Source organism: Humiphilus diazotrophicus, assembly GCF_059726315.1.
Map to the genome: position 1 here is coordinate 2,637,546 of NZ_AP040870.1, position 115,343 is coordinate 2,752,888.

A 115,343-nucleotide genomic window follows, 5' to 3' on the forward strand; every position below is an offset into this window, starting at 1 on the left:
GTTTGATCCGCCAATCCCCAACGCCATACTCTTTACAGTGGAATCTCGACATCCAGCGTCAGTTACCTTTCAGCATTACAGCGGACTTAGCCTATGTGGGCAATCGCAGCCGCCAATTAATCTCCAGCTATGAGTCGGGCGAAAACTGGGATCAGTTACCGACCGCCGAACTTAGCAAGGGAACGGCGCTCCAGGCTAAAGTAGCCAATCCCTTCTACGGAAACTCAGCGATGCAAGGTCCCCTGGCAGCGGCAACCACCACCGCAGGACAGCTATTGCTGCCATTTCCGCAGTTCACCAGTGTAATGATCTACCATCTGATGGGTACCAACGCGCAGTATGACTCAATGCAGTTGTCACTCAAGAAGCGCATGGCTGGAGGAGCCATGATTTCCGCCTCCTATGTCTGGGCCAAGAGTTTTGACAACAGCAATAACCACCAGGACAGTTACAAACCCAAGGCCGATTATGCAATCAGTTCGAACGATATCCACCAGCGCTTCGTCGCCAGCTATGTATACGCACTGCCCTTTGGTCGCAACCACAAATGGGGCGCAACCTCCTCTCTGTGGCAGAACGCGTTGATTGGTGGATGGGTAGTGAATGGTCTCACCACCTTCCAAGGTGGCACTCCATTGAAGATCAGTGCCAGCAATACGCTCTCCAGTTGGAACTTTCAGCAACTCTATGCCAATACTAATTATCAAAATGCAGCGTACTCTGGATCAATCAAGAAACGTTTAAACAAGTACTTCAATACGGCCAATTTCAGCCAACCGGCGCCCTTCACCTTGGGCAATGGCCCAGCGTTCTACAATAGCCTGCGCGCGCCGGGAGTGGATAACACAGACTTATCCCTCTTCAAGGAGTTCTCAGCTTTTGATCGCTACAAACTGCAATTGCGCATGGAGGCATTCAATGTCTTCAATCGCACGCAGTTCAGCGCACCTAACACCACGGTCACAGATGCGGCCTTCGGCACAATTTCCGGCCAGGCCAACAGTCCTCGGCAGGTACAGTTCGGAGCCAAGCTGAGCTTCTAAGACCACAACGCTGTTGTTATCAACGATAGAGCTAAACACCAAGTCGACGGGCCCTCGATGGTCTGTCGACTTGGCTACTGAAGCTTCGAATACAGAAACACCATATCGTCACAGTAAAAGTCATGCCTGAATTTTTAACAGCTCAGTGGATGAACGGCGTAACCGATCTGCGTACAGCTCCCACTGTGCTGATCGGAGGATTCAGCAACCAATAGTCGCTGGAACTGATGCACGACTCCCGGTACACCCTGGGCCAGGGCGATAGTTGCCTTCCTCACCTCAGTAAATAGCTGGACGCATAAAAGGGGTTGGCGAGTCGGGGATTGACTCTAGACTTTCACTGCCGTCCATGACGCTTCCCCATACTCTCCCATATTTACCTTGCCAATCATAGAATTGCCGCTCACCGTTCCTCGGAATGTCCACGAAATAGAACTGCCGCTCACCGGCATAACGCTCCCCAATTCGACCTGGTCTCCGACGACCGATCCCTGGATCGTTGTCTGATAGATTTCGCCCTGATGCATTCCGGACACCCTGCCCTCGTTCTGCTCAAGACGGAATCGCTGTTCTCCCTTCCCTCGGAGATACTGAATGCTCACATTCCACTCCCCGGAAATTGACGCTGGTTCTCCAGAAGGAATAACCGGATCAGCATAGAATCCCGGCTTTGTTAATCCCTCATAGATAGCGTTGGCAATCATTGGAATGTCATCGGCCTCAAGCATGTAGGACATGATATTGATCGAACTCTGCATCTGCTGCGGACGAACCCCTTTCCCTCCATCAACAAGGATGCGTGGAGTTCCTGCATCAAGCCTCTTAACCAATTCCGTCCCTGTTATCTTCAGGACATTCGCGTCCCAAGATAACTCAAGATGAGGCGCTCTATTGGATAAGTCTTCGCCATAAGGAATGACTTTGTAGGTTAACGAGGGAAGATGTTTGACCTTCTCTGCAATCTGCTGCATCCATGCAGTCCAGGCCTTCTGCTCTGCATCGTGGTCCCGTTTGTACCACTGCCGCACCGCAGCAAGCAACCCCATAGCCTCTTCTTTACTACACTTGAACGCACGCCCATAACAATGATGGGGCGCCGCATTGTAATAGGCTGCCTGACATAGATCTTTTTTTCCAATAAGCATGCCCGAGGACTGCGGCCCACGAAGGCACTTACCTCCTGAATAACCAACCAACGAGGCTCCCGCCTGCACGTGGATGTTTGGGGAGATCGGTTCTTCAGCTGCAGCATCAACGAAAACAGGCACATTCTTCGTTTGTGCAATCTCGCAGATTGCCCTGATTCCCATGGGACCGTGATAGCTTTCCGGAGAGGCTAGAACATAAATCATTGCAACCTTATCGGTCAGCTTCTCTTTAAGCTCTTCCGGAGTCGCGAACTCGACAAGTTCTGCTCCCGTCATCCGTATGCCTACGTCATAGGGATTGCGCGAATGTTTAGGAATCAGGACCTGGTTCTTACCCATGACATAAGGCAAGGCCTGACACTTCTCAACATTGGTTCCGGCAATACATGCAATCGTCGCCAAGCAGATCGCAGCTTCACAACCGGTTGTTGTAATCCCCCACTCTGCTCCGGTTAACCGTCCAAGTTCTGCACCGATCCCCCCCATCATCTCATCCAAATGCACAAAGTAGAACGAAGCTTCGTACATAGCCTGCTTGACTTCCGGAAGTGATCGTGACCCGCTGATAAGAGTAAAGGTTCCGCGTCCATTAATAAGAGGACGAACCCCAATCTGAGTAAACAGATTCTCTTTATCCGTTCCATGTTTTGCCAGGCCGAGTCTGGAGGTTTGAGCTGATAGCGGCACTCCGAGACCCAACGGAAGAGCACTGGCAACAGCTCCGGCAGTCGATAAGGCTCCAGTCTTCTTCATTAGGTCGCGGCGAGATAACTTTATCTTGGAAAAGCTAGGCATAGATTCCTGTCTCAGTTCGTTGGAGGGAAGGTATGTTGAAACAAAAGTATTTGATCTGAGAAAAGTGCGATAGCAATGTATTTTCGCTACCGCACTTTCTTTCTAGATATAGGCAATACAATCAATTTCGACCAAAGAATTGCCAGGGATGCCCGCCGCGGGAGCAACCGTCGTCCTTACAGGAGGAATGGCTCCCCACTTTGTTTCGGCATAAACGCTATTCATGGCAGCGTAGTCCTTGAGGTCATTTAAATAGACATTCACCTTAAGAACTTTCTCCAGGGAAGAGCCCGCGGCGACTAGATTTTTTTCTAGCTCCTGCAATACATGCCGTGTATGTTCCTGAATGGTTCCCTGAAAATGGGCCCCCACTCCAGCAAGGAATAGAAGGTTGCCGTAAGATACTGCGCTAGAAAAGAGTGGTGGCTTATCGGAGGTCTTTGCTGCATTTGCAGGATAGGATTTCTTTTCCGCCTTTGCAGGCGCAGCGGCAGCGCCCTTACCCATCATAGCTACACCACCGACAACAGCTACAGACTTGGCCGCACCCTTCAACAACTCTCGTCTTGACTGACTCTTCATTGCTCTCTCCTTCAAGCTTCACTTACTGGTTCTTAAAAGCGTCCAGCTAACTTCGATTGAGAAGCGCGGAACGCAATTTTCGTGCAACGATCTCTGCTTCCCCAGGAAGCATCATCCACGTCGAAAGCACAATTGAATTGGAAACGGCACTGAGGCCGCGAGAAACCGTCCCAGTTGCAGGATTCAGCTCGATTGACGGCTTGCCTTTCCGTAACACGTTTTGGACCTCGGATGGCTTTATTCCGACCTTAACCGGATCGTATGCGAGCACAAGATGAGGAACGTGGTTAGCAATCTCGGGAGTTACAATCGTCGGCTCTATGGTCGGAATATCTCGCACAGCATCGAGGATGACCTTGATTCTCCGATGATATTCAGCCTGATCTTTTTCGTCCGACTGTTCCAAAAGCCAATCCACGGCAGCCACCATACCGACAATCTGCTCCTTCGCAACCTTCATCCCTCGGCCGACAGCTTCCGAATTCGGATTATTATTCGCAACAGCCAGATCCATCAGTGTTCTTTTCCCAAGCAACAGCCCCGCATTTTGCGGACCACGGATACCCTTCCCTCCGGAGAAAGATACCAGATCGAAGCCCATTCCGGTGTACTTCCAAAGATTCGAGACAGGAGGAATATCCGCGGCTGCGTCGTTATGACATGGAATGCCGTTGTCGTGAGCAATCCTTAACCATGTCTCGCGATCGATCCCAGTCTCGGCGGCAGAATTGAAATAATTCGTCATCACCGTTTTCGGACCAAAGGCCCGCTTATAGTCGTCTACGGTGACGACCTCACGGATCTGTACACCACAAAGCATCATGGCGTGATCGTATTCATACCGGTGCGAACGCTGTACAATCACTTCGTTCTTCCCCTCAGCAACTCTCTGAGGAATATCTTCCGGTGCAAACCCATTTGCTTTTGCCACACAAGCCGCTGTTGCTAAAGTAAGAGCAGCGGAGGCACCGGAGCTGACCAGCGCAGCTTCGCAACGAAGTTTCCTTGCCAGATACTCTCCGGCTGACCGTTGCAGATCTTTCAATCGAACAGGATGCATTGCAGCTTGCGCAACAGCGCGCTGTACTTGCGGAGGCATAACGGCTGCCGTTAGGAAAGTGTAGCTTCCTGCAGCATTGATGATTTTATCGACACCTAGTTTCTCGTAATAGTCTTCTTCTTTTTCTTTTGGCGTAGTCGACGATGCAAAGCTGGCTTTTCCACCTAATCCAGCGAACAACGCTGCAAAGGAAGACCACTCAAGGAATCCGCGTCTCGTAAGACGCTCACCACGAAGCTCTATTTCCTTCCTTATGCCCAAAATGCTGCCTCCGGAACTACGCAAGTTAAATACGACCGAACTGCTTTACGGCCTCGACAATAGAATGAAACTTTTCGATGAAGGGATACATCGAGTGTTCGCTGTTGTCGAGCTTTTGTGCAAGCACTAGAACTGCTGGAGCATGTTCTTTCGGGACTACTACAACACCATCTTCATCGGCAACGATAATGTCGTTCGGATTCACCTTGACACCATCGCATATTACAGGAACATTCATTCCCTGGAAACGATAATGGCTGACGGAGGTCGACGGAACACCTCCCGTCGAGAAAACAGGAAATCCCAACTTTCGTAATTGGGGTAGGTCGCGAACCCCGCCATCAATGACAGCTCCTGCATATCCGCGAACTGACATAGCCGTACCCATAAGGCCGCCCATTCCTGCAATGTCGGCGCCGTCGTCGACAACCATCACATACACAGAATCCTTCCCGCCGGAATCGATTGCTTGCAACATTCCACCCAAGGCATTCGAATCGCTATTCTCCTCTTTTGCCAGCCTGACAGTCAGGGCTGTCCCGGCGAACTTCGCAGGGATATTGGAGTGCATACGGTGCGACATATAGCGTTTCTCGTGAAGAAGTTGCTCTATCGCATCCGATACCGAAGCAGCTTCAACGTGGCGATACGCTTCGATCATTGAGGCAGGATTTGCAGCATAATCGGCGGCAGTCTTGGGAGCATCCGCGCGGACATAAAGGACACCCACAAGAGCACATGCAAAAAGGGCAACTCCCAGGCAAGCGATTCGAACGCGCGACATCTTGAAGATTTTCTTCACAACTAAACTCCCGATACTAACTACACAGCCGAGCCGGAGAACAGATCGCGTTCTCCGGCTCGACAGTTTTGGATCATTCTTCCTATACGTTTAGAAGTTGATCTTTCCCGCAAGTTGAAGCAGCCTCTGACCGCCGCCATTCTGCCCAGAGTTCTGGACAGTGGTGATTGTTCCAAAGTTGCTGCCAGTCAAGCCATAATCCGAAGCAGTCGGATCGAAGGCCGTAGGCAAAGAGGAATTCGGGTTTCCCGGATTCGCGTGATTAAAGACATTGAACGCTTCGGCCCGGAATTGCAGGCTTATCCCCTCCTTGATCGGGAAACTCTTAAAGAGCGAAAAATTCGTGTTGATGAGTCCCGGTCCGTGCAAGTCATTGCGATGCAGGTTTCCATAGGTATACATCGCGGGAACGGTGTAAGCACTGGGGTTAATACAAGACTTACCAGTTCCTTTTATGACCGTGCTGCGTGAACAAGAGCTCGATCCCGCCGAAGCCCAGTTCGGTCTCTGCGTTCCAATATTCCCGGCAAACGCAACATCCTTACTCATACCAACATTGAACGGCATACCACTTTGCAGGGTCACAATCGAATTTGATTGCCATCCCCCCAATGCGGCTCTGACTATCGGATTGAAATTATTCAATTCCGGAAGAGCATAGATCACCGTACCAACAAAGCGGTGACGGATATCCCAATTGGAATTACCGTAATCCGCCTTGAGGTTGTACTGAATCATAGAAGTACCGCCACCATTAGCATCGCTCGAAGTATCCATCGAGTGAGCCCAGGTATAACCAAGATTCAAGTCCAGTCCATGAGTCATTCTCTGACGGAGGAGAGCACTCAAGCCATGATAAGTCGAAAATCCTGAATTTTGAATCTGACGAATCTGTCCGAAACGCTGATTCGGACGACGAGGATTCACAGCACCAGGTCCCGGCGTTGGTTGGTTTGGATAGTAAGAATAGTCAAGGTGTACGGCGCGGGAACCCAGGTACTGCAGCTCAAATGCAGCATTCTTCCAAAGTTCCATACCTGTATCCGCATTCCACTGATAAAGCCGCGGCGTGGGTAATGTATGGTTCACATTGAAGACACTTGAATAGCATCCAATCGTCCCGGGGATACAAGAAGATGAGGCCGTTGCAGTGCCGGTAGGATTGCTGAAGCTCAGATTGGCTGGAGAACTTGCATTCCCGTTATAGGTGAATGAATTGGCAAATGGGTAGTTGCTTGTAGCCAAGGTGAAAGAATTCATGTGGTTAGGGTTGTAATAGACACCCCCACCCGCACGAACGACAATCTTGCTATTCGCACGATAGGCAAGGCCGAATCTCGGTGCCCATAGGTTATGATTCGGAGCAATAAACTCGAAACCTTTGTGAGGAGTATAAGCAGCTCCGGTCGTCGCTGTAGTATCGGGAATCAATGCCGTATAGCTCGTATTAATGATCCGGGCATATCCATTCAAGCTGTAAGGCACTGTAGGTAATTCATAACGTAACCCGTAGAGGAATGTCAGGTTCTGCCGTACCTGCCAATTATCCTGAACAAAAAAGCCGTCTCTCCAAGAACCAACGGAACCTCTGATTTGAGTAACGGGTGTAACTACAGTGGTGGCATATCCGGTAAGAAAGTCTGCAGCAGGGTTACCGGAATACTGGCCACTAAAGGTAAACGAACCACGCGCCGTGTTGGAAGCCGCACGGCCGATGGTCATACGGCGCAGTTCTGCACCTGCCATTATCGAGTGCCGACCATGAACCCAGGTAATTTGGTCATACCCGTGCAGCGTTCTATCATCCTGATACCAATTCGTTCCGTCGGCACCCATAGAAACCATGTTGGAGATGCTGATTGTTGGCAGTCCAGGATTATTGTTATCTACATCCGCCGTAAACCCCGGAATTCCAAGTGCAGAGCCCGCGTCCTTAATTCCGTTTAGTGCAAAATAGTTCAGCACATTGGTCGAGAGTTTGTTATAGCCAAAACGGAAATCGTTGATGAAATTAGGGGTGATGATGTGGGTATATCCGAAGATCCCGTTGGAATCGGTCGTGGGTGTATAGCTGGAAGACGTAGTAACCAAGTTGCCAGACATGGAGGTTATCTTTTGCCAGATGAAACGGCCAAAGAGCCTTACTGAATCAGTCGGGTTGTAATCGACACGATCGAGAGTCTGGTTCTGTTGGTAGGTATTCGGAACGGTACTGTTGAGATTGTTGGTAATACCTGAGAGATTGGCGGCTGGCAAATATGCTAGGAGCTTCTGCGCAATCGGCGAAATATTGGTGATCTGGTTATTTGTATAAGCCGTTCCGGTAGCCGGATTGACCAGAACTTTGCTGATCTCTGAAAAATCGCCGGCTTTCATCTTGGAGGTTAGCACAGTGGTGGAATTCTGAGTGGCATTCGTCTGCCGAATTCCCTCGTAAGATCCCGTAAAGAAGACTTTGTTATGGCCGTCATAAAAGTGAGGGAAAACAACAGGCCCACTAACAACCGCGCCGAACTGGTTGAACCGCAAAATCGGCATTGGTTTATTTTTGCCCAACAGCCAAGGACGTGCATTGAACAAGTCATTTTGCACGTAATCATAAACAGTCCCGTGCAGATTATTCGTTCCTCTTTTGGTATCCATGTTGATGTGAACACCCATATACCCACCATATTGGGCGGTATAGTTTCCTGTCTGCGTCTGAACTGCAGAGAGAGCATCGGGGTTCGGAGACACAGGAGAAGAGGAGATCAACGAGTTCATGATCGTAATACCGTCGAGGGTAAGTGAATTCGTAACCTCTCGAGTACCAGCACCGATATAGTTCGCTCCCGGAGGATTTCCGGTGTAAGAGGTTTTGGGGCCGACGATGATGTTGGGTGACGTTGCCGCCAACTCCATTGCGCGACGCCCGACCATGGGCAAATTCGCGATTTTATGCTCATCGACGGTCTCTCCGAGCATAGCATCGTCAGTGGAAAGAACAGGGGTCGAAGCTGTGACCGTTATCTCTGCCGTTGTTGTACCTACAGGGAGAGAGAAGTCGGTACGTACAGCCACATTCAACTGAACAACAACGCCCTTGCTCGTAACCTTTTGAAAACCCTGACGTTCTACAGAAATATCGTAGACTCCAGGAGCGATGTAAGGAATTGAGTAATAGCCTTCCGCATTCGTCGTCCCAGGATAAACAACCTTAGTATCGACGTTTACAGCGGAGACAGATCCTCCAGCTATAACGCTCCCGCTTGAGTCGGTAACGGTTCCAACGAGAGCTGTATTGTCTGCGACCTGAGCCTGAATAGAGAGAAAGCAGAAAAGTATACAGACACAGAATATTATTTTTTTCATATGGCCTCCTAGCCATTCCCGAAAGAGAGGTACGCTACGAGTAAACTGCATCCCTGAAAAACAGCATCTGTGACCGAGAAAGATCTCGATTACGTGCTGCGAATTTCTACTAATACCGAATTTTTAAAGATTTGATTACAATCTCAGATTTGTGTCATCAGTCTGACGCCATGTTTATGGATAGGCCATTTGGCCTAAGATATTCGCGCTTCAGACTGAGGACGAAATACAACAGTGCGGCATCTATGCAAACGGCTTTGGAGGTGTACTCCATATCCACATTTGCAACGAGACCCAAAATGATTTGGCGGGTCCCAGCCCTGAGATCTCATGACAAATTGAGCACTACCTAATGCCTGCAGGGCCCAAAAGGAAACGATTAAATATAGCGAAAGGTAAGCAGCAATCAAAGAGTGTTGCTTCCTGGCTGTCAGCCAGGAAGCATTTGACCGTCAAACTCATGCTGCATTTTCATAAACTACGGCTCAAGATGAACCAGTCCACGTTGCAAGGCGAAGATAGTCGCCTGTGTGCGATCACGAGCTCCCATCTTCTCAAGAACAGAGGACACATGTATCCGCACCGTTTTTTCTGCGATATTCAATTCGTCCGCGATTTCCTTATTAGACATACCTCGCGTGATGCAAGAGAGTATTTCGGTCTCCCTCGGCGTTAACTCCCCGGTGGACATGCGCTCTGCCAGCCGGTCAAGCGCAACTCGTGGCAGATAGCGGAGATTTCTGTGAACCGATTGGATAGCTTTAACCAATTCGTCGCCACTCGCATCCTTGGTCAAATAGCCCATTGCACCAGACTTAACAGCGCGATAGATATCCTCGCTACCATGGTAGTTAGAGAGAACCACAATTCTGGCGTGTACAAATTCCTTGCGGAGTTGATTGATCACTTCGAAACCACTGAGGCGAGGCAGTCGCAAATCAAGGACCATGACGTCGGGACGCAGCTTGCGATACAGAGCTAATCCCTCTTCTCCATCCGCGGCCTCCCCGACAATCTGAATCCCAGGAGATGTCGCAAGAACAGAGTGTAGAGCCATTCTTGCAAGAAAATGATCTTCAACAAGCAATACCGTTATCGGTTTCATAAGCCAATCCAGGAAACAAACTTTGGTTGTCGCGTCTGCGGAACCAACTTGATCATGTTATAAGGAACTGTAAGCTTCACTTCTGTTCCGTCGTTACGACTACTCTGAATACGAAGAGAACCGCCCAATGTACGTGCTCGTTCCTGCATCACGGGAATCCCAAAATGTCCTGTCTTTGAAGAAGCAGAATTAAAACCACAGCCGTCATCTCGGATGATTAGCTGCAACGAATCCTCCTCGTACTGCAAATGCACCATTATTTTCGTCGGATTCGCGTGTCTTGCGGCATTTGCGACTGCTTCCTGTGTAATCGAAACAAGGTTATGTACGGAGGCCGGTGCAAATGGAACTTCTACTCCTTCGATATCGAAACTGACGGCAATATCGTCATTGGGATGACGCGCTGCAAGCGTTCTGGAAATTGCTTGAGAGAGCATGGTGGTAATTTCATCCGAATCTCTCAGATCCCAAATAATTCGGCGAGCTTCAGCCTGACAATGCGCCACCATATTACGTGCCAGATGAATGGATTGCGTTACCGGCGAATTATCGGGAAAGCTTTCGCCCAGCATTTTTGTTGAGGCCTCCAATTGCCAAGACACGGCTGCAAAGCCAGCCATCAAGCTGTCGTGCCATTCGCGCGCTATCCGGTTCCGCTCCTCCAGTACTACGCCAATCTTTCCTTTCACAGCCCGCACACGTCGGTGAAAGATCTGAACCGCCAGCAAGATTGCAGCAACGATGACACCAACATAGAAATACCAGGACTGGTAGAAGTGACCTCGTTGGCGCAGAACAACTTTAAAGACGTGGTCTGGCCAAGACTCTCCGCTATTTCTCAGTTGAACCTCAAGCGTATATTTTCCCGGAGGAAGCTTTCGATACCGAATAATCCGTCCATGTGTCGTTGTCCAGTCCAAATCGTAACCAGCCAATCGATAACGGAATTCGATCTTTCCCGGATTGGAAAGATTTGTAGCAGAGAGATAGAAAAGTACAGTATTTCGACCTGGGGCTAACGAAAGAGAAGCCCCTGAGCTCACATCTTCCGGAGTTCCATCTTCTTCGCGCGACCACTGGACCGTTGTTGGAACGGAAGAAATTGCAGCCATGTTTTCTGCTGTGTCAGTGGTATGAACAAATCCCTTCATTGTCGCGAACCATAGGATTCCATTTCTGGTCCGCGTCGAGGATGGCAGCGAAGGACCACTACATTCACTCGATCGCATACCATCAACCCGATCGAACTGTCTGATGGTCAATTCGAGATTCTGGCCGGCGATAACTTTATGTAGCTCGTCTTTGGAAATACGAAGGATCCCTCTTGAAGTGCCGAACCAAAGATGTCCATCATGATCTTCCACACCGGTATTTACGTGATATTTGGGAAACCCACTGAATGAGGGAAGAGGCACGACCTGGTCGCCCTGCAATACAGCTAGTCCTCCGCTTTTGGTTCCGACATAAACGTGTCCATCACTATCGCCGACTATTGAGATTACATAAGGATGTGGCAAGTTGAGAATTGGAGCAACCACGTCCCCGCGAATATGAAAGAGCCCTGTGCTGGTGCCGACGAGCATGGAACCATCTGACAACTCCTGAAGGCTGGTCACCAGCTTGGAATCAAGAAATCTCTTGCTTCCCTTTTGTTCAGGATTACCGCTTGGAAAAAAGAGAACTCCGGTATAAGTCCCTATCCAAAGCCCACCATGTATCGATGGCTTGATCGCACTTACCGCATTTCCCGGCGATTCCAGCCCAAGCAGATGATGTCGAAACTTCTTCCCCTCCAGGGAATAGACGCCATCGAACCAGGTGCCAACCCATATCTTTCCTGTGCGATCCTCTGCAATTGCACGAATGGGAGTGGCGATTGGCATCGCTTTAGGAGTGAGGTTTTCCAAACGTCCCTGGTGCAGCCGAAAGAGCCCCTTTCCCCAAGTCCCAAGCCACAAATCATCGCGAGAATCGGAAAAGACGGAAGCCGCATAGGTATCGAAAAAACCTTCAGCTTCGCCATAGGGAACAAACGCAGCTTTACGCCATCGACTCAAACCACCCGAGAGCATACCGATCCAGAGGTTGCCCTCCTTGTCGAGAAAGACGGAGCGGATTGTATTATCGGGAAGCCCGTTTTTTTGACTCCAGGAATCGAGTCGCCCCGAGGTAGCTCTCCAAAGGCCTGAGTGGCGGGTTCCAATCCAGAGGGAGCCGTGTCCATCAGACAAGAGCGTTGTGACCGGACTGGAAATCTTACCGTAGAACTTCTCTTTGTAGCCTGACGGAGACGGAATAAGTTGGAGCAGCCCAGTCGTAGTGCCGACCCAGAGGATCCGGCTATTGTCACGATAAACCGCAACAGCACGCCCGGCACCTGGAGTTTTTAGAGGATAGGCAACAGGGTGATGGCTATCCTTCGCAAGGAACCAAAGCCCACGCTCCGTAACAAAAAACGTTCCCTTTTGATCTTGTGCAAACGGAGTGGTAATGTCACCTGCTAGCATCCCGGCCTCAGGGAAACACTCGAGTACTCCCTGAAAATAACGTTCAATTCCGTTTTGAGTGGCGATCCACAGGATGCCTTGTGAATCTTCATACATCATGCGAATGCGTTCATTCCAATGTTTCGCAGCTTCGCTGATGTTCTCTATCTTCCCGCTATGGGAATGTAATACTCCACGACCATCAGTACCAATCCATAGATCCCCACTCTTATCGATCAGAACGGCGTTGACAGCTTCCGCCTCAGGCATCCCAGGAACACTGAATTCCTCGAATTTGAGTCCATCGAAAGTGGATAGCCCAGAGCCAGTGGCCAGTAGTAATTGTCCGTCTGGTCCTTGCGTAATCATCCGGATATTGTTCTCCGGAAGACCGTTTTCCACCTGCCAGTCCTGCTTCTGATATTCGGAGAGGCGCAGGAAACTCGATTCAGATGCACGAGCCAGGGCAGTCACCGAACACGAACAGAGGAGTACGGTACAGATATGGCGAACACTTCTCTGCCATAAGCTAAAAGCCCTCGCGGTACGATCTGATTCCAGGACCATTGTTGTTTTGTAATTTATACGGCATTCACACTGGCAAAGAGAACTGGAATTTTCTCAAGCGGGAGATTCTAGTTGCTTTTCGGGATTAACGAGCAACCAGCAAAGAGCCGATACAACGGCCAGAGCCGCCGAAACGCCGAAGGAACTTGTCCACCCAAATCTCTGCGCAATCCATGGAGTCAAAGAAGCGGTCACAGCTCCACCTAATTGACCGCCCATATTAACGATGCTCGAAAAAACGCCGGAGCTGTTTCCGGCAATATCGACGGAAACGGACCAGAACGAACTCTGTGAAAGATACAGAGCACCAGCTCCGGCGGCAAGAATGACAGCGGCATGTTGTGGACTATGCGCGTGTGCTCCAAGCATCAGGAAAATCGCGGTTAAGAACAAAGCGGCCGCCGCCAGACCACAGCGTCCGACTTTCAAACCGAAAAATTTTGTAAGACGATCACTTAACACTCCGCCGACGAGGCAACAGATCGTCATAGATAAGAAGGGGAGCATGGAATAGCGGGCACTGGCCTTGAGATCAAATCCGCGCACCTGTGCCATATATAAAAAGAACCAGCTAAAGAAAATCCAGGCAATATACCCGAAGCTGAAGTAGCCGAGCATCAGAGCGGGCAAATCTCTCCGATGAAAGATAGCCCGCCAGGAAATGACGTTGGAGGCTTTCTTGGAATTCTCTTTCTGCCTCGATAGCAAAGCGTGCTCTGGCGCAAGACCATCGGAAATCTCCTGCTTCTCTCGTTCGGATACTGCTGGATGTTCTTCAGGAGTATCACGTGAGATCCACCACCAGATCGAACCAGCCAGGATGCCAACAATTGCGCTGAACCAAAATGCCATTCGCCAGCCATGTTGACCGATAAGCCAGTTCAGGAAAGGAGGAGTCAAACCGCTTCCCGCTCCAACTCCTGCAAAAATGAGCCCATTCACAAAGCCCCTCTCCTGTCGAGGGATCCAGCGCGCCACAAATTGATTAGCGGCAGGATAGATGACGGCTTCACCGGCTCCTAAAGCAAAGCGTACTCCGATGAGGGAAACCAGTATTATAGAACCGGTTGGAGGCAGAATTGTAATCAACGCCGTGGTTAGGCCCCACCACAAGACGCCAAGAGAGAGGAGAAGGCGAGGTCCCCATTTAGCGGCAAGCCATCCGGCTGGGACCTGAAAGCCCGCGTATCCAATCAGAAACGCAGAAAATATCCATCCAAGTTGCTGATTCGTCAGAGCAAATTCTTTGCTGATCTGAAGACCGGCAATAGACAAATTGGTCCGATCCAGAAAAGCAATCCCGCTTAACAGAAAGAGCCAAATTGCCAACAAAAACCGAACTCTCGCCCACCGATCCAGGATCATTTCGAATTCTTTCTTCTATAGGCGCAAATCATTTTCCTGGCCGCCGAAACAACAACCAGAGATTCGACCTTGTTATTGTTCCTTTACAGCCTGATGCTTCGTGGAGGCAGTCTCATCCCAGGGCTCTGCGGAGAGACCATTCAGGTCATAAACGACTTTCCCATCCTTAATTGTCATCTCACAGATCAGCTTCTCGGTCCCCATCAGTTTTGTATTTTGCATGTCCACAAAACCGAACTTTCCATGTTCCACGCTTAAGACAGCGATGTCGGCGGGGGTTCCTTCCGATAGATTCCCTAACTGCTCCTGTTTGATCTCGCGTGCCGGATTCCACGTCATCTCACTCAGGACTTGGGGAATCGTTTGCCCCATGGCGAGGAACTTGTCCGCAACATTCAATATGTCCTTCATTCCGGCATTCATGCTTGTGATATGAAGATCCGTCGAAATAGAGTCTGGGTAAAAGCCACTTTTCATCATAGGAACAGCGACTGACCAGGCAAACGACCCACCGCCATGACCCACATCAAAATAGATCCCGCGCTCTCGACCAAGAAGCATTCCGCGACTCGCTTTTTTTGTGGTGGGATCCTGCTCTCCTCTCCACCCGGAGTATGCATGCGTATAAATGTCACCCGGACGCAATTTGGCCGTCAGAAGATCGTAGAGTGGTCTTTCTGCGCGACCTGTACCGTAATCGATCATCACGGGAATATTGGCTAATGTTCCAGCCTTGACCGCTTGCTCGAAGGGGGTCCATTCCGCGCCTTCGTAGTGAGCGACCTTGATTCCCACAATGATTCCCGGATATTGACGAGCTACTTTGGCTGTACTCTCCCCATCCATATCCGCCAGGTTTTGCTCATATTTGGGCCCCCGCATGCCAGAACCCACTATATTCAAGTCAGCCAAAACGCGCGTTCTGGAGCGGTCGATGATTCGCTGCTTAAAATCGGCAAAATTCCGCCAGCCGGAGCCTCCCGCATCGACAACCGTTGTCACACCCGTCCGAAAAGTAAAACCATCGGGATAGACGCTATTATCACCTGCATAAGAGTTTGCTTCTCCCGTACCGGCATAGACATGTGCGTGAATATCGATTAGACCTGGAGAAACCCAAAATCCTCTTACATTGATCGTCTTGCTGGCTTCACGTGCCTCAAGATTAGGAGCGACTTTTGCAATCATCCCATTCTTGATAGCAATATCCATCACACCATCGATATGGTTCCTAGCGTCGTAGACGTGGCCACCCTTGAGTAACAAATCGTAATGCTGTGCTTGAAGGATTCCTGTCTGTAACAGTATTCCGCCCATTACCACCGCTATCCTCCAAACAAGGGCAACCTTCCCCATCCCAACTCCTCCTAAAGAGAAAACCTACCGTTCTGGTATAAACCACCATTGAATTTTTCATAGGAGTTGAAAGCTGTCATGAGACACATGTCCGGGAGGAATCTAGGCTCTATAGCCTAAGTGCAAACATGTCAGGCTAAACCATGTCTTGCATTCTAGTATGCCGCATATTTCCCATGGATAGGCTTCATAACCTTGGGGCAGGTCATCAATTTCGTATTGAACCATCCCCCAAGGGGACATCGTTGATCATCAGAATAACCAATCAATAAGACCAGATGCTGTTCAACGTTCTCGGGCAGCAGGTTCGGATAAACAATACATTCTATATCGCGGGGCAAGATGCACGACAGTCGGAGTCCTTTTCAGAATCGTTGGATCGCTCCCGATCACGCTTACGTTTTGCCCAAACGTCTCTTTAAAAACCAATAATATCGTCGCCAGCAATTGATGCAACGAATCGGATACAGCCCGAATAGCCTCAGAAGTTGATCAAATGGCTGGAACCCGTCCTCCTCAAAGAGAACGGAGCGACAGAGAGGGCAATCTCGACGCAGCCACATCAGTCGTGGGAAACTGCGATGCAAATACATATCTACATAAGCCATTCAACTAGTTCCTTTCCATCTGGAGGCAATTGCATTAAGGGTGATTTATCTCTTTTGCAGTCAAATCCGGGTCAAGCCAAGAGAGAAGAGCATGCTGTTCCGCTCGTTGGCCACATAGAAATACGACATCGTGGATGTCTCTTCCTCGCTCATAAGAAGCTCCATGCCGACATCCAGGAATGACGACTGTTTCTATGGATCAAGGCTCTTGACCAGAGCCGGAATATAAGTTCGGCAGATTCCCACTTGTATCGCGAAACTTATCTTCCGAGTATCCTCCGGTAGATAGTTGACTCGCTGGCTTGGATGGAGCCACGTTGGTGAACCGTGAAGCTGTCTATCTCCGCGAAAGAACGGTTTCTCCATGGACAGTGTGCGTCTCGAAGCTGGCTCCGGCAATGATGTCTTTTGCTTTATCCACCATATCCGGTGCACCATGCACAATTACCAAAAATTTGTCTGTCTTCAAAGCGGTTTCGTATTTGATGACGCTATCCTTTGGAATTCCGATGCTAACCAATCCTGCTCCAAGCGCGCTGAGTCCTCCAACCACGACGGCTCCTTCGAGAACGGCTACGATCCAAGACACTAGAGGACCCGCTAGAACAACTGCCCCGATGCCCGGTATCGCAAATAGCGCAGAGTCGAATAGCAGTCCCCATAGTCCTCCCCAGAAAGCTCCCATCTTTCCCCAATACTTCATTCGGTCACCTGCGGTGTAATAACCGATAACTTGTTCGTCCGCATGCGTATCTTTTGCGGCAATCGAAAGACTCTTCATATCGATACCGGCATCTTGAAATTTCTTGATTGCCGCCTCTGCTTGCTCATGTGTGTCGTATACAGCTACAACTGAATCAACTTTGGACATAGTTATCTCCAATATCTCTGCAACAGAGGTTAATGCTGCAAAAGTGGCTGTTCATTGATAGGAGGGAGCTTCGCTGCTTATATTGGAACAGGTGGCGCTGTAGCCGGGAATCGCCGCGCAATCAGGCACATCTTCCTGCTCATCATCGACATCCGGTACCTGCCAATATTTGCAGATGACACATAGTTCAAATCCGGCCGAGGATTAGAAGAACAATAACGATTATGAGCACCAGTCCTAAGCCACCAGTTGGATAGTAACCCCAGTTTCTGCTATGCGACCATCTAGGTAGTGCGCCGAAGAATGCTAAGAGTAAAAAAATAATCAATACAGTTCCAAGCATGTCTCACTCCTTACTTCCCCGTATTTTGATAGGGATATTCACCAGATGTGACTCTACATTACATTGAGATGCGAATCGCAATTCCAACACCGGGATATCTACGGTTAAACATGTAATAGCCGTTGTCTCTATAGTCGATATAGACGTCGTCGTTGTCGTACCAGCCATCCTCCCAGTACTCAGGCCATGGATCAACAGGAATCAACCAATAACCACCGTATCGGAAACGCGGGTATCCACCAACATTCCGAAAAGGGAGACCATAGATTCGGAAGCCATGTTCAGGTCCGAAGTATCCACGGAACTGTTCGTCGGGAACGCGGAAGCCGTGATAGCCACCACGTTGATTCCAATCGCGGTGGTCAGATTGCCAATTTTGTGCACGATGTTGCTGCCAGGCATTCTGCTGAATTCTCTGTTGCTCTTGCATGCGTGGGCGCTGTTCGTTGCGTTGCTGCTGTTCGGCACGCTGTTGTTGTCTATTCTGGTCTTGGCGCTGCATCTGCCGTTGCTGCTGGTTTCGATCTGACTGTTGTTGAACGCGATCTCGTTGTTGGTCCTGATCTTGCCGCTGTTGTTGCTGCACGCGCTGCTGTTGCTTGTTCTGATCCTGATGCTGTTGCGGCTGAGCCTGTTGTGGCTGTTGTTGCGCACGATCTCCGTGCTGGTTCTGATCTTGCCGCTGCTGTTGCTGCACGCGCTGCTGTTGCCTATTCTGATCCTGATGCTGTTGCGGCTGAGCCTGTTGTGGCTGTTGTTGCGCACGATCTCCGTGCTGATTCTGATCTTGCCGCTGCTGCTGCTGCTGCACTTTCTGTGGTTGCTGGGCAGGCTGCTGCTGGGGTCTGGCCTGCTCCTGCTTGTTCTCTTGTTGCCTGGGATGATCTTGTTTTTCGTGCTGCGGTTCCTGCCCGGCATAAGAGGAAGCAGAAATCCCGAAAAGCAGAGATAGAAAACCCGTACCAATAATTCCGATCTTCTTCATAAGTGCTACCTCTATTACTGCTCATTGCCAATACTTATCACTCAACTCTTTCGAAAAGTGGTACAACTCCGAATTCAGGAGACGCGGCTTATCTTGACAAATAAACCGCGCCATCCTCATTACTTCCCGACATTACCTATAAGAAGTCCCTTCTACTGCAAACTTCCTATCGTCGCATTGCCCGGGTTCCCTATAGATTCACCCGATACGAGAAGTTCTACTCTCCGGTTCTGCTGCCGACCTGAGGAGCTATCGTTGGAAGCTGTCGGCAAAGTATTGCCAAAACCTTTTGAGCTTACGGAGTTCGTCGATACCCCGGCTTGTACCAAGTAATTACGCACCGCTCCTGCGCGGTTTTCGGATAGTTTTTGGTTCATTTCATCGCCGCCGACATTATCCGTGTAACCACCGACTTCAATGTTGAGCCCAGGATAGGCGATCAGGATGCCAGCTACTTTCGCCAGTTTCTCCCGTGCCTCTGATTTCAGCGAGTACTTTCCGGTATCAAACAATACATCGGACATGCTGACGATGAGCCCGCGAGCACTGTCACGAGTCTGAAGGATCTTGTTTAGTTGTTCGGACAACTTTGCACGCATAGCAACCTTGTCATTTTCTGCCTGCTGTGCGGCCATACGAGAACGGTCTGCATCGGTTTGTGCCGAGGCGATTGCGGCTGTCGAAGCTGCTTGATTTGCGGCCATCTCGGATTGAGCTTGCTCTTTCTGCCGCGTTGCGTCAGCAGCTTGTTCCTGCGACTTTGCCTGCGCGTCTGCCGAAGCCTGAAGCTTGTCTGCTACATTCGCCTCGTCCATTTTCTTTACGGCAATGGCGCGTGCATCTTCAGCGGTCTGTACGACTTCTCGCGAAGCAGCGATCAGCTCTTTTTTCTGGAGATGCTTTGCCGTAGCATACCCATCTGCATTATTCATTAACTGAACGGCGTGTTGATAGCTGTCCTGTGCATACTCTTCTGCTCCTTCGGATTTTGCGATGCGAAGTGCATTTCGAGCCTCGAAGAACTCCAATGGCAAATTGGCATTCAGGATGACTGGATCGAACTTATAGCCGGTGGGAATATAGCCTCCACGTTCCATAAGCTCGTATTTCGCATTCACTGCTTCGGTAGTCCCCTTAGTGTCGGAACGAACGACGTTTTCGAGCACGATTACATTACTAGGCTGCCGAACGGCATAGTAAGGTTCCGCTGTAACCATCAAAGCAAATGCCTGAAGGTCCGTAGACACATCCAGTTTGCTGCGCCGGTTGCCCCCTACCAGCACTTCTCCCAGATTCACGGCCCGGCCCTCGGGAGAGATTGCCCACAGGATGTAAGTGAGATACTCATTGCCAAAAGTTGTAGGTTTTTGCAGGTTGCCAAATTCCACCTCAATCTCTATGGATCCGCGCTTACTTTCCACTTTGGCCTGACCGTTCGCTGAAGGCATCAAGCTTGTACCCGCAAAATCCAGTTTCGTAGCTCCACTGCGATGCTGATAATTAACTGCCTGGATCGTACGGCTGATTACATTGGCACGAAATACTGGAGCTGAATTTATAGGTTCAAAAGCTAGAACTGCTTGGGAGTTGGTCTGAGCAAACGCGCTCAAACTGATGGTCATTCCGAGTGCAAATAAAAACTTGTTTTTCAAAATATCTCCTTGAGGTCAGTCGCGCCATTGCGACTTGTAGACAGATCTTGCGGAGGACAACGAAGCACTCGAGACCAGGCATTCTTCTCGAGTGCCATTGCACATTGGCATTTCAGCCAGACAGGCAACTTACTTCTTTGCAGTCTCTGCTGTAGCCTGTGCCTTTGCTCCTCTCACTGCAGCCAGGAACGTTTTAGCTACGGCGGGTGCCGCCACTTTACCCTGCAGCACGGAACTGGTTGTGACATAACGCCCGTAGATGGTCTTCATGGAGTCATCGTCTCGACGAACAGAAGCCCCATTCAGCGTAAGGCCGGCGAAAGCCCCCTTGGTACGCGAGTAGGTAAGGATCTCTGTTTCCAGCTTCCAGTTGGTTTCCGCTGACGCATGACGTCCTACCGGTCCAGCCGCTGCGGAGGCATCCGCGCCGAGTTGGAATTTGCTCGCCAGTAACTTCTGCATGCCCTTTTCATTCTGAATAATCATGACCAGATCTACGCCCTCGACCCCGATCTGAAATCCAAAACTTCCTCCGGCAATCACAAAGAATGCTGGGGCACTCCAGCCCTTCGCCGTTCGGCAGCTAGCTACTCCTCGGCCACTTTGTGCTCCAACGATGAAGCCACCCTTGACCATGTTTGGCACTACTGCTATGCACCTTGCGTGTTCCAGCACCTCTTCGGGGATGCCATTGTCCGGAGCGGCCATGATCTCTCGTAGCACTTGGCCTGCGTTATTTAGCCGTTCTGTCGATGATTGAAGATTCGACTCTGCCCAAGCTAGGCTAGCCAGACTGAGTAATGCTACTGACACAATAAGCTTCTTCATGTCCCCACACCTTTTTCTCTCTAGCCCTACACCGCGCCTCTTCGTTCGCGCATATTTGTAATGTGCAAGGTATCTCTAAGATAGGAGGAAAGGATGGAACCGTCTGAGCAATAGTGCTCAGGGCCTTCGCCATGACTCTACAGGCCTTAGCTGCAAGATGTGTTTATTCACGCATCTGCAGTTTTGAGCGATCAGGCCAAGCTAGGGCTCAAAATCACGAGGTACTCAGGAAAGCGTTATAATTCGCATACTCGGCAAGGGCTCGCGCATACATTTCCGAGTGGGAGATTCCCATGGATGTTAAACCCACCGTTGTCGCAGTAAAGAAAGAACAAAAGAGCCCGGAAGACCAGCGCCCTCTTTTGTTTCCAGAAGCACCCGGCGAAAAGATACTGGGTCCGAGGGAGATTGGCGCAACACCGGAACGGACCGCCGCGTTCGATTCTCACCTCTTCCTGGCTAAACTCACAACTGGAAAAACCAGTTGCGAATACCAAGCAAAACAAGTCGTCTTTTCACAAGGAGATGCCGCGGATGCTGTCTTCTATATTCAAAGCGGCAAAGTAAAACTGACAGTTGTATCGAAAAACGGCAAAGAAGCTGTCGTTGCCATCCTGCCGGAAGCTAGCTTTTTCGGAGAAGGATGTCTGGCAGGTCAGCCGATTCGCATGGCTACCGCCGGCACCATTCAACCGAGCACTATCATTCGGGTGAATAAGACTACGATGTTAGAGCTGCTCCATCGCGATCCAGAGTTTGCTGAACGCTTTCTCGCCTACCTACTTTCCCGAAACATTCGCATGGAAGCAGACTTAGTGGATCACCTCTTCAACTCCAGCGAAAAACGCCTGGCTCGGCTTCTCCTGCTGATGGCCAACTTTGGACAGGAGTCAAAGCCGCTACCGGTTATCGCAAAGATTAGCCAGGAAACTCTCGCCGAAATGATTGGTACTACCCGCTCTCGAGTTAGTTATTTTCTCAATAGATTTAGGGAGTTAGGGTTTATCGAATACAATGGCGGAGACATGCACATCCACAGCTCGCTCGTCAGCGTCGTGTTGCATGACTAGAGCGGCTTTTCTATAGAGGTATTCCGAATCAGGGGAACCCGACGAGGTTTTCCGTTAAGCTTGGCGCTGGTAAGCACTCACCTCTGAAGAGTGAAATGGGCTTTGTTTCTTGTTAGCCGGGGGCTCCGGTGCATCTGTCGGGTGTGTCGGGGTAGAAGAAATCCCGCACGACACTTCGCTCAGTCAGGCTACAGCAATAGGAAATCTGATCCCTTTTGTCGTTACTTCTCTGCATGAAGGGCTTTACTGCCCAAAGCCGCTGGAGACGGCGGTAAGCTGCTGACGCCATTCGCCTCCGTAATCTCGTAATCTTTGTAATCGATGGTCAGTTCTGCGCGGCCCCCAAAGCGAATAGAGGTAACGCTGCGATTGAATGCGGGAAGCCAAAAATCGCTCACCTTTCGATATTGCTGAACGATCTCTGCTTTTCCAGTCCAGAAGGAAGGGTTCTTCGCAGGCTCCGCCTCCAACCGCACTACCGCAAAATCTTCTGCATTGACCCAGATCTTGCCGCGATAAAGGAACCTATCCTTCGTTCGAGGCTCCACTTTAAGTATGTAAGCCGCACCCCAGATCTCGTTTTCACACCCGAGGAGTGTGAAGCGGTAATTCTCTTCAGTAAGAGAGGAACGATGCTGGTTTTCCGGGATAAGTGCTTCCTTTTCTGCTTCCAACAGCTTCTTGAATACTTTTTCGATGATCAGTTTCGAACCTGTCATCGATTGAATGACAAATTCCTTTGTCTCCGGTGACAGGTACTTCATATTGACAACCATTTCCGCACTGCGGGCGCCGGGGAAACCATGATATTCCACTCGATAGACTCTGGTCCCCTGATATGCGAATAGTGCTTGTGAACGATGCAGATTCATCTGGACAAGACTGTGAACCACGTCCTCTGCGGAGAGTGGCGGATGATTAGCAACAGAGGAATCTATTCGCTGGGCACTGACGGGCTGCCATAAAATCATCAGCAACAGAATGACAAATTTAGAAAGGAAGCGGAGGAGTGCGTTTCTGATCGGCAGTGCTGTTTGAGGTTTCTTTTCGCGTAATTTCATGGAGAGCCTTCAGACGGTGCGATTTCCGATATCAACAGGTTGACGTCTAGAGCACTTCCCGCAATGCTATGAATTGTCTAGCAACGATGAGTAGCAATTTTCTTTTCACCTCAGCACACCGACCTCAGGCACGCTGAGAAACTCGGCTCCTCACGGCAAGCTAATGCCGGATTTGTGGGTCCCCAGAAAGCTTGTGTAACACTCCGTGGCTTCGATCTAAACGGTTGCGAGAACTGCTCTAACTCGAAGTTTCTATAGAGCAAGTATTGTACTTGTGGATTTTAAGCGCTGATCATAATTGACCATTGGGGGACGTAAATATCTCGCCGCCAAGAGTTATGGAGGGCATAAATCCTCCGAAACATATTTACAGCAAACTGAGCAATTTTGCTCAGTCACGGATTTTCGAAACTGGCATTCTTTACTCTCTGAGTTTTATCGCGAATATGCCCGAACAAGGAACGTCCCATGGACACGACCGCTAGACACCGAATCCTCGTGGTAGATGATGAACCAGGTGTGCGTGAAAGCATAGCGATGTTACTGGTTGCAGACGGATATGAGGTCAGGACTGCACAACACGGCTTTGATGCGCTCTTGCAACTCAGAGATCCGCCCTTCCCCGACGTTATTGTCTCCGATCTCTCGATGCCCCAGATGTCCGGATTCGAGTTCCTCTCTGTCGTACGACGCCGCTTTCCTGAGATCCCAGTCTTGGCAACGAGCGGTGCTTATGATTCCGGCAACGGTGTTCCCGAGGGCGTCATCGCCGATGCTTTTTATGCCAAAGGAGCAAATCATCCGGGAGAACTCTCCCGCATTGTCGGTGAATTGATTCAAACCGCTGCGGAACGAGCGGCAAATCATAGGAGGGAGTCAGCACCGGTCTGGATACCCAGAAATGGAAAAGACTCCAATGGAGTACCCTTCATCGTGTTGACGTGTACGGAATGCCTGCGGTCTTTTCCCTTGAGCGTGCAGCATAGCGACACAGCGGAAATAAAGGAGACGCCATGCCTATTCTGCACAACTTCGGTGAGGTACATCATTGATTTCTCCCTTACTGTTTCCTCTCCAAAACACGAGATAACAGTAGAAGCAAGCCGTAAACAAGCGAACGATCAAGCTCTGACAAATAGAGACGAATGCATTTCACCGGTACGACCCAAAACATTTGAAAAACGCCCTCCCTCCGTATTTAGGTAAGCACTAATAAGAAACATCAAAATCGGTCGTCTGCTCCGGTGCAGGACTAACACCCTACAAGAGCTAATTCGTCTTTGAGATTCTGGCTATCTTCAGGACTTCTTACAATTACCAGCTAGAACCATGCAGAGCCTCCAGACTTTCTCCCAGTAGGGAGAAATCGGAAATAGCCCAGGACGGAGCGCAGCGTAAGCGAGCGGAATCCTGGGTAACGTCGCATAAGAAAGATACCCGTCCCGGAGGGCCGGGCCGAAGACCAGCTTTGCAGCTATGAAACGAGTACCGAGTGACGCACACCTATTTGTCTTCGCTATTTCATTGTGTCTTTTCGACGCAAACAGTTTTAAGGCCATCTGACGGAATTTCAAAACAGACTATGGGCTTATAGGGGAGACTTTGTGCGAGAACCATAGCATAGACTACGATCCCGACTCAGGCGGGAACGGATCTTCGTCCCGGCCCTACGGGACGGGCCTTCTTTTCCTATCGACCGACCCAGGATTCCGCTTCGCTTCATCCTGGGCTATTCTCGTATGCTCCCTAACGGGAGAGAAAACAAAACTAAGAAAACGCGAGACTCCGCCCTCTATCCGTAACTCCTCGAGGTGCAAACGTGATTGGCGCAACCTTCACCTTTGCCATCCTTCGAACAAAGCGCCATGGTCAATCATCGAAATCCGGGCTCCCGTTTCATCTATTGCGGCTCGGCTGCTCCGGTGCAGCCCTGACACAAAGCCTGAGCAATGGCTGCAACGATCAAAAATGCTTCTATATATTTGCTGTCCTTAATTTGGCACCTCTGCGAAGAATGTACGAACTTCAGGTAGTGTGGCTTTCCCCTAAAGGAAAGCCACACTGCGTTACCTTTGCGATCACACAGTATTTCGGAACGGCCTAGCCCCGCGACAACAACATACGATTGCCTCTACTTTGAGAGAATCGAGCTACACGGAATTCCCTATATTGGCCATTTCCATTCTCGAATCTGCTGACGGTCTATCCCATTTTCATGCGCATGATATACGCACTCAATGATTTGCTCCTTTAGCCATTCCTTCGTATGAGCAGCGACGGGTTGTAGTGTGGGCACTCGGTCGATCACATCGATCGCAAGATTGAATCGATCCACCTGATTTAAGATCGCCAACTCCAGAGGTGTATTGATATTGCCCTTCTCTTTGTATCCGCGTACGTGGAAGTTAGCATGGTTTGTTCTTCGGTACGTCAACTTATGAATCAGCGAAGCGTAAGCATGAAAATTGAAGATCACCGGCTTCGTTCTAGTAAATAGGCCGTCGAACTCTCGATCCGATAGTCCATGTGGATGTTCGCTTTCCGGCATCAGCCGAAACAGATCAACCACGTTGACAAAACGAATCTTCAAAGCAGGACATCTTTCCCTCAGAATGGCAACGGCTGCTAAAGACTCCGCAGTGGGAATATCGCCAGCACAAGCCATCACGACATCAGGCTCTAACCCCGCGTCACTGCTGGCCCAATCCCATATCCCAATGCCTTTCGCGCAATGTTTCACGGCTGCATCCATATCTAAATACTGCAGGTGTAGTGCCTTGTCCGCGACGATTACATTCACATAGTCCGTACTGCGTAAGCAATGATCCGCAACACTCAACAGGCAATTCGCATCCGGAGGAAGATAGATGCGCGTCACTTCTGGACTCTTATTGGTAACTACGTCCAGAAATCCTGGATCCTGATGCGTGAATCCATTATGATCCTGCCTCCATACCAATGACGTGATCAACAAATTAATCGAAGAAACTGGAGCCCGCCATCGTAATTCCAGCTTGCTCTTTTCAAGCCATTTCGCATGCTGATTGAACATTGAGTCAATGATGTGGACAAACGCTTCGTAAGTGGAAAAGAACCCGTGTCTCCCTGTCAGGACATACCCTTCGAGCCACCCCTCTAAAGTATGCTCACTCAGCATCTCCATGACTCGCCCTTCAGTGGATAGATTTCCGCCGTCCGCATCCTCCGGCTTCATCTCTGCCATCCAGGTCTTTCCACTCGCTTCATAAATTACTTGTAGCTTGTTTGAAGCAGTCTCATCTGGTCCAAACACCCGGAAAATCTTCATATTCTTCCGCATCACGTCACGTAGAAAATGCGCGAGAATATCGGTTGATGAGACTTCAAGCTGGCCGGGATGTTTTACCTTCACGGTATACTCCCGAAAATCCGGGAGATCTAGAGGCTTTCTCAGTGTCCCGCCATTTGCGTGCGAATTGCCGCTAATGCGCTTACTCCCACTGGGAGCCATCTCTTTTAGTTCGGGGATCAGAGTACCTTCCTCATCGAATAACTCCTCAGGCCGATAACTTCTCATCCATGTTTCTACCTGCTTCAGATGTTCCGGGTTGCTGACAGGATCCAAGATGGGCACCTGATGTGCACGCCAGGAACCTTCCATTTTGTGACCATCCAGCTCTTGAGGTCCGGTCCACCCCTTCGGAGTACGCAGGATTATCATAGGCCACCGTGGCCGCTCCGGAGGCACGCCTACCGCTGCATTCCTCGCCTTCTTTTGGATCTCGCGAATCTCCAACACACACTGCTCCAGCACATGCGCCATTTTCATGTGCATCTTCGCCGGATCGCTACCCTCCACGAAATAGGGTGTCCAGCCATAGCCAAGAAAGAGGTTCTCCAACTCCTCCGGTGAGATCCTCGCCAGGATAGTAGGATTAGCGATTTTGTAACCGTTCAGATGCAGCACTGGCAGGACCGCGCCATCACAGACAGGATTCAAGAACTTATTCGAGTGCCATGACGTCGCTAGGGGGCCAGTTTCCGCCTCGCCGTCTCCTACGACCACGGTCACAATCAGATTCGGATTGTCGAATGCCGCTCCAAATCCGTGCGAGAGACTGTACCCCAGCTCGCCACCTTCATGAATTGAGCCTGGTGTCTCTGGAGTACAGTGACTTCCGATACCACCAGGAAAGGAAAATTGTTGGAAAAATTTCTGCATGCCGCATGCATCTTCGCTTATCTCTGGGTAGATCTCGGAGTAGACACCTTCAAGATAACTGTTCGCCAGTGTTGCAGGTGCCCCATGACCTGGACCGGCAAGATAGATCAGGTCGAGGTTATATTTCTTGATCAACCGATTCAGATGCACCCACGTGAATGTCTGTCCAGGATCGGAACCCCAATGTCCCAGCAGCCTATTTTTAATGTGCTCTGCCTTCAGAGGCTCACGTAACAATGGATTATTCCGCAGGTACAACATGCCGACACAAAGATAATTGCAAGCGCGCCAGTAAGCGTCCATCTTTCGGAGTTCATCGGCGGATAAAGACTCACCGTCAAATGTCAAAGAATTCAACGGTGGAGGATAAGAAACAATGCTATTCATGAACTCAACCTCGTACAAGAAAGTGAAACGGAATGGTTATTAATCTCCGAATTGCCACTTTTTCATATTGATATATGTTTCCGAAGCTTCTTAATCGCCTGCCCCTGCGTGGCGTACAGAGCTACAGAGAAATTGAATTCGAGCGTTTACTTCTCCACGTTTCTGCGTTGAAAATGAATGCTGGCAGGCGTTACTTCAAGGAAACGGAGACTGATCGACGCAGGTTTTCTTGCAAGTCAATATCCCATCTTTTATCCAATCAAACTGGAGAACCCGCCCTAACTGCCGGTACAGCTTGCTTCTCCTTTGGAAGGATAGTTTTTTGATGGACCGACATCGGCAGAAGGCAGGGTTCGTCGGACGGTGCGAGAACTGAGCTCCGCTGAATCTGGTACGGATAGATCTTGACGCCAGCCAGAACAAACCAGGGAAACTTCTTTAACTCAACAAATTCCACTTCTGCAGCATTGAAAGACTTATTTATGTGACGGAGAGCGATATGGAGCGCACTGACAACAGCTTTCTCTGATGTTGTCCCCACGCCATGTTTTAGCAACCCTTCCCCAATCCAAATAAAGTGCCATCCGCATTTTCGGATTTTCTGGTCCAGCCAATGTACATCTCCTGACTTCACAAAGCTCCAACCCTCTTCAAACTTTTCCGTCTTAAGTTTGAGGCCATCGGGTAGTTCGACGTCCCCGCGCAGGAGCACGGCAAATTTAGCTATATCTGGCATCACACTCACTCTTCCTTTTTGCTTTTACTAATTGAGATCGGATATGTTATGCGAGAGGGGCGTTCTCATGCCTAACTTTTGCTGACAAAGCTGCAGGGACGCCGTATCCGACGGTTGGGTAATCGCATAATCAATCATGCAACAGCAATAGACGCAGCACGTTTCAGAAATAAAGCAGGTGGTTTCACCGAAAACATGGGGGAATACCCCTAGACATTCCGGGCACGTAACCATAATGTACGCATCTCCGGAGGCATCTCTTCCAGTCCTGGGGACCCAAACAGGCGCCAACTTATTTGGATTTTGGAGGAGCAGCTCTTCACACTTCAGGTGAATAATGTTGTCAACAATCAGCAACAAAGAAGCTAGATTTGCCCCTTTTTCATAGAATGCGTCAGCAGCAACCTCTGGCTGTGGACCATTGACTGAAAACTCTCCGCTCATCGCAATTACTTGGATTGAGGGAAATCGGCAACGGACCACGGAAAGCAATTCGAAACCTGACATCCCTGGCATATTGAGGTCGGAGAGAATGATGTCGGGAATCTTGGTCTGTATCTCAACCAGAGCAGAGAACCCATCTTCGGCCAGACGGATGTCATGACCAAATTCCGAAAGGATGTCCGACAGTGATGTTCGGATTGTTTCGTCATCATCTACGATAAGCAGTTCTGCTTTTCCAGTGGACATCATATGCTTTTACTCGAATTCAAGAGGCCCTAAAAGAAGATTGTCTCGTAGCTGGAAATCCGGATCTGTGCAATTCTGCTCATATCTTCAACTGTGACGAAGACAATTGGATTGCGGAGCATCGGCAAAATGGTGCGCACGGCACGCAAAAGCTACGTTGAGCACTTTGTATCGGCAGTCTTTGAGAAGTCGTCGTGTCAATTGTCTCAGTGGCGCAGTATCTTCAACCCGAAGGATTGTCTTTACCCCTCCGCATAGCACCAGTTCTCTCTCCTATTGAATGACGGCTGGCATTTCTTCGAAGCGAGGGAAATAGATCTTGAATGTTGTTCCATGACCTCTTTCGCTATCGACGCCTATAAAACCATCGCTCTGCTTGACTATGCCGCAAACAGTGGCTAGGCCCAGCCCAGTACCTTTGCCAGCCTCTTTTGTACTAAAGAAAGGTTCAAAGATGTGGGTTTGGGTTTCCTTGTCCATTCCGATACCTGTATCGCTCACCGCCAGCATCACGTAGGAACCAGGCTTTATAGAAGGGTACTGCCGAGCGCAAGCTTCATCTATCTCTACGTTTTCGGTTTCGATAGTGATTTTCCCACCCTGAATCATTGCATCTCGGGCATTGACAACTAAATTCATTAGCACCTGTTCGATCTGATTCGGATCAGCCTTGACAGTGCCCAGATCGTGGCTTAACCCACTTACCAGTTCGATGCTACTGCCGATCAGTCGACCCAACATCGGAATAACATGACTCACGGTCGCATTCAAATCCAGGAATACCGGTTGTTGCAATACTTTCCGCCGACTGAACGAGAGAAGGTGCCGTGTGAGGTCCTTAGCAGACTTGCCCGCATTGTGAATTTCTTCGACCATTTTGCGGACTGGTTCGGTTAATTCCAAATGATCTTCCAAAATCTCGCAGTAGCCGAGAATGACACTCAGAAGGTTATTAAAGTCATGAGCTATTCCCGCGGCCAGTTGGCCCACTACCTCCATTTTCTGAGCTTGTCCAAGGAGTTCTTCTGCTCGCTCCGAATATTTACGCTGTGTTATATCACGAATATTACACTGGATGACCTTCTTATTCTTTACCCCGTAGACGTTGCTTACAAACTCCACATTAATTGAGTGTCCGTTTTTGGTTTTGAGCGGCAAATCGTCATAACGAACATATTTATTCGTCTGCAATTCCTGAAAGGCAATCTTGGAGGCCTCAATATCCCTGAACAGGCCAATATCCCAGAGAGCTTTTCCAAGAAACTCCGCTCGAGAATAGTCTAGTAGCTTCACTAAGAAGGGATTAACATCCGTTATCATCCCTGTCTTCGCATCGAGAATCAGAATCCCATCCTGAGCTGTCTCAAAAAGACGCCTATACTTGGCCTCAGAATCTCTTAACGCCGCTCCAGAGGGCTTATGCTTCGTGGTGTTGTCAGCATGGCCTTTGCCTACCCGTGATCCGGAATTTCCTTTCGGCAATGCGGAGAACAGGGCTTTAGTCTCTGGAGATTTGGCGGCTCTAGGTAAAGATGCTGGCTGTTTCTCTTTTACGATCCGGGGTCCGTCGGACCGTTTTTTCTTATCGTGCCGGTCCACAAGCGCAGCCATTGCCTCAGACGATTCCGGATGTTTCAATGCCCCATTGGTTCCATCATCTGACACTGAATTTCTCCCTGTTAGAACACTCTTCGTTTCGCTCCATCCCGTGAATGAAACAGACATCATTCCGTAGTCCCAAGTTCCTAAGACATCCTCAAATTCGGAAGGAAGCTAATATACATTTCGCGTCAGACTGGAAAGGTTGAATGTCAAGAATGATTGCCGGAGCGGAAACAGCTGCCAGCAAAGAAATCAGTTATTTGTAAGCACGGTATTAAATTGTGAGCTATTCTCTCTGATTCCTCTCTCACAATCTCCCGCCAGAGTAATTTAAGCCGTAATGCACTGCTGTATAAAATTGCACATCATGTCAACATACATAACTGAAGCACTCAAGCGCTATAAACATCTCTTGAGGTGCCTTGAGCCGTGCGCCCGATGTAGAAGATAGTGCGTTCAGCAGAAGATCCCTATCGCCGTAACTATTGCTACTTGAGCGATGTGCAACCTCGGTATTCCTCGATCGAATGAGCTAGGAAATCACAATCTTCTCTTGATTGGACGAAGACGAGCGATATATGACGCACACAAGCGATGCTGTAAGAGGGTTTGAAGAGGTATCTTCTGCCGCAAATACGTTGGAATCAAAGGATTCTTTCGAATCCTTGAGCAGTCTCCCAATTTCCAGTTTCTGTAACAATCTCCACTATGGTTTTGAAATCGAGGACGCGGGAACCTGAACCGACTGATCTGAGGCTGTTTTAGGTGAAACCCCCTCCTCCGCTTGCTTGCTGGGTGGTGTTTTAGTCCCTACAGGATAGATTAAAATCTCGATTGCTCCCCAACCGATGTCTGAATTTATATCCTCCTGCTTACCCCGTCCAAGGGTCTTAAGCTGGCTATCATCGAATCCGAAGTTTTCGACAAGATATCCACGCACAACCATCGCCCGAGCTTCCGTCAGCACCAAAGCCTTCTGAGTATCTCCCGTTACTCCAGCGGATGCTACAACCACCGCAATTCCAAATTGATTGCCCGCCAGGAATTCGCCGCTGTCCTTCAGTAATTTCTGATTCTTGAGTTTGGCTGTATCGCGCTGATCGAAAAGCTGCTTCGCCGAATAGGTAAAAGTCTTTACCGGTGTGCCTTGCGGGAGGCGTTCGACAGCATTCTCCGCTAGCTCATTGGAATCTGCATAACCACGCTTGTTAAAGTATCCTCGCAAGAAGAAGTTATGTTTCAAGGCTTCCATGTTCTCTTGAAAGCTGGTGACTCCGGCTTGAGCTTGGAGCATCGTACTACGCATGGCGCTCGTAGTCTGCTCTAGGTTGCTGTAAAGCTGCCTATCGTTAACCAGCGCACCTGCGGTACCCTGCCCGCTATCGATCTTGGAGGTTATCGACTGTAAATTTGCCGCCGCCACAGAGGTATTCTCGATTGCTTCCTGGCTGCTATCCAAAATGCCGCTAGACTTTTTGAGAAGGCTCGACATTTCGAATGGCGGCTGTCCAGCGATAATGTCGCCATCACGCACGTCCGCTTTTCCAACAGATCCAAATGAGATAGCCAGATACTGGTTGCCCAACAACCCCTCTGTTTCAATAGAAGCTACAGAATCTTGCTTGACGATCTCGTGCGTGGATTTATCAAGATCCATGACCACAGTGATCTTTTCTCCTGGCCGATGCGGTAACAAGACTGTGCGAACAGTTCCGCTATGAACTCCACCCAACCGCACATCCGCTCCCGCATTCAAACCGGCTACATTGTCGAAACGAGTCTGCAACTGATAGGTGGAGCTAAAAAGATATTGTTTACTGCCTATGATGAAAATCCCAACCACCAGAATCAACAGTGTTGCAACAACGAAAAGGCCTAACCGCATCGATCTCGACATACGTTCCTCCTACGAATGTTCTAGAAATTCCATGACAAAGCCGATTTCACTCTTTTGAAGCTTCTCAAAGTCGCCTTCAATCACCACCTTGCCTTTATCGAGGAGAGTCAGCCGATTCGCGATCGTCTTAGCACTGTGCAGATCATGGGTGACCACAATGGATGCCATCTGATGTTCCTCCTGGAGTTTGAGGATCAAATCATTAATCTCCGCGGAGCTGATGGGATCGAGACCAGCAGTGGGTTCGTCGAGTAGCAGGATATCCGGCTCTAGAGCCAGCGCACGTGCCAGACCCACTCGTTTCTGCATTCCACCTGATATATCGGACGGCATCTTTTTCAAGTCGCCTTCCATTCCCATCTCTTTCAATAATGTTCTTACCCAATCATCCTGTTCCGATTTTGACATTTCCTTTCTATGGTGCTGAAGAGGAAAAGCAACGTTCTGTTCAACGGTCAGCGAATCGTAAAGCGCTGAATGCTGAAACAGAAAGCCCATTTTCTTTCTGATTTCGCTGAGACGATCAAGAGATAAACCTGCGATATCCTGACCGTGGACGCGAACCGATCCAGAGTCGGGCTTCTCCAATCCGATGATGAGCTTCAACAATACGCTTTTGCCGGTGCCACTGCGACCTAAGACCGCCAGAGTCTCTCCTCGGCTCACGGTAAAGCTAATTCCATCTAGAACCTTTTGCTTTCCAAAAGACTTATGTAAGTTATCGAGGGCGATAACTGGCGAACCATCGCCTTCTTCGGGATCTTTTCTCTTCGTCATAATCTGATTCACTGTGTTCATCCTTGTTTTACGAGTAATCTGGACACTCTTTCTTTACGGGAAAAATATGATGATGAACTTCACAAGCACGACATCTGCCAGGATCACAAATAGAGAAGACAAGACTACAGAACTTGTGGCAGCACGGCCCACGCCTTCTGCTCCTCCCTTTGTCCGCATTCCCTGGAAACAAGCGATCAGCCCGATAATCAAGCCAAACGCTGCAGTCTTAAACGTGGGTGGAAGAAAGTCATTAAACGTTGCCCCCTTAAAACCACTATTAATAAACTGGTGCAACGAGAGCGGTTCAGCGACAGCCTGAGCGACCCAACCCATCACCAATCCACATACATCAGCAGCAAGAGTTAAGAGAGGCATCATTAAGATGCATGCGAGGATGCGAGTTGCCACCAGTAGCCTATAGGGATTCACCGCAGACACTTCAATGGCATCTATCTGCTCGGTCACCTTCATAGATGCAAGCTCTGCACCAATACCTGCGCCCACTCGCCCACTTACTACTAAGCCGGTAATGATCGGGCCGGTCTCGTGAATGACGGAATACACTATAGCGGCAGGAAGCATCGATTTTGCGCCAAAACGTGTTAGGCTGTAACGTGCTTCCATTGAGAGCACTACACCCGTCGCGGCACCAGCCAAAGCGACCAGTGGCAGCGACTTTGCCCCAATCTCGTCAAGTTGTTGAAATAGTTCACGGAATTCAAAAGGAGGCGTTACCGCAGCTCTTACAACTCGCCAAAGGAAGATGCTGAGATCGCCAAACCACTCAAAAAACTCTTTAAGTGCGCCCTGCATCCACCGCAGTACATTCAAGCTCAGATACGGCTCAGGAAGCACACCCAAGTTCACAGCCGGCCTGGTGTCGCTGCCGCTCATTGGTCTACACCCGCATCTTGTGCTCCGTGGCTGTTTCTCAGATGCATGCGAGAAAACAAGGAGTGAGACTTATTGGGAAGAAATTCTAGAGCAATGTTCCCACCTACAAATCCAAGCAGATTGTAGTTACCCATCCGGGACGCATCCTTAGCATTGTAGCGATCAGGAAACCAGCCATTGATGGCTGTTGTTGTGCCAGCATATGGGGCAACTAGTGCTGGAAGAGAGAAGACTCGGTGACCGTCTTCGCCTCGGCGTGCCGTCAAGGTTGAAATCATGGCATGCCCCAAGCGAGGGAATATGCCTTTACACTTACAGCGGTAATACAAGGTATCTTCCTTAAAAAGTTCGGCTAGTCCATAACGTGTCGTTGTACTTACCGCCGCAATGCCAAAGTCTGAGCCCAATCGCTTTCCGTACCCCTCAGCACCTTGCTTCCACTCTGGCGGAGCATTACTCGCCTGATTAACTCCAGCCACAAACGCAGAACCGATGATGGGATAGGGGCCAAAGGTATCGAAGAGATAATTTTGAAATTTCGCCGCAGGCAGAGGACGCGTATACTCTGGATTCGACTCCGACGGTATATTTGCAACACCTACCGTTCCACTTCCCGGATCGGCCAATAACTGTGCCTTTATCCACACAGGCGAGGCCACGAGGACTACAACGACCAGGAACCGAGGTACAATTCGTCGCATTTTCATATCGGTTTCTCCTTAGCCAACCAATGAATCCCTCTTGTGCGCTCAAAGGCTGGTGACCTCCTGATGCGAAGCCACATACTTTAGAGATTCTGCAGGATGTTGATTTCGAAGGCTGTTCCTTTTTGCTCAAGATCAGAAATTAAGGACCCAGAGTTGGTCATCTTGCAGCAACAAACCGTTCATGCTGCTCTTCTTCTTTGGTGGGCCAAAAGTGACTGTTCAAGATACTTTAGTAAAGATCAGCGTTAAAAGATGGGTTTCGGATGAGATAAAGCTACCGTGGTCAATATTGCTCAGCAGGTTAACGCGGGAAGCATGATACTCACAATTGATTGGGTATTCTCCATGGCGGAGAAGTCGCAGGAACATTCGGTGGTGAGCATGGTTCTACCCTGGCAGTCAATCCGGCTAGGAATTTGTATGTGCGAAGTCTCGGGCGGTCCTACTCGCAAAGGAAAGAACCATGCCAGTCTCCTACCGGCCATTGGACTAACTGGATTACCTGACTCTTGACACAGGTTTCGCTCTCTTGGCTTTTGCAAGGCGAGTTCATGAGAGCAAAGCACTTGGGTGGAGATGGATAAAGATCTCGCCCGAGGTATGTTGAACGGATGCGGAACAGCGAGAACCTGCGCTGATCTTGCATTCCGTTCAACACTTAACCTCCACGATAAGAGAAAGAACGACGGACGACTGAGCTCTCCCCATCTGCGCTCCTTTCGCAGAGGATACGAAGGCGACAAGCGCCGGAATATTGAGGTAGGGAAGCATACATAGGAGGAAATCACACCTCCATATTCCAAAACCTGAGCGTTTTGTTTATTCCATTTATTCTGGCGAGCTTTGTTCATGCTCAAGAGTTTTATTCCCCCAGCAAATTCATCCAGACGATGAATACACATCAGGAAATCGGCAAGCGTGAAAACGTGACTCACTGAGCAAAATTGCACAGCATTTATAACGTCGTAATTGGAATATATCTCAAGGTGCTCACCCCTAGCGGCGGCAGCGATGTCAGATCACACGGCTAAATTCCCCTGGAGAAAGCACCCCTTCTAGCCCGCCGCCGCTTTAAAACCAATTTGCAGAATCCGTTGCGCCTCAACCTATTCACAGTGTGCAAAAGTGTACATCGATCTCGACGTAGTTGAAGTAGGGTCAGGACGAAGAGGCACACCACCGTGCACCGTATTCTCACACGCAAGTCCGCGCGCTCCGCTCTATCGGATCTATTTCTAGCCACGGTCGGGTGCTTTGTATTAATCCGTTCCTTCCGCCTTTTCTTCCGTTTGCAGGGCCGGGCGAACTGGCGATGACGTTCAATTCCGGACGTCCCGATGTCTCTCCCCTGCAAAGGAGTTTCTCTATGACCACACCTACCCATGACAAAGAATCGCGAGCCGCCAAGCTTCTTGTTCCAGACGGTTTCTCCCCCGAAGATGTGAAGAACTTATCCAGCGTACTGAACGCGCTCGTAGCCGACGCCTTTGCCCTTTACCTCAAGACCAAGAACTTCCACTGGCACATGAGCGGACGACATTTCCGTGAATACCATCTGCTCCTCGATGAACACGCCACTCAGATTCTCAACATTACCGACATCATCGCTGAGAGAGTACGCAAGATCGGTGGCACCACTATCCACTCCATCGGAGAGATTGCCCGGCTACAGAGAATTACAGATAATGACGAGGAGTTTGTGGGGCCAAACGAGATGTTGAGAGAACTCCACGTAGACAACAAGACTTACGTGGAGAGCCTGAGGGCAGCGCACGTAATCACCAGCAAAGCCAATGACTACGCGACAACCAGCCTGATCGAGGTATGGATTGACGAAGCGGAACGACGCGCTTGGTTCCTGTTCGAGGCAACGCGGTAAGGAATCTTCAACCCAGCGCCGCCGCTGCTATCTCCTGTGCGCCATCAGCGGCGGAGAACCGAGTCCGGGGACCGAAGGCTGAGGTGAGTTTAGGCGACACCCTCCCCCTGCGCGGGCATTTCGTTTTCTTTAGTCAGTGTCAGCGAGACTCCCAGGACACCTCTCATCCTCCGCAGAATTGAACTTCTGCACCTTCACGTCCGAGGAGAGGGCAAACATCGGTAAGGTAGAAATTCCATACCAGTTCAGGTCGAATTTATACCAAGCCAAGAACAGTAAGAACTATGAAAAGGAGATTCACATGTTACTGCTAATTATTATCCTGGTTCTACTATTTGGTGGTGGCGGCGGCTACTACGGATATTCGAGATGGGGAACAGGCGGGGGAATTGGTATCGTCGGAACAGTCCTAATTATTGTCCTGCTGGTTTATATGTTCGGCGGAATTCGCATCTAACAGGGATCGGGTACCGCTCCTGTGAGGTCTCGAATAATCCACTCGAGTAGATAGCTTTGCCGATATAGAACAACCGTCTACTCGCTGCTGCAAATTATCGGCTCCCGCCAAAGCCGCATCGGCAGGAGGGCGAACTGTCGAAGGTGAAGGCTCCATATTCGACATAGCAGTCCTCAGGTCAAGGCCAGGAGCGGACTGAATTTCTCCAGCAGATCGGTCCTTATTTTTGCTCCTTAATTTCCGCCTCAGGAGAAGGTTCTTCCTGAGGTTCGAACACACTGGAGCGCACAGGAAGTCCACTAATAAGCCCATGATAATTTGTAAACTGTTCCCCGAGAAGGACCACACCCTTGGATGTGATTTCATATTCACGGATATCTTTAGAGTGATTTCCACCGCGCATCTTGATAACGACCAGAATCTTACGAAGTTTGCCTTTGATGGATACGTATCGAAGCCGAATGATGTCATCGGTAAGGAATGAGATGGAATAGGTACTAAACGGGAATTCGACAAAAGACTCGTCGACTTCAACAGTACTTAGAATCGTCACGCCAATCCCCGTCAACGCAAATATCATCCTGTAAAGTGATTCGCGAAAGTCGGCGCGGAAGCCAGGCGATAGCGCCATCTCAAAGCCCGCAAGGGAATCGATCACCAGGCGTCTGGCGCCAATCCTCTGCACTGCATTGAGAATCGAGTGCATGGTTTCATCCACCGAAAGATCCAGCGGACGAAGATAGAGGATTGCGAGTCTCCCGTCTTGCTGTGGAGTGTCCAGATCCAAACCGAAACTACCGGCCCGTTCCGCATACGCTTGCGGACGCTCTTCAAAGACCGCCACAATCCCCGGTTCTCCCTGACGTATGCCTTCAGCAATGAACTGAGTGGCCAGAACCGATTTCCCCGTCCCCGAAGACCCTGCCACCAGGACACTATCGCCTTCGGGAATACCTCCACCCAGCATTGCGTCCAATTCCGGAATACCGAGAGAAAGGCGTTTCCGGCTGAGCGAATTTTTCTTTTGTCGGTTCAATCCGAAAGTGCGCGAAAAGGCTTGCAGTCCGGCATCGGTAATGCGGAAGGTATGCAGGCCCGGAACGGAAGCTTGCCCGCGGAGTTTTATTATTTGCAGCTTTCGCACAATGGAGTTTCGCTCTGCCGTTTGACGCAGCCAGAACAAACCATCGGCAACTGTAAATATGGGATTATCGCGTAACTCGTCCTCGGCATATTCACCGATTAAGAAAGTTGTAGCTTGCCAACTGGCCAAAAACAGGGCCAACCGCTGAATGAAGGATTGCAAGTCCATGTCGCTTTGCGGCTTCCGAACCATGGTTCGGAAGGAATCCACCACCACGACGGCTGGATTAGCCTTTTCTACTTCTTTGGTAATCTCCTCCAACACAGCGCCCAAATCCTTCTCTAAAACAACCTGGCTCAGGTTGATAAAACGGATTGAGTCGGGTAGCTTGGCCGGATCGAAGAATGTGTATTGTTGCTGGTAGCGCAGCATTTTTATGGCAGATTCGCCCAGCACAGTGAAATAAAGAGCGGGATGCTCAGGGCTCGCATTGGCAAACACGAATTGGTGTGCCAGCGTGGTCTTGCCGCTTCCTGGCGCACCCGCGATGATATTAAACGAGAACTCGGGAAGGCCGCCGCCCACGATTTCGTCGAGGCCCGGAACTCCAGTCGGTAGTTTGTGGATCGTCACTTTATCTTGTGCGCTCACGCTTTTCTCCCCTCTCCCGAATTACCATCGTCGAGAGTTGCATCTGGCCACACGTCCCGCACCAGGCTTAACGTTAAAGCTTCGCCAAGAAAGATATGAAGCAGTCCGAGTAGCCGAGCAATAAAGATGACGCCGTCCTCGTCTGCCTGATTCTTGTCAACTCCATTTTGAGAGTCAAGCTCGCCCAGTCCATGTAAAGATCCATCAGCTGCAACCTGCACTGCACTAAGACCGGAGACCTCCCGCTTGGCTAGCACCAAAGCACGAGAAGCCAGCGACTGAAAAGCGGCAACTCCAGCCAGTGCACAGAGGCGTTGGCGCAGCTTTTCATAGACGCGAAGGGTTGCAGCCCCCGTTGGCTCGGAGGTCTCGCCCGTGATGGCTTCACAGGCTAGAAGATGCCGGGCCATATCTCGCATCGTAGAGGAAATCATCATTACTGTTTCCCTGCAGTTGCACTTCAACATTGACAATGAGGCGCAGATTTCAATGGTATCCTATCGTGGCTCTAGCCGCAGATCCATCTTTGGGCTTTGCCCATGCTTTTGCTCCTCTTTTTTTGGGGGGGGACGCAGGTAAGCCGGAATTTCAACCAAAGCGGCAGGATAAAACCCACAGTTGTACATTGCCGCAACTCACATCACATAGCGTTTCGGTGACTGCTGCGAAACGTCCTCTTTCGGACCCTCGGACTTGCTTCGCATAAGTGCGAAAACATCTAATACCGTCGCAATATTACGAAGGTTCTCCGCGACACTTACAAGTCCATCTTCCATACCGGGAAGTCTGTCCGCCAGAGTTCCGAGCTGTTCGCTCACGCTTTTTAGCCGGTCAACTTGTCGCAAAAGACTTTCGAACGCCTCGTCCCTTCGTGATCTAGCTACTACGGTATCTGTTGTATCCGACTCCGTCCCGGCTGCAACCTGAAGACGCATATTCTCTATTAACCGCAGCGTTGTCGCTTCGCCAAGGAAGGTGAGCAATAGCCAAAGTAATTGTGCAATCAGAATGACACCAACCTCGCCATCCTGATCCGTACCCGATTGTGACTCTCCCCCTACGAAACCGCTTAACCATCCATCCGCCGTGACCTGCACTGCGCTGAGTTGTGGAGATTCCGCTTTGGCAAGCGTTAAGGCACGAGAAGCGAGCAACTGAAAACCATCAACCCCTATAGGAACACACAGGTGTTGGCGTAGCCTGCTAAAAACACGAACAGTCACAGACTCCGTTTGCGCGGCAGCCTTGTCAACGACAGCTTCCTGAGCAAGCAAGCTGCGAGCCCAATCGCACATCATTAGTGGAGGAAGCATCCCTTCCGTTCCTTACGTGCTACGCCGTACGCGTTAAGGTTAGCATGAGACGACGATGCCTGTACTGCAAACCCCCACCAAATAAACGCAGGAACAGCTGACGCGGGTAACGGGAAGGCAAAGTCCCAATTCAAGCCGGGAACTCCACTTCAGAGCCGACCTGAAACTTATTACTCGCCGGACAGAATGTTAAACCGTGCAGTGGACTTCGGATCATCAATCGCCGCGGATCTCCGAGCAGGCTCTATCTGCCAATTCGGCATCTGTAACGAGGGCATTGGATTTGCCCGAAAGAGCTTCTTGCATTGGCGTGCCGTCCATCGCGCCCATTTCTTGGACTTCTTCCGCCGCGCGCTGTCAGTCGATATCCCCGTACCCGCGTACATTTGTCGATAGAGCTTGGACAAAAAGATGAATGCTAAGCGAGCGTGCAGATTGGGTGTACACGAGGAACGTTGCCAGATTGAACTCCAATCATAGAACCGGTCCCACACCTTCTGCGTCCGCTCACGAATCTCGTCCGCGCTCATCGTGGGGTGTGGTGTAAACATTTTGGGGCGAACCTCAGCAGGAATCAGCCAATAGCGAGTAATGGGCACACCTTCCACCATCGTCGGATTCTTGCTCTGCTCTTTTTCCCAGCGTCCGAAATCCACCGTGCCCGGAAATGGCGTCATCATCACGAATTGTGCAAAGGTGATTCCCGCCTTTTGCGCCAGTTCTGCCGTCGCGTCGAATGTCTCCGGCTTGTCTGTCGGTAATCCGAAGATGAAAGAACCGAGTACATGTACTCCATGTTGTCTGAATTTCTGCAGCTGTTTCGCCAGCCCCTCGCCCGAGTAGTTCCAATCTTTGAAGATCGCCTTCAGGCCCTCCGGAGTTACGGCTTCCACGCCCACAAGGGCTCCCTTGATGTTAGCCTTCCGCATGGCATCCAGATATTCGCCATCTTCGCCCGCCTCCATAGTGATCTGTGTAAAGAACACCATGTCTTTGGGCAGTTTCGCCAGTTCTGCCATCAGCATGAAACGCTCCTGGCGAATGGCTGCCAGTTCTTCGAGCTTCACAAGATTGTTCTGCTCCCGCGCCTGGCGCAGATCCGTCAGTGTGACTGGATAGAAGTTATCGTCGGCCAGCGCAATGAACCGGAAGCCCAAACGCCGCAGGGTTACGATTTCATCGACAACCTTCTGATGCTGCCGTTGGCGGGGCTTCTGTCCATCGGTGCGCCACACACTGCAGAACGAACAGTGCTTCGGGCATCCACGGATAGTCTGCACCGAGGCCCACATATACTTCTCGGGCCGTATCAAGTCCCACCGAGCAGCAAGGAACTCAGTGCCTTCAATACGTCCGCCCTCGTAAATTCTCTCCGGCTTGCCGGACAGGCAGCCCGCGACTGCTTTGCCCCAGGCGATGTCGCCATCGCCTCGCACCACCGAGTGCGCTTCTCCACGCTCTAGCGCCTCTTCTGGATAAAGCGTAGCGTGAATACCGCCGTATACTACCCACGCACCCCGCGCGCGAGCCATCCGCCCCACGTGGTACCCGCGTAGCGCATTACCGGTATGCACACTGATGCCGACAATATCGCCCGCCTGGATGTTTTCTGGATCAAGCTGTTCAAGAGATTCATCCACAAGGATGGGATCTCCCGCAAATTCCGGTGTTGCTGCCGCTAAGACAAATAGCCATCGCGGAGTAATAACCGCCGTTCCAAAACAATTATCGCTCGGATTTATTAGGTAAATACTCGTAGAAACCTCTTTCGAGCGCTGTCCTTAACTTCAGAAACTGATGATCGGTATCAGGGAAAGTAGCTGAAAATACAATACTGCGCTCTGACAGGTAATCGAGGCGTTCCGTGACCTGCTGGTTCCCAATCATACACGCGTCCGATCAATTCATGACTGAGTCTTAAAAGAAGAACTCAACAAACTTTATTGAAGTCGGTGGCTAATCCAGCCGCAACGATATGAGGGCGCCCTAGTAGAACACCTGAACCATACGAAGTCAAACAGATCTCAGTACGAATCTCCAACAACATCCAGTTAGATGCCAACTTTTACGAAAATAATTCTTCGATGAGGTGAGCAATATTGCTCAGTGTCGCGTTTTCGAAAGTGGCATCCTTTCCACGAAGAAGGTTCTATCGGCTGAACGTAGTTCTATGTCCAATTAACTCAAGACGGGTGATGGTTCATGAACGACAGATCTAGGCACCGACTCCTTGTTGTCGACGATGATCGGGGAGTTCGCGAAAGTATGGCAATGCTGTTGACCGCCGCAGGGTATGAAATCAGCACTGCAGAAAATGGCCTTGATGCTCTTCTGCACCTCAGGAAGTTCGCGCCTGACGTCATCATCTCGGATCTTGCCATGCCTCAGATGTCTGGCTTCGAATTTCTCTCTGTTGTACGCCGCCGCTTTCCCGATATCCCAATCGTTGCAGCTAGCGGCGCCTACGATTGCGGCAGTCGTATTCCCGACGGAATTCCCGCAGACGCGTTCTATGCCAAGGGAGAGAATCGCCCAGAAGAACTCTTACATACAGTCGCTGAATTGATCCGCAGCTCCAATGCATTAGCGATAAGCCATCGGCGGAAATCAATTCCTATTTGGATACCGGCAAACGGAGAGGATTCCAATGGTTTACCTCTCATCGTGCTGACTTGTTCGGAATGCCTCCGATCGTTCTCCCCGTGCATACTGTATAAAGACGCGGAAATCCAGGAGACCTGCTGCCGCTTCTGCGCAAATCCAATCAGATACATCATTGACTTCTCTCATTCCGTTTCTGCGCCAAAACACGACATGGTCACGGAATTTAGAAGCAGACAGTTACAGATGACGCAGCCCTAAAGCTCAGGAGATATAGAAGCATTTTATAGCTCCATAACTTCGACCAATCCGTTACTGAAGATTTACATCTGCCGGCAAACTTGCATCAGGAAAGCAGAAAGCATGGATCACGCCGGTTTGATGGGGGCACGTCTTCGGATAACGATACATGAAGGATGCCCAATGCATCCGCACTATCTTGACTTCCACAGGCTTGTTCGATGAGTGGCATCAGGCAATCGTGGCCCGTACCCTCGGCAAGCGTTACATCTCCTCCGAGTTCCGCAGAAGGGGGATCTATAAAGTAGAAGCCTCTCGGAGAAAGGTTGCATAAAATGCCTTCGCAAACCGTAATTACGAATATCGAACCAATTGCTCCAGCGACTGGTCGCTCCCTGGTCGATACCGGACGATATGAACATGACCTCCGCCGCCAACTAACTAAGTTCTCAAAATGGATGTATCGGAGTGGATTCTCTCCCGGAACATCCGGCAATCTCTCCTGCCTGCTTGATAAAGGTCCCGGTAGGGACGCGTCTACGCATACGGCTCTTATGAAGGATGAGTGGCGTTGAAGCGGGCGTGTGGATAGGGATGCAGGATTCGGGGTATGGGTATCCACCTGTTGAAGACCGGAGTGAGTGACTCTCAACGCTTCTTTGCGCGTTGGCTGCGGCGAACCAGAACGTTCCGCCAGAGCCGATTGAAGAAGCTCAAGCTTGATGCTCTTAAGCTTCGCTACCATTCGCTGTTTCAACGCAACAATGCTCAGATGTGATCTATTTCTATTGACCTTTATGTTCAAGGTATTTGGGGCAAGGCGGGTCATCCTGTTTTGTCTGCTCCTCTCTTCGCAAACCGATAGTACCTCCTCCAGCAATTGGCGCAACGAACAGGAAATAGTGCGAATATGCCTAGAATGCGATCGAGAGGATGCGACTCGGCCTCAATGAATTCGGTAGAACCACACAGCGGACAGTTCAGCCTTGTCCACAGTAATCGGGGAAGGCCATGAGGCCAGTTCGCACTTACGATATCCATTCAGTCTCCTCACTATCAGACGTCAGAGTATTGTTATAACTTGCGGCCACAACCGGCGCTGGAGTTCTCGTCCAACCAGGAAAGAAGAGCGTGGATGCTGCTGGTAGCCATGGCCATACACTCGTCAGCCGCGCCGTAATAGAGGCGAATCGTGTCTCCATCCGCATCGATGGTTTGTCCGCAGGGAAACACGACGTCACTGACATCCCCTTGTCGTTCATAGGAAGCTTCCGGACCAAATATCCAGGAATCTCCTCGTTTCAGGCAGACATCGGGCTGGTTGAGATCGAAGAGCGCCAGACCCAGGCGATAGATGCCGCCAGCGGCCGTCTGCCGAACGCCATGATAGATCACCAGCCATCCCTTTACAGTTTCTATGGGCGGAGAGCAGAGCCCAATCTTGTTCGCATCCCACCATCCCCCGCGTCGCGCCGCAAGCATGACCTTATGACTACCCCAATGGCGCAGATCTGGTGAGTATGAGATCCAAATATGTGCACCGAGTGCTGTCATGGGCCGATGAATCAGAGCCCAGCGACCGTCCAATTTTCGAGGCAGCAAAGCCGCATCTTTGTCTTCCGGCGTCATGATCACACCGTATCGCTCAAAGCCCTTGAAATCTTTGGTCAGAGCCAGCGAAACTCCCGGGCCACCCTTGGAAAAAGAAGTGTAAACAATCGCATATTGCTCTATTTCTGGAACATATGTAATTCTTGGATCCTCAATACCCCAAATTTCTTCGGGATAATCGTCGGGATTTGCCATCAGTGTCGGGCGAGAATCAATACGCCATCCATCGATTCCATTTGGAGAACGAGCAGCACACAGGTGCGATAGACCGGTGCGATCTTCTACTCGACATAGCAACAAGGTATCTCCGTCCGCCAAGCGTGTTACACCAGCGTTGAAGACACTGTTAATCGGATATGGCCACACTTCCCTGCTCAGAATCGGATTGCCGGGATAACGAGTGAACAAGGGAGCATCAGTGTGCACCAGCGACTCTTGTTTTTGATTGCCGACAGGCACAGCGGAAGAGATAGTTGGATTCATAGTTAAGCATCCCTCAGAGTCTCAACGTTAGTGTCGATGAGGCGCTTGCTCCAATGGGCAGGAAGTAGTGATGCAATGGTCATCAATCCGAGGGGAGGTTGCGCAGCACGTTTCCCCTGAAACGCCAGTGCGTGGCGGAAACTCCAATACGTATCGGGAAAACTGGGACAAATGAGTAACGCATTCATGATTCACCCTAGCCGCAGGAATGCGAGATATTCCTCAATTTAGAGGGCATAGCACCAAACTGTCTGAGCAATAATGCTCAGATTTTCAACGGATATGTTGCGACCTTTAGGGCGCTTCTCGGGTTTCATCGGCAAAGGGACAGACCAAAAGTTAATTCCAAGCCATCGCGGGAGAATGCTCAATTTTGACCATTCTCAGAAAGCACCCTGGCCGATGATAGCCAATGTGAGGTGGCAATGAATTGCGACCTTTACGACAGATTTGTGTGATGCGAATTCAGCTGAGCACAGAGCTACTGAATTGCTAGTAGCAGACGTCTAGAAGCATCCTGAATCGATGTTCTCACCTATTCCAAAGGAAACAATGATTCCTGTCCCTCGCGATGAAATGAGGTCAAATACTCGGCTCAAGGCTGCTGTCGTTGTCGCTCATCCGGACGACGAGACGCTCTGGTGTGGAGGCTACATCCTAACGCATCCGGAATTTCTTTGGCGTGTCGTGACCTTATGTAGAGGCGTGGATCCGGATCGTGCGCCAAAGTTTCGCCAGGTCTTGCAGCAATTGGATGCGAAGGGCGAAATGGCGAATCTGGATGATGGACCTGATCAGGTACCGCTATCGATCGAGCAGGTGCAGGAGACCGCAGTCCATCTACTGTCTGGAGAGAGCTACGACCTGATTTTGACACACGGCCCGAAGGGCGAATACACACAGCACCGTCGGCATCAGGAGTGTTGCCAGGCTGTCGTTAAACTTTGGCGATCGGGAACTATCGACACAAGGCGGTTGTGGTTATTTGCTTACGAAGATGGAGGACGGATGTACTTGCCTCGAGTTCGCGACGACGCGGATCGGCGGGATATATTGGCAAACGATATTTGGCTAGAAAAGCGTCGGCTGATTACGGATTTTTACGGATTCGGGCCCGACAGTTGGGAAGCAAAAACCACTCCGCGGGAAGAAGGGTTCTGGTGCTTTGACTCGGCACAGGCAGCGGCACAGCGTACGGTATTCAGCGAGCAACAATCGTGAAGGTACTTGTGCTGACCGAATACCCACCACCGGCGGCCGGCTTAGCAATGCAAGGCGAGTTGTTGTGCAGGGGGCTGTGCGAGATGGGCGTGGACGTTCACCCGGTACATTTAGAATCGGCGCTGGAAAAGGAATGGTACTATCGCTGGTTCCAGCCTGACATAGTGGTTGGCGTGGGATTCTGGGGCCATCTTCCACACCTGGTTCTACACCCGCAAAAGTTTGGAATGAAAGCCGTACCATGGCTGGTTGCCGACGGTTATATCGCGGAACACCGCGAAGTGCTGAACGCTCTGCCGTTGATCTTGGTCACCTCCAACTGGGTAAAGGAGGTCTATGTCAGAGATGGCATCAGGGGAGACAACATCGCAGTGCTGCCGGTAGGTTGCGATACAAACCACTACGCACCGTGCAGCCACGATGACCTTAAGATCCAAGCGATCCGCAAGACTTTGGGAGTGGCGGATGACCAGATCATGATTCTAACTGTCGGCGGCGACGCGGCATCGAAGGGAGCCCAGGAGGTCATGCAGGCGCTGGCGCTGATCGATGCCGAAGTTCCCGATTGGAGATTTGTCTGCAAGGTGTGGCCTCAATCTCGCACGGTTCAACAGAACCTGATCGACCTCAAACTGGCAGCGGATCTGGGAATCGACAAGAAAGTCATCTACTCAACCAACATCGTCTCGCAAAACCTCATGCCCTACCTGCTGGCCGCCTGCGATATCTATGTTGCACCATCTCGGCTAGAAGGTTTTGGAATGATTCAGGTTGAGGCAAACTCCTGCGCAAAACCGGTGATCGCGATTGAGGCAATGGCCTTTCTCGATACGATGATCCACGGAGAAACGGCATTCCTGGCGAAGGTGGCAGAAGAGAAAAAAATTAATGAAGGGGTCTTCGGAGAAGGCCATGGGATCGAAGATAGTCGTCATATTGTGTTTTCGAACCCGCGGACAGCAGAGTATCGAGCCAGCGTGCCCGATATAGCCAGATATCTCCTGATGCTCATGCAGGACAGCGACCTGCGACGAAGGATGGGCGAAGCGGGCCGAAAACACGTAACCGAATTATTCGACTATCGCCACGTAGCCAGACGTTTTCTGGAGATCGTGTCCAGCCGATTGGGGATTCATTAGGCAACAGGGCAACACGGCGCGAGTGCCCGTCAAAGACACCCTGCAGGCCATTGAGGTATCCATGGTTATAGACGAAAAATCGCTTGCATCCATTCATCAAGCTAAAGAGGCCGCCCTTCACGTCCTGCTCCATAACGCGCGTGGGCCGTTTCAAGGATTGCCCCGGACTGCTGGCTGGGGATATCCGGAACCGTATACGCGAGACCTAATGATTTCGGCCTTGGGCTTTCTGGCCACCGGCAACGAAGAGCTTGCAGACGCGCTACGGCGCACACTCGTGGCACTGGCAGCCAATCAGACCCCGCGCGGCCACATCCCGTCCCTAGCACACGATCCTGCTGACCGTGGCGCCAGCGATACAACCCCACTGTTCCTTTTTGGCTTGGCACTGTACAGAAAATCCGCCAATCAACCGGAATTTCTCAACGAGGCGGCACTGAAAGCTTTGAAGTGGATGCAGTACCAGAGCCCTGACGACCGCGTGATGGTCTCCCAGTTACCGACCAGTGATTGGCGTGATGAGCAGTGGGTGATGGGTTATGGGTTATACGTAAATACGCTGGTCTATGCGTATCTTCTACTTTACGACGAGCACAGAGCCGCTGGTCAGCTGCGCGAGTCAATGAATCGTCTGGAGATCTGCGGCGAGGAAAAGAACGCACATGAGCATGAGGGACTTGTCGTGCCATGCAAGCCCTATTACGCGCTCTACTCCTACAAAATCCTGAACAGCGACCGTTTCGATCTGCTCGGCAACAGCCTGGCGATTCTAACTGGGATTGCTTCGCCGCATCGGGCACAAACCTTGGTGGCATGGATTGAAACCGAATGCAAAGCATTACGGGAGAGCGGAGAACTTATCGTTGATTTGCCACCCTGCCTGTTTCCATATATTTTGCCCAATCATGCCGATTGGCACCCACGATACGAGCGATATAACAGGCCCGGCGACTATCACAACGGCGGAGTCTGGCCGTTTGTCTGTGGCTTCTATGTGGCGGCATGCGTAGCGGCGGGGCGGATGGATCTGGCTGAGCAAAAGCTATTGGCGTTAACTGAACTGGTCAAACCATGGCATGAAAACGACGTAGAGTGGGGTTTCAACGAGTGGATTCAAGCACAAACAGGTAAGCCCAGCGGACGTGATTGGCAGACCTGGTCGGCCGCTATGTACCTGTACGCTACTGAGTGCGTGCAGAAGCAAGGGACTCCGTTCTTCGACGAGATACGCACAGGCAGCACAAGATCTCTCACCAGTTGCGATTGACGCGTCATTACGCGGACTTATTTCCAGGGCCCGGTTTGAAGCTGATAGGTTACGGCCATCATCCCCAAACACCTTCCCTGCGCTGCTTCTTAAATCTGGTTGATCCAAGGTGATTTGGGTCAAAACTGGCGAGCAGTGCAAATAGGCCATACAGTGAGCTGGTTTGCACAGCATTTCTAGCAAGAAGTAAAAGAATCTATAAAAAGCTCGCAGGGAAGTCCATCACTCAACCTGACGAACTCCCCCAGGACCAGGGAAAGCCCTGACATTAAAGTCGCTGGCCACTATTGGTCCTTGATGTGGTGACATTGCGGTACTTCAATGAAGTGGCTGATCATGGCATGCCCTCGCAATGATGAAACACACGAGAAACGATATAGGTATTTAGGTCTATGTCACAGGCCCGATATATTCTCGTTGCGGCATAATCGGCCGAAATTAAACTGACAGAGCCTTTTTACTCTATTACTTCACCTGGAGGATATCGTGATATCAACATTCAATATTGGAACCATTCTGATTAAAGTACAACCTCCAGTACTGCAGATTCTTGAGGTTGAGACTGAACCCTGGACTGAGAATTGGAGAATTATCAAAGGACTAGACAGTTTTGCATTCAGCCGCAAGGTCAATGCGGCAGGCTGGAATTCTTTCTTCATAGGAGGAGAGATGAGAGCAATGTTTCTAGGCACTCCCAAGACAGATAAGATCCAGGATGCAATAACACGAATTCTTTCCCGAGTTAAGGATCAACACTTCAATGGTCTGGAGATAACCGACATAGTCTCGAAACATTGCTTCGGAGTTTCATATGTTACCGTTTCGACACACTCTCGACATATCCAGCAGAGTTGTTTCCTGGGAAACGCCCGCGATCGAACTTCCCAATTGGACCCTCATCTCCTATAGCATTTTCGTCCTAATCCTAGACAAGGGCTGCACGAAGAAGAATTGTCTGCCTCACAAAACCCATCTGTCTCAATAGATGGCAGAACACAGCTTTCGAGCGGAGAGTTACAATTCGCGCTCCATCTGGACGATGGGAAGAGTGATTCTTACTCAACTATTACTTTGAAGAAAATATTCATTTGATACCCATCCCATCTAAATAAGCAGAGGGGAATATGCTGTTTTCAAGGTTCATCATCCACGACAGGACTTTTGCGCAGCCCATCGTTTGGCTCACCACTTTTTTCATGATCGTATTTCATATTGGAGCTTTAGCGGCTCTGTTCGTATTTAGCTGGAAGGCATTTTTGCTTTCGATGCTGTTGTGGTGGATAGCCGGAGGACTCGGTATCGGCATGGGCTACCACCGACTATTGACACACCGTGGCTACAAAATACCCAAATGGGTCGAATATTGTTTGACGGTATGCGGTACGTTGGCCTTGGAGGGAGGTCCGATCTTCTGGGTTGCCACACACCGGATTCACCACCAAAATGCCGACAACGACGGCGATCCGCACTCACCCCGTGATGGTGGCCTTTGGGCTCACATGGGATGGATTCTCACAGGAAAGACCATGCACAATAATTCGTCCGACCTGCTGCCCTATGTTCCCGATCTTCGCAAGGATAAATTCCACGTATGGATAAGTCACTGGCATTGGGTGCCCATTACAGTCCTAGGCGCGGTCCTTTTGGCTGCTGGCGGATGGCAGTATGTTCTATGGGGCATCTTTTTGCGAACCGTCCTAGGGCTTCATTCGACGTGGTTGGTGAACTCTGCGGCTCATATATGGGGAACACGACGGTTCTCCACGCATGACACATCCAAGAACTGCCCATGGGTGGCGTTGCTAACATTTGGAGAAGGATGGCATAACAACCATCACGCGCACCCCCAATCGGCTCGTCATGGACTGGCTTGGTATGAGTTTGATCCAAACTGGTATGGGATTTATGCACTACGGATGATTGGCCTCGCACGGGACATAAAGGTCTTCAAGCTTCCCTTTAAGGTAGATGGCAAGCAACAATATGAGAACTTGAGTGTCCCCTCTCTCTCTGCTTCGAAGCATACAAAATATATCGATAGCGCTAAGGATTGAATGTAACGGGGTTAGAGCATTTTCCGTGTAGGTGTACACCAGGGAATGAATATTTGCGCGGCTTTTCCGTCAAGGGAAACCACACCTCGCTGATCTTAGCCAGTGCATGGCAATGCAAAAATGCTCTAGACAATGAAAATCGGACTCATACTTCGTTCCATCCAAGAACACGAGTGTCCTGAGGACCGCGGTGTTGTTGGCCTTGAGCATGGAATCACCATGCTCAGCACTGAGGCCCCCACGAAAGCTGTCTTACTTTGGAGGCTTCTGCCTCGTCTGAGCCGATTTTCTCCTGACTATGCTATCGCCCTTGAAGCGAATAACAAGCTCTAGATCCCACTATGACCAATTGCCTCTTCTACCAGGAATGGAAAATTTGTGCTGTATTTTCGCGAAGGACTCGAGGTCGAATTTTGCTGCACGTAGAAAGTTAGAATGCCTTCTCGAACCTCAATCCGGCTCGCGTCTTCAAATTGGGTGGATGTGCCTTTAGGCTCATAGATCGTGACTTTGGCCATGTGTTACCTCTTAGGCTGATCGTTCATACAGTTAGCCTGAATCTGATATTAACGGGGGGGTTTTGATTCTGATAACAAGAGACACCCAGCGACCGTTGAGTGTAGGCCAAAGACCATGCTGATAATCCTATAATTCACTTGTGATCTCGTAATCATTGTTGTGAATGATCAATTCGCCAGCACTCACTTCCGACCTTCGCATCGAGCGTTATAGACATCGTATCTTCCCTTCGACTGACATTCATGTCTCGCAAAATTGCCCTTACTGTAGATCCAATCTACCGGCAGTGTTACATCTTACGCACAAGAACATCGCGCCTGATTTCAGGCTCAGGACTTCTTATCAGGTGTTTCGTCCACTGAATTGCCGGACTGCGCAGGAATTTCGTGGGATGTATCGTTATTTTCGTTGCGAGGCTCATTTGTTGAAACGTCAGTGATATCCGATTGGCTCTCTGGCCGAAACGGAAGTAAAGTTTTGTGCCGGCGGGTAGAAAGATGTTGCTTAACATCAGATTTCTGATTGAAACTCATAATCACTCCGGTCGTCCTTGTTGCGTAATTGAAAAGGCGCCCGTCTAGAGCGAAACATGAAAAGCTGAAGGCGAGGAAGAAGGTATCCAAACTGCTTCTTTAAGCATACGCCTATTTGTGACGAGCGCGATCCCTGATGACGAATGAAGAGCCGCTGCTATAGATACATAACAAGGGATAACGATTCCAACTGTTTTGAAGTCATCGGCCTTCAGGGTGAAGACTTTCTGAAGACGCAACTATCAAGACAGCGGCGTTAAAATCAGGCTGATTACGGCACATGTCTCGCAGCGCCAACGCCAAGCCCCACGAAATGACGCACATAGCCGACTGTAGCTCCTACATGGCACTAGAGCGGAATCAGGATTACTGTATCCGATCCGCGAGGGGTTAAGTGCAGCTTTCGTTACGGAAAAGCTGCGCCATCCTCCGAGGCCTTGCGAATAGATCTACCCTGATTCAGCTCTGGTCGCCGGCTGCATTCGTAACCCTTACCCTAAATAAAATGCAAACTCCAACGCCCATCTAGCTTTTGGCTGGAGACGTGCAAACGAGGATTCCCCCCAAATTCCCGAGCAGCGTATGTGACCACTTCTGCAGCTTTTCTTAATACTGCAGAACTACATTGCGTCCGTAAGTCGCTCAAATCACATGATTGGCCCATCGCCTAGACTGCGCGCTGTTCTGAAAGAGGAGAAGAAAGTGCTTGCACGAAACAGCTATTCGGAGCTACTCGCGCTCGTGGATCATGAGCAATTTGGATCAGCTATTTCCTTTTGCGGCGTCGATGATCAAAGTCATGGATGCATAATTCTTTGCATTGAATTTCATGTTTCCGGAGGTAGATCAGGCCAGTCGAAGTAGTGAAGCGGAATTGCAGTTCAGAAGTCTTCCGACTCGTACTACGATTCGAGAGGTCCAACAATAAGGACTGTTCGCTTTTCTTTACAAATTATCGTAAAGGTTCGATGGAATTATGTCCAAAGCACATAGGTGATCTTCATCCTTATAAATTTCACTTAAGGAAAATCGAATGACAGTTATCGTGAGAATTACATTCTGCCTTTTATTAGCTAGCCTTGGCTCCTGGCAAGAATCGCTATTTGCGCAGCTGTCAAATCATGAAAACAATCTATGGGCATGCGAGAACGGCTTAAAGTCCTGCGATCTCTCTGATCTTACCGAAAGAGAATCTCATGAAGCCGTTATCAAGCTCCACCAGCGAAATGTCGCAAACTGCAGACTAGATGCAATATCTTGCGATCATTCCCTCCTAACGACACGCGAGAGGATTGCGTCGGACGTCGCTATTCACCAGCGTAATGTTTCCGACTGTATGGATGGCATTGGACTGTGCGATCATTCACTCCTAACTATCAGGGAAGCTGGTGTCGTTGCAATTGCCGATCGTGAGCGGAATATCTCCCACTGCAAAGATGGGTGGCAACCCTGTGATCAATCCAAACTGAATGCAAACGAAACAAGAGCTGTAGCCCTCGCCAGCCGCCAGCGCAACATCTCTGATTGCACATATGGCCTAGAGTCCTGTAATTACTCCGTCCTTACCCAAACAGAAGCAAAAAAAGTGGCTGCCGCCGTTCATGCGCGCAATCTCTGGCATTGCACAGAAGGATGGGACACCTGTGACCGATCCAGACTGAGCCCTGAACAAGTTCGTGCAGTGGCTCTCTCTGACCATCAGCGTAATCTCTCAGCATGTAAAGGCGGCAAAGAATCCTGCGACTACTCCCAATTGACCGCATCAGAAGCTTCCGTATTAAAGGACCTTGAGCAACGACGCAACTCGCAAGCTTGCCAAACCGGTTATGGCTATTGTGATCTCTCTCGACTGACAGCGAAGGAAACAGATAATCATATCGCAGGGCGCCACGAACTATCTCCTGAGTTTTAGGTTCGGCAGATACACACTCCCTACGTGTGGTCAATAAAGAGGTTTAAGGACGCCGATAACCACATTAAGAAGCTGTCGGCCATGTGTCTCTGCAGTAGAAATCAGTCGTAAGGTGTAAATCATGAAGAACAGAGCAAAAGTACAGAACGAAACAATCGCTCCAGTTCAGGCTAGCCCAACCAGTTGGCTACGCTCAACGGCAGGGCGCCCATCGGATATTGAGGCTCAAATCAATCGGCGTGCCTACGAGTTATATTGCACTCGCGGACAAAGAACCGGCAAAGACCTCGAAGATTGGTTACGCGCAGAAACGGAAATCATGGAGAGCTAAACCTTGGCGATAGCAGTTTCGTATGACGACAACCTTAATACAGCTCCTTTCGAAGCTAGAAAATATATCTATCATCCAGGCTTTCGAAATGTGAAATGATGACCGTCAGTGGTATTGAAGAACTGTATACCCTCTAGATTCTGATCCCCTGATACGCATGATGCAAATTCATCTGGACAAGGTTGTGAACCGCTTCCGCTGCGATGAGCAGGGTAGATTCAGCACCTGAGGTGAGATCTGCATGACGAGCCTTCAAACTTTGCTAAAATTCGACACGGACTACCCGTCGTATCAGCCGAAATTCCCGCATTGTAAGTATTGAACTCGTCAGTATCGAATACTGGTCACAATTGATCACTTTTGGCTATCTCCAAAAACATAATTTATGAAAAGTGAGCAATATTGCTCAGATATAAATTTATGGAGCCGGTATTCTCTCTCAAAACGTAGCTGTACCTCAAACAACCTATAGGAATCACGTTCATGGACAACGCCGCTAAATAATGATGGCGTTGCATGATAAACAAGCACGAACTATCAATCCTTGATGCTCGACTGCCTTGGTATCTCCTTGGTGTTAATAACGTTAATCTTTCATGCACGACTATTGACAAGCCACGGGCTATTTCATCGGTGGGCCTGACCGCCAAAAAGCTCTCTGCCTAAGAAGCTAACCATGTCTACCGCTAATGGAAAGTACGACCTGTGAGCACTATTGATCAGCAGTCTCCGGTTATGCATTGATAATTTGAAAGTGGTGAAACCCCGAAAGGGATTTCGTACGACGGCAATTTCAGAAGGTTTGGAATGTCCACACTTAGAAGTTCGATTACGGTCCTGCTTTATCCGAAAGGCGGATTCACAATACCGTCCGTCTGTACCGCACTCTCTTCCGTAGATTCTGCGGAAAAATTGGTTTGCCGGGACAAAGCAGCGCAACAGAATACCAAGGACGGTTATCCTCACTTCCAGACATGCTTTCGCCGGTGCTGGTGGAAGATGCGAATGATGAATGCCGCCTTCGGGCTGAAACAGCCGGTTGATGCCGCTCAGAGTCAGAAACGAAGCCAAGACTATATTTTCGACGAACAGGCCAGGTCGAGAATGGACGATGAAGGATGTCCTAACGGCTACCAACAGTCCGATTCGATTCCCCCAATCATCCAGAAAAGAAACTCCATCCTAATGAATCGTCGACTTGCTCCCCTTCTGAATGAATTGTTCGTGATACCGCACCCAAGGAGCGTTAGCTCTATATGCTTCTCCTGTGTAACAAAGTATGTGGAATCTAGACGCACCCCAAAGGAGGAAATATGATGCTCATCGCTGATTCGCAATTGATGCAAACTATTCGGTTTGATCGCGCTTTGCAATATACAGTGGTCCAAAGCTGGGATGAGTTCATGCCCGATCAAACCTCTGGATTGATTCACATTGACTACCAAACAGGAAACGATGATTTACTCCAGTTCCTCCACATTTGGGCATCCACCAACAGAGGTTCATGGAAACTCGTCTGTGAGTATTGGATACAATCCCTCTGGTCTCATCCCACTGGCTTGCGTTTTGAAAATGACTACCGCTCTGAGGCTTTCGCTCGTAATCTGGAGCTTGTGATAAAGCAAGAAAAGGTGTTTTCAAAAATCCCTAATCAGGCCGGGCTCATTCAAGTGTATCCACCTACACAAGTAGAGCGTAGAGAAGCAGATCAGTGGATGAAGTTGCTCTCCGAGCAGAGGAATCCTGTTCCGATGGAATCACACGTCGCGGCCTGACCAGCACATCCGTTTTTTTGATATGCCGTGGTTAAAAAAGGCCATACTTCACAGTCATTTATAGGATCACAAGTAAAACCTGAAATGTTTTCGTCTCTCTATGCAACTCTATCGGTCTTGTCTCATTCTGCGAGTGAGACAGGAAAATCTCGTTGCTCCAACGTTTCGACTTAACACACTCAATCTTTCCGGTGCCAAGCGAAACAGATCAACCACGTAATAAGCAAATCTTCAAATCCATGCCTCAGGGGTTGAGAAAAGTTTCTTCATGGACAGTGTGTGAGCTAAATCTAGCCCCAGCAATGATATCTTTTGGCTTATCCAACAGTTCTGGTGTTGTCAGGCCGAGCCCCGACGAACAAGGTCTATTCCATCCGGAGAAACTCCCTGGGCTAACACCTTATCGGGCATCGAGAAATGAAGCTCCTTTTGCTCCAGATGGCTCATGGCGTCCACGATCCGCAACAAGGAATCCAGACCACTTCCTTTTTCATAGAACGCATCTACCGTAACTTCAGGAGGTAAACCTTCCGCAGAAGAAGTTCCGCTCATAGCGATTAGCCTAATCGAGGGAAATCCAATACGGACCAGGGGAAGCAACTCGAAACCTGACATCCCTGGCATATTGAGATCCGAAATAATGATGTTAGGAGTCCTGGCTCTGATCTCAAGCAATGCGGAGAAACCATCCTCAGCCAGCCGGACCTTGTAGCCTAACTCAGAGAAGACATCAGACAGCAACATGCGAATCATCATGTCATCGTCTACAACAAGCAACTCTACATTTTCGGTTAACATCATATTAATGTTTAGCCTTAGCTTTTTATAAGGTTCTTCAAGGGAAATTGTCTCGCTTTTCTAATCTCTAGGGCTGTACTCTTTTGCTCACCTTTGCAATTAGTTCGGCACCAACTCTTCTCGATTACGGAGAATATTGTCGGACTATTTCCGCATTGAGGGTTTAGATTTATCCTCTACAATTTGCATAAATTCTGGAGTTGTCCACACTTGTTCTTCTCTTCCGATCTCCTGTCTAAATTGATCGGAGACATAGTGCATACCTCGATCAACTTGCCCATCGAGCGGTACAATTAGTAACTGCAAACGATATAAATTTGAGATACCCAGGACAAGCAACTAACATAGAAATATTCTCGTCTCACAGAACTGACTGCACACTCGGGACCCGATATTTCGACGCAAACGTCATAAAGACGGCCCGACAGCTCGGAAACTCTGCTTTCCGCGAAAGGCTTTCTTCCCAATGACATCATCTCGTTTCTCTATAGTGATCTACACCGCCACCGTTCTCCTATGTTCTGTATTTGCTACGGCTCGTTCCTTTGCGAATCCGCAAACAGCACCGGACAACTCCGGACAGAATAAAGACCAGACAGTGACTGCGGAGAATCAATCCGATACGAAAGCTGATCGGGAGACTACGGCGCAGGCGCGCAAAGCAATCATGGCAGACAAGGCTCTGTCCACCTATGGCCACAACGTCAAGATCATCACAAGAAATGGGGCCGTCACGCTCAAAGGTCCTGTCAAATCAGAAGAAGAGAAGCAGAGGGTGGCTTCTGACATAGCTACTGTTGTCTCGTCCGACAAAATCACCAATATACTCACAGTCAAAAAATCACCCTAACTTTTCTATAACGAAGTCGCGGTCACGCTGCAGCACGCAGTAGAGGAGAACACTATGTCCAGCAAAAATACGGCCGTTTTCGGCATCTACGCTACACCAGGAACCGCAGAGGCGGCAGTCGATCATCTACTCGCTAAGGGTTTCATCAACGAGTCCATCTCAGTTCTTCTGCCTGACGATGAGAGCACACGAGCCTTTGCCCACGAGAAAAGCACCAAAGCACCAGAGGGCACAACCGCTGGCGTTACGACCGGTGGGGTCATCGGAGGAACTCTGGGACTACTCGCAGGGATCGGAGCTCTTGCTATTCCAGGTGTTGGTCCGCTTATCGCTGCGGGACCAATCATGGCCTCACTCGCAGGCCTTGGTGTGGGGGCAGCCGTTGGAGGCATTGTCGGCGCTCTAGTCGGTATGGGAATTCCAGAGTACGAAGCTAAGCGCTATGAAGGCGCGGTCAAGGAGGGCGGGACGCTCCTCTCTGTCCACTGCGACACTTCCGACCAGATCGACGCAGCCAAAGCAGCGCTGAAAGAGACTGGTGCTCGTGATATCGCTGCTACCGGAGAAGCCGGATCAAACGATAGTACCGGCGAAAACACAATATTCAGCAAGGCTTCCTAGAACACGCCAATTTCTTCTCATTCGGAAGACTCGGACGTTGCAGTTACGGACCGCAATACTGTCGGCACGAGCACGGAAAGAGCCATCGAACGCTAGAGCAGAATCAGGGTAGATGCATACGCTAGCCACAGAGGATCGCGCAGCTTTTTCGTCAAGAAAAGCTGCTCTTAGCCCTTGCCGGATCGGACACAGTAACCCTGATTCCGCTCTAGAACATGAAGACCTTAGCAGCCTCTTGGGATGGAACCGGCAGCTTACTTCGCTCTTATATCGGGTACGTGAGCAGTCTGGATTTAACCGGCTGCATTTCGTGCCCGATTCCATCTCTCATCGAGGCTGCTGCCCGCATCCCCCAAGTACCAATCTATTGTGGAATGGCGTGCTTCGCCTTCCCGGACGCGGACAACGACATCCGCTGCCTGCTTAAGTTGGGAGCTCGCCAATAAGTTTCTCTGGAGCCGGGTGGCTGAATACAGGGGAACTGCAGGGGAACTCAGCTGTTCCCAGGTGTCGCATCAAAGTTCGATAAGCGGAAGTGACCTGTACCAAGCATCCCAGGGATCATTGATACCGAGGCTTTTTTCACAATAAGAGCACCGTTTAAAACGTCGAATTTCCGGCATATCACCATCTATAAGACGAACAAACAGGTTAAGGAATCCAGCCGCTGGCCAATGAAGCCGTTCTTTCGGAAAGATCGGAAGACCAACGCCGATCCGCTCCAGATATTTTGCGCTTTCGGGTAAATCCCTCGGCACAACAATCAAGCCCCAAAGATCTCTGCAATCTTCTCTGCTGGAGCCATTCTGGAATTCGCCAAAATGATGCAAAAGCTCAGCATCATTAGCGGCAACGATGGTCCGGCATGAATTCCAGGCCTCCTGGATTATGCTTCTCGGCTCCCGAGGTCGCGAGTCAAATGTTCCATTGAGAAACCAGCGGGCATTTTCAACGCCGGCACCTGCAAGAAATCCGGTCCAACTGGCTTCCTGCTCGTTGATCTGATAAGTTGTCTTCTTGAGAAGCCGTGGCATGATGGTTTATCTTCGTACGTCTTGAGAAAGCAAGTTATGATTCCTCAATATTCTCAAAGCATTCTGGCTTGAAGTATCCTGACGAATTTCTCTTCGGCCTTCGAGTTATAGTAAGCTGCATGAAGTTAGGTGCAGTTTGGGCGATATTCCACAGCAAGCCATACCTATAAGCATCGAACTTCCCCCGAAAGCTCGATTGAGCCCGTCAAGCAGGACATTCATCGTAGTCACTGTCAAAATTTGGCGTGAGCACTTACGCCTTCACTTGAGAAGCCGAAGACTGTCTACGTAAGATTCATTGCATCAATTGCATCGGCAAGATGCCCTCAATATCCCACAAAAACCAAGTCCAAATGAGTCGATTGACCATCCAGGAGCTCAGATTCCGATTTTTCAGTGAGCGCGGTCGATGCCTCTTTTGTTCTTTCTGCAGGTGCCAGATTACCCATCCCATGGGACCGGCGCACTTTATAATGATCAATATCCCGAAGGACATTATTGATTGTATCTTCCGGGCGATTATGGGCTTTATGCAGTTTCTTCAATGCCACGGCAGTAACCCGGCAGAGGACAAAACGGTTGGGAATATGTGTAAGCGCCTGGTAAACCTGTTGAGAACGCACTGCTGGACCTCCGGTTTCCGAATGTCCAGTCCGTTCTTTTAAGTACCCGCAGGGTACGGATTAGATATCCACTGTCTCAATGGTACACGCATTAGGGACTATGCACCGTCTCTCGCAAGAATATTCGCAACGATTGAGAGCCAGTTCCGTACTGAACCGTAGAGCCGTCGAAAGTCTTTCAGCGCTGGTTTTTCTCTCGTTCCAGCATTGCCTCAAAGCAAGACCATCTGAAGCCATCTACATTAAACGTCCAGAGATGATCTATATCTGCATCTACGTAACAAAAACGAGAAAGAGGTATCCAACCTACTCTTTTAAGCATACTCTCAAGCTGAAAGCCCTCAACACTGCTGATAAGCAGCTACTTTACAGCAGGGAGGAAGAGACGGATATGACAGACTCCTGCTCTGCGAATATGTTCTATAGGACCCAATATATACGTGCAGAGCGGGAACTCGTCGAGGCCTCTGCTAATTTCCGTATAGCTCAGATGATTCGTTTCTCGGCATCGGCCAGACTCGAACAAGCACATAGGGCCTGGTGCCTCTCTAGGAGAGACTGGGCAAGACATCAGGCGGCGTGTCCGCTTTGTCATCGGCTAGTAATGTAATTGCTTCACGCACTTTTCTCTCCCACGACCAGAATTTTTCAACTTTGAATGCCATTCAGCCAACACGGCGAAAATCATCAAGGCTGCTCGAAAGAATTCATTTTTATTAACTACCTCTTGATTCTTGGATAAAGAAGCCTAAATTCACTTAAGTTATCAAATATTTGAAAGATCGGCACTAAAGGTGGGACGTGGAAGGAAAGGGATTGAACTATGGTATCGAAACAGGAATTCTCGCCTCTATGTGATTTACACCATACCCCAATGCAAAGAGTCATGATGGAAGAGACGGATTCAGAAGAGAGTCAATCATTCCACAAGTGTGAACGACTCGATTGTTCCCGTATCTATCGCGCAGGCAATGGCTATTCGGATATTGTCGAGGGAAAGTTCGACGATTCGCGAGCCTACGCTAGGGTCTGTGCGGCATGCGGAGCCATACTATACCTTGCTGAGGTAGATCATGTATTGAAGATCGAGAATTGGGAATGCCCGCAGACGAGCTGCAATTATGTAGAGGAAACCCCATCACCATCGTCACGATAGATGAGCAGGGATATCCTCCGACAGTCGCAGACCCAACATACTCTTTTGACTTACAAACATGCTGGCCTCGTTACGCTGCTATGGGTAGAGAACATTTGGTCCAGTTTCTCCGAAAAATTCGTGACCGTGGGCAGATCAAATACTTTGGCCACTAACAGAAACTTTCCAGGCCACATCCATGAACGACTATTTGTCTTGGAGACCTGGTTAATAGTTGGGCGGTGGTTCCGAGGTGGACTCTCTCTCGGAGCCTAGTTGATCTGTCTGTAGAGAAGCCAGATCCGGTTGAAATGATGAGTATGATTCCGGTTCTAGCAACATGCTTCCATCGTCACCTGAAAGCTTCTCTTGCTTTCTTTGGTTTTTACGCTCCGCCTTTTCCCGTTGTTTTTCTTGACGTTTCTGTTCCTTTTGACGCTTAAGAAATGTTGATCGGCCTCGTGGCACAGTTCACCTCCAAATTAGATTCTTTATCTCTGGTGCGCTATAAAGCAGCGGCACAGGAGAAATTTTTACGCCACAAAGCTACCATCTGGGGCCACGCCGCTTATGATCGTTACCACGAGAGTTGCCGCGTCCTCGTCCTCCGCCATTACCGAAGGAGGATCCCCCACTTTTTGGCCGGTCTGTCTTTGGTTTGGCTTCATTGATGGTTAACATGCGACCACCCAATTCGCTTCCATTCAATCCTAATATCGCTTCATCTGCTTCACTGGCATTGACCATTTCTACAAACGCAAACCCACGCGAACGTCCCGTTTCCTGCTCTGTGATCAGGTTAACCCTTTCCACTGCACCATATGCGGCAAAAATACCTTGTAATTCCACTTCGGTTGCACTATGGGGCAAATTGCCAACGTACAGGTTCTTCATTTCAAGTCCTTTCAATCTCGCGTCCGGGAAATCAACTACGGCAGCTCGTATATAAGGCGATCTCAACTGGTTAACGACAAAGCTCACCCTAGAACATTTCCTGTATAGACAGACACTCGCTGAGCGTGTTGAAGTGCAGTTTTCTTTATCGGAAAGCTGCTAAAGCTTTTGGCTTCGGCTCACATCCGTGCACCACCTACTCCAGGGTACCAGACTAGCCTCACATCTCGGAATCAATTGCTCGGTAACGCACCAACGAATCTTAAAGCACGCTTGGAGACATCAGCCGCGCATCCGTGCTTGCGCACTGATACAATGCCTCCTAAATGTGACACATTAAATCACATAATGGGTCATTGCGCTTTCAAAAGAAGAGCTAAAAACAAGTTTCAGGAAGCCAGGAAGCGAAAGTTCTAGACCAGATTCGACGATCAGCGATCAATCTAACAGCTACGCCCAATGGTTCGTCACTGCGAGAAATAATCTATTTGTAATGCCCACGTTCCCCAATTTCTCCGATGAACGACATGATTTTGCAAAGCGATCAAGCTAAGTCATTTGCATCAGATAAATAACAGAAGCACACCATGGCAAGGTAGGAGGAGAACTTAGCCAGACAAGAAAGTGGACCTTCGTTTACCGTGCCGCACAACTCTTCTCCCTTTCTGGAATAAGCGTGATTATTATCGAGAGGAACTGCACAGAGTACACGGAAACGTGTACTCTCAGAGACAGGATATCTGATCCGCACGCTGCGGCACCTCCGCATAGCGGGCTGGACATTCGGAAACCGGAGGTCCAACCATGCGTTCTCAGCAGGTCTATCAAGCTCTGGTACATATCCCTAATCGATTCGCGCTTTGTAGAGTCACTTCCATTGCGTTGCAAAAGTTGCATCGATCAAATTGCAGGCCGGAGGACACAATTAACGATGTTCTGCAAGATATTGACCGATATAACCTTGCCGTCCGTGCAACCTACAGAGTGTTGTAAGGTGTTGAGCCCAGCGTAGAACAGCCTATGGAGCTTGCGAAGGAGTTGAGTTCTCAATTGCAGAACAGCAGCTCTTTATTCGCTATCTCGAAGTGTGCGCGTCGCGATTAAGCGTATGCTTAAAGAGGTAGTTTGGATACTTTCTCCTCGCCTTCAGCGCTCTATGCTCCGCTCCCAGACGAACACCTTTTAAGCACGCAACAGGAACACCGGAGCGACCATGAGCTTCAATCAGAAAGCCGACGTGAAGAGATATCTTTCTGCCCGCCGACCCAAAACCACGCTTCCGTTCAGACCAAATCCCCACAGCTCTCGATGTGAAGGTCTGAAATATGGGCTGGCATTTCATATGGTTGGATGATGCTTATTCCTGTCGCAGTGCCGGTCTTACGGAAGCCTCAGCCATCACAAAAGCAATTGCTCGCGCGTTGGGTCAGATAAAGTGCGGGTTCAATGCTGCTGAGTTGGAGTCGATAAAGGTGTCTAAGTATCCGGGCTTTCGGGTTGCTAAGACCACACTTCGTACCCGACAAATTCAAGAACAAGCTCATCTCCGTCCGATTGACAAGATCGCAATCCGACAGCTTGCACCGCGATAAGCTTAACCATTCATAATTACGAACGGTTGGTTGGATATATGCCTTACTTCCCTCGATCTTTCTCGATATGCTGCGCATCCGACGCGCTTGAAAGCAGGAAATTATGTCCTTCCCCGAATCGCTTTATAGCGAAGAAAGAGCTAGGAACTCCTCAATGGGTGCTCATTCGTTACCTATACCCACCCGCATTGCCTTTATCGGCAATTATCTGCCGAGACAATGTGGCATTGCTACGTTCACAACAGACCTGTGCACTGCGATGGCAGCCGAATTTGGCAACGGACGCCTCTTTGCAATTCCGGTGAACGATCCGGAATCCAGCTATCAGTATCCCGAGCAGGTGCGAATTGAGATTGAACAGGAAGATTGTTCTTCCTATGAACGCGCTGCTGAATTTCTCAATTTCAATGGGAATGACCTGGTTTGTATGCAGCACGAGTACGGCATCTTTGGAGGAAATGCAGGCAGCTATATATTGACGTTGCTTCGGAAATTGAAGATGCCACTGGTGACAACGCTTCATACCGTCTTGCGTGAGCCGGACTCAAATCAGCGGGCTGTGCTCGACGAGATCGGTCAGCTGTCGGACCGTTTGATTGTTATGAGCGAACACGCAGCATGTCTTCTGCGGGATGTATATGGCGTGGCCGATGAAAAAATCGACGTCATTCCGCATGGAGTACCGGATCTTCCCTTCATAGACCCCAATTACTACAAGGATATATTTGGCGCCCAGGGGAAATCCGTACTGCTCACATTCGGCCTCCTGTCTCCGAATAAAGGGATCGAAAATGTGATTCGCGCTTTGCCGGCAATTCTGGCAAAGCACCCTAATCTTGTGTACATCGTCTCCGGAGCAACGCATCCGCACATCAGACGACGCGAGGGAGAGCGATACAGAGAAGAGTTACAGAGGCTGGCAGAAGAATGCGGCATTTCCTCACACATAATTTTCAATAATCGTTTCGTAAGCAACGAGGAAATGATCGCACAGGTCGGCGCTGCGGACATTTACGTCACTCCTTATCGCCAGGAAGCCCAAGTAGTCTCCGGAACGCTCGCAATTGCACTCGGAGCGGGAAAGGCTATCATTTCTACACCGTACTGGCATGCCAAAGAACTGCTTGCACAGGAGCGCGGAGTAATCGTTCCATTTAATGATCCTGATTCCATCTCCGAAGCGACGATCAAGCTACTGGATAATGATGCCGAGCGGCATGCAATGCGAAAGCGCGCCTATCTTCACTCACGAGGCACTACGTGGCAGAAGACAGTGCAGGCATATATGGCAAGTTTCCAGCGTGCTCGCGTTGAACGGATGTTGCGTCCACGGGCCGCACTACAGGACATCTTCGCCCACAAAGCAACGGATAGAATCCCCGTACTCAATACGTCGCACTTATTGAGCATGACCGATGACACGGGCATGTTGCAGCATGCCATCTTCTCTTTGCCCAATTGCCTTGAGGGATACACGACCGACGACAATGCCCGTGCCCTCATAGTGACAATGCTACTGAATCAAACTTCTCTTCCTCAACGCCACGAAGATACCGCGTTATCGCATCGTTATCTGGCATTTCTCTGGTTTGCCTTTTGCGAAAAGGCAGGCAGATTCAGGAACTTTCTCAGCTACAACCGTAAATGGCAGGAAGAAATTGGTTCGGAAGACAGCCACGGGCGCGCACTATGGGCATTGGGGACAGTACTCGGCCATTCGGAAGATGCCGGTTTAAGAGGTGCGGCGGGCAGGCTCTTCGAGGCTGCAGTTCCAGCAACACTGACATTTTCCAGTCCGCGTGCCTGGGCGTTCTCTGTTCTGGGAATGCAAGCATATCTGGACTGGTTTCCTGGGGACAGGGTCATCCAGGGCACGCGTAATCTGCTCGCGAACCGGTTACTGGATCTCTATGAAAGTAGTCATTCCGAAACATGGCGTTGGTTTGAGAAGAGTCTTGCCTACTCGAATGCCAGGTTGTCGCAGGCGCTTCTGGTCGCCGGTTGGCACAGTCACAACCAGAGGATGATCGAAATAGGATGCGAATCCCTTTCTTGGCTTGCAGGCATTCAGCATCAACGGGAAGAAGATCTGTTTGTTCCGATAGGCTCCAGAGGCTTTTTCACCCAGGGTGGCGAAAAAGCCCGTTTCGACCAACAACCGGTCGAGGCTTGTGGAATGATCTCCGCTTGCTTGCAGGCATTTCGTCTCACCAGAGAAAAACATTGGCTCGAGGAAGCATGGTGTGCGTTCCGCTGGTTCCTGGGCGAAAACGATCTTCAGACCCCGCTTTATGACGAAACCACCGGTGGCTGCCGAGACGGCCTTCACCCCGATCGTGTCAATGAAAATCAAGGAGCTGAATCAACGCTTTCCTTCCTGATGGCATTGCTCGAAATGCGAAACGTAGAACTGTCTACCACAAAAAACATCGACCCGGAAATGAGTGTGTCCCTTTGAATTCAATCAGATTGCCAGCAACATCGCCAGAACCTTTTACCCTGGAGCAGCAAAGCGCACAACTGTCTGGCGATTCTCTATTCACGCGCTATTCGAACAATCCAATTCTCAGCCGGAAAGACTGGCCGTATCCGGTGAACAGCGTCTTCAATGCAGGTGCAACACAATTGCCTGATGGAGATACTCTTCTGCTTTGCCGCGTAGAAGACCGACGAGGATTATCCCATCTTTGCGCTGCTCGTTCTGCAAATGGAATTGATGGGTGGCGAATCGACCCGCAGCCAACGTTGATGCCCAGTCCTCGAGAGTATCCGGAGGAGATATGGGGCATCGAAGACCCAAGAATTACATATATTCCCGAGTTGCAGCAATATGCGGTCGCTTATACATCTTTCGCTCGGGGTGGCCCTGGCGTTTCACTCGCTCTGACCAGTGACTTCAGAAGCTTCGAGCGATATGGCGTGATTATGCCTCCTGAAGACAAGGATGCCGCACTCTTGCCGCGCAAGATCGGGGGTTCTTGGGCGTTGATTCACCGGCCCGTGACAACGCTTGGCGCTCATATGTGGATATCCTACTCACCGGATCTGAAACATTGGGGCAGCCACAAGATAATACTTCAGGCGCGACGCGGAGGATGGTGGGATGCCAACAAAATCGGCCTGTGCTCACCGCCGATTGAAACAGCAAAAGGCTGGTTAGTGCTCTATCACGGCGTGAGGCAGACTGCGTCTGGCAACATCTATCGCCTGGGACTAGCGCTGTTCGACATCAATCAACCTGACGTCTGTCTGCAACGAGGAGATTCCTGGATATTCGGTCCCGAAGCTCCTTATGAGCGAAATGGGGACGTTCGGGATGTAGTGTTTCCCTGCGGGCAAACCATCGGCCCGGATGGGGACACCATTCATCTTTACTATGGTGCAGCGGACTCATGCATAGCCTTGGCGACCGGAAGTATTCGCGCTCTTCTTTCGTGGTTGGATCTGCACTCCAAATCGGAAGCTACAAGTGATCTTTAATACGATCATGGATCAACACTGGCGCAGCAGCATTCCACAAATACGCTGGATACGCCGAAAGTAACCCACTTTGTACATCCATTGAATTTCAGAAAGCCGATGCGCATTCCCTCAATCGGCTTTCTGAGGTTGCTTGCACTGTCTCTAATTCGATGTGTCAATTGCTGGCGCCAAGTATTACTGGTATGCAAAGGAAAATACGCCCTAGCCACCAGATAGCAATGTATCTGGATGCCACCACATCGAAAGTAAAGGAAAATCATGACCAACCCGCAATATCCAGCCAGTCATACTTCAAATGATTTATTGTTCAACCTAAGGGAGCAGTGTTTTGAAAAACCATTGAATTATGGGGTCATCACGCAGAGCGCGGAAGAAGTGCAGGATATCCAGAATGCTCCCTCTGTAAGTATGGGACCATACCTGATAGAGTCTGGACAAACACGGCTACTAACTACCATTAGCATCTATAGTCAACGCGGAGAACACCGGGATCAGGTACGGCTGCTCTATATGAATGACGTCGCGTTTCGTATTTGGAAAGCCATGGGCAAAACTCCAAATCTGATTGGAACTCAACATCGTCCGCCGAAAACAGCGCTGCTGGCGTTTGGGGTCCCATTTAGCGAATAGGGCTAAACTCCCAGGCTGTAAGCTCTTTCGAAATCGCTGGCTCCTTCCCATCCTCGACGGAGTTGAGCTTCAGCACCTTCGCATCCTATTCATGGCTCAACATCTGCAAGACAGAAATTTCATACCCAGCTGAGGTTGAATTCACAACAGCGGAGCGACAATCCCCGAAGAAAGCATAGGACTCTCTCATACAAATCCGGGCAACAATGCAGACCGACTTGATTGCTCTGTATAAAGCTCTCGGTGACGGATGGGAGAAGAACGATCCGGTCATCGTTGTACAAAACACAAAACCATGAGTTCACCGAGGGGAGAGCTGAAACCGAACTTTCCTTAGCCCAAGACTCAACAGAGAGAATCGTCACTCAGGTTTAGTGACAAAGAGTTACATTTCGTTACCATCTTTTACTGGTCTCTGGCCTAACATGAACTGCCGGGCTATTGCCCGCCCTATGGAGAATATTTCTATGCTGAAGAAGATCTGGATGGTTGCTGTGTCTTGTGTTCTGCTTTGTGCAAGCGCCTTTGCCGCCAATTGGAATGGCAAGTGGACAACAGAGATCGATACCCCGATGGGCAAACAGAAATACACTTATGACATTCATGTGGACGGAACTAAGCTCACTGGAAAGGCTATTACGGATCGCGGCGAAGTCGAACTCCAGGACGGCACGATCGATGGGGACAATATCAAATTTGTCGAGAACCTGGATATGGGTGGAAATCAACTCACTATCGTTTACAACGGAAAGATCGAGGGCGATGAGATTAGGTTCACTCGCAAAGTCGGTGACTTCGCTACCGAAAAGTTCGTCGCCAAGCGTATGAAATAAAATGCCTGATCAGGGCCGCGATTAACTGATCGGCATATGTAAAGCCTTACTATTTCGCCAAAGAAAGCCGCTCTTCACCTTGCTTGGAAAGTTCACAGTATTTCGGGAAATGCTTTAAGGCTCTATTCCTGTGTAGTAACACATTTTGCCGACGGAATTGCATATTAGACGAATGGAGCCGCGAGCGACATTGCGAGATGTCAGTCGCGGCCCAGTCGATCACGGAATCAGTTCTGCCTCCTGAGGACCAAGAACCATAGTCCCCTCATACACGCGATTGCTAATGATCCCTTTCCTGTTGCCCCTGACTGGAATCTTTTGCTCTTGCTGTGTCGTGTTCACATAGAGTGTTCGGCCATCGACAATTCTGGCGTAGACTCCATCAGGGCTCTGCGGTCCCAGTTGAATACCCGCAATCTTGTAGACATGATCCAGAATAGGTCCCATCACGGAAGGCTTCGATTCAGTTGCCAGATAGATCGCATTACCTTTTCCGAACTTATTAATTGTGACAACCGGAGAATGATCTTCGGTGTTCGTGAATCGCGATAGTACGACCGCTGATGAAGGCTCAAGCACCTCATACTGGTGCACTCCACTATTGACCGAATTGCCATCCAATTCAAACTTAAGTTCAGAAGCAACTTTATAGAAAGCATTCGTTTTCAGCCCAAACACATCGCTCAAGCGGCCCGGCAAAGGTATCTCAAACCATTTTCCGTGCTCGTCGACTTTGGCGGAAAAAGCTGTCATCAAAACATTGCCGCCACCATTTACATATTCGCGGAGCGCCTGTGCACTAGCCTCATCCATCACGTAGTCTGCTGGTACAACAACGAGTTTGTAGGGAGAAAGCCTGTCATGCCCAATGTTGATGATCGCGGTGTCGATGTTTGCTCGGAAGAGAGGCTCAAATGCTCCTTGCACCTGCTCGGAATACGAAGGATTGAAATACTGGAGCGTCGTATTGGACGGACCGTTCGGCCGCGAATCGATAGACGAATCGAAGGAATACGCAATCGCCACTTCAGGATGCAGATATCGGGGAAATCCGAATTTGGTAAGCTGTTTGAATTCCGAAGCAATACGACCAAACTCGTCGACCTTCCACGAAGGCGTACCGTCGTGATTAACCAGCCCAAAGAGTGCCTGCTCCTCTCCTCCAATATGACTATTGAATGTCCATGCAAGGATTCCTTGTGCACCCATCATTAGTCCCAGATAGGCGTACATGCGGCTTCGACCCGGTGTTCCGTAGTAACCACCACCACCGGCGGTGAATTCATTAAACCAGATGGGAGTTTGCAGATCTCCCTTTGTCATCAAAGCGCCAAACGCGCCGCTGATTGGGTCCCCCGGATAGAAACCTTCAGCGCCATAAGAAACATAGGACTTGTACGTACTGAGATAATCAAAACCTCTTCTCGGCGCGTAATCCCAAAGATTTGAAATAGATGGAAGACTCGGCATATTACGGCGACGAATAGCATCGAGTTCCCTCAGCCGTGCTACGGAAACATCGGACCAATAGCGGTGGAGATCCAGATACCGCTCGGAAGGTCCAGGTCCGTCTGCTAGCGGCAAATCGACGTCCTCGAAACTATTCAGGCGGCGCGACCATCGCTGCGTCGCCCAGACCTTGTTTAACTCTTCGATTGTTCGATACTTCTCCTTGAGCCAAACGATAAATCGCTGTCTGTCGGCCTCCGAATACGACATAAAACCGTTTCCGATCTCATTGTCATATCCAATTGCAATGACTGCCGGATGAGTAGCATAACGTTTCGTCAGCGCGTCGGCTAGGATTCCCACTTCACGCACATAATCAGGATCGCTAATGTTATCCATATAACGTTCCGCAGGAGGAAGGCGCGTGCCGTTCTGGGCGATCAGATCGATCCCGGGATATTTGCGATGCATCCAAATTGGCGCTGGCGAACCAGGAATATCCAGGATTACCCTAATCCCATTGGCCTGCATCTTATCCATGATTTTATCGAACCATTCAAATTCGAATTTACCTTGTGAGGGTTCGAATGAATCCCAGGATAAGTCTCCCATACGCACGACATTGAAACCTGCGTGCTTCATGATGGCTACATCGTGATCGATCTGCTCGGATGACCGATCAACGGGCTGATAACACGTCCCCACGAAGAGCTCTCCAGGCCCTGGCCAATTGGGATGTACAACGGCATTCTGAGCAATGGAAACGATACTCCCAGTCGCCACAAAGGCTAAACTAAGCACAAACTTTCTCAACGAAGTGCTCCACTTTGTTTGATAGCACATTACTCCGCTTCTTTCTTTCATGTAGTTCCTTTATTTAAAGAAGAGATAAAACTCAGACTTCGGCTAACCCGGGCTGCATTAGCCAGATAAATATCGGCAACTCCTTTAGTAGGCTTTGGAATCAGAGTGCGCATCTCCGCTGCGGGATTGGTCGGAGATAGCTTATTACATTTGCGGTTAATTCAGGCAAAGAGCTAGAGCCAATATGCAATAATATGCGTAATCTTAGAGTGATTTAACCTTTGCCTAATACGGAAAAGAAAGGGATGACCTCTCTAGGAAGGTTTGTCCAAATGGATGAAGCCTCGCTGAAGGCCAATCACCACTGCCTGAGTTCGATCCGCAGCATCTAGACGAGTAAGGATGACACTAATATGACATTTCACCGTGGACTCGCGAAGCCCTAGCGTTTCCGCAATGCTTCTATTTGACTTTCCCTCACCGATTAGCTGTAAGACACTTCGCTCCCTGGGACTTAAACAGCGATCTCTTGTTCTAGCCGCGAGAGATTCCGAAATAGACGGAGACAGATACCTGCTGCCGGAATGAACTGTACGTATAGCGGCCAGGAGTATTTCAGGCGGACATCCCTTCGCAACGTATCCTCTCGCACCGGCTTCCATTGCCTGATGTATATCTTCATTCCCTTCGTAGATACTAAGAATGATGACACGCGCATTTTTGTCATGCTCTCGGATTCTTTTCAGAGTCTCCAGGCCACTCAGGCCAGGCAAATTCAGATCGAGCAACGTGATATCGGGAAGATAACGATCAAAGAGTTTGAGAGCCTCTTCTCCATTTCGTGCAAGGCCAACAACCTTCATTTCGCGGGCCGTTGAAATAACGGCTGCAACGCCGGCCCTAATGAGGGAATGATCATCGACGATAAGAATTGTTGTAGGCATTTAGTTCGATTCTTCCTTCCTGTTCCGGCAATACAAAGAGGATAAGTCCTCCGGATCCTGGTTCAGCACGATACCGGCACCTGCAACTTGACAGTAGTACCTCGACCAAACGAGCTCTTAATGCTCATTTGGCCACCCACCGATGTCATTCTTTCCCGTATATTCTGAAAGCCGTAATGCTCTTCTGGGACGACAAGGTTTGGATCAAAACCTTTCCCATCATCGGAGATGGTGACGGTTACAGTTCGGGAGTCAAAGGCGAGAGAAACTTGAATGCGCTGCGTGTTTGCATGAAGTACAGCATTAAAGACGGCTTCTCGCGTAGCCATTGCCAAGGTATAGACAAGTTGCTGATCGAGGTTGAAGGGAACCCCTGTAACGCCGAAAAAGGCCTCGATGCCGTGTTGTCTTTCGACGCGTCTCGCTAGGTTTCTCAGAGACGCAACGATATCGGTGTACATCTCTGAATTATGATGAAGATTAGTGATTGCCTCACGTGCCTCATCGACTGTGGCCTGAATTTGTGCTGCAGCCGCCTGAATGAGGTGGAGACGGGAGTGTTCATCTCCAGCATCCTCACCTAAGGCCGTGTACAACAATGCCGAGACACCTGCACATCCTTGCATAAGCGTGTCATGGATCTCGCGACCGATACGCATTCGTTCGGCAAGCAATCCAGGACAATTACTGCATATAGATTCCGTGGGTAGGCTTACGGTACTGCTCCAAATTGTTCCAGACAAGGTCGCCTCCAATTTCAAGCCAGATTATTCAAACGGATGAGGTCTGCTCGGATCCGCGCAGGTGCCAGGCAGCGATGTTCTCCAACTAGAGCAAAACCAGCGTAGAGGTATTCCGAGCCATAAATCCTTGCGCAGGTTTTCCGTTAAGAAGGCCTGCCCATCCCTGAATTTGGGCAGGACACAGTAACGCTGGTTCTTCGCGATAGGAGATCCAGTTGCTTCCACATTCCCGTTGAACCAGATCCCGGCATTTCTCCTCAAACCCCTACTGCTCCAATTGACCACGTGGCATCCCAGTGTCCTTCTCATCGTGCAGTGGGGGAAAACCATGTAGAAGGTTTTCACCCCAAACGCAAAGTGAAAAACAAGCGAAGGCAGACTATACGGGCGCATGAAGGCACAGAAGAATCGTTAATGATGTACGAAATTGTTGAAGTCAAGCTTTAATGTTTAATATGCTTTGTTTTCAGCAAATTAAACATAGATTTAACGTCGAGACCCAGGACGTTTAACCGTAGTTGTCAAGGACAGACACGTATCCGTAATATGAATTCATCTATCTGGAGTTGATCTATGGTGCAGTTCTCCGCTTCATGTTTGGGGGATTCAGAACGTGCGGAACTGAAAATTGTCTTGGCGGCTTTGGCGCGCACTCCACGGCTTGCAAAACTGCTGGAGTATATTGCGGACAAATACGCTCAGGGCAGAATTGGGGAGATCACCGAGTACAACATCGCGATCGAGGTTTTTGGCCGATCCAAAACTTCATTTGATGCCTCCAGAGATTCCATTGCCCGCGTCGAAGCATATCGACTGAGAAAAAGGCTGAAAGAGTACTACGAAACAGATGGCAAAGAGCACGATATTCTGATATCCCTTCCAGCGGGAAGCTATGTTCCATCATTCATACTTCGCACTTCTTCAGTTCGAGACACCTCTGTGCCATCCATCTCCCAACCTGACGCTAAGGAACTGGAAATCCTGTCAGCGGAAGCACGTGAAAACGAAGAAGTTAATCAAGGCTTGACAACAACGGAAGCGAACCCGCCAACACACCTGACGGCACGCAATCCATGGAGACGCGTCCTGTTGGCCGGAGCGATCACGGCGCTGGTCATTATAGCCCTCAGCACAATCCGATTCTTTTCTCTGAATAAATCAAGCAATCGCCCCAGCAGCAGCACTACAGTTCCGTTGAACCCCATCTCATCTTCACAGGCCAGCCCTGCTCGGATTCCGCTACGGTTACTTGCTGGATACGATGGGACTCCCAAGATCGACAGCGCCGGCGAATATTGGGAAGCTGATCGGTATTTTCATGGGGGCGCCGCCTTTCGCCGTACCGATGGTCCAGTAACACGTACTAGTGATCCGATGCTGTTCGAGCATTGGAGAACGACCGACTTCACCTACGACATCCCTCTTGCGCCTGGTCCGTACGAATTGCATCTATACTTTGTTGCTTCGCAGTGGGAGAGCGTTCGCGAAGCAACCTTCCATATAAAAGTCAACGGCCAAATGCTCCTGGACGGATTTGAAATCAGTTCCGACGCTCAGGGAATCAACGTTGCAGACGAACGTGTCTTCAAGGACATCTATCCAGATAAAGATGGCTATCTGCATCTGACCTTTTCAGCCGATCGTGCCGCAGCATCAGTGAATGCAATTGAGATCTTGCCGGGGTTACCTCACCGGCTTCAACCTATTCGTCTGGTGATGCAACAGGCTGCCGTTACTGACCACAACGGAAATTTATGGCGCCCGGACAACTATGCCCAGAACGGGAGACTTTCCGATCTGCCTCAGCAGGTCAGCGGCACAGCAGACCCGAATCTCTATTCTCACGAGCGCTACGGTCACTTCACCTATGCGATTCCTGTAGATACACGCGACCGCTACACTCTCGTCCTTCACTTCGCCGAGTTATATTTCACCCCGCAGGCCAGCGGTTTCGGAGGGACGAAAAGTCGAGCTTTTCGTGTCTTGTGCAATGGCTCGACGCTGCTCGACGACTTCAATATCTTCAAAGAAGCCGGCAGCCTACATCCTTTGACCAAGACCTTCTCCCATTTGAAACCCTCCCCACAGGGAAAGCTCAATTTAACCTTTGAACCGGTCATAAATAATGCCACCGTATCTGCAATTGAGGTCATTGACGAGTCAGAGTGATATAGATTTTGTCGCCTCCGCTTTTATCTTCATAAACTCAAGCAACACTATTTACTTCTTATTCAGTATGGAATAAGAGATAGAAAATCTTCTGGCTTCCAATAGGAGGGGAGAGAAATCCCTCCCCCTCGCCGAATCACCGGAAAAGCTGGCCACTCGTCCAGTAATACGGAACCTCAATAGTTTCAATCACTATCGACCGCAACAGGTTTATTGCACCAGATCAACTTGATATGGACCAAGGTGGAGCGCACCCTCATACGACTTGCCTGTGAGTACACCTCGTACCGTTGTATCTAGCGGTATATCTTTCTCATCTCCAGTCGTATTAACGTAAAGTGTGCGCCGATCAACCACACGGGCATATACACCCTCCGGAGTCTTTGGCCCGGGCTGTATTCCAAGCTGCGCATAGAGACTTCGGACAATCGCACCAATAAACGATGGTTGCGCCGGAGTTGCCAGATAAAGGGCATTTCCCTTGCCGTACTTGTTGATCGTGATAGCAGGAAATTTCTCCCTAAGGTTGCTAAAAGAAGCGAGCGTTTGGGCCGTACGAGGTTCCAAGACCTCGTAAAAACCAAGACTGCCCTTTACAGTCTTACCTTCAAACTGGAACTCCGGTACCTTATCAGCGATATAGAACTGCGAGGTTCGAATTCCAAATACATCGCTGAGCCTTCCCGGAAGCGGTGTATTAAACCATTGATTGTGCTCGTCTACTTTGGCAGAGAATGCAGTCATCAATACCGTACCGCCTTCTTCTACATAATGACGAATTGCAGTTGCACTGGCCTCGTCCATCACATAGTCAGCCGGTACAACCAGCAACTTGTATTTGATGGGATCGTGAGCGATGTTGATGAGAGCAACGTCGATATTATCGTTAAAGAAGGGCTCAAGAGCGTTGTCGACCTGTTCATGATACGGTGTGCTGAAATAAGTGCGTACGCTGTTGGCCTCTGGAGGATGCGACGCAATCAGGCTATCGAACGAGTAAGCAATCGCAACGTCAGGTTTATGGTACCGAGGAAACCCGAGATGTTGAAGCTGAGAAAACTCCTTTGCAATTTGCTTGAACTCATAGTACTTCCATGAGGGCGTTCCATCGTGATCCATAAGCCCGAATAACGCTTGTTCCTCACCGCCGCGATGAGTGTTAAATGTCCAAGCCAGGAATGTCTGCCCATAATCGATGAGTCCGAGATAGGCCCACATTCTTATGATCCCCTTCGGCCCCCCATACTCTTTGCTACCGCCAGTGACAAATTCGTTGAACCACATTGGAGTTTCGAGATCGCCTTTTGTAAGCAGGACTCCAAGTGTCGTATCCAAAGGAGTCGAAGGATAGAAGCCTTCTGCTCCAAACGTGACGTACTTCTTGTACGAGCTAAGGTAGTCGAAGCCTCTGCGGGGACTCGTATCCCAAAGGTTCGATACCGCAGGGATATTTGGCGCGTTCTTTTCCCGAACTTTCTCAAGATCTTCCAAAGTTGCAATTGTTACGTCAGACCAATAGCGTCTAAGATCCAGATAGCGTTCCGGCGGGCTAGGCCCATCAGCATATGGCAATTCGACCTCATCAAAAGATCCTAATCGCCGAGACCATCGTTGCGATGCCCATGCCTCATTCATATTCTGAACTGTGCCATAGCGAGCTTTCAGCCACTCAATAAACCTCAACCGATCCGCTTCGGAGTAGGACATATATCCATCCCCAATTTCATTGTCGTAACCAATAGCTAAGAGAGCTGGATGCTTTGCATAATGCCGCGTGAGAGCATCAGCAAACCGGATCACCAGCCTTCGGTAATCGGGATCACTAATATTCTCCATATATCTCATCGCGGCATAACGCCTGCTACCATATTGGTTCACAATATCTACGGATGGGTACTTATGATGAAGCCAGGTGGGTGCAGGTAATCCACTTATGTCGAGAATGACATGGATTCCTGCGCTATGCATTTGATCCATAATGCTGTCAAACCAGACAAAATTGAATACTCCTTCCGAAGGCTCGAACGAATCCCAGGAAAGATCGCCCATGCGCACAAGGGCAAAACCTGCATCTTTCATCAGCGCAATATCCCTCTTTATCTCTTCTGGCGATCGATCGACCGGTTGATAGCAGGTACCAACATAGAGAATCCCCTTGCCCGGCCACTCGGGATGGCTGGAAGCACTTTGCGCACAAAGCATCTGAACGGTGATCATGGTGCAAAGGCATCCTGCTAATAGAGCAATCACAAATCTTCTTATAGAGGGTAGATTATGATCTCTTCTCACCGAATTTCCTCTTTTCCTAAAGCGATATCGCTTAAACCTGAGTACTGTGCCTGCAGATATCCTGCTATTTTGCCAATGCTTAAAAAAGGGGCTCAAGCGAAAGGCCAGCATACTTGAGCCCGGGGCAAGCTCAACATATTCGGCAACTGCAGCTGGGCCAACTCTAGGTGAACTTTCAATTACATAACTCATCCCGGAAGCATCTAGGTCTCGCTCGAAAGAGTGACACCTTTTATCTCTCCTGGAAAGACTTCTCGAATGACGTCGAGGTTACACAATAAAGAAATTTCGCGACACTGCCAAAAGTAGTAATAATTGCGTCTTTTATGTGATTACCAGTCTTACCTTAAAGTTCAGCTTTTTGCTTTAGGGTAGATCTTCTATAGATAAGCGATTTTAATGAACAAACGTTGTCCGTTCGACAGCACCGGCATTTTGGAAAGCAATTTCCTTGACAAGCCTACAGAGCAAGACCTACCTTTTTCTCTTTAAGTAAACGATGACTGACGGGTATCATGGTATTCCGCAAAGAGAGACTACTCGCGATTGCAATTGCCAAACGCTCCCTTGCGATACATAGATCAATTCGATTTCGAAAATGTGTCTTTAACAGGTACAAGATGAAGGATAAACACGATGGTTAGCAGCAGGCTTTATTCCCAATACCGATTGAGGCCCCTGGGATGAACAAGCTCCTAGATCTAAAACTCGGCCGCCGCAAGTTTATTTTGGGATCGGCGTCTGCAGCACTGGCCACTGTCTCGCGCCCTGCGTGGGCGAGCTTGTTTGCTCAAGCGAGGTCAACGCCCCCTTCAATGAACCTATATGTAAGTCTTCAAGGAGATGATTCAAACCCAGGCACAATTGATCGACCGTTTCGCTCGATTACAGCCGCACAAGATGCGGTGAGATCTCTCCGCAAACGCGCCACGGGAGCAATTGCAGTGTATTTCCGAGCTGGCACCTATTATCTCAGCCAGACCGCTGTCTTCACCCATGAGGATTCGGGCGAACAGGAAGCGCCGGTCCTGTACGCCGCATATCCGGGAGAACACGTAGTCCTGAGCGGGGGCAAACGCCTAAGTCCGCAGTGGTGCGAGTATCGAAGGGGAATCATGCGTACGAAAGTTCCGGAGGGAACTAAAACCGACCAACTCTTTATTAATGGGAAACGGCAGATTCTCGCAAGGTATCCCAACTACGATCCACAGGCTCGTTATTTGGACGGATACTCACCGGACGCAATCAGTCCGGAACGGATTCGCAAGTGGTCAAATCCCAAAGGTGGATACATCCATGCCCTGCACCCCAGCTTGTGGGGCGATATGCATTTTCAAATTACAGGGAAAGATGCTCAAGATAATTTGACCTACGACGGCGGCTGGCAAAATAACCGGCCAGCTCCGATGCACAAAGAATATCGGTTCGTAGAAGGGATCTTTGAAGAGCTTGACGCGCCTGGCGAGTGGTTTCTGGATGAAGCAAATCATATGCTGTACTACTATCCGTCCGAGGGAACAGATCTCCGTGAGGCCATTGTCGAAATTGTCGACCTGAAGCATCTGATCGAATTCCGAGGATCGCAGACTAAGCCGGTTCGCTGGATTAATGTGGAGGGGTTCGTATTTCAACATAGTGCACGGACATTTATGGATATTCGTGAGCCACTGTTGAGAAGTGATTGGCGAATCTACCGTGGAGGGGCCGTCTTCCTGACAGGAACAGAGCATTGCAGTATTGACCGATGCTATTTCGATCAAATGGGTGGCAACGCGATCTTCGTCAATAAATACAACCGCTATCTGCACGTATCACGCTGTCATATCGCCGAAGCGGGCGGCAATGGTATCTGCTTCGTCGGCGATCGCTCCGCCGTGCGCAATCCATTGGATAGCTATGACGAGCGACTTTCTGTGAAGGAGCTTGACCTCACGCCAGGTCCGTTTACCACCAACTATCCGTCTGAGTGCCTTGTCGAAGACTCGTTGATATATCGCACCGGGCGAGTAGAAAAGCAATCTGCTCCAGTGCAGATTTCAATGTCCATGTCCATCACGATACGTCATGTGTCGATCTACGATGTACCTCGCGCCGGGATTAACATTGGCGATGGCTGTTGGGGTGGTCATCGAATCGAATACTGCGACATTTTCGATACTGTTAAAGAGACTGGAGATCACGGATCGTTCAATGCCTGGGGGCGGGACCGCTGGTGGGAATTAAAGGATGTCGACCTCGACACTGTTGTCGATGTTGGACCGCACAAGGATCTGCCCGTGCTCGATACCATTCTCCCCATAACGCTCACGAATTCCCGCTGGCGCTGCGACCATGGTTGGGATATTGATCTTGACGACGGATCGAGTAACTATCGGATCACTAATAATTTGTGCCTGAACGGGGGCATAAAGCTCAGGGAAGGCTTCTATCGAAGCTGCGAGAACAACATACTTGTAAGCAATTCGTTGCATCCGCATGTATGGTTCCTGGATAGCCACGATATCTTCCGACATAACATCGTGTTCACCGAATACCATCCGGTTCGAATTCGGAAATGGGGACAAGAATTCGATTACAACTTGCTTCACCAGCCGCACGCTGTGCAAACTTTGCCGTCAGCGAAGCTGCAAGCTCAAAGTCTGCAGGATCCGCATTCACTCATCGGTGATGCGAAGTTTGTTTCACCGGAAGCTGGTGATTACCGCGTAAAACCAGGATCTCCCGCCTTGGCACTGGGGTTCGCCAACTTTGACATGAACAAGTTTGGGGTACAAACTCCAGAGCTGAAGGCCATTGCCAGACAACCGGAGTTGCCGAAATCCATTGGGGCCGTGGTGCCTTCCGAAGAAACAAGAAGCCGTGCTGTAGCAACTTGGGCGGGAGCAAAGATTCGCAATATCGTAGGACTGGATGAAGTTTCTGCTTCCGGCACACCTGGAGAAACAGGAGTTATCTTGCTGGAAGTTCCTCAGGATAGCTTGGCGTCAAAGGCTGGCTTCTTAGTAAATGACGTCATTCTGGCTTTCAACGGGCGGCCGGTGAAGGAGCTTCAGGACCTACTGCAAGAAACAAGAGATACTCCGGCAGGAGAACCCTCCACTGTCACGATACTTCGCTTTCAGCAGGAGTCCACACTTCGAATCACACTGAAATGAACTCCTCAGAATTGCCAACTGAAGCTTGAGCAGCTTTTTGCTAAAGCATTTCCCCGCAGCAGTGTAGATCGAAGGCACAAAGATCGGCAGCTTTCCTCCTAAGAAAGCTGCCGATCTACCGCCAGAAAGTTTACAGCATTGCGGAGAATGCTCTAAGAATCACGATCCTCACACCACAGGAACAAAAGGCCGTAACTCGACCTTTTTCGAGGTGATCACAATCTTAGCTGGTGTTCCTTCCTGGGCATGCAAACCATCTCCTACAGCTTCGACTTGAATTTCTCCTGGACTCTTGGTGCTTTGAATGATCACCTGCGCCAAACCATTGAAGAGTGACCGTTTCGGTTCCTTATCACTCTCCTGGCAATTGGGATCGCCATTGCCTACGCCAATGAGAATTCCGGGGCCAGAAACATTGAATCTCATTTTGTTGTCAGCGGTCGGTACCGGCCTTCCCTCATGATCGAAAGCTTCCACGCGCAGAACCGCTACATCTTCGCCGTCCGCATGAAGTTCAGTGCGATCTGCGGTCAGCCGGACGGATACTGCGGATCCGGTGGTCTCACGTTTTTCTGAGAGAACAACCTTTCCGTCTTTCTTACCATGTGCCTCGATCAGGCCGGGCTCGTATCTGACTTTCCACTCCACGTGACCCAGATATGGCACTTTTTGACTGCCAAGGCTTTTGCCATTCACAAACAATTCGACCTCATCCAGGTTCGAATAGGCCCAGACCGGAATCTCGTCACCCTCTCGACCGTGCCAATTCCAGTGTGGAAACAGGTGGAGCGAAGGCTCTTTGCGCCACCATGCCTTGTAATAGTAGAAGTAATCCTTCGGGAACCCGCACATATCCACAATGCCGAATTGAGAGTTGATCGAAGGCCAACTGTAGGGATAGGGTTCGCCACGATAGTCGAAGCCAGTCCAAGCAAAGCCTCCCGCCTCCCAATCGCGCATACCGTAAAACTGCCACCAGACTTCCGGCGTCTCATTTCCAACTCCGTCACCGTCATAGCAGTTCACCGTATTTCGCAGACGATCGGTTATGTAAACGCCGCGGGTACTAATGGCGCTCGATGTTTCCGATCCGAAGACCGGGCGCTTGGGATACTTTTTGTGAAATGCATCAGGAAAGCGTCGTGTGTAGTAGTTGAAGCCTACGATATCCACGGGCACGGAAACGCCCTTTTCGTTATCCCAGTTAACGGCGGCAGAAACTACCCGCGTGGGATCGAGCTTGTGGCACCAACGTACCATGCTGGCAGCAATGCGTGCTCCCTGCTCGGACATCCGGTCTTGTAACTGAGACTCCTCATTTCCAATTGACCAGATAATGATAGACGGCGAGTTACGATAACGCCTGACCATCACTTCGAGTTGCTGCAGACCTTCAGGGCTTGAGCTCATCTGGCGAGTCTCACACATCATCATCATGCCCGTCCGATCGCAAGCATCAACCCACTCCGGTGTCGGCATATTATGCGAAGTACGGACAGCATTACATCCCATCTCGCGCAGCACGGAGAGCCGGAACCACTGCAGTCGGTCGGGCAACGCAGCGCCTACGCCAGCATGATCCTGATGGTTGCAGGTTCCTTGAATCTTCAGTGGCTTGCCATTAAGGAAAAACCCCTTGTTCGCATCGAAGATGGCGGAGCGAATGCCAAAGGTCACTCGCTCCGCATCACGCACAATACCATTGGTTTCGATAGACACAACAGCAAAATATAAATTTGGCTCCTCGACCGACCAGAGTGCAGGGCGCTCAATCCTGGTGGTAGCACTATAGGTGCAGGAGCCATCAACAGGAATAGATCCTTCTTGCGACACGGCTGTGGCAACGGTCGAACCTTTGGCATCCATGATTTTCCAATGCACCTGGCCGTTCACGTCATGGCCGCTCTCATTCTGAGCCACTGTCGACAAAACCAAATCTGCAGAGTTCCGACCGACCGTATAGCGGACCGTGCTCTCCCACTTACCCAGGTGAATTGCATCAGTCTTTGTAAGCCATACATGCCGATAGATTCCAGCTCCTTCATAAAACCAACCGTCGCCGTAACTGGCATCGACACGAAGGACAATATAGTTTTTTGCGCCGTAGGAGAGAAAATCGGTGAGATCGAAGCGGAAGGGGATGTAACCATTGTTGTTTCGACCGATGAAACAGCCGTTTACAAAGACGAGCGCATCGCGAAAAACTCCGTCGAACTCAACCCAGATGCGCCGACCTAGATCGCTCGTCGGCACCTCAAACTCCCGCCGATACCAGCCGATACTACTCTCGGGATACCGGCGGCCAAGCGGCTTATAGCCGTGTGAGCGTAACTGACTGTCTCCGACTCCCGCATCATCATGCACAAACGGGAGTTCCACCGCCCAATCATGAGGGAGATTAACTGCCCGCCATCGTGAATCGTCAAAGCCCGCTTTTGCAAAGTTGAAGTCGCCGGTCTTGGAGAAATCACTTTGACCAAAACCGAATCCCAAATCCTTCGATGGGTCGGTTCCATGACCAAAGGAGAATTTCCAACCGAAGTCGAAGAGCAGGTGTTCACGAGGTGCAAGAGCTGGATCAGACAGCGCCATACCAATTGGAGCGTCGCTTCCTAACAACTCCACGGTTCGCCCCCAAGCGGAACGGGAAACCAGCGAAGAGGTGGAGAGAGCTAGCCCGGAAGCGAGTAATTCACGACGAGAAATTTTCGGCATAAGAACCTCAATTGATTCAACTGTGTTACTGAAGCAAAAGCGCACCGACACTACAAACGGAAAGCCACGTATACCTCTGTGGCTTCGATCTACACTGTTTGGGAACTTCTCTAACGCATTTTAGGGGTAAGTATAGTTCAGCAAAAGTCAGCGAAGTGTGGCCATTCTTAATGGAATGGCCACGCAGACATTCGTTCCAGGTCCACACCGAAGCCGAAGCTGCTCTAGCGATTTGCAGGAGTCGGATCGCTGGCCTCTTCGCCAGACAAAACAGAAATCTCTGCCGCGCTGGTCCAGCCCTTCGTGCCAAGTTCCTGCAATGCAGTGAAACGGAAGAACCGGGCATTGACTGGAGCAAAGGTAACTTCCTGAAGCTCGGGGTTATTTCGAATGTTTCCAAAACGACCTGAGTTAACATTTGTAGTCCAAGTCTGTCCATCTACGCTAGTCTCAAAGCGGTAGTTTTCGACAATGCCGTCGTGTGTTCCGTCTTGTCGAGGAAGATACGTGAAGCCGGCAATCCGATGCGTACTTCCCATATCGACGGTGAGTTCGTGTGGCAATGCCAAATCAGCGTGTAGACGAGTTTGCCAGACTGTACTCTGATCGCCATCAATTGCATTGACTGCAGGATTGTTGGCTTCCTGACTGTCTACATTCACAACTTTCCAGCCAATAGGTGCTAGACCTGCAAAGTATTTCGAAGTCACCATGCCGAGCCGCCCATCCGGACTCAGGCAAGCGGCCAGGATCGTGCCGCCACGGGGCAACGCTATAGGCGAATGGTAAGGAGCGGAATTAGGAGTCGGCATTGTGCCATCTAGTGTATAGACAACAGGTAGGCCCTTCTCGCTAGTGATCGTCACCGAACCCCTACTATCGCGCTCAGAGATGATAGGAGATCGAACCAACTCGGCTTGTTTGAAAAGCCCCACTTCCGCAAGCGTGGGCTCAAGACGAGAGGACGTGATGCGGATACGAACCTGGTCGCTTGTAACTGGCGAATCCCAGCGCAGCAGGCGTTTGTGGCCTATCGTCGTCTGCTCATCCATTTTCTTCCACTGCGAACCGTCCCAGACGTCAACACTAAAAGATTCAATTCGCTGGCCACGATGATCCACAGCTTCCTGTAACGAAACGACATCAAAAGTAACTGCTTTCGGTGCTTTCAGAATCAGAGTAGCCGTCGTTTGTCCCGGAGCAGCTTCCCACCAGGTATCGAGATTTCCATCTAAAGCGAGTGATGAATTGTTCGCCCGATTGGAAGTGTCGGCGATGAGCTTGGCACCCACAGCAAGGTTCTTGGCGAAGGTTTCGTTGACAACCTGCGCCATCAGCTTCAAATGCACAAGCTGGTTATCCGGGATCAGCCCTCGTGTATCCGGAGAAAGGTTTAATAGCCAATTGCCGTTCCGGCCGACAGATTTGTAGTAGATGTCAACCAACTCTGCGGCATTCCGCGAAGGCTTTTTGGGTGCCCAGAACCAGCCATGAAGAATGGGAACATTGGTTTCCGCTGGATACCACGTAAGGTACGAGCCAGGTATGAGCCTAGAACGGCTACCGAGATCTGCATCCGTCATATCGGGCCATCTGAAAACATCAGGGGATGCAGGCAGAGGAATGACACTCCATTCCGTAGAGCGGCCAATCCCGCCTTCGTTGCCAACCCAACGTGCGTCGGGTCCTTTGCCAAAGATGATTGCTTGGGGCTGCAACTGGCGAATCATGCCGTACCATGCTGCATAGTCGTAGGTCTCAGAGACACTGGGGTCTGGATTCGCACCATCGAACCACACTTCACGAATCGGACCGTACTCGGTCAGCAGTTCGTAAAGCTGATTTAGGAAATAGCGGTTGTAGTCGTCCACCTTATAAGCAAAGCTTTTGAAACCGGGGATTGGCTTACGTCCCTTGGAAGGGTTTGTCTTAAAGCTGGCCGGATCCGTGGGAATCACCGAATTGACCTTCTCACTTCCATCCCCGTAATAACCGTTGGGATTCGTGGGATTGGTTCGTAACTGATAGAGATCGGCAGGCGAAAGGTACACGCCTAACTCCACCCCGTATTTCCGGGCTGCATCAGCTACCTCCCGAACCAGGTTCCCCTTCCCTGCCCTCCACGGACTGGCCGCAACCGAATGGTCGGTATAACGAGTAGGCCACAAGCTAAACCCGTCGTGGTGCTTGCAAACCAGGACCACCATCTTGCCCCCGGCGTCCTTAATGGCGCGAACCCATTGATCCGCGTTGAGTTCCGATGGATTAAATACGGACGGGTCTTCATGGCCATTCCCCCACTCAACGCCCCTGAAGGTATTTGGGCCAAAGTGGATAAAGAATGTCCGTTCCAGCCGCATCCACTCCGTCTGATTGGAACGAGGTAGAACCTTGGCCGCTTTTTCCACAACGATTGCAGAGGAATCCTCGCTAGCAATGTGTTGCAGCGTGGAATATTCAATCGACGCGGAAGGGGAGGAATCCCCTTTCACTTGCGCCTGTCCCTGAACCAAGAAAAAAATCAGAAATAGTTCAATGGAGAGTAGTAGCCCGACTCTTGTACGCATCATCTTCATGGATTCCATTACATCATTGTCGTGAAAAGTTGTGACGACCCAATCGCAAGCCAGAGCATTTTCCCTTTAGATGTAGACCGTAGAACTAATGTTTTTGTGGCAAGAAAAACCACACTTCACCGATCTTGGCTGGTACACAGTAAAAGAAAATATGCTCTAACAAAAGCGAGAGAATGTTTGGAAGACAAAAAGCCCGCTACATCTTTAGCGATGTAGCGGGCTGTTGTGATTACCAGCTGAGTTTAGCAGATACCTGGAGGTATCGCGGTGTGTTCGTCGGACCACTGGGGCCTTTCCCGATGGTTCCGAAATCTATGCTACTGGGATCATTGTTGTAACTTTCGTCCCAGACCGGATGGTTAAAGGCATTCAGCAGATCGACGCGGAGTTGCAGGTTGGTGCTCTCCGATAGATAAAATTTAGACGCTTCAGGAATCTTGAAGTTCTTCGAAGCAGCTAAATCGAATCTATATGCGCCGGGCTGGCGGACACCAAAATCAACGTTGGTCCGCCCTACGGCATATGCATTTGATGCTTTGACAAACTGGATACTGGAGCATCCAGCTGCGGTTGCGGCAGGGCTCGCAATGATGCTACCCGTATCGGTATCTCTGTAACCGACACAAGGAGTCACACCACGAATTCTGCTGTACTTGTGTGTGGCATCGGGAGGCAAAATTTTGCGGCCGATTCCCATTGATGACGTAACAGGTCCACCAGTGGAAGCCGTCTCCCACTGTCCCGCAGACTTAGATATATCCCATGCATAGTTTTCCGTAGGACGCCATGCAAAGCCGCTGTACCAGGTATAAAGCGGGCTAAGTTGCCAGCCATTAATAAGGTTATCAACCCAGCGGTTGGCTTTTGAAAAGAGGAGCCGGTTTCTGCCAAAAGGCAGGTATCCGACTCCGGAAAATGTCACGGAGTGATTGATGTCGTTTGTTGTACTCACCTGCCGCGACACGACCCGGTTAATGGTATCCACCAGATCTCCGGAAGTCATGGCCTTCGCATGTGTGTAGGTTGCATGCAGAGATAGGCTATTTGCAAATTGATGCGATGCTGTCGCCTGAAAAGAGTTATACCAGCTCTTTCCATTGTTTGTAGCACCCTTCATCGTAATAGCCGTGAATTGAGGATACGGACGGGTGAAGTTGGATTTAGAAAGAGTGTTGGACGAATAATACGAGGTACCTGCAAAAGCAGAGACGTTCAGGAATGGGTTAGCAATTTGCCCAGTAGCAGTATCGTCGCACAAATGGCGATTTCCACCTCTTTCAACGTCGCACTGTGCATTCCACTGGGGTGCAATATGGTTGATGTCGTCGTTCACAGGATTGTTTGGAACCCGATTACCGACATAAGCCACACTGACTACATCATGTGTCGTTAAGCCTACTTCATAACTCAAACTGTAGGACCAGATCGACGGCACATGGAAATGAGGATTGTAGACGGAAAATGATGAGCCGAGATTCTGGAGATAACCAAGAGAGGATCCAGTCGGTTGAAGAACCGTCGACATTGGATTGCGGAGACCCTGTCCTGTAGACGCGGTATACGGCGTAACTCCATTATCGAGCGAGTTTGTATAATTGGTCGCCGAACTGAAACCCGATGAGTCGTTCGTGGACGTATCGCTCATATAGGTTTGTCCAATGCCGCCACGGATCGACATTCTGCCGTTGATCGCATAGGCAAAACCAAGACGCGGCTGAACATTCAGCATGTTCGTCTCATATGCGCCTCGCCTCTGACCATTCACTCCGGCAAAGGTCAAACCTCCCTGGAGATTCTTACTTGCACCTAGAGCAACTGTTCCAGCGGGTATAGATGATGAAACAGGGTTCAGAACCGTGGCATTGAACGCTCCGAGCATCTTGTTATGGCGTTCTACCTGCGGTGTAAGGAAGTCCCAACGCAGCCCCAGATTCAATGTAAGTTTATTTGTTAACTTCCAATCATCCTGCACCCAGGGAGCGAAGTAGTGCTGCGACCAGAACTGGTGAGCATTAAAGTTCACCGTACCAGAGTCCGGATAGCCGAGCAGCATCGAGGCAATCGACATGCCACTGGAATACCCAGGGGCGTCCGAGGCATTGTAATAATGGTTGGAGAAATTTGTCTTGAAATTGAAGGAATCAGCATTGCCTCCGTCTGGATTCAACCATTGGCTGAATTTGATATTGAATCCTGTGCGGATCGTATGTGCTCCCCGTATATAAGTCAGTGTCGGAAGAAATTCGAGAGCATGTCTGTCGCCGGAATAGCCAAGCCAATTCGGACCGAAGAAAGCAAAGTCTTGTGAGTTGGGAAGGCCGCTCATATTTATGTTTGGAAAGTAATGAGTATTTTGAACTTGGTTATAGTAACCGGAGGCAAATCCGAGATCACTCAGCATATTTTGTGATTGGCGTGTTCCTTCTAGAGCCGTATTGTAGTAGGTCATGAGGGATGCGCCGACATTGAGCAAAAGGTCAGGACCGAAAATGTGAGTCCACTGAATACTACCTGTGTGGGTCTTTGGTTGGGCACCTCTGCCGTTTGAATTAGCTGGATTATCTGAGGAAAAGCCCGTGTTCCAGTTGGACGTAATCCAGCGACCTTGACCCGCCCAACGGAACGAGAACTTGTCAGCGGCATTCGGGCTGTAGTCGATTTTTAGCACCGCGTTTCGCCAAAGATCGTCCTCTACCTGCAGGTTCTCATAGTTGTTAGTCCAGGGAGCATAACCAGCCCCAGGGTCCACGTTAGTCTTCACGGAGTTGTAATATGACAGAATCTTTGCGGCAACCTGATCGATCCGACCGCTTGGAATCTTGTTGCCGGCAAACGCTGAGTGTGCCTGTTTGGTTTTGCCGTCAATAGGATCTACAACGGTTTGCAGTGGAGTGAGTGGATCATAGATCGTCAGCGGTTGAAGGCTGTTCGTCGTAGTATTCCAATATGTAGCCGTACTGAAGTCACCGGTCAGCCACTGTGGGTTTGGCAATGAATAAACGTTGTACGATGGATTCGGAAGAATATCTTTCATTTCCTCGTAACTGGCAAGAAAGAACAGCTTGTTCTTTCCGTTGTACAAGCGAGGAATTATAACCGGCCCATCTGCCTCGAAGCCAAATTGATCACGCTTGTGCGATACCTTCACGGGATGAGAAGGGTTGTTGTATTTGGATTGCCAGTCGTACGCATCCATCCAGCTCCGACGGGTATAGTCGAAAACAGCTCCATGGAACTGGTTTCCACCTGACTTTAGTGATACATCGACTGAAGAGCCGCCAGAATGCCCATAAGAAGCATCGTAGGCATTCAGAACAACTTTGAACTCCTGAATAACATCGACGGAGGGGGTATAGGCGGTCCTTCCCAGATCGGAGGCATCATTGCCGATGCCATCAATGTTGGTCTGACTGACTTGCGGCGAGCCGTTTGCATACTGATTGCCAGTCACATTATCGAAGGGTCGCGGATACTGTGAACTAGAGAAATCGTGAGTGCCAGGACTAAGCGTAATGAGATTGAATGGGTTACGTCCATCTAGTGGCAACTCCGCAACTCGTGCACCCTCGATGACCTCACCGCGATCAGACTTAGAGAGTTCTATCTGACTGGCGCTTGAGTTGACGGTGACTACTTCGCTTGCAGATCCAACGCCCAACTCGAAATTCATCGTTGACGTTTGGGCAATGTTGAGCAAAATGTCGGTTTTCTTTTCCGTCTTGAATCCATCCTTGGAAACCGTAATATCGTAGTTTCCAGGAGATAGATAAGGAACGGTATACACGCCATCAGCTGTAGTAACTGTCTTGGTATCTATTCCAGTCGCCTGATTGTGGACAATTACTTGAGCCGACGGAATTGCAGCCCCGCTGGAATCAAGAACATGTCCGGTAAATTGTTGCGTCGCCTGTGACCAGGAAACAACTGTGGAGAATACGCACAACATGGACACGATCAGGCACCCAAGCACCTTTACTGTCCTCTGTCTTGCGCCCTTCACTGTGTTGTACTTCATAGCTTCTTCCTCCCTATAAACGTTCCGGCCCTGCATCCTTCAATTGTGTTTCCGGCACAGGACAGACAGTATCCAGGACTGACGATGCTAGCAGCGGATTGCTTAGCCTTTCGGTTTGGGTAAACGACCAAGTCTCGAAGCTGCTAGTAGGGACCGATCCCGGCATTGGAGCGCATGATGTGGCCAAGACTGCAGCGACAATGAACATCCGTTCTCGCGAACAGTCTCCTGCAATCAGCTGCATGACCACCTCCTAACGATGGATACAGTGCCAAAGCTTTCCCTGACTCAGGGGCTCAAGTCTCAGCACTGCAAACCTCTCCAACTCGGATCAATGGCCAGTTACCGTTTACTGTCATTGAACGACACAAAGCTTACGTACGGGAATGAACATCTCGTCACTGCCAAAAGTAGTAGTCGTAGATATTTTTTCGGAGGGTACGCTAGTTCTGAATGTACCTCGCTAAAAAGAATCCGGCTCTCAAACAAATTGAGCTATTCCAATAGCAGATCTAGTGCGTAGCAACGTTCAAACACAAGATGCCCATCGGCCAAAAGTAGTAGGAACACCCTTTTTGAAGGTCACCGCAAGGAAGTAACTGATTCTCGCTATGGTGCCTGCGCTATACTCCCGAATATGTTTCTGTAGAGCTGCATCTCCGCAGCGTAACTGGTAAAAGATTTCAAACGATAGGTCGCGGATTCTCTATCAAGCGCACTTCGTAATTTTGTCTTTTGTGTTAATCTTCGCAGTCCCGACAAATGGGGGTAAATCATGCAGCGTAACTGCTGTAAAAAATCGTTTTTCCTTTTCATTCTTGTTTTGCTGATTGTTACGAACGAGCTCACATCCCGCGCACAGGTAGATTATCCATTCCGTGATCCCCACTTAAGCGACGATGCACGGATTACAGATCTGCTGAAGCGCCTGACCTTGGAAGAAAAAGTTGAGCTGATGAACGGTCATCCCAAAATCCCGCGCCTCCATCTTGTCTTTTCCGATGAAGCGGAAGGCTTACATGGCCTCGCGCTCGGAGGCCCAGGCGGCTGGGGCCCTCGCGGGCATCAGCCTCTGCCTACCACCACTTTTCCGCAGGAGAAGGGACTCGGTGAAACATGGGATCCTTCGCTAATGAGAAAAATCGGTGCTCTTGAGGGAGAGGAAGCACGCTATTACTATCAGAATCCAATTTTCGATTTTGGTGGCATTGTCGTACGTGCACCAAACGTCGATCTGAGCCGCGATCCGCGTTGGGGACGCACTGAAGAATCTATGGGAGAAGATCCCTATCTCGTAGGAACTATGTCAAACGAGTTCATTCGCGGATTGCAGGGTCCCGACCCTAGACACTGGCAGGCAGCCTCGCTTATGAAGCACTTTCTCGCTAACGAAAACGAGAACGGACGCTCCCACACTTCTTCGAATTTTGATGAGCGCCTTTTTCGCGAATACTACTCCGTGCCTTTCCGCATGGGCTTTGAGCAAGGTGGTTCTCGCGCTGCAATGGCGGCTTATAACGCTTGGAACGGCATACCGATGATGATTCACCCCGTGCTTAGGGAAGTCATGATCAAGGAATGGGGTAACGACGGACTTATTTGTACCGACGGTGGCGCTCTCGGACTGCTTATCACTGATCACAAGAGCTTCTCCGATAAAGAACACGGCTCTGCAGCGGCGGTGAAGGCCGGAATCAATCGCTTTCTCGATGAATATCAGGCAGATCTGAGCAAGGCACTCAAGGACGGCATACTAACTGAGACAGACATGGATGCCTCGCTGAAGAATATGCTCCGTCTTCACCTTCGTCTCGGAGAGATGGATCCCCCCGGAGTTGATCCATACGCTAACATCGGACGCACAAGCAATGGCGAGCTTCCCCCTTGGGACCGGCCATCGAGTAAGCAACTGGCGAGACAAGCAACCGAGGAATCGATTGTCTTGCTAAAGAACGATAATGCTATGCTCCCGTTTGACAGCTCAACGCTGAAGACCATCGCGGTGATCGGCCCATGGACAAATGAAGTCCTACTCGACTGGTACAGCGGTACGCCCCCGTACTATGTAAGTATCGTGCAAGGCATCAAGGAAGCAGCCAAGGGTGCTAGGGTTCTCTATAGCGATGGATCTAACGTAGCTGAGGCGCAAGCTTTAGCCCGCAATGCAGACGTGACCATCGTCGTGGCGGGTAATCATCCTACTTGCAATGCTGGATGGGATCAATGTCCTACTCCTTCGAATGGCAAGGAAGACATGGATCGCAAGACCATCTCCCTTGAGCAAGAGGAGCTAGTGAAGAAGATCTTCGCAGTCAATCCTCGCACTATCGAAGTACTTCGCTCAAGCTTCCCGTACGCGATCAAATGGAGCCAGGAGAATCTTCCTGCGATTGTGCACCTAACCCACAACAGCGAAGAAGAAGGCCATGGTCTTGCGGATGTACTCTTCGGCGATTACTCTCCAGCAGGCCGCCTGAACCAAACCTGGCCTACAGGCGACGCACAGCTGCTGCCCATGATGGACTATGACATCCGTCATGGCCGCACTTATATGTACTCGAAAGAGAAGCCGCTATACGCATTCGGTTACGGCCTAAGTTACACTACGTTCTCGTATGAAGCTATGACCCTCAGCGCTCCAAACATTAAGGCCGATGGCAAGGTTTCTGTAACTGTAAAGGTAAAGAATACGGGCACGCGTGCCAGTGACGAAGTCGTACAGATGTATGTGCAGCATCTCGGGTCGTCAGTTGAGCGTCCGCAACTCGAACTCAAAGGTTTTGAGCGTGTTTACATTAAGCCGGGGACAGAGAAGGAAGTTGTGTTCGAACTCAAGCCCCATGATCTGGCTTATTGGGATTCAGGGCGACATGTATGGCAAGTCGAAAAAGAGTCGATACGTGTGCTAGCTGGTGGATCTAGCGATAAGCTTCCCGTTCAGACAATTCTGAAAGTCGAAACCTCCAGCGAATACAAGCCTTAGAGGCTGTTGACGTTCATCTTGTTCGAATGGCGGAAGCAGCCAAGTAAATCATGGAAGAAAAGCTGAGATCGGTTTTGCAGGCCCACATGGCAATCCGCTTAATTCCTTCAGCCAGCCAGACACCGAGGTGTCGGTTTGCTACCAATCAACCTTGCTCCAAGAACTATTCCAGAGCTCAGCAGGACCCCTGGCTGTCGGAATATAGTCTGAATGCGGTTCAGGACAAATTGGCGAATTTTGATCAAAGTAAGATTGCGTCATATTAGGCTCCCATTCAAGATCAACATATGATGCACGTGAATGGGGGCTTGTCCCACCCTAAACCATTAAAAAATTGGGGTGGCCTGTGCGTTGGAAAGCTTCACCGATGATCCGGTTGCAGCCGAGACTCTGCTTCAACTCATGATCGGCGCGGATGACGATGTTCGCAACTGGGCAACGTTTGGAATTGGTACTCTGGGGAAGCTTGATTCCCCAGATATTCGTGATGCTTTGGCGGGTAGGCTCAGCGATCCCTTCGAGGATGTAGCCAGGAAGCAATAGTCGGGCTTGCTCGAAGGAATGATCAGCACATACTCTCAGCTCTTCTACATGCTCTCGGGCAGTCTACTGTGGCAGACATAACCATTGATGCAGCACCCAAAACGCTCGGGCTACAAAACGAAGTCATTGGCTGGAAGGCAAAGGATTATGCTGTGGCACTGCGCAAAAGATTCCGGCGCTGATAGCAGCTCCAATGTTGTCGAGTTTTGGGTTGAGAACTGCGCTAGTGAGTTTCGAGGAAAATCACTGAATTGAACTCAACCTTCTAATTCTGCAGAAATTGTGAACTCCTGGGCCGAAGAATCCCAGTGGATGGTTAGCAAATTCGGTTTGCAACATACCTGACAATCTTCAATGTATTCCTGCTTGGATCCTCCGGACTCGTCAACGACGGTTTCAATCCACTCGCCACAACCTGCGCATTGGAATCCTGTCGTATAAGGCATGGTGGTCATCGATGATTCGATTGCTTTGATGCTGATACACACTCAGATGCCGAACTCGCAGCGTAGGGATACCCCAGAGTACTGTGGAGCAGGCAAGCACATTGCACGCGACTTGCGCCAAACCAGCGATATAGCGCTAAGGTGTCCGGGATTCGGGCGCTCAAGTACCCGCAATCCAAAAACTCAACGTAGCGCCGGAAGAAATTATGTCGCCGATTGCACATATCCCGATGACGTTGAGCCTGCTCGTCACCTCCTAATCCAGCCGACGAAGGGCACGAAGATACTCGACTGAATGTGGCTGGTTCTCGAATCGATTCTTCCACTTCCGTTAAGAAGAGATTCGAGACATGAACGCCGTCCACCAATACAAGCGTCGTGTTTTTCGGATGGCGTGCTTGTTCGCGGATAAACTGTTCGAGCAGCCGATGCAATAAGAATGTCGTAGCCAGCCACGCAGACTTGATTGAGTAATCAATCGACCGACACAAAAGGCGCGCCCATTGGCATAGGCATGTTCGCTAGCGACTCGTCACTTTTCCGTCGCCTGCTGTGAGATTCTCCGTAATTGAGTCAAAGCTGTTAGGAGCAACTAGACAGGCCCTATTTCTTATATAGGTCTCGCGCTTTGTCTGACCTACTGTCAACGCCCGCTGCAACAGTCCTTGTTCCGCGGGATTTTCAAAGCGAGGAGGACAGTACGAAGTGATCTCTACTCCCAGTTGTCCATGATCATGATGGTACTGCTGCGGTTTCCGTTGTTTTGCGCAAACAGCATCCAGCGACTGTCGGGAGAAACGGATATGCCACCGTTGACCACGTTTTGAACCTTACCGAGTGTTTCGATAGCGCCGGTGGCAAGATCTTTGCGGAAGATGTCAGCGGGCTCGCCTATCGAGTGCCGCCGCTTCATATAGAAAATTTTGTTTTTCTCAATGGTCCAGGAACCCCACATGCCCGGCTCGAGCGCCTCGATCACCGGTTCACTTTTGCCGTTACTCAGGGACAGGCGCCAAAGACTAGCCTTGTTCACGTTGTACACGTAATAGAGCCAGGCGCGGTCTTCCGATTCAACTCCGTTGAAACCGCCATCAGTGGTGATTTGTGTCTCGGCTCCACTATCGAGAGATTTGCGCCACACCTGCCATTGTCCGGTGCGGTTGGAGCTGAAGTAGATAGACCTGCCATCGCGGGACCAGTTGGGAACTACATTGTCGGAATTTTGGGCTAAACCATTGGTGACGCGCATCGAAGTGCCGCTGGCAATATCCACAGTGTAGATATCGGCGCGGCCCGTGCCTCTGGAGTCGAACGCCAGCAACTTCCCATCCGGTGACCACTGCGGAGAGCCTGTCATGGGCCCATTGAAGTGGGTCACCTGACGAGGTTCGTTGCCGTTGTTGCGGCAAATCCAGATCTCATTGGCTCCGGAGCGATCGCTGCGGAAGGCAATGAAGTTTCCATCGGGCGAGTATCTGGCGCTGGAATCGAAAAAATTAGAAGAGATGAATTGTTCGGCTTCCTTAGAGGTGCCGACGTTCAGGCGCCAGATGCTGACGTTGTTCGGAGAGTTAATATAGGCTAACCGGTGCGCAGCGGCGGAGACGACAGGAGTGGAAGTGTGCGCAAGCGGGGTTGTAACTGCGATAGCCTGATCACCATTGAGCGGAACCCTCCATATATTTCCCACACTGGTAGCGCGGCCGGAGGAAAGTATGATGCTCTGTCCGTCGGGACTCCATGCCAGCCCATCGATAGGTCCGGCCTCGAAAGCAAGCCGCCTTTCTGTGCCGCCACGGGCGGGAATCACATAGACCTCGTCGGAGGAGTCACCCAGGACGCGGCGAAACGCGACCATGGTTCCGTCGGGAGAAAACGCTCCATCGTCATCAACCATGTGGGCGGGAGCGTGAGTTAACGCCTGCTTTTTTCCAGAGTCGACGGATATCAGAGTGAGCGATGGGCTATCACCCGGCCTATCCGAGTCAGTGGTGAGCAGAACGCGGTTATCGGGAGACCAAGTCAGTGGCGGCGGAATCCGGAACGAAGTCCCTATGCCGCGGATAGTGGTGAGCCTGCGTCTGATCGCCGGGGTTTGCGTGTTGACGATAATGATTTCCAGATCGTTGCCTGCGGGATGCAGAAAAGCGATCTCCGGATTTTTGGGAGACCATGCGGGAGAGAAGTCGTCACCGCCGGTATCGGTCAATCGTATACGGTCATCGGTGCTGACGCCCTGTATATAGATGCTCTGGTAGGGATCGGAGCTAGAGCGCCAGGCATAGGCGATCCTTTGGCCATCGGCGGAGAACGCGGGCTGCGAAAAGAATCCCGGCAATCCAATCAGCGGGCGGGTACGGGCTGTAATCCCCTGGGAATGGCGCGAAAATTTTGCTGATAGCAGGACCCCGATCACAAAAATGCATGCGATCAACAGAGCAATCGGAAGCCATCGCAGCATGTTATACGGACGAGCAGAGGTGAGCGCAATTGCCGAGTGGAAGTTTGTTGGCTGGTTTGGGACCACCCGCTGCTGGCTTTGCGGTTCGACGCGCGCAACAGAAGCAGTATCGGTAAGCGAAGAGGGCAGCCTGGTTACCGCAACGGTGAAGCGATAGCCCCACTTAGGTATGGTTTCTATGAACTCGCATTCCGGAGAGCTTTTGGCGAACACTTTGCGAATGGCAGAAACATACACACTGATATTGGCCTCTTCTACAAAACTGTCGGGCCAGACGGCCTTGAGAAGGTAGTCCTTCTCGACTAATTGCCCTGCATGTTCGACGAGTACGAGAAGCAGATCGAAGGCTTTGGGCGGCAACGAGACAGAGACTCCGTCGCGCCAAAGACGACGCTCGCGGGGATCCAGCCGGTAGTCTCCAAAGGCGTAAACATCCTGATCCAGCATCTCTTTGGAGACTTCATCAGAGTCTTTGGAATTTCTTTGGGAACCTTGGATCTCTGGAAATTGCTCTTGTGACAGGACCATATTCTGCATAATCCAATTGCCACCCATATGTAGATCGTATTCGGGCAATATGACAATCGCGTTACAAGCGGTGGAGTCCCGTCAGTGCTGTTCCGAGAGTCTTTGGAATTTCCAAACAAGAACTTAGCTGCTTCTTTAGGACTCACATTCTGCCGCCTTTGCACTATAGGCGTTAAGGATTCTCCCTTATTCCGAACCTATTGTAGTGAGTTTCGCCGGTACCAACGCAACGAATATTCCCACAAGACCAGGTAGTCAATCAGGAGAAGTTAGTTTCGAATGCAACGACGATCTTTTTTGAAATCCACATTTGCCCTCCCCTGGGCCGGACAGCTTATGGGTGCAACCCTGGGACTGGATGCGCAGGTAAGCGTGCCAGCCAAGTCGTCTCCAGGTGACTTCGATTTTGTGTTTTTTACTGACGTGCACCTGGGACCAAACCTGAATGCAGTAAAGGGATGCACGCGATGCTTTGACCAGATAAACCATTCCAGGCCCGACTTCAGCATTGCCGGTGGCGATCAGTTGTTCGACATCTGCGAACAGAGCCTGGATGAGGCGCACATGTTGTTCAAGCTCTACCGGGAGACTGAAAAAGAGTTGGCCGGAAAGGTGTATCACACCGTGGGCAATCATGACGTTGTCGGCCTGAATCAGAGAAGTCCTGTAGAGCCCGGCGAACCGGAGTACGGCAAGAAGCTTTACCAGGACAATTTCGGACCTCTCCACTACTCGTTTGATCACAAGGGTTGGCATTTCATCGTGCTCGATTCTATCGGTATCGAGTACTACAAAATCTTCAAAGGACAGTTCGATGAGGAGCAGTTGAGCTGGCTGAAGGCTGACTTGGAGGCTGTGGGACATACCAGGCCCGTGGTGGTGGTCACTCATGTGCCGATTGCTTCATGCCTGGGATCCCTGGGACGCGACCAGAAGAGTCTTGCGGCACCCAATGCGGGCAATTCCTGGGCCGTACACGCTCTTCTGGCGGGATGCAATCTCAAGCTGGTTCTGCAGGGTCATCTGCACTTGTGGGAACGGATGGAATACCAAGGCGTGCAGTACGTGACGGGCGGAGCTGTGTCGGGTTCCTGGTGGAAGGGACCAATGGAAGACGGTTCTTCAGAGGGATACACACTCTGCCAGATACGGAAGGGGGAGGTTCACACCACCTATGTTACCTACCCATGGAATGCAGCCGCTCAGCAAACTGCCGGCTCGTGAACGCATTTTCCCGCAACCATAAATTCGCCTGCGCTCGCTCATCGAGAGGGCGCGCACTCTAACGAAAAACGAAAGGTTCTGCTATGACAATCGTTGGCGGCAGCGTATTAAAGGATGTCACAACAGCCATACGTAAGGGATTATGGCCTTGCCTGGCGCTGTTGGCTGTCTTTTTGCTTCCCTGTTTGATCCATGCGCAAACACTGAGCAGCATCACCGGCACCGTTACCGACTCCACGGGCGCCGCAATTCCCGCGGCGGCAGTAAGCGCCACCAACCATGCCACGGGCGTGGTAAGCCACGCAATCACAAATGCGATTGGTGTCTACACCCTGGCCGATGTTCTTCCGGGTATCTATACAGTCCGCATCGAAAAAGACGGATTTGAAACGCGGCTGCTCACCAATGTATATGCGGACGTGGCCCGTGCCACTACGGCCAATGCCGAACTGAAGCCGGGCGCGACCAGCGAAACCGTCGAGCTTTCGGCTTCCGGCATATCGATTGAGAGCACGCAACCACAACTGGGTACAGTCATCGAATCGAAGATCGTGGATGAAATCCCTATCGTTATCGGTAATGGCGGACGTGATCGCCAGATTGACGACTATCTGTATCTGGCTGCTGGCGTACAGGGCGGCGAATCGAATCATCGCATCAACGGCGGCCTCAATTTGCAGAACGAGGTCGTCTTCAACGGCGTCCCGGTTGCTCAATCCGAATCGCAAGGCGTGCAGACTCTTATCAATCCTCCCTTTGAGCTGGTAAGCGAGATTCAGGTCCTTACTTCAAACTTCAGCGCGCAGTACGGCCTTGCCCAGGGCGTGGCCTCGTACCAGTTTGCTTCCGGCACCAACAAGTTTCACGGCGATGGTTTTGAAGTCGTGCGCAATACCCTCTTCAACGCCGCCGGCGCCAACCCGGGATTCAAATCAGATGGCACCAAACTCGGCGCTCCTCGCATCAACCAGAACAACTACGGCTTCACCGTCGGCGGACCGGTGTGGTTTCCAAAGCTCTATCGGGGAACCAATCGGACATTCTTTCACTTTAGTGCCGACTGGTTCCGTTTGAATCAGAAGGACACCGCCACCATGACAATCCCCACGCAGGAGATGGTTGGCGGCAACTTCGGCGCGCTGCTTGGATTAAGTACACCGGAAACCATTTATGTACCGCAGGGCTTTGTGGCTCCGGTAGGCTGCAATGCGCCGGCACCCGGACAGCCGTGGCCGAACAACGTGATTCCGGCCGCATGCTTCAGCAAGATCTCGGCGGGCCTGCTGCCGTTGATTCCTCATCCAACTCTTCCTGGGCTGTCGAACAACGCTACTTCGGAAATCGGCGCACTGCCCACCCGTCAAACGAACGTCGGCTTTTCGATCGACCACAATCTAACAGATTCGCAAAAACTCCATGGTAGCTTCTGGGACAATCAATGGTCCAACACCCAATGCTGCAGCGGTAATGCACATTTCGCGAATCAACTTGGCGCTCTGTATAACCTGCCGCGCAGCGGCCGCGGTCTGGTGGTGACCTATTCTAACGTGATGTCCCCAAACCTGGTGATGACCGCTGGCTTTGATTGGATCCGCGAGCGCAATGACGGCACCAATCTGCATCGCAATTTGAACTTTGGGGCCGTGGTTTCTGACGATGCCATGCCGGTGATCAACTTCAACCAGAACGGGCTTCCGAACGGACTCACGCGGTGGGGACGTGGCGGCGGCTTCGACCTGAATCACAAGCTCGGCATGGTCGGTGTCAACAACTGGCTCTGGAACCACAACCGCCACACCTTGAACATAGGCTGGGAGATTCGCCGTACCTACCAGGAGGATCAGGAGTGCTCCAACTCCTGCGACGGTGTGTTCACCTTCAGCAATCGCACCACCGCAGATCCGGCCCACACCTCTTCGACAGGCAACGCTTTCGCCAGTTTCCTGCTTGGCGACGTGGACTCGGCCAATCGCCAGTATGCATCCGATGCGCGGTTGCGCAACCTCTATCTGGCTCCCTATATTCAGGATGACATCAAACTCACCTCGCGCCTGACCTTAAATGCGGGATTGCGCTGGAACCTGATGGTTCCGTTCAGCGAGGAACACAACAACGTAGTCTACTTTGACCCGACGATAGCCAATTCAGGCGCGGTGACCGGAGATGGCAAAACCCTGATGGGTGCCGCCAACAAGCTTGGCGTCTCCGGCTATGACCGCGCCAACCTACACTTCCGGCACTTCGGTCCACGGCTCGGACTGGCTTACCAGATGAACAACAAGACCTCAATCCTCACCGGTTTCAGTTGGAACTATCTGGACGGCGGCCCCTACGAGTATGGTGCCAACGTGATTGCCAAACAATACACTCAGATGCTGAATGGCATGATCAACGTCAACTCCAACAACTCCAACATTCCGGGCTACGGGCAGTGGGACAGCAATCCTCTGGCGGCTCCTCAGCAGACCGCCTTCAACTCGACCAAGTTCAATGCCACCGGCGTCCTGCGTCAGTTCGGAAAGAACCCCGGTCATTACCCCTACTCTGAGAGTTGGAACTTCGGTATCGAACGCGAATTGCCGCAGAACTGGTTACTTATGGTTTCCTACGTTGGAACCAAGGATGTGCATCTGGCAGCGATGGTTAATCCTCTCAACCAGACCAATCCTAAATATCTCAAGCAATTTTGTTCCAGCGGCAATCCGAACGATCCGAATTGTCCTATGTCTCCCAATTCACCAAACAATGCCTGGACCTCATCGGTCTCGCAAGCTGCCCTTAAAATGGTGGGATTTGCTATCTGTCCTGGAGATACAGCTAGCGCCGGTCTTTATGCTCCATACTGCAACTTCATGAAGGACTACGGGGCGAATGCAGGACTTGCTCAGGCGCTGCTGCCCCATCCGATGTATAACCCCAGCGAGTCAGCAGGCGGTTTGACCAATACATTCGACATGAACGGTACGGCCATCTATAACGCCTTGCAGGCTTCGCTGCAAAAGCGGTTCTCGCAAGGCTACAGCGTGCTGGCCAATTACACCCTGTCCAAGTCGATGTCCAACACCGACGAAGGATCGGCGTACGTCAACTATGGATCGCTCAATGGCTTCGATCAGAAGTCGGAGTGGACGGTTGCCAACAACGACCAGCGGCACATGCTCAACATGGCGGTTGTTTACGAATTGCCGATCGGCCCTGGCAAATCGTACCTGAACGGAGGCGGGTTGCTGGCCAGGAACATTCTGGGAGGCTGGCAGTTGAGCGGTACTTTCCAGTATGCCAGTGGTACGCCTCTGACTGTCTACGCAGCGGGCGATCCGTTCCTGAATGGCTTCAACCGAGCTAACTACGATCGCTCTGTTCCTCTCCACGTGAACTATGACAATTATTACAAGGGCAAGCCGGTCTTCAACACCGCAGCCTTCTCCGATCCTGGTTTTGCGGGAGGAGACTCGCCGCGCAATGTCTCGGATCTCCGTACACCCTTCAACTCCAACGAGAACGTTGGTCTAGCCAAGCACTTCTTTGTGGGCGAACACGTAACCGCGGAACTGCGCATGGAGTTCTTCAATCTTTTGAATCGTATGCAGGTTTGTTCCCCGGACAACTCAGTTTCAGATGGAGCCAACTCCTTCGGACTGGTCCAACCGAACGGAAAAGGTGGAAGCAATCCTTGCCAGAAGAACACTCCCCGTCAAGGGCAGGTCTTCTTTAAGCTCAACTTCTAACACTTTTGGCCTGCTCGAAATTGGCGGGATGGAAGAAATTCGACTTAATTCAGCGACGCCCCGACACTATTCGTGGCGTCGCTTTATAAATGAGTATTGTTTGCAATCCAAAAACAGAAGAACAAAACAATGAATCGACGCACATTTATAGCTGCTTCAGTAGCGAGCGGAGCCGGATTGCTGGCGGGTTCGCCGCTGATTCATCCGGCGGGCAATGGCCTCGTCAAGTCTTCGCCGGCGCACAAGTTGTATGGCCATCGGTTTGTAACCCTTTGCATCATGATTCGCACTACGCCGTGGGAGGTTTCGCGCGATGTAAAGCTGCATCCGCGTGACGAATCGACATGGCATACCCTGGAGGGCGTGCAGGCGATGCGCGCTGCGTTTGCGCGTTCCAATTCCGAGGGAAGACTCACCTGGGGATTCACGCTGAATGCCCTGGAAGATAAGCGACGTAATTATTGCCAGATCCGCGATTACGCCGTGGAATGCCAAAAGAAATTTGGCGACGAGATCTCGTATTTTCCGGGATATTTTCCGGCCATGTACCTGCCTCGCGAGCGCGTAAACCGCGAGATGACAGAGGCCATTGAAATCATTTCGCACTTCGTCGGCGATGGATACAGGCCGCAGGCGATCATGGGAGGCTTTTTGTCTGCAAATAGCCTTCAGTACTTGGCTGAGAAGGAAGACATTCACGCCGCGCATGCAGTGATCTGGAGCCAGCATGACATCGATGGTGGAGGTGCGGACGGCTCGCCTTCCTACCCCTTCTACCCGTCCCGTGAGCACTTTTGCAAACCGGCGCAGACGGAGCCTGATTTCATCGATTGCGTGAACCTGGACGGCTGGACCATGGATTTTCTATGTGCGCGCAGAAGCGGCGCGTTGGGACATGAAATCACGGGCTATAACAGCCGCCGCGGCGTTGGCCCGATTGAAACCTATGTCGGATGGGGGCTCGACCTGGGCCACCGCGAGGTGATGCACACGCAGTCGATTCACTTTGACGACGGGTTTGAACGCAACCGCTTCGGTTGGGTGACCAATATCTGGGAGGCCCAGATGGTACACGAGTTTGGCCAGAACCTGATCTGCTCGGCACTGGACCGGTGGGTCTCCGACACCAAGCGCCGGTGGCCGGAGACACACTTTATATCCTTCGGGGAGTTTGGATCGATCTGGAGAAACGAAAACAAGACCAACCAGGATTGGAACGTGAGCTTTTGTGAGCGCGGCTGCGGTCTTGGGGATTCGTATAACAATCTCGAAATCGAATGGTTCATGAACCGCAATCTAAGGCTGGCGCTGCTGCGCGATTGGCATCGAAGGACTCCCCAGCGAGTGATTGATTTGACTCGGTACGATCTGTCTGCTCAGGAACCGTCCGATCCCGACCCACAGCATCCGGCTAAGAACTGGAGCTTGATTAATCGCATCAACCAAAAGGGCCTTCGACCGCAAGACTCTCCGGTATTACTCACTGAACTGGCTGAGAATGATCTAGAGTTTATCTACGGCGTTTTGCCTGAGTTGCGCAATCGAAGGGTCTAGGCTAGCAGCTCTTTCTAAAACAACGAGTCTTCACAGATGATATGTGGCGATGGTGCGCGACATCCTCGCACAAGGGCGATTCCACGATACTCAAGCATCAGCGCGAGATCGCGCAATCGCAATCGGAGAGGTCACCGAGGAATTACTTGACCCTTGTTTTCGACTGCTCAAGCTGCTCGACGAGGACGAGAACAAGAGGGAGCCATTGCCTTCATGACGGAATCGTCGCTGCACATCAGGTGAATTACCGTTATCCATGGCTCATCTGCTCTTAAGGTTTAACTTCCAAAACCTGTGTCAGTGTGGCGGTGCTGTCTTCTCCGACCCACACGTCATAAGTCGAAGGCTCCAATACAAATGATTTCGTCGCGGTACTCCAGTAACGGAGCTGAGATGGACCAAGCTCAAATGTAACCGTTTTTGAATCTCCGGGAAGGAGCATAACCTTCTGGAAACCTTTTAGTTCTCTACGAGGGCGCGCCGCCGAACCGTATCGTTGGTGGATGTAGAGTTGTGCAGTCTCTTCACCCTTAATCCCGCCATTATTGCGAACATCCACAGACACAGATACAGTTCCGCCCGCAGCTATAGACGATTGCCTTAGGCGAAGATTATCAAAAGTGAAGCTCGTGTAGCTTTTGCCATATCCGAACGGAAACAGTGGAGTGCTTTCTTCATTAAAATAACGCTTGTCGTCCGTGCTTGGTTGATGCGATTCGCGAAAGTCATAAGGAAACGGAACTTGTCCTACGTCCCGCACCCAGGTAAACGGCAATTTACCACTCGGTGTGGTATCCCCAAACAGAAGATTCGCGATAGCCTCTCCTCCTTTTGTTCCCGGATACCAGATATCCATGATGGCAGGAACATGTGTCGAAGCCCATTGGATTTCGAGGGGACGTCCTGTCATAAGTAAGAGCACAACTGGCTTTCCGGTGGCCACAACAGCCTCAAGCAGAGCCTGCTGATCGCCTGGAAGTGCCAGGCTGGAGCTCGAGGCAACTTCCCCATTCATGTTCTGGCTCTCCCCCAGCACTAATACCGTCACATCGCTGTGCGAGGCCAGAGCAATAGCACGGCTCATTTCCACGGTTGAATCAAAGTTAGCCTGTTGAGGAAGTTTGTAACCCGTAAGGCGATCGAAGAACGACGCAAATTTCCTCGCGGGCATCTGCACCCCAGGCGCGAACTCCACCTTAATCTTTTGACCGGTCCGCGCACGCAAACCTTCAAGGATAGTCACCGTTTCATCCAGCTTTTCGTCGAAGGCCCATGGCCCAAGGATGTCTGCCTTCGAATCGGCAAGCGGCCCGATTACAGCTATGGACTTGACCATATCGCTATGCAGAGGCAGCAGGTGACCTTCGTTGCGCAGCAAAACCACGGAACTCTCCGCCGCTATCCGCGCTTTTACTCGACTGGCCGGATCGGACAGCTCTGTTTCTACTTTGCTTTCATCCACATAAGGGTGCTCGAAGAGCCCCAAGCGCATCTTTACTTCCAACACATGGCGAACTGCCTCGTTCAAATCCGCGACATCAAGCTTGCCAGAAGCCAGAGCGCCCGGAAGGGTTTCGTATGCCGGCTTAATGAAACCCGACTCCATGTCCTCACCGGCCTTCAATGCTCTTATCGCTGCATCTGTGGGATCACTTGCGAAGGCCATGTTGACCAATGCATTAATATTGTTGGCATCCGATACTGTGAATCCTTTGAACCCCCACTGCTTTCGTAAAACATCCTTTATCAGCCAACTATTCGCAGCGCAGGGTACTCCGTTGAGCGGCATGTAAGCCGTCATGACGTTGCCGGCACCACTCTTGATTGCAGCCTCGAACGGAGGCAGATATATGTTCCATAGATCGCTGTCGGAAACATTGACTTCTGCATAGTCACGACCTCCGATCACAGCCCCGTAGGCAGCGAAATGTTTTGGTCCAGCAAGGATATGGCCGCTGCTGCCGATCTGAGGACCTTGCAACCCTCGAACTTCGGCCCGGGCTATCGCACTTGCCAAATAGGGATCCTCACCGGGACCCTCAACAACTCGTCCCCACCTCGGGTCTCGAGAAATATCCAACATCGGAGCAAATGTCCATGTCAGACCGACGGCCCGGGCCTCCCGCGCTTCGATAGCGGTCGCCGATTCGACGAGTTCCGGATCCCAGGTTGCTGCAAAGGCAATCGGAACAGGAAATATCGTGCGCTGACCGTGAATCATATCCATGGCAAATAGAAGCGGAATCTTGAGCCTGGATTGCTCTATGGCCAATTTCTGATATCTATTTATGATGTCAGGCTTCCTAACGTGAGCTACTGAACCTACATGTCCAGCCTTAATGGCATCATCCAGACCAGGCCCACCAGCGGCTTGACCATTAATTTTGATAAGCTGCCCAGCCTTCTCTTCAGGGGTCATCTTCTCAAGGAGCGCGTCAACCCGCGCTCTTATCTGTGCATCACTGAGTGGCGAAGATGTTTCCGATTGCCCAAGGACTACCTTCGGTGCAACACATAGAAGCACAGCTGAAATAAAGAAACCACAAAATAGCTTGCTAGCACTTTCACAGTTCACGCCTATCTCCTGAGGGGAATTAGTACCCCTTCAATCTTTTTCCTTCAGCGAGTGAAATGATTTGACACTTGAAGGCAGTGCCCGCTGTAGGTGAAGCTCAACTCTCAACTCTCGACAAATGTACTTACACCGCTTCAGCTTTAAGCTTCTGGAGTCGAGGTTCCCATTGTGCCCCCAAATCACAAACGGTATTGAATAATTGCGCCGCTAGACGTTTTCGAGCAATCGCTCCCTCGGAAGATCTTTCTTCCCCACGATGCCAACCTCTTCGAACCACCCCTCTGAAGTGCGATCAATGTTCTCCAGGTGAAATTCTCCCAGCACAGCATATAGCTGTTGGGCCAACTTTGAGAGAGTCGCACTTTCAGTTACGATCTTCTCGGATGAGGCCTTGCTTGCGGTTGAAAGGCTGGAGATTTCGGAAGCAGAGGAAGCAATTTCCTGTGATGCAGCGGCTTGTTCTGTAGCAGCAGAAGCAATCATCTGGACCTGATGATCAACATCCTTAGACGACCGAATTATCTCTTCGAGACTCCGGCGGGCTCTTGAAACCATTTCTGAAGCGGAATCGACTGTGTTCTTGCTATCCGCTACGAGATCGATAGTGGTAACAGTCTCCTGTTGAATACTTAGTATGGTTTTCTCGATACCTTCTGTCGCGCTTTTAGTGCGTTCCGCCAATTGGCGAACCTCTCCAGCCACTACCGCAAAACCCCGGCCGTTTTCTCCTGCGCGAGAGGCTTCAATTGCAGCATTCAAGGCAAGAAGATTCGTCTGATTGCTAATCTCACGAATCACATGAACAACTATGCCGATTTCTTTTGATTTTTGAGCAAGTGCGCTCATCTTTGATGTCACATCGATCATTACTTTGGCAATTTGCTCCATAATGGCAACCGTTTGGTCCATTTCGGAACCACCCTTCGTGGCCAGTTCACAGGAGGCCCGACTAGAGCGGGAAGCCTCTCCCGAGTTCGCACTGATTTCACTGATCGTTGCTGTCATCTGCTGTGTCGCCACCGCGATCTGACTGGCCCTCGACTCCTCGATTTCTGTATTCTCTTTCGCTCCCGCAGAATGATGCCGAAGCTCCTCGACTGCAGCAGAAAGCGTTTCGGATCCCTGCGAGATTGTCAGCAGGACTTGGCGCATTGACTCTATACTTGTGCGAATGGCGAGGGAAAGACTACCGATCTCATCTTCGCTATATATTTCCACTTTGGTAGTCAGGTCTTTTTTTGCCAGACTCTGCATAGCGACTGTCGCCTCCAACACAGGCCTGGTAATGAACTGGCTGAGCGTCCATCCAACGACGATGCAAAGGATAAGAGTACACAGAGTAATTATTTGCGTTACCCAGACAGCGCGGAGGGTATCCTTGCGTTCTTTTTGTGTACTTCCGATGCCCCCGTTCGAAACCAAATCGGAATTGACCCTTGCCTCGTCAAGAGCATGTCTGATTAAAAGCAGTGTAGAGTTCGCACTAAGAAGCTGAGTCGCTTCGGTATTTTTCCCCTGCATTACAAGCTGGAGGCCGCGTTCACTAACTTCCAGGTACTTGTCTGTCCAGAAACGGACCTTTTCGTAAGATTCTCTTTCTTCTTTAGCCCGGATTAGCGGTTCATAGGCCTTGATTCCCGACCAATAGGAATCTATTGCCCTCTGACGCATTTTTATAGTGTCCTTTATACAGTCCTGGTCATTACAGAGCACCATGACCAGATCCCAACGCGCCATGCGATCAATACTGATGTGCAGGTTTTCCAGGAGTGACATCGCGGGCATTTTATTGTCGCTGATGTCTACCGCGTTATTTGCAATCCCCTGAAAGGTAAAAAAGGAATAAACCCCAACGGCGACACAAAGGACCGACACAATCCCAAATGCAAATGTAAATTTTTGTGCGATCGGCAGATCTCTGACTCGTTTCATCACATCTCTTCTCTCAAAACAGACTTCGGCAGAGAATCACTACCGAGCAGTCAACTAATCTCCAGAAAAACGCACTTATAGTACGTATGACAACAAATCCAGTCCAGGTATATAACGGAAACTTACATAGCATCTGAGCTTTGATCTTCTGGAAATGGGCTGATGCTCAATCTTTTGAAGCACCAGCAACGCTCCAAGCTTTCCCCAAAGGGAGATGTACTTTACCTAAATCCTCCAACCTTCAGGCAGACACCCATTGGCAAGCTATATTCCAGTGGCTAGACACAACTGTTCTCCTACGCAGCCCAGCTGATTTGGCCGTTACGCCTAACCGTCTTTACCATGTCGCATGAAGTTGAATAGTGTTCCAAAGAGGGAAAGTTTTTTACGGAAGCAAATAACGCAGACTGACGAACTTCATAAAGATGTGTCTTTCCTTATGTTCTCCAGCTTCATACCAAGGGTCTAGTATCACGTACGAACGAACTTGAGCAAGACTAAATCATCTCTTGTTAATTTCTTCTTTCTGCGCTGCATTCATGAAAGCCATTACATCTGCACCCCAAATTTGAGTTCCAAGGTCCCATGTCGAGAATGCGATGTGCCCCATCCGTACATTTCCTGGATCTCCAAAATTGGGATAGAGTTTTGAAAAATTAGGCTCTCCCTTCTGTTTCAATAAGGGGCCAAGCCCTTCCAAAGGACCGGTACTATAATCATTTGCAGCTTCGATCAGGAAAATCGGACTCACTGCTGCATGTACCGCTTGTATTAAGCGCCTCTGGAGTATCGAATTGCTCCACAGTCTGGCCCCCCCTGAGAAGACAATGCAACCGCGGAGTCCGGGAACTGTCTCTGCAGAGATCAGCGTCTGCAGGCTGCCATAAGAGATGCCGGACATAAAGATCTTCGTGCTATCAATCGATTTGTTCGTGCGAAGCCATGCTACCGCCGAAATGACGTCTGCATTTTCATCGGCTAGCAATCTGACAAATTTTTCATCTCCAGCCATATCGGAGGTATTCTCCGCCTTGGCGGGACTCAACAATTCGTCAACAGTTTTGCCTGGGTTTCCTCCATGCCCTGGTCGGTAAGGAAGGAAAAATGCGAATCCGTGTTCTCCGTAGAAGCGAGCAAGTTCCGGTTGTGAATTGGGGTCCTTATCAGCACCGTGGTTGAACAGAACAACAGGAAAAGGCCCTTTACCCTGGGGGAGATAGAGAATTCCCTTTAGGTGAAGACCTCGGCTGCCGTATTCAATTACATTGCCGGGCATTTGTCCCGGAGCCAATGACGGCACAGGCGCATGCTTTGCGATCTTGTCATTCAATGTTTCTTGAGCACAAGCAGGAATCACACCTATCGTAGTCAGAAGCACGAGAATTGCAAACCTAAGACCATTCACAGCCATATCCTTATCCATTCTGCGTCCGAGATCATTTTTCTCATTGTCTTTGTTCCTTAAGCGCAAATCCCGGCAATCGTCTTCTATTCAAAACGTGTTAACGATTGGAGCCGTCCAAAATCCGACTTTGCCAATGTTCCCTTGTAAGATTGGAACGCGTCGGATAATATGGCGGGCAGTTCCGCGGATCCTTATCCCTTGGTGCAATTCCCGAAGTGTTGAGATAGTGATCTAGTAACTTTGATTCCAATTGTTGCTGGACAATCGAAAGCGACTTATCCCCGTACAGGTTGGTACACTCTCCCGGATCTTTGCCAAGATCATATAGCTCACTCTGCCCCTGAGGCCGCCGGATTAACTTGTGCGTTCTTGTTCTCACCATCGCACTTCGCGACACGCTTTCTGGACGCTCGTTCTGTAGTCTTATCTTACCTACATAAGGACCACGTACGATCGCCATAGGCTCGAAGCACTGGGGTTCGTAAATGTTATATCCACCCTCCGCAAACGCAGCGCGCTCCGCGTCGCCCGGGCCACCTTGCAGTTGCGGAATCAGGCTCCGTGAGAAATGAGTATGATTCGCGCGAGTCTCAGCAAGATCCAAAGAGGTTTGCATAATATCGTACAGTTCAACCATATCTTCGGAAACGACGCCAGGTCTGCCACCGGGTGTCCGAACCACCAGAGGCACATGAGTGAGACAATCCTCAAGACCGCTAGGCCATTTTTCAATTAGTCCGTAATCGCCCGCATAGTCTCCGTGATCCGACATTAAGAATACAGCCGTATCCTTAGCACGTCCTGTCTTCTCAAGCTTCTCGAGCAACTCGCCAAGTAACCAATCACTATAGCTGACCTGCCCATAGTAGACCGCGCGTATCTGGCGGAAAGTAGCATCATCTAGTTTAGAAAGTCCATATAGCTCCCGAATCCCTGCATGGAAATCAGGCTTTCCGCGCAGATTAGCGGGAGTCAACGGTGGAATCGCACTAGCGTTATACATACGATAAAAATCCGCGGGAGCGGTATAGGGAGGATGCGGTTCATTGAGCGGAAGAAATATGCAAAACGGGCGCTCGCTTTCCTTTCGATCTAATATTGCAAATGCCTCCATGATCGACTTGTAATCGGAAGTCTCAGTCCGATCACCCGAAGGACCAAAAAGCATCGAATACGATCCTGGCGTTAGGCTTGGAGAAGGGGGCTTCCCCTCCCCTAAAGTATCTTTCCACTCTGTCACACTGTCGTAGAACGACTCAGCGGCAAGTGCATCATTTTTTCCGAACCAGAAGACATCGTAACCAGCTTGTCGCAGATAACGAAAAAGATTCGGCTCTTCAGGACGCAGGAAGTAGAACAGACTCCGATGACCGCGAACGCTCGTCGGCCAACCAGTCAACATACTGCACCGAGATGCTCCACAGACAGGGAACTGTACATGACAGTTGGCAAAACGTGCGCCATCGCGCGCTAATTTGTCGATGTTCGGTGTTTTCGTAATGGGGTTTCCGTAACACGACAAGCTATCTGCCCGCATTTCATCCGGCATGAAGAAAATTATGTTCGGACGCGATGCAGACGGCGATCTCACCGATTTGGTCTGAACTTCCTCGCCAGCCGCTGACGTACCAGGCATACCGCTCGCTGCCGCCAACCCACCCAGAACTCCTGTACTGGAAAGACTCAAAAAATCTCTACGATTAAATTGATTATTCATGTTGTCCCTGTCTGTGGCTCTATATTTGGCAACTCTCTCTCAATCTATCGCCTGAGCATCCGATTGAGTGTGAAGTTGTTCCGGCTGTTTGACGATTGTTGGCTTGCCAGCCAATAGCCGCTCAAAATTCTCCAATTGAGGGTCCTCTGTACGTTTCATGTAATCGAGTAAAAGATGCTTCATCTTTTCGACGCGCTCGTGATGCTCCGAATGACTGATTACGTTCACCCTCTGGTCAGGATCCTTTTGTAAGTCGTAAAACGCGAGGGGCGCGCCTTCGACATACTGCTTCACACGAAGAGCAATCTTGGGGTTCGTCTCAGCGGCTCGTTTCATCGCCTCAAAGGTAAGCCCCTGCATAGACTCCACCTTGAACTTAAAGCTTCCATTCGACCAGGGCATGAAGATCAGGGAGTAACGATCATCCTGAATTGCTCTCATTGGATATTGAGCTCCAGAGCTCACGCCGTTAACCTGAGTAACCAGATACTCTCGATCTTTGCTCTTTTCCCCGCGGATGATAGGCATCCATGATTTTCCGTCGATTCCATCTGGAGCCTTAACAGCCATCAGTTCCAGTAGCGTAGGCATGTAGTCGATATTGCAGGTCCTGTCTTCGAAGGTTTTAGCCTCCCCCATATCCGGATAACACAAAAGCGCTGGAGTTCGCGTGCCCCAGTCATACACCGTCGCTTTCGAAAACGGAAAGGGCATACCATGATCGGACGAAAAGAAGATGATTGTATTTTCCGCCTCTGGTGCTTCAGCCAGAGCCTCCAACACTTTTCCAATAGTTACATCCATTCGCTGTGCGCTATTACAGTACTGAGCGAACTCCTTGCGAATATCGGGAAGATCTTCCAGGCAGGAAGGTGCCTGTACGTCTTCAGCCTTTAGCTCTCGCTGTACGCGATATTCTCCCTGTTCGTTATGATCGACCTCAGCAGCTTGGGGACTTCCATAGAATGGACGATGAGGGTCATTAAGGTTGCAATTGATAAAGAATGGCTGCTTGAGATCACGTGCTCGCTTGATGCCCTCCTTCACAGCATTGGCATACTCTGAAGGTCCCCTACCCTTTCCCGGGACGGAATAATCCCAAGGGAAGCACGATTTGGGCTGCATATGATTGAGCTTGTGAATACCGACGGTAAAATATCCTGCTTCTTTCAATACTGTCGTAAGTGTCGGAACACCTTCATGAATGGGATCAAAACCCAAGCCGCCGCTGCGATGTGGATATCTCGCTGTCATCATGGCCTCTCGCGAAGGCTGACAAATTGGAGCCGCAGCACGATTCCGCGTAAACCGATGAGAACGCTTTGCTAACTTGTCAAGATTGGGAGTCAACCCAAGCGAATTCCCCATGAATCCCGGAAGAGACCAGTTCATGTCATCCACAGTGACAAAGAGAAGATTCGGACGCTGATGAGGGGCCTCACCCCACGATTTAGCTCCTTTCGCGAGAGAGATTGCCAGGAGTGTTCCTGCTGACTGTTTTATAAAGTCCCTGCGTTGCATATCTGTCCTGTCCTTATATGCTGAGAACACGATTAACGTGTTCCGGTTTGTCATTACGCCTTCCAACAAAAACGGCGCCATCCATTCATCACAGCTCAATACTCAAGTCCAACTACCACACCTGCTTTAGCTCTGCGTTTCTCTTTCCATCCATGTGCTAACTTTTTCTTTGCCACACTGATACAACACGCTTCTTGTTTCATAAATCAGCTATGGAAGTACATAACGGAGATTCAAAAACTCCATAAACGCATGAGCTTTCCCGGGATGGTCTGGAGCTACGTACCAAGGAGCCCTGGTGGCATAAGAACTTTGAGTGATGAACTGTAGAGCTCCATACGACGGCTTTTGCCAAATAGTAGTAATACTTGCAAAGGTCGTCTCCTGAATTGAGCGGTTCTGAGTGTCAGGCCCACCCGGATATCCATAACCAATATAGGTTGAAGTTTTGGCATTAGGATCTAGTCCATAACGGCGCTGGAAGTAAGCTTGACTGTAGTAGCTGGAAATCGTTGTGCGAGGACTAATCGTCCACTCGAATCCAGCAATTGCAGATCCTGAATGAATCAGCGCGGCATTAAAAGCTGAGGTAGAGGACTTCGGCTGCAATACCACAAATCCGGGCCCCATCCCTCCTAAGTAGCGCCCTCCACCGTCACTCCAGTAGGCAAGACCAAGCAAGTGGAACCCTCTAAATATCTCGATAAACAGATTGCCAATGAAACCGCCTCCCTCCCGCGAGTCTGTCAATGCCTGTGCCTTGGTAATAGATGGTGGAGTGTAAGCCCGAACAGAGGTCAACAGGCCAGCTGCACCCACATGCCAATATAGGCCGTGCACAGTCCTGTCCAGAGTGACCTTCGCAATAATGTCCGGATGCCTGTTAGGCGTTGAAGTCCCACCGCCGCTTCCGCTGCTCGAATTTATATCCGTTTCCGCATTACTAAATAAAGATGGGAACGTAACTGCATTCCCGCTGTATTGCTCGGGATTTTCTAGAGAAATCCCCAATGCCACAGCATTCCCAGGATGGTAGATCAGGCGAAATTGAGCTTGTCGTGCGTAAACCAGACCGGCCTGGTAACTGGTATCGAGGTGGAAGGTCGTAAATAAGTCAGCCAGAAAGGGAGAAAGGGCTTTTCGCGTGGGAGTCATTAAGGACCAGCCCTGACCACCAAGAATTTCCCACTTGCCGCGGGAAATATTGAGATAGTACACCCGCATACGAAGTGTATTGCTATTCGTACTTACGTAGGCATTCCCAGGCTGGTACCCGTTGAAATCTGCTTCTAGATAACCATAAGCACTAAATCGCCCAATCGTCTCATCTACCTTCATACCGAACCGCGACGCTTGAGCAGTCATCCGAAACTCGTTCTCTCCCCCTTGAACGGTATTACGATATGGCAACAGTTGAAAGTTGGTCCCCAAACCACTACCTACATTCGTGCCACGATAATAGCTTGTGAAATCAATCCAACCATTGGGAGTAAATGTTGCATTGCCAATGCGGAAATAAAGATTTGCCGAATCGCCCGTCTTCGGATCGGAGTCCTTAAGGCCCTGTTCCTCCTCAACTTTCTGTACCGGAGACTTTACATTTGAATTGATAGCCTTCTGAGCCTGCAGCGCACCGGTCGCAGCATTCAGACGGAGCGTCAGCTCAGTCGATCCCCCGTCTGACCCACAAGTTAAATTTGAAGCCGTTGACTTTTCCCGCTTGTACAGCTCATTGATTTCTCTATTTTGTCGTTCGACCTGTTCCTGCAATCGATTCAGTTTTTCATCTTGCTCGCGAATGAGTCTTTGCATTGCACGCAGCGTCTCGGAAGCCTCCTGCGACGAGTTGGCTTCAGAAAGACCGCAACAAGACAGTTCCGAAAGAGATGAGGTCGGAGTGGCTCTCAGATCCTGTGCAATCGCTTGTCGATATGTAAACATCAGAGATGCTCCACCAATCAGCACACACGCTGCATTTAATACAAGAGCGCACATCAAATACTTTCTTTCCTTGCTTCTATCCACCAACGATTTCAGGAATTTTGCACCTGATCGTTAAGTCAAATCTCATCCAATATCGACAGGCGGAAGAGCAAGTCCTCGGTACCTACAAAACAATCTGACAGGTCCTTATCGACGTGCTCTCCTTTCTTCTTTACCGGCTCTCGGAACGCACCTGTTCGGCGCGCACCTTATTACTGCCTTTTATAAACTTGCCAAGTTCTACCGTTCTCCCTCTTTTGGCCGTAATTGCTGCAAGTTGTTCTCGCATGGAACTACGGATTTTCTGCATCGAGGGATCAGCTGCCAAGTTCTTCATTTCATGGGGGTCCGTCTGGTAGTCATAAAGCTCTTCTCCCACCTCAGTGCCCTGCCATGATGTATAGCGATATCTTTCGTTTCGGATGGAATAGCCAAAGATATCCGGATCTTGTGACGACGGACGGGTAACCTGGCTGATCGCCGGTGTACTCCAGGGAGCTTGGGCAGAGTAAAGCAATGTTTGCAAGCTATTGCCTTGAAGATTTTCAGGTACCCGATCCAAGCCGCACAGTTTCGCGAGGGTTGGATACACATCCAGATGTTCTACCGTTCTCTTGCACACTTGGCCACGTGTAACATCTGGGCCTGCAAAGATCAGCGGGACTCTCGCAGATGGTTCAAAGAGCGATTGTTTTTCCCATTGGCCATGTTCGCCCAAATTCCATCCATGATCAGCCCAAAAGACCACTATGGTACTCTCTTCGAGTCCGAGCCTCTTTAATTCGGCAAGTACCCTTCCGACCTGAGCGTCCATAAAAGATGTTGAAGCATAATAAGCTCGAACTGCTTTCCTGCGTTGCAATTCATCCATACCGAAATTAGCAGGATGAGTCCAATATGCAGCTTCCGGAGCTATTCTCAACTCTGAGGGATCGAAAGGCCTTGCCTGAATCGACTCCAACGGATACTTTTCGAAATATGCTTTCGGAACAATCCAAGGGACATGAGGACGGTATAAACCATATGCTAAGAAAAATGGCTTATCTCGTTTTTCGCGTAACAAACGGATAACTTCATCCGCACCTAAA

The 115,343-nt window shown here is 50.2% G+C and carries 81 protein-coding genes (2 of these 81 cut by a window edge); 32 read left to right on the forward strand and 49 right to left on the reverse strand.

Going from position 1 to position 115,343, the window contains the following annotated elements; genetic code table 11:
* Positions 1-1,043 carry the 3' portion of a carboxypeptidase-like regulatory domain-containing protein gene (locus tag AC6I7T_RS11640; RefSeq protein WP_497793573.1) on the forward strand. The gene continues 2,392 nt to the left of window position 1, outside the view, so only the last 1,043 of its 3,435 coding nucleotides appear in the window; the start codon falls outside the window, past its left edge; its stop codon occupies positions 1,041-1,043.
* Positions 1,044-1,372: 329 nt separating this feature from the next.
* Here the strand turns inward: AC6I7T_RS11640 and AC6I7T_RS11645 are convergent, their stop codons facing one another.
* The 12 genes from AC6I7T_RS11645 to AC6I7T_RS11700 form a co-directional block, all read right to left on the reverse strand.
* Complete coding sequence (locus AC6I7T_RS11645) at positions 1,373-2,986, reverse strand: Cys/Met metabolism pyridoxal-phosphate-dependent protein (RefSeq protein ID WP_497793575.1); 1,614 nt, start codon at positions 2,984-2,986, stop codon at positions 1,373-1,375.
* Between the two features lie 102 nt (positions 2,987-3,088).
* Complete coding sequence (locus AC6I7T_RS11650) at positions 3,089-3,568, reverse strand: RidA family protein (RefSeq protein WP_497793577.1); 480 nt, start codon at positions 3,566-3,568, stop codon at positions 3,089-3,091.
* A gap of 46 nt (positions 3,569-3,614) precedes the next feature.
* On the reverse strand, positions 3,615-4,889 hold the full coding sequence (locus AC6I7T_RS11655; RefSeq protein WP_497793579.1) for a selenocysteine synthase: 1,275 nt from the start codon (positions 4,887-4,889) through the stop codon (positions 3,615-3,617).
* 25 nt (positions 4,890-4,914) lie between these two features.
* Positions 4,915-5,691 carry an RraA family protein gene (locus tag AC6I7T_RS11660; RefSeq protein ID WP_497793581.1) on the reverse strand — a complete coding sequence of 259 codons (777 nt, stop codon included), beginning with the start codon at positions 5,689-5,691 and terminating at the stop codon, positions 4,915-4,917.
* 90 nt (positions 5,692-5,781) lie between these two features.
* Positions 5,782-9,042: a TonB-dependent receptor gene (locus AC6I7T_RS11665; RefSeq protein ID WP_497793583.1), complete on the reverse strand. Its 3,261-nt coding sequence runs from the start codon at positions 9,040-9,042 to the stop codon at positions 5,782-5,784.
* Between the two features lie 478 nt (positions 9,043-9,520).
* Positions 9,521-10,147, reverse strand: coding sequence for a response regulator (locus tag AC6I7T_RS11670; RefSeq protein ID WP_497793585.1), 627 nt, complete (start codon positions 10,145-10,147; stop codon positions 9,521-9,523).
* Positions 10,144-13,107: a sensor histidine kinase gene (locus AC6I7T_RS11675; RefSeq protein WP_497793586.1), complete on the reverse strand. Its 2,964-nt coding sequence runs from the start codon at positions 13,105-13,107 to the stop codon at positions 10,144-10,146. The genes AC6I7T_RS11670 and AC6I7T_RS11675 overlap by 4 nt, the downstream gene beginning before the upstream one ends.
* 147 nt (positions 13,108-13,254) lie before the next feature.
* Positions 13,255-14,565 carry an MFS transporter gene (locus AC6I7T_RS11680; protein WP_497793588.1) on the reverse strand — a complete coding sequence of 437 codons (1,311 nt, stop codon included), beginning with the start codon at positions 14,563-14,565 and terminating at the stop codon, positions 13,255-13,257.
* A gap of 72 nt (positions 14,566-14,637) precedes the next feature.
* A complete protein-coding gene (locus AC6I7T_RS11685) occupies positions 14,638-15,921 on the reverse strand; it encodes an amidohydrolase/deacetylase family metallohydrolase (RefSeq protein ID WP_497793590.1) in 1,284 nt (427 codons plus the stop codon).
* Between the two features lie 945 nt (positions 15,922-16,866).
* On the reverse strand, positions 16,867-17,400 hold the full coding sequence (locus tag AC6I7T_RS11690; RefSeq protein WP_497793591.1) for a general stress protein: 534 nt from the start codon (positions 17,398-17,400) through the stop codon (positions 16,867-16,869).
* A 187-nt stretch (positions 17,401-17,587) separates the two neighbouring features.
* Positions 17,588-17,743, reverse strand: coding sequence for a DUF3309 family protein (locus tag AC6I7T_RS11695; protein WP_497793593.1), 156 nt, complete (start codon positions 17,741-17,743; stop codon positions 17,588-17,590).
* A gap of 58 nt (positions 17,744-17,801) precedes the next feature.
* Positions 17,802-18,245, reverse strand: a complete 444-nt coding sequence (locus AC6I7T_RS11700; RefSeq protein ID WP_497793594.1) for a hypothetical protein — start codon at positions 18,243-18,245, stop codon at positions 17,802-17,804.
* Positions 18,246-18,278: 33 nt separating this feature from the next.
* Between AC6I7T_RS11700 and AC6I7T_RS11705 the strand changes: the two genes are divergently transcribed.
* Positions 18,279-18,695 (forward strand): hypothetical protein, encoded by a 417-nt coding sequence (locus AC6I7T_RS11705; protein WP_497793596.1) that lies wholly within the window; start codon positions 18,279-18,281, stop codon positions 18,693-18,695.
* A 185-nt stretch (positions 18,696-18,880) separates the two neighbouring features.
* Here AC6I7T_RS11705 and AC6I7T_RS11710 read toward each other — a convergent pair whose 3' ends face one another.
* Both AC6I7T_RS11710 and AC6I7T_RS11715 read right to left on the reverse strand, forming a co-directional pair.
* Positions 18,881-20,380 carry an OmpA family protein gene (locus tag AC6I7T_RS11710; protein ID WP_497793598.1) on the reverse strand — a complete coding sequence of 500 codons (1,500 nt, stop codon included), beginning with the start codon at positions 20,378-20,380 and terminating at the stop codon, positions 18,881-18,883.
* A 129-nt stretch (positions 20,381-20,509) separates the two neighbouring features.
* Positions 20,510-21,208: a lipid-binding SYLF domain-containing protein gene (locus AC6I7T_RS11715; protein WP_497793600.1), complete on the reverse strand. Its 699-nt coding sequence runs from the start codon at positions 21,206-21,208 to the stop codon at positions 20,510-20,512.
* A 293-nt stretch (positions 21,209-21,501) separates the two neighbouring features.
* Here AC6I7T_RS11715 and AC6I7T_RS11720 point away from each other — a divergent pair, with 293 nt between their 5' ends.
* The gene (locus AC6I7T_RS11720; RefSeq protein ID WP_497793602.1) at positions 21,502-22,278 is read left to right on the forward strand and encodes a Crp/Fnr family transcriptional regulator; all 777 of its coding nucleotides are present in this window, start codon (positions 21,502-21,504) and stop codon (positions 22,276-22,278) included.
* A 221-nt stretch (positions 22,279-22,499) separates the two neighbouring features.
* Here AC6I7T_RS11720 and AC6I7T_RS11725 read toward each other — a convergent pair whose 3' ends face one another.
* Positions 22,500-23,339 carry a hypothetical protein gene (locus AC6I7T_RS11725; protein WP_497793603.1) on the reverse strand — a complete coding sequence of 280 codons (840 nt, stop codon included), beginning with the start codon at positions 23,337-23,339 and terminating at the stop codon, positions 22,500-22,502.
* 468 nt (positions 23,340-23,807) lie between these two features.
* Here AC6I7T_RS11725 and AC6I7T_RS11730 point away from each other — a divergent pair, with 468 nt between their 5' ends.
* Complete coding sequence (locus tag AC6I7T_RS11730; RefSeq protein WP_497793605.1) at positions 23,808-24,545, forward strand: response regulator; 738 nt, start codon at positions 23,808-23,810, stop codon at positions 24,543-24,545.
* 958 nt (positions 24,546-25,503) lie between these two features.
* On the opposite strand, the gene AC6I7T_RS11735 is transcribed toward AC6I7T_RS11730, so the two are convergent.
* The 8 genes from AC6I7T_RS11735 to AC6I7T_RS11770 all read right to left on the reverse strand — a co-directional run bounded on the left by AC6I7T_RS11735 (position 25,504) and on the right by AC6I7T_RS11770 (position 35,227).
* On the reverse strand, positions 25,504-27,927 hold the full coding sequence (locus tag AC6I7T_RS11735; protein ID WP_497793607.1) for a phosphoketolase family protein: 2,424 nt from the start codon (positions 27,925-27,927) through the stop codon (positions 25,504-25,506).
* 259 nt (positions 27,928-28,186) lie between these two features.
* Positions 28,187-28,666: a hypothetical protein gene (locus AC6I7T_RS11740; RefSeq protein ID WP_497793609.1), complete on the reverse strand. Its 480-nt coding sequence runs from the start codon at positions 28,664-28,666 to the stop codon at positions 28,187-28,189.
* 24 nt (positions 28,667-28,690) lie between these two features.
* The gene (locus AC6I7T_RS11745) at positions 28,691-29,356 is read right to left on the reverse strand and encodes a response regulator (RefSeq protein ID WP_497793610.1); all 666 of its coding nucleotides are present in this window, start codon (positions 29,354-29,356) and stop codon (positions 28,691-28,693) included.
* Positions 29,357-29,626: 270 nt separating this feature from the next.
* Positions 29,627-31,018 carry a two-component system sensor histidine kinase NtrB gene (locus AC6I7T_RS11750; RefSeq protein ID WP_497793612.1) on the reverse strand — a complete coding sequence of 464 codons (1,392 nt, stop codon included), beginning with the start codon at positions 31,016-31,018 and terminating at the stop codon, positions 29,627-29,629.
* 643 nt (positions 31,019-31,661) lie between these two features.
* Positions 31,662-32,852: an MlaD family protein gene (locus AC6I7T_RS11755; RefSeq protein ID WP_497793614.1), complete on the reverse strand. Its 1,191-nt coding sequence runs from the start codon at positions 32,850-32,852 to the stop codon at positions 31,662-31,664.
* A gap of 9 nt (positions 32,853-32,861) precedes the next feature.
* Positions 32,862-33,629, reverse strand: coding sequence for an ABC transporter ATP-binding protein (locus AC6I7T_RS11760; RefSeq protein WP_497793615.1), 768 nt, complete (start codon positions 33,627-33,629; stop codon positions 32,862-32,864).
* 54 nt (positions 33,630-33,683) lie between these two features.
* On the reverse strand, positions 33,684-34,526 hold the full coding sequence (locus AC6I7T_RS11765; protein WP_497793617.1) for an MlaE family ABC transporter permease: 843 nt from the start codon (positions 34,524-34,526) through the stop codon (positions 33,684-33,686).
* The gene (locus AC6I7T_RS11770; protein ID WP_497793619.1) at positions 34,523-35,227 is read right to left on the reverse strand and encodes a hypothetical protein; all 705 of its coding nucleotides are present in this window, start codon (positions 35,225-35,227) and stop codon (positions 34,523-34,525) included. The genes AC6I7T_RS11765 and AC6I7T_RS11770 overlap by 4 nt, the downstream gene beginning before the upstream one ends.
* A 1,372-nt stretch (positions 35,228-36,599) precedes the next feature.
* Between AC6I7T_RS11770 and AC6I7T_RS11775 the strand changes: the two genes are divergently transcribed.
* On the forward strand, positions 36,600-37,112 hold the full coding sequence (locus AC6I7T_RS11775) for a Dps family protein (protein ID WP_497793621.1): 513 nt from the start codon (positions 36,600-36,602) through the stop codon (positions 37,110-37,112).
* A gap of 301 nt (positions 37,113-37,413) precedes the next feature.
* Complete coding sequence (locus AC6I7T_RS11780; RefSeq protein WP_497793623.1) at positions 37,414-37,569, forward strand: DUF3309 family protein; 156 nt, start codon at positions 37,414-37,416, stop codon at positions 37,567-37,569.
* A 220-nt stretch (positions 37,570-37,789) separates the two neighbouring features.
* Here AC6I7T_RS11780 and AC6I7T_RS11785 read toward each other — a convergent pair whose 3' ends face one another.
* The 4 genes from AC6I7T_RS11785 to AC6I7T_RS11800 form a co-directional block, all read right to left on the reverse strand.
* Entirely contained in the window at positions 37,790-39,304 is a 1,515-nt protein-coding gene (locus AC6I7T_RS11785; protein ID WP_497793624.1) for a DUF7125 family protein, read from the reverse strand.
* Positions 39,301-39,741: a hypothetical protein gene (locus AC6I7T_RS11790; RefSeq protein WP_497793626.1), complete on the reverse strand. Its 441-nt coding sequence runs from the start codon at positions 39,739-39,741 to the stop codon at positions 39,301-39,303. The genes AC6I7T_RS11785 and AC6I7T_RS11790 overlap by 4 nt, the downstream gene beginning before the upstream one ends.
* A gap of 198 nt (positions 39,742-39,939) precedes the next feature.
* The gene (locus AC6I7T_RS11795; protein WP_497793628.1) at positions 39,940-40,617 is read right to left on the reverse strand and encodes a hypothetical protein; all 678 of its coding nucleotides are present in this window, start codon (positions 40,615-40,617) and stop codon (positions 39,940-39,942) included.
* A gap of 170 nt (positions 40,618-40,787) precedes the next feature.
* Positions 40,788-42,257: a B12-binding domain-containing radical SAM protein gene (locus AC6I7T_RS11800; RefSeq protein ID WP_497793629.1), complete on the reverse strand. Its 1,470-nt coding sequence runs from the start codon at positions 42,255-42,257 to the stop codon at positions 40,788-40,790.
* A 562-nt stretch (positions 42,258-42,819) separates the two neighbouring features.
* Between AC6I7T_RS11800 and AC6I7T_RS11805 the strand changes: the two genes are divergently transcribed.
* Entirely contained in the window at positions 42,820-43,479 is a 660-nt protein-coding gene (locus tag AC6I7T_RS11805; protein ID WP_497793631.1) for a response regulator, read from the forward strand.
* 314 nt (positions 43,480-43,793) lie between these two features.
* Positions 43,794-44,033, forward strand: coding sequence for a hypothetical protein (locus AC6I7T_RS11810; RefSeq protein WP_497793633.1), 240 nt, complete (start codon positions 43,794-43,796; stop codon positions 44,031-44,033).
* A 499-nt stretch (positions 44,034-44,532) separates the two neighbouring features.
* Here AC6I7T_RS11810 and AC6I7T_RS11815 read toward each other — a convergent pair whose 3' ends face one another.
* On the reverse strand, positions 44,533-45,552 hold the full coding sequence (locus AC6I7T_RS11815; protein WP_497793634.1) for a glycoside hydrolase family 130 protein: 1,020 nt from the start codon (positions 45,550-45,552) through the stop codon (positions 44,533-44,535).
* A 552-nt stretch (positions 45,553-46,104) separates the two neighbouring features.
* On the opposite strand from AC6I7T_RS11815, the gene AC6I7T_RS11820 reads away from it, so the two are divergent.
* The 8 genes from AC6I7T_RS11820 to AC6I7T_RS11855 all read left to right on the forward strand — a co-directional run bounded on the left by AC6I7T_RS11820 (position 46,105) and on the right by AC6I7T_RS11855 (position 56,303).
* Positions 46,105-46,773 carry a PIG-L deacetylase family protein gene (locus AC6I7T_RS11820; RefSeq protein WP_497793636.1) on the forward strand — a complete coding sequence of 223 codons (669 nt, stop codon included), beginning with the start codon at positions 46,105-46,107 and terminating at the stop codon, positions 46,771-46,773.
* Positions 46,770-47,912: a glycosyltransferase family 4 protein gene (locus AC6I7T_RS11825; protein WP_497793638.1), complete on the forward strand. Its 1,143-nt coding sequence runs from the start codon at positions 46,770-46,772 to the stop codon at positions 47,910-47,912. Before AC6I7T_RS11820 ends, AC6I7T_RS11825 begins: the two co-directional genes overlap by 4 nt.
* 61 nt (positions 47,913-47,973) lie before the next feature.
* Positions 47,974-49,179 (forward strand): glycoside hydrolase 100 family protein, encoded by a 1,206-nt coding sequence (locus AC6I7T_RS11830; protein WP_497793639.1) that lies wholly within the window; start codon positions 47,974-47,976, stop codon positions 49,177-49,179.
* Positions 49,180-49,665: 486 nt separating this feature from the next.
* Positions 49,666-50,088, forward strand: coding sequence for a hypothetical protein (locus tag AC6I7T_RS11835; protein WP_497793641.1), 423 nt, complete (start codon positions 49,666-49,668; stop codon positions 50,086-50,088).
* A 215-nt stretch (positions 50,089-50,303) separates the two neighbouring features.
* Positions 50,304-51,233, forward strand: a complete 930-nt coding sequence (locus AC6I7T_RS11840) for an acyl-CoA desaturase (protein WP_497793642.1) — start codon at positions 50,304-50,306, stop codon at positions 51,231-51,233.
* Between the two features lie 2,085 nt (positions 51,234-53,318).
* Positions 53,319-54,197 carry a hypothetical protein gene (locus AC6I7T_RS11845; RefSeq protein ID WP_497793644.1) on the forward strand — a complete coding sequence of 293 codons (879 nt, stop codon included), beginning with the start codon at positions 53,319-53,321 and terminating at the stop codon, positions 54,195-54,197.
* Positions 54,198-54,318: 121 nt separating this feature from the next.
* On the forward strand, positions 54,319-54,528 hold the full coding sequence (locus AC6I7T_RS11850) for a DUF2934 domain-containing protein (protein ID WP_497793645.1): 210 nt from the start codon (positions 54,319-54,321) through the stop codon (positions 54,526-54,528).
* Positions 54,529-55,841: 1,313 nt separating this feature from the next.
* Entirely contained in the window at positions 55,842-56,303 is a 462-nt protein-coding gene (locus AC6I7T_RS11855) for a hypothetical protein (protein WP_497793646.1), read from the forward strand.
* A 339-nt stretch (positions 56,304-56,642) separates the two neighbouring features.
* Here AC6I7T_RS11855 and AC6I7T_RS11860 read toward each other — a convergent pair whose 3' ends face one another.
* Complete coding sequence (locus tag AC6I7T_RS11860) at positions 56,643-57,104, reverse strand: response regulator (RefSeq protein ID WP_497793647.1); 462 nt, start codon at positions 57,102-57,104, stop codon at positions 56,643-56,645.
* Between the two features lie 463 nt (positions 57,105-57,567).
* Between AC6I7T_RS11860 and AC6I7T_RS11865 the strand changes: the two genes are divergently transcribed.
* Complete coding sequence (locus AC6I7T_RS11865) at positions 57,568-57,951, forward strand: BON domain-containing protein (RefSeq protein WP_497793648.1); 384 nt, start codon at positions 57,568-57,570, stop codon at positions 57,949-57,951.
* Between the two features lie 54 nt (positions 57,952-58,005).
* A complete protein-coding gene (locus AC6I7T_RS11870; protein ID WP_497793650.1) occupies positions 58,006-58,572 on the forward strand; it encodes a DUF3341 domain-containing protein in 567 nt (188 codons plus the stop codon).
* A gap of 293 nt (positions 58,573-58,865) precedes the next feature.
* Here AC6I7T_RS11870 and AC6I7T_RS11875 read toward each other — a convergent pair whose 3' ends face one another.
* From AC6I7T_RS11875 to AC6I7T_RS11890, 4 genes are all read right to left on the reverse strand, one after another.
* Positions 58,866-59,015: a hypothetical protein gene (locus AC6I7T_RS11875; protein WP_497793651.1), complete on the reverse strand. Its 150-nt coding sequence runs from the start codon at positions 59,013-59,015 to the stop codon at positions 58,866-58,868.
* A gap of 72 nt (positions 59,016-59,087) precedes the next feature.
* Positions 59,088-59,606, reverse strand: coding sequence for a hypothetical protein (locus AC6I7T_RS11880; RefSeq protein WP_497793653.1), 519 nt, complete (start codon positions 59,604-59,606; stop codon positions 59,088-59,090).
* Positions 59,607-59,932: 326 nt separating this feature from the next.
* Positions 59,933-60,229: a hypothetical protein gene (locus tag AC6I7T_RS11885; protein WP_497793654.1), complete on the reverse strand. Its 297-nt coding sequence runs from the start codon at positions 60,227-60,229 to the stop codon at positions 59,933-59,935.
* Positions 60,230-61,910: 1,681 nt separating this feature from the next.
* Positions 61,911-62,258 (reverse strand): RNA recognition motif domain-containing protein, encoded by a 348-nt coding sequence (locus tag AC6I7T_RS11890; RefSeq protein ID WP_497793655.1) that lies wholly within the window; start codon positions 62,256-62,258, stop codon positions 61,911-61,913.
* Between the two features lie 804 nt (positions 62,259-63,062).
* Here AC6I7T_RS11890 and AC6I7T_RS11895 point away from each other — a divergent pair.
* The 5 genes from AC6I7T_RS11895 to AC6I7T_RS11915 all read left to right on the forward strand — a co-directional run bounded on the left by AC6I7T_RS11895 (position 63,063) and on the right by AC6I7T_RS11915 (position 68,796).
* Complete coding sequence (locus AC6I7T_RS11895; protein ID WP_497793656.1) at positions 63,063-63,251, forward strand: DNA-directed RNA polymerase subunit omega; 189 nt, start codon at positions 63,063-63,065, stop codon at positions 63,249-63,251.
* Between the two features lie 753 nt (positions 63,252-64,004).
* Complete coding sequence (locus AC6I7T_RS11900) at positions 64,005-66,308, forward strand: glycosyltransferase family 4 protein (protein ID WP_497793657.1); 2,304 nt, start codon at positions 64,005-64,007, stop codon at positions 66,306-66,308.
* Complete coding sequence (locus AC6I7T_RS11905) at positions 66,305-67,330, forward strand: glycoside hydrolase family 130 protein (RefSeq protein WP_497793658.1); 1,026 nt, start codon at positions 66,305-66,307, stop codon at positions 67,328-67,330. Before AC6I7T_RS11900 ends, AC6I7T_RS11905 begins: the two co-directional genes overlap by 4 nt.
* A 261-nt stretch (positions 67,331-67,591) precedes the next feature.
* A complete protein-coding gene (locus AC6I7T_RS11910; protein ID WP_497793659.1) occupies positions 67,592-67,963 on the forward strand; it encodes a hypothetical protein in 372 nt (123 codons plus the stop codon).
* A 467-nt stretch (positions 67,964-68,430) separates the two neighbouring features.
* On the forward strand, positions 68,431-68,796 hold the full coding sequence (locus AC6I7T_RS11915) for a hypothetical protein (RefSeq protein ID WP_497793661.1): 366 nt from the start codon (positions 68,431-68,433) through the stop codon (positions 68,794-68,796).
* A 219-nt stretch (positions 68,797-69,015) separates the two neighbouring features.
* On the opposite strand, the gene AC6I7T_RS11920 is transcribed toward AC6I7T_RS11915, so the two are convergent.
* From AC6I7T_RS11920 to AC6I7T_RS11930, 3 genes are all read right to left on the reverse strand, one after another.
* Positions 69,016-71,058, reverse strand: coding sequence for a beta-galactosidase (locus tag AC6I7T_RS11920; protein ID WP_497793662.1), 2,043 nt, complete (start codon positions 71,056-71,058; stop codon positions 69,016-69,018).
* A gap of 305 nt (positions 71,059-71,363) precedes the next feature.
* A complete protein-coding gene (locus tag AC6I7T_RS11925; protein WP_497793664.1) occupies positions 71,364-71,993 on the reverse strand; it encodes a response regulator in 630 nt (209 codons plus the stop codon).
* 62 nt (positions 71,994-72,055) lie between these two features.
* On the reverse strand, positions 72,056-72,736 hold the full coding sequence (locus tag AC6I7T_RS11930; RefSeq protein WP_497793665.1) for a sensor histidine kinase: 681 nt from the start codon (positions 72,734-72,736) through the stop codon (positions 72,056-72,058).
* A gap of 573 nt (positions 72,737-73,309) precedes the next feature.
* Between AC6I7T_RS11930 and AC6I7T_RS11935 the strand changes: the two genes are divergently transcribed.
* Positions 73,310-74,905, forward strand: a complete 1,596-nt coding sequence (locus tag AC6I7T_RS11935) for a malectin domain-containing carbohydrate-binding protein (protein ID WP_497793667.1) — start codon at positions 73,310-73,312, stop codon at positions 74,903-74,905.
* Between the two features lie 210 nt (positions 74,906-75,115).
* Here AC6I7T_RS11935 and AC6I7T_RS11940 read toward each other — a convergent pair whose 3' ends face one another.
* Positions 75,116-77,122 carry a beta-galactosidase gene (locus tag AC6I7T_RS11940; protein ID WP_497793668.1) on the reverse strand — a complete coding sequence of 669 codons (2,007 nt, stop codon included), beginning with the start codon at positions 77,120-77,122 and terminating at the stop codon, positions 75,116-75,118.
* A 755-nt stretch (positions 77,123-77,877) separates the two neighbouring features.
* Here AC6I7T_RS11940 and AC6I7T_RS11945 point away from each other — a divergent pair.
* On the forward strand, positions 77,878-80,349 hold the full coding sequence (locus AC6I7T_RS11945) for a right-handed parallel beta-helix repeat-containing protein (RefSeq protein WP_497793670.1): 2,472 nt from the start codon (positions 77,878-77,880) through the stop codon (positions 80,347-80,349).
* Positions 80,350-80,517: 168 nt separating this feature from the next.
* On the opposite strand, the gene galA is transcribed toward AC6I7T_RS11945, so the two are convergent.
* The 3 genes from galA to AC6I7T_RS11960 form a co-directional block, all read right to left on the reverse strand.
* A complete protein-coding gene (gene galA / locus AC6I7T_RS11950) occupies positions 80,518-83,064 on the reverse strand; it encodes a beta-galactosidase GalA (protein ID WP_497793671.1) in 2,547 nt (848 codons plus the stop codon).
* Positions 83,065-83,288: 224 nt separating this feature from the next.
* Positions 83,289-85,634: an alpha-L-fucosidase gene (locus AC6I7T_RS11955; protein ID WP_497793672.1), complete on the reverse strand. Its 2,346-nt coding sequence runs from the start codon at positions 85,632-85,634 to the stop codon at positions 83,289-83,291.
* Between the two features lie 235 nt (positions 85,635-85,869).
* Positions 85,870-89,655 (reverse strand): TonB-dependent receptor, encoded by a 3,786-nt coding sequence (locus AC6I7T_RS11960; protein WP_497793673.1) that lies wholly within the window; start codon positions 89,653-89,655, stop codon positions 85,870-85,872.
* Positions 89,656-90,430: 775 nt separating this feature from the next.
* Between AC6I7T_RS11960 and AC6I7T_RS11965 the strand changes: the two genes are divergently transcribed.
* Together AC6I7T_RS11965 and AC6I7T_RS11970 are read left to right on the forward strand one after the other, a co-directional pair.
* Positions 90,431-92,638 (forward strand): glycoside hydrolase family 3 C-terminal domain-containing protein, encoded by a 2,208-nt coding sequence (locus AC6I7T_RS11965; protein ID WP_497793675.1) that lies wholly within the window; start codon positions 90,431-90,433, stop codon positions 92,636-92,638.
* A 351-nt stretch (positions 92,639-92,989) separates the two neighbouring features.
* Complete coding sequence (locus AC6I7T_RS11970) at positions 92,990-93,181, forward strand: hypothetical protein (RefSeq protein ID WP_497793676.1); 192 nt, start codon at positions 92,990-92,992, stop codon at positions 93,179-93,181.
* Positions 93,182-93,438: 257 nt separating this feature from the next.
* Here the strand turns inward: AC6I7T_RS11970 and AC6I7T_RS11975 are convergent, their stop codons facing one another.
* Positions 93,439-93,636, reverse strand: coding sequence for a CPXCG motif-containing cysteine-rich protein (locus tag AC6I7T_RS11975; protein WP_497793678.1), 198 nt, complete (start codon positions 93,634-93,636; stop codon positions 93,439-93,441).
* Between AC6I7T_RS11975 and AC6I7T_RS11980 the strand changes: the two genes are divergently transcribed.
* Entirely contained in the window at positions 93,626-93,922 is a 297-nt protein-coding gene (locus AC6I7T_RS11980; protein WP_497794662.1) for a hypothetical protein, read from the forward strand. The genes AC6I7T_RS11975 and AC6I7T_RS11980 overlap by 11 nt on opposite strands.
* Positions 93,923-94,339: 417 nt before the next feature.
* On the opposite strand, the gene AC6I7T_RS11985 is transcribed toward AC6I7T_RS11980, so the two are convergent.
* Complete coding sequence (locus AC6I7T_RS11985) at positions 94,340-96,625, reverse strand: winged helix-turn-helix domain-containing protein (protein ID WP_497793679.1); 2,286 nt, start codon at positions 96,623-96,625, stop codon at positions 94,340-94,342.
* A gap of 270 nt (positions 96,626-96,895) precedes the next feature.
* On the opposite strand from AC6I7T_RS11985, the gene AC6I7T_RS11990 reads away from it, so the two are divergent.
* The 4 genes from AC6I7T_RS11990 to AC6I7T_RS12005 all read left to right on the forward strand — a co-directional run bounded on the left by AC6I7T_RS11990 (position 96,896) and on the right by AC6I7T_RS12005 (position 103,339).
* Positions 96,896-97,840 carry a metallophosphoesterase family protein gene (locus tag AC6I7T_RS11990; RefSeq protein ID WP_497793680.1) on the forward strand — a complete coding sequence of 315 codons (945 nt, stop codon included), beginning with the start codon at positions 96,896-96,898 and terminating at the stop codon, positions 97,838-97,840.
* 83 nt (positions 97,841-97,923) lie between these two features.
* Positions 97,924-101,568, forward strand: coding sequence for a TonB-dependent receptor (locus AC6I7T_RS11995; protein ID WP_497793681.1), 3,645 nt, complete (start codon positions 97,924-97,926; stop codon positions 101,566-101,568).
* A 129-nt stretch (positions 101,569-101,697) separates the two neighbouring features.
* A complete protein-coding gene (locus AC6I7T_RS12000; RefSeq protein ID WP_497793682.1) occupies positions 101,698-103,122 on the forward strand; it encodes a DUF3863 domain-containing protein in 1,425 nt (474 codons plus the stop codon).
* 49 nt (positions 103,123-103,171) lie between these two features.
* Positions 103,172-103,339, forward strand: coding sequence for an AraC family transcriptional regulator N-terminal domain-containing protein (locus AC6I7T_RS12005; RefSeq protein ID WP_497794596.1), 168 nt, complete (start codon positions 103,172-103,174; stop codon positions 103,337-103,339).
* A gap of 54 nt (positions 103,340-103,393) precedes the next feature.
* Here the strand turns inward: AC6I7T_RS12005 and bglX are convergent, their stop codons facing one another.
* The 7 genes from bglX to AC6I7T_RS12040 all read right to left on the reverse strand — a co-directional run.
* Positions 103,394-105,697: a beta-glucosidase BglX gene (bglX, locus tag AC6I7T_RS12010; protein WP_497793683.1), complete on the reverse strand. Its 2,304-nt coding sequence runs from the start codon at positions 105,695-105,697 to the stop codon at positions 103,394-103,396.
* 207 nt (positions 105,698-105,904) lie between these two features.
* On the reverse strand, positions 105,905-107,629 hold the full coding sequence (locus AC6I7T_RS12015) for a HAMP domain-containing methyl-accepting chemotaxis protein (protein ID WP_497793684.1): 1,725 nt from the start codon (positions 107,627-107,629) through the stop codon (positions 105,905-105,907).
* A 502-nt stretch (positions 107,630-108,131) separates the two neighbouring features.
* Positions 108,132-109,052 (reverse strand): alpha/beta hydrolase family protein, encoded by a 921-nt coding sequence (locus AC6I7T_RS12020; RefSeq protein ID WP_497793685.1) that lies wholly within the window; start codon positions 109,050-109,052, stop codon positions 108,132-108,134.
* 79 nt (positions 109,053-109,131) lie between these two features.
* Positions 109,132-110,751, reverse strand: a complete 1,620-nt coding sequence (locus tag AC6I7T_RS12025; protein WP_497793686.1) for a sulfatase family protein — start codon at positions 110,749-110,751, stop codon at positions 109,132-109,134.
* A 39-nt stretch (positions 110,752-110,790) separates the two neighbouring features.
* Positions 110,791-112,326, reverse strand: coding sequence for a sulfatase family protein (locus tag AC6I7T_RS12030; RefSeq protein WP_497793687.1), 1,536 nt, complete (start codon positions 112,324-112,326; stop codon positions 110,791-110,793).
* 156 nt (positions 112,327-112,482) lie between these two features.
* Positions 112,483-114,213, reverse strand: coding sequence for a hypothetical protein (locus tag AC6I7T_RS12035; protein WP_497793688.1), 1,731 nt, complete (start codon positions 114,211-114,213; stop codon positions 112,483-112,485).
* A gap of 214 nt (positions 114,214-114,427) precedes the next feature.
* Positions 114,428-115,343, reverse strand: partial view of a sulfatase gene (locus AC6I7T_RS12040; RefSeq protein ID WP_497793689.1) — the 3' portion only. The gene runs 647 nt beyond the window's last position; 916 of the gene's 1,563 nt are visible here — the last part of the coding sequence; its start codon lies off the right edge, out of view; its stop codon occupies positions 114,428-114,430.

Excerpts from the sequence above, each read along its gene's own strand:
- AC6I7T_RS11845 (WP_497793644.1), top strand. The coding sequence starts at position 53,319 with ATGACAGTTATCGTGAGAATTACATTCTGCCTTTTATTAGCTAGCCTT.
- galA (WP_497793671.1), bottom strand. The coding sequence starts at position 83,064 with ATGCCGAAAATTTCTCGTCGTGAATTACTCGCTTCCGGGCTAGCTCTC.
- AC6I7T_RS12030 (WP_497793687.1), bottom strand. The coding sequence starts at position 112,326 with ATGACAAACCGGAACACGTTAATCGTGTTCTCAGCATATAAGGACAGG.
- AC6I7T_RS11815 (WP_497793634.1), bottom strand. The coding sequence starts at position 45,552 with ATGAATCCAACTATCTCTTCCGCTGTGCCTGTCGGCAATCAAAAACAA.
- AC6I7T_RS11915 (WP_497793661.1), top strand. The coding sequence starts at position 68,431 with ATGCTGAAGAAGATCTGGATGGTTGCTGTGTCTTGTGTTCTGCTTTGT.
- AC6I7T_RS11680 (WP_497793588.1), bottom strand. The coding sequence starts at position 14,565 with ATGATCCTGGATCGGTGGGCGAGAGTTCGGTTTTTGTTGGCAATTTGG.
- AC6I7T_RS12005 (WP_497794596.1), top strand. The coding sequence starts at position 103,172 with ATGGTGCGCGACATCCTCGCACAAGGGCGATTCCACGATACTCAAGCA.
- AC6I7T_RS11790 (WP_497793626.1), bottom strand. The coding sequence starts at position 39,741 with ATGATGATTTCCTCTACGATGCGAGATATGGCCCGGCATCTTCTAGCC.
- AC6I7T_RS11725 (WP_497793603.1), bottom strand. The coding sequence starts at position 23,339 with ATGAAATTACGCGAAAAGAAACCTCAAACAGCACTGCCGATCAGAAAC.
- AC6I7T_RS11730 (WP_497793605.1), top strand. The coding sequence starts at position 23,808 with ATGGACACGACCGCTAGACACCGAATCCTCGTGGTAGATGATGAACCA.
- AC6I7T_RS11855 (WP_497793646.1), top strand. The coding sequence starts at position 55,842 with ATGATGCTCATCGCTGATTCGCAATTGATGCAAACTATTCGGTTTGAT.
- AC6I7T_RS11935 (WP_497793667.1), top strand. The coding sequence starts at position 73,310 with ATGGTGCAGTTCTCCGCTTCATGTTTGGGGGATTCAGAACGTGCGGAA.
- AC6I7T_RS11880 (WP_497793653.1), bottom strand. The coding sequence starts at position 59,606 with ATGCCACGGCTTCTCAAGAAGACAACTTATCAGATCAACGAGCAGGAA.
- AC6I7T_RS11965 (WP_497793675.1), top strand. The coding sequence starts at position 90,431 with ATGCAGCGTAACTGCTGTAAAAAATCGTTTTTCCTTTTCATTCTTGTT.
- AC6I7T_RS11700 (WP_497793594.1), bottom strand. The coding sequence starts at position 18,245 with ATGCAGCGCCAAGACCAGAATAGACAACAACAGCGTGCCGAACAGCAG.
- AC6I7T_RS11820 (WP_497793636.1), top strand. The coding sequence starts at position 46,105 with ATGATTCCTGTCCCTCGCGATGAAATGAGGTCAAATACTCGGCTCAAG.
- AC6I7T_RS11975 (WP_497793678.1), bottom strand. The coding sequence starts at position 93,636 with ATGACCACCATGCCTTATACGACAGGATTCCAATGCGCAGGTTGTGGC.
- AC6I7T_RS11780 (WP_497793623.1), top strand. The coding sequence starts at position 37,414 with ATGTTACTGCTAATTATTATCCTGGTTCTACTATTTGGTGGTGGCGGC.
- AC6I7T_RS11685 (WP_497793590.1), bottom strand. The coding sequence starts at position 15,921 with ATGGGGAAGGTTGCCCTTGTTTGGAGGATAGCGGTGGTAATGGGCGGA.
- AC6I7T_RS11945 (WP_497793670.1), top strand. The coding sequence starts at position 77,878 with ATGAACAAGCTCCTAGATCTAAAACTCGGCCGCCGCAAGTTTATTTTG.
- AC6I7T_RS11735 (WP_497793607.1), bottom strand. The coding sequence starts at position 27,927 with ATGAATAGCATTGTTTCTTATCCTCCACCGTTGAATTCTTTGACATTT.
- AC6I7T_RS11645 (WP_497793575.1), bottom strand. The coding sequence starts at position 2,986 with ATGCCTAGCTTTTCCAAGATAAAGTTATCTCGCCGCGACCTAATGAAG.
- AC6I7T_RS11960 (WP_497793673.1), bottom strand. The coding sequence starts at position 89,655 with ATGAAGTACAACACAGTGAAGGGCGCAAGACAGAGGACAGTAAAGGTG.
- AC6I7T_RS11895 (WP_497793656.1), top strand. The coding sequence starts at position 63,063 with ATGCGTTCTCAGCAGGTCTATCAAGCTCTGGTACATATCCCTAATCGA.
- AC6I7T_RS11720 (WP_497793602.1), top strand. The coding sequence starts at position 21,502 with ATGGATGTTAAACCCACCGTTGTCGCAGTAAAGAAAGAACAAAAGAGC.
- AC6I7T_RS11805 (WP_497793631.1), top strand. The coding sequence starts at position 42,820 with ATGAACGACAGATCTAGGCACCGACTCCTTGTTGTCGACGATGATCGG.
- AC6I7T_RS11840 (WP_497793642.1), top strand. The coding sequence starts at position 50,304 with ATGCTGTTTTCAAGGTTCATCATCCACGACAGGACTTTTGCGCAGCCC.
- AC6I7T_RS11850 (WP_497793645.1), top strand. The coding sequence starts at position 54,319 with ATGAAGAACAGAGCAAAAGTACAGAACGAAACAATCGCTCCAGTTCAG.
- AC6I7T_RS11865 (WP_497793648.1), top strand. The coding sequence starts at position 57,568 with ATGACATCATCTCGTTTCTCTATAGTGATCTACACCGCCACCGTTCTC.
- AC6I7T_RS11810 (WP_497793633.1), top strand. The coding sequence starts at position 43,794 with ATGCCTTCGCAAACCGTAATTACGAATATCGAACCAATTGCTCCAGCG.
- AC6I7T_RS11770 (WP_497793619.1), bottom strand. The coding sequence starts at position 35,227 with ATGCGACGAATTGTACCTCGGTTCCTGGTCGTTGTAGTCCTCGTGGCC.
- AC6I7T_RS11890 (WP_497793655.1), bottom strand. The coding sequence starts at position 62,258 with ATGAAGAACCTGTACGTTGGCAATTTGCCCCATAGTGCAACCGAAGTG.
- AC6I7T_RS11650 (WP_497793577.1), bottom strand. The coding sequence starts at position 3,568 with ATGAAGAGTCAGTCAAGACGAGAGTTGTTGAAGGGTGCGGCCAAGTCT.
- AC6I7T_RS11760 (WP_497793615.1), bottom strand. The coding sequence starts at position 33,629 with ATGACGAAGAGAAAAGATCCCGAAGAAGGCGATGGTTCGCCAGTTATC.
- AC6I7T_RS12000 (WP_497793682.1), top strand. The coding sequence starts at position 101,698 with ATGAATCGACGCACATTTATAGCTGCTTCAGTAGCGAGCGGAGCCGGA.
- AC6I7T_RS11910 (WP_497793659.1), top strand. The coding sequence starts at position 67,592 with ATGACCAACCCGCAATATCCAGCCAGTCATACTTCAAATGATTTATTG.
- AC6I7T_RS11955 (WP_497793672.1), bottom strand. The coding sequence starts at position 85,634 with ATGATGCGTACAAGAGTCGGGCTACTACTCTCCATTGAACTATTTCTG.
- AC6I7T_RS11755 (WP_497793614.1), bottom strand. The coding sequence starts at position 32,852 with ATGTCGAGATCGATGCGGTTAGGCCTTTTCGTTGTTGCAACACTGTTG.
- AC6I7T_RS11670 (WP_497793585.1), bottom strand. The coding sequence starts at position 10,147 with ATGAAACCGATAACGGTATTGCTTGTTGAAGATCATTTTCTTGCAAGA.
- AC6I7T_RS11995 (WP_497793681.1), top strand. The coding sequence starts at position 97,924 with ATGACAATCGTTGGCGGCAGCGTATTAAAGGATGTCACAACAGCCATA.
- AC6I7T_RS11860 (WP_497793647.1), bottom strand. The coding sequence starts at position 57,104 with ATGATGTTAACCGAAAATGTAGAGTTGCTTGTTGTAGACGATGACATG.
- AC6I7T_RS11665 (WP_497793583.1), bottom strand. The coding sequence starts at position 9,042 with ATGAAAAAAATAATATTCTGTGTCTGTATACTTTTCTGCTTTCTCTCT.
- AC6I7T_RS12020 (WP_497793685.1), bottom strand. The coding sequence starts at position 109,052 with ATGGATAAGGATATGGCTGTGAATGGTCTTAGGTTTGCAATTCTCGTG.
- AC6I7T_RS11795 (WP_497793628.1), bottom strand. The coding sequence starts at position 40,617 with ATGCTTCCTCCACTAATGATGTGCGATTGGGCTCGCAGCTTGCTTGCT.
- AC6I7T_RS12015 (WP_497793684.1), bottom strand. The coding sequence starts at position 107,629 with ATGAAACGAGTCAGAGATCTGCCGATCGCACAAAAATTTACATTTGCA.
- AC6I7T_RS12035 (WP_497793688.1), bottom strand. The coding sequence starts at position 114,213 with ATGTTTACATATCGACAAGCGATTGCACAGGATCTGAGAGCCACTCCG.
- AC6I7T_RS11775 (WP_497793621.1), top strand. The coding sequence starts at position 36,600 with ATGACCACACCTACCCATGACAAAGAATCGCGAGCCGCCAAGCTTCTT.
- AC6I7T_RS11690 (WP_497793591.1), bottom strand. The coding sequence starts at position 17,400 with ATGTCCAAAGTTGATTCAGTTGTAGCTGTATACGACACACATGAGCAA.
- AC6I7T_RS11745 (WP_497793610.1), bottom strand. The coding sequence starts at position 29,356 with ATGATGTCCACTGGAAAAGCAGAACTGCTTATCGTAGATGATGACGAA.
- AC6I7T_RS11980 (WP_497794662.1), top strand. The coding sequence starts at position 93,626 with ATGGTGGTCATCGATGATTCGATTGCTTTGATGCTGATACACACTCAG.
- AC6I7T_RS11900 (WP_497793657.1), top strand. The coding sequence starts at position 64,005 with ATGGGTGCTCATTCGTTACCTATACCCACCCGCATTGCCTTTATCGGC.
- AC6I7T_RS12025 (WP_497793686.1), bottom strand. The coding sequence starts at position 110,751 with ATGAATAATCAATTTAATCGTAGAGATTTTTTGAGTCTTTCCAGTACA.
- AC6I7T_RS11765 (WP_497793617.1), bottom strand. The coding sequence starts at position 34,526 with ATGAGCGGCAGCGACACCAGGCCGGCTGTGAACTTGGGTGTGCTTCCT.
- AC6I7T_RS11985 (WP_497793679.1), bottom strand. The coding sequence starts at position 96,625 with ATGCAGAATATGGTCCTGTCACAAGAGCAATTTCCAGAGATCCAAGGT.
- AC6I7T_RS11940 (WP_497793668.1), bottom strand. The coding sequence starts at position 77,122 with ATGATCACCGTTCAGATGCTTTGTGCGCAAAGTGCTTCCAGCCATCCC.
- AC6I7T_RS11990 (WP_497793680.1), top strand. The coding sequence starts at position 96,896 with ATGCAACGACGATCTTTTTTGAAATCCACATTTGCCCTCCCCTGGGCC.
- AC6I7T_RS11830 (WP_497793639.1), top strand. The coding sequence starts at position 47,974 with ATGGTTATAGACGAAAAATCGCTTGCATCCATTCATCAAGCTAAAGAG.
- AC6I7T_RS11870 (WP_497793650.1), top strand. The coding sequence starts at position 58,006 with ATGTCCAGCAAAAATACGGCCGTTTTCGGCATCTACGCTACACCAGGA.
- AC6I7T_RS11715 (WP_497793600.1), bottom strand. The coding sequence starts at position 21,208 with ATGAAGAAGCTTATTGTGTCAGTAGCATTACTCAGTCTGGCTAGCCTA.
- AC6I7T_RS11925 (WP_497793664.1), bottom strand. The coding sequence starts at position 71,993 with ATGCCTACAACAATTCTTATCGTCGATGATCATTCCCTCATTAGGGCC.
- AC6I7T_RS11695 (WP_497793593.1), bottom strand. The coding sequence starts at position 17,743 with ATGCTTGGAACTGTATTGATTATTTTTTTACTCTTAGCATTCTTCGGC.